Raw genomic sequence first — 113,440 nt, 5'->3', positions numbered from 1 at the left:
GATGCCGAGGTAGGTCTGCCCCTCGGCGTGGCTGAGCTCGTGCAGGTGCTGCTGCGCGGCGACCAGGTGGTCGGCCCAGCTGGTGGCGCCGGGGGCCGGCGGCAGCGGGCGCGGGGTGTTCTGGTCGACGGTGCGCGCCCAGTCGGCGGCGGGGAAGGGCCGCGTGGTGCGCCGCAGGTGCAGCCGGAACCCGGCCATGCCCGAGTACTGCTCGGCGATGGCGGAGATGAGCGATTCGCGCTCGGCGTCGGGCCGGAACGCCCACCGCACCTCCGGCAGGCGGTACCAGGCGGTGACCGCGACCGGGGTGAACGTGAGGTGCCCGGCGATCTCGGTGAGCGAGAGCTCCTGGGTGGCGCCGCGGTCCTTGAAGCGCGGCGGCTTGGGCTGCTTGTGCAGCTGGGCGCGCTTCTCGGCCTTGCGCTGCTCCTTGGGCGACAGCTCCTTGCCGGGCCGGGTGCGCGGCTCGGGCTGGCGGGTGCCGGGCGGCGAGGTCCGCAGGCGCGGGTCGTAGTCGACGGGCACCGGCAGCCGGTCGGCCACCGGGGGAGGCGGCGGCGTGGGCGCGGCCTGCGCGAAGGGATCGGTCAGCGGGCCGGGCGGCGGCGGGTTCAGCACCGGCGGGCGCGGCGGCGCCACCGGCGGCTGCTGCCGGACCGGGGGAGCGGCCGGACGCGCCGGCGGCGGCACGGGACGCACGGGGGCCTGCGCCTGCGTCTCCGGACGCGGCGGGGGCTGCGGGACCGTCCGCGCGGGCGGCGGGGGCGTCTGCGGCGGCGAGTACGGGGCCTCCGGCGCGATCGGCTCGCGCGGCCCGAAGACCGCGTCGGCGATGGCGGTGTCCAGCGGCGGCAGCGGCTCGGTGGGCCAGTCGGGACGGCGCTCGCGCGGCGGCGGGGGAGGCGTCACCGCGCCCGGCGGCGGAGGGGGCTGCTTGCGCGCGTTCCGGGCGCGGAAGACCGCGATCGGCTCCGCCTTCGGAGCTGGCGACTCGGACTTGTCTTCACTCACCGGACGACCTCACGGATGCGCACCGCGCGCGCCACCAGCCGGTGGTCGCGCTGTTCTTCATTCGGCTCCCGCGTCGAGCGCCAGTCGGTGACCACGGTGCGCAGGACGGCGCGCGCGGGCCGGTCGGGGTCGACGTTGCGGAAGATCAGCGAGGTGGTCACCATCGCCAGGGCGATCTCCCAGGCCGGAAACAGGTTCACGTCCTGGAAGAAGACCCAGTACAGGAACATGTAGAGGGCCAGGCAGGCGGCGAACACGCCGTACTGGGCGTACGGCAGGTGGATGGGCAGCGTGTACCCGGGCGGGCCCAGGTAGAGCAGCCGCGCACGATAGATGTCATCGTCGGTGCGTAGCCTCAAAGCCGTCTCCTGCCGTCGTCCTTCAAGACCCCGCGGCCCTTCCCTTGACCGCGAGTGTCCCCGCCGTGCTCGTCTCGCCCATCCGGGGCTACTCGGTGAAGAAGAGGTTCACCAGGCTGCCGCCGAAGAGGACCAGGGTGACCGCGCCCGCGATGAACGCCAGGCCGACGATCGCGATCGCCGACGAGGTCATCACGCGCGAGATCTCGCCCTTGTTGGCCCGGCCGATGAAGATCAGCCCGAGCACGGCCAGCAAGATCGGGGCGATCTTGCTGAGAAAGAAGTCGATGACCCCCTTGGTGTCGATCTCCGCGGCCGACCCCGCGAGCAGGGGGCCGATCTCGTGCAGCAGTTGCGTCCTCAGCATCGGTCCGCGCCTCCTTCTCGACTCGGGTTCTCCAACACGTGAACCTCACAATATGGTGGTCGAGCGTGACCTTGGGTTTCATTGCGCATGGCGAAACGCTCCACAATCACCGCTCTGTCGTATATCGGACTGTACGTGGCCCAGGTGTCGTGAGTGGAGCATCGGGGCCGCTCGGGAGTTTCGCAGCGGCGGGATCGCCGCCGATCGCATAGCCTCGGAAACCGAGGAGGTGCGCTGATGGCACGGACGGTGATCCTGGCCGGCACGCTGGTCGTGGTCGGCATCGTCCTGACGGGACTGTCGGCCGTCCAGCTCGGGGTCGCCCGGGCGGCGGCGAAGTGGCCCTCGGCGCGTGCGCCAAGGGTCGGACGGGGACCGGCGGTGGCGGGCATCGCGGTGGGGGCGGCCGCGCTCGGGGCGGCGGGCGGCCTGGCGGCCTCACTGTCCCCGGCGGACGGTTGGCTGTGGACGGCGGCGGTGGTAGCGGCGGGCGCGCTGGCGGCGGGGCTGTCGGTCGTCGTGGCGGCCCGGCTCGCCTCCCAGGTGGAGCTTAAAGCCCTCATCTCTACACCATCTCCCGCGTACGTGGCGATCGCACCTCGTGCCGAACCGGTGGGCCTTCCCGCGATCGCCGCGCGGAGTGACAGCGCGCCACTCTCCCAGCCTGCCACTGTTCCCGCCTCCCGCGCCAGTAGTGCGCCATTGATCGGCGACGGCGTCCACAATACGTCGCCGGACGGGTACGGAGCAGGGGACGAACCGGACCTCTCGGTGCCGGCCGACGCCGAGCCGGGCTGGGTCTACAAGGACGCCGACGGGGTGTTCCTGCTGGTCGTCGAGCTCGACGCGGGTCGCGGGCGGCGCCTGGTGCGGCTGGAGGACTTCACCCTGGCGGGGCTGGGGGAGGTACGACGCCCGCTGAGCCTGACCGGCTCGATCGAGATCCAGGTGTGGCCGCTGGACTGAGGTCCCACTGAACGGAGTGCTTAATGTAGAGGATTCCTCGGTGCCCACTGTGGACTGTTCAGCGCTTCTGGGGCATGCTGGAGTTCTCGCCATTAACGCACGTTCAGGCGGGACGCATCACGGGGGATCCGAGCGGCTCCGGCAGGCTACCCGGACGACCCCACGCGGTGGGGGGCCGCCACCACGGCTCATTCATCGCCAGGGCAGCGCAGCCCACGCCTCCCCTACCCCTTTTCCCCGAGGGAGGACGCGATGTCCGATCGGGACGCCTCGGACCGGGCCCACCAGGCCTGGTATCCGCAGTTCGCGCGCGTAGTCTGGCACGCCACCGCGCCGCTCAGGCACGCGCTGCATCGCACACAGGGCGCCGACTGGTGGTGCCCGACCAAAGCGGCGCCCTACTCGCCGGAGGACCCGGTGGGGGACCGCGCCGATCCGTCCTGCGACGACTGCGTCAGCGAGCACGGGGAGATCCTGTGCCTGACCTGCCGCCGCTACGCCGTCCGCAGTGCGCTGATCGCCGACCCCGACGGCTGGGCCTTCCGGGTCGCCGAGTGCCTGATGCGCGACCGGTTCCGCGCGATGCGTGTGGAGGCCGGGGCGCTGGCGCGGACCGACCCGCGCGGTGTCGTGGCGCGGATATACGGCGCGTGCGCCGACGAGTGGGAGCGCCGCCTGGCGCGGCTGATCCTGGACTACGTCGGCTACGCCGGTTCGCTCCCGCCCGACCTGTGGCCCTACGCCAAGTGGCTGGCGGAGAAGGCCCGCATCACCGGGGCCCCGCAGCTGGGCGCCGGGCGCCTGTCGGCCCTCCACGACGACATCGCCGTCGTCCTGGGCCACATGCGCCGCCACGGCGGCCAGGTGACCGTGCAGGGCGAGAAGATGCTCTGGTACGACGCCTACGTCGAGCGCCCGCTGGGACGCCGCCGCCGCATCGACACCCTGAGCCTGGACGAGGGCCCGTCGAAGTCGGACCGCCGCCCGCCCATCGACCCGCCCGACGCCGGGCTCGTCCTCGGCTACGCCGACCGGATGCTGGCCGAGACGCGGACGCGGGTGCGCCGGGGCGCGACGGTCACCGCCGCGCTGCGGGAGGTCCTGCCCTCGCTGCTGGGCGCCAAGGGCGCCGAAGTGGCCGCCGACCGGGCACTGATGGAGCGGCTGGCCCGATTCGTGCGCTCACATCTGGATTCGGCCTGAGCGAAGGTCGACGGGGCGTGTCCGAGGAGTCATACTGGTGTGACGCCGAGGTGGTCCACGGGGCCGAAGGAGAGTGACGTCGGCATGGAAGACAGCACCCGCGCCCTGCCACCTTCATCCACCGCCGCGGACGGGCTGTCGCCGGACCTGCTGGGCGAGGTGGCCGACCTGCTGCGCGACATCGCCTACGATCGCGTGCGCCCCGACATCCGCCCCTCCGGAACCGCGGTCGATCCGGGGTGGCTGCGCGCCGCCGTGGAAGAGCAGTACGGCCTGCTGGGCGCCGCGCTCAACGAGCGCATTGAGCCCAGGTAACAAGGGGGTAGCACTCGCGTAGCGATGCGCGCGGACGAGTGCCCTTGTCGCACGGCTTCGGTATGGTGGCCACTCGACCGACCGTACGGAAAGAGGACCCTTCCGCAATGACGTATCCACCGCAGCAGCCGTACGGCGGGCAGCCGAACCCGTACGGTCAGCAACCCGATCCCTACGGCCAGCAGCCCGTCACGGGTGTGCCTTACGGCCAGCCGAGCTCCGGTGCCCCCTACGGGCAGCCGCAGTCCCCGGCCCCCTACGGTCAGCCCGACCCGTACGGCCAGCAGCAGCCCGCCTACGGCCAGCCCGCCTACCAGCAGCCCGGCTACGCCGTCCCGCAGCAGGGCTACGGTCAGCCCCAGCCGCCCGGTGAGCGCCCCCAGTCGGTCACCACGGCCGCCATGCTCACCATGGGCAGCGTCGTGCTCGCCCTGATCGGCGGCATCATCGGCCTGGTCTACGCCCTGGGCGCCGAAGGACGCTGCGAGGACTACCTCGTCTCGCAGGGCCTCAGCGACACCTACGGCTCGTGCGCCACCATCAGCGCGGGCACCACGGTGGTCCCCAGCGCGATCTTCTACCTGATCATCACGCTGCTGTTCACCGCCATCGCCATCGGCCTGCTCCGCGGCATCAACGGCCTGCGGATCACCGCCTTCGTCGTCTACGGCCTCTACGCCGTCTGCGGCGTCTTCGGCATCATCGGCGCCCTGGGCGCGGCCGCCACCTACTCCGCGCTGGGCTCCGACGCCGCCGACTACCTCGTCCCCGGCTGGTACGTGCCGGTCTCGGTGATCTCCTCGCTGCTGAGCCTGGGCATCGCCATCACGGTCATCGTGATGCTGGCGGGCAACGCGTCCAAGTCCTGGTTCGCGGCCATGCGCACGGCCAAGCAGCACGGCCTGGCGTAACCGCGCCGGAACCCGTAACTTCACTAGGCGGCGCTTCCACTGCGAAGCGCCGCCTTTCGGTTCCACAGAGCAAGATCGACCCCGCCAAACACCTCCGCCCACGAAAGGTGTCCGCGTGTCCGCCCCGATGTACGCGCCCATGCCTCAGCCCCCCAAGCCCCCGCGCCCGGGCGTCGTCTCGGCCGCCGGTTTCCTCCAGTTCGGGGTCGCGGCCTTCGCCCTGGTCACCGCCGTGGCCACCTTCATCATCGGCAAGTCCATCACCGATGACCTCACCAGCGCCCTCATGGACGCCGGGGCGCCCAGCCAGAGCCAGGCGCAGGACTTCGCCACCGTCGTCGTGTTCACCATGGGCGCCGTCGGCTTCTGCGGCCTCATCTGGCCCGGCGTGGTGGCGCTGCTGGGCATCTGGACGATGAAGGGCGTCAACGGCGTCCGCATCACCGTGTGGGTGCTGGCCGGCATCGCCGTCCTGTGCGACGGCATCGCCGTGCTGGCCAGTGGCCTGACCACCTCGCAGTCGCTGAACCTGAACAACGGCACCGACGACTACAAGTGGGCGCAGAACGTCGACATCCAGAAGCTGATGCCCGAGTGGTACGACGCCTACGGCGCGGCCGTCAACGGGATCGCGCTGCTGATGTACGTCGGCATCATCGTGCTGCTGGCGCTGCCCAAGGCCAACGAGTACTTCCGGCCGGTGCCGAAGTTCCCGCAGCAGCCGGTCTACCTGCCCTACGACCCCGGCACGACCAAGTCGTGAGCGGTTTCGCCGTGCCGCGCGGCCGTGGTCCGGCGCCCCTGGTGGCGCGGATCGCGGCCGCTCTGCTGTTCGCCGCCGCCGCGCTGACCGCGGTGTGGACCGCGGTGTCCACCGCCGCCTTCGCCTCCTACCCCGATCGCATGGCCGGGGCGGAGGGCGGCGGGACGTTCATCGCCTGGGCGGCGCTGGCCGCGCTGGGCCTGGCGTGCCTGGCCGCCGCGGGCGGGTTCGTGCTGTGCGCGCTGGCCATGACCCGCGGCAACGCGGCGGGCTGGTACGGCGCGTTCGGGTTGGTCCTCGCGCTCGTCGTCGTGGTGGTGATCAACCGCGTCTCGGACGACGGCGGGCTGCCGGTGGCGCTGCTGTCGCTGGCCGCCGAGAACGCCGGGCACGACGGCGACTCCGCCTTCGTGCTGGCCTCGGCGCCCGGCTGGTTCGAGACGTACTGGCTGGTGCAGGACTGCGTGACCGGGCTGGTCGCCGTGGTCGCCGGGTTCCTGCTGATGCTGCCGCCGTCGGTGGACCACTTCACGAGGCGCCCGCCGGTCGCCGGTGGTTACGGCGTGCCCTGGGGCTGATGCGGGCACTCCGTACAGTTCCGGGAAATCCCCCGACCCGGGAGTGCCCATGACGTACCACCCGCCGCAGCAGCCGGGCGGTCAGCCGCCCTATCCGCCCTACCAGCAGTACCCGCCGGGCTACGCCGTCCCGCAGCCGCAGGCCGTCCCGGTGCCGCCGCGGCCACCGGCGGTCCTGACCGCCGCGGTCCTGATGTTCACCGCCGGGTTCGTGGGGCTGCTGATGCTGGGCGCCGACCTCTTCCGCCTGATCGGCGGCCATGGCTTCAACGGCGCCTCGTTCAGCGGGATCGTCGGGTGCCTCGGCCCGCTGAGCCAGCTCGCCCTGGGCGTCCTGGCCGTGTTCGTCGTCAAAGGCGACCACCGCGTCCGCGGCGCGGCCGTCGGGCTGGCCGGGACCGCCGGTGTGATCAACCTGCTGAACGCCGCGTTCGCCCTCTACATCGGCCTCGACTACGCCGACACCGTCCCCGTCGTCTACGGACTCCTGACCATGGTGCTGGCCGCGGCCTGCGCGACGGCCCTCATCCTGCTGGCGACCGGTGCGGGCGCGCGGTGGTTCGCCGCCCTCAGGGACGCGTCGCGCAACCGGTGGTATCCGGCCCGGTGACGACCGCGATCATCTAGTTTGGGGCGATGCAGACCGAAGTGTCCGTGTCGCTCGCCCCGCCCCGCACCGTGCGCGCGGCCGCGCTCATCCAGTACGCCACCCTGGCGCTGGCCGTGGTGGGCGCGGTCCTGAGCGTGCTGACCACGGTCGAGCTGCTCAAGGTGCTGCCCGGCCAGTACGAGGGCGAGCAGCGCGAGGCCGTCGTCGACGGGACCCGGGTGGCCGCCTACGGCCTGGTCGTGGTGTGGCTGGTGTTCTCGGGCGTGTTCGCGATGCTGGCGCGCTGGTACTCGCGGGGGCGCCGCTGGGCGCGCAACTGGACGTGGGGTGTGGCGGGCCTGCTGGCCCTGTGCGGCGCGTGCGGGCTGATGGGCTCGGGGCGGCCGCGCGGGTACGGGGACGACCCGCTGGCGCGCGACGACGTCCAGCGCGCCCTGGACGCGGCCACGCCCGGCTGGTGGTCGGGGGCGAACATGGTGGTCCAGGGGCTGGGGTTCGCCGCCTACGCGGCGATCATCGTGCTGCTGGCGCTACCGGCGTCCTCGGCGTTCTTCCAGCGCCCCGAGGGGGTTCGCCCGGCTTCGGGAGTGGCAGAGTGAAGGGCATGTACGCCAATCCACGCACCGCCCTCATCACCGGCGCGACCGCCGGGCTCGGCGCGGCCTTCGCCCGCCGGCTGGCCGCCGACGGATACGACCTGATCCTGGTGGCCCGCGACGCCGAGCGGCTGGCAGAGACCGCCGAGACCCTGCACGAGACCTACGGGGCCGAGGTGGAGGTCCTCCCGGCCGACCTGACCGACGCCGACGGCTGCGCCCGCGTCGAGGAACGCCTGCGCAAGGGCGTCGACTTCCTGGTCAACAACGCCGGGATGGGCCTGGCGCGCGGCTTCTTCGGCTCCGAGGTCGACGACGAGGAACGCCAGCTGCGCCTCAACGTCCGCTCCGTCCTGCGCCTGACCAGGGCCGCCGTGCCGTCCATGTTGGACAGAGGCTGGGGCGCGGTGGTGAACGTGTCCTCGGTGGCCGGGTTCGGGCCGATCGCGCCGGGCTCGACGTACAACGCGTCGAAGGCGTGGGTGACCAACTTCTCCGAGTCGATCGGGGTGGCGCTGAAGGGAACCGGCGTGCGCGTCATGGCCCTGTGCCCCGGCTTCGTCCGCACCGAGTTCCACCGCCGCGCCGGCATCGAGACCGGTGGCATCCCGGACGGCCTGTGGCTCGACGCCGACGCCGTCGTCGCCGCCTCCCTGGTCGACCTGCACCGCGCGAAGCTGGTGTCGGTCCCGAGCGCGAAGTACCGCGTGGTGTCCGAAGTGGTCAGACACCTGCCGAGGCCGGTGCTCTATCGTCTCGCCGCCAAGCTGCAGAAGCGGTCGGGGCGCGGCGGAATCGACTGACCACGCCACGTACCCTGACAGGCATGTCAGAGCGCGACCAGCTGCGCACCCTCATCTCAGACCTCGCCGTGGTGCGGGGTCGCGTGGTGCTGTCCAGTGGCCTTGAGGCCGATTACTACGTCGACCTCCGCCGGGTCACCCTGCACCACGCCGCCGCCCCGCTGGTCGGCGCGGTCATGAACGAGCTCACCGCCGACTGGGACCACGACGCCGTCGGCGGTCTCACCCTCGGCGCCGATCCCGTCGCGGCGGCGATGCTGCACCAGAGCAAGAAGGACCTGGACGCCTTCGTCGTCCGCAAGAGCGAGAAGGCCCACGGCCTCCAGCGCCGCGTCGAGGGCCCCGACGTGGCCGGACGCCGCGTCCTGGCCGTCGAGGACACCTCCACCACCGGCGGCAGCGTCCTCACCGCCGTCGAAGCACTCCGTGAGGCGGGTGCCGAGGTCGTCGGCGTCGCCGTCATCGTCGACCGCGGCGCGCGCGCCGCCGTCGAGGCCGCCGGACTCCCCTACCGCGCCGCCTACACCCTGGCCGACCTCGGCCTCTAGCACCACCTCCGCACCACCCCTCTGCGATCTACACCCAATCCCGAACACGTTCATATGGGCCCTTTGCCGTCAGTACTCCCCGGTCGACCTGCCGGGGAGGCCCTGACGCGATCACAGAGATGGTGAAAGGAACCACCCGTGCCACGCGCGATCGTCGATACTTCGTACTCCACATCGCCCCTCGACGGGGAACCGATGGAGCAGACCGAGGCGGAGAGGCTGGCCTCGGTGCTGAAAGCCCTCGCAGACGCCAACCGGCTGCGCCTGATAAGTCTCATCCAGTCGTCGCCGGCGGGTGAGGCGTGCGTCTGCGAGCTCACCGAGCCACTGGGCCTGTCCCAGCCGACGATCAGCCACCACCTGCGCATCCTCACCGACGCCGGGCTGCTGGAGCGCGACAAGCGCGGCGTGTGGGCCTACTTCCGGCTCGTCCCGGAGGCCCTCACCATCATCGCCGGTTCCATCACCCCGCCCAAGCAGCGCCACCGCCGCGCCGCCCCCGCACCCCGAAGCAGGTGAGGCCATGGCGATCCGCCACCGCCGGCCCCCGAGGCTGGGACGAAGCACCAGGCGCACCCTCATCGGGGTCGCGCTGCTGGCGCTGCTCGTCCCGTTAACGGTCGTCGCCCTGCGGATCGTCCTGCATCACGCCCGCGACTGCACCGGCGAGCTGACCCTGGAGATAGCCGCCGCCCCCGCCATCGTCCCCGCACTGCGCGACATCGCCGCCGAGCTGCCGCGCGGCGTCCTGCGCGTCCACTCCGACTGCGTCCGCGTCTCGATCACCGAGGCGCCGTCGGCCGCCGTGGCGCGCACGCTCGCCGCGTCCCGAGGCCGTGACCTCGACGTGGGCTCCGTCCCCGTCGGCATGGCGGCGATGCCGCACGTGTGGATACCCGAGTCCCGGGCCTGGACCCTGCGCGTGGAGGACGCCTCCGACGCCGCCGGGCCCATCCTCGCGCCCTACCAGCCGTCGGCGGCCTACGACCCCGTGGGCCTGTCGGTGGCCAATGCCGCCACGCCCATCGCCCTCGACGCCTGGAACCCCGCCGACCTCTCGGTGGGCGCGGTCGACCCCCGCGCCGACGCCGCGTCCCTGGCCGCCCTCGCCGCCTTCGGCAACGCCGGCGTCGACAAGGGCGTGGGGACCTTCGCCGCCCTCGACACCGCGCTGGCCTCGGCCGACGCCGTCCCCATGTCGGCCCTGGAACTGGCCGCCCACAACCGCGCGCACCCCGAACGCCCCCGCGTGCTGGTGGAGACCCGCCCGGCGATCACCGGCTTCGACTACCCGTACGCGATGCGCGCCGACCTCTCGGCGCGGCTGAGCCGCGCGGCGGAGAAGTTCCTGACCGCGCTCAGCGGGGCCGAAGGACTGGCGTGCCTGGCGGAGATGGGGCTCCAGCCGCCGGACGAGTACCGGCCGGTGCTGACCCGGGGAGCGGTGGTGGGAGTTCTGGGGGGTGCGTGATCCCCGGGGGTTTTCGGGGGCCGGGCGCGGTGGCTTGACCGGTTGAGTTCAGCGCACGGGGGAGTCGCGCCGGGAATGGCACGGTCTTCGGGGTGGCCGCTCGACCCCGGCCGGGGGCATCTTCGCGCGGCTCCCGTGCGTCGTGCTCATGCCGGGCCGTCACGTGGCGGGAGCACATCCGGGCACCCCGGCCGCACACGCCGACGCGGCCGACCTGGCCTGGGGCCGTGTCGGCGATCGGCCTTACATGCAGGCAGAGGGCCTGAAAGACATGCCCTTGGGCCGCCCGGTGGGTCGATGGGCATCGTCACCGGGTGCCGTGCGATCCCGGCACACCGGCGCGCCCCCCGGTCATGATCGAGTGGGTTCCCGACCGGGTGAGCTTCGGCCCACTCGGCGGCCCGGCCACCGGTGAGGTCGCGCCGCTGGAATCGAGCGGGTTCCCGCCCGCGCGGGCTTCAGCCCATGGCGGGCCCCCGCCATCACGCGGAGCCGGGACCTCCCGGCACGCCGCATCCGTGGCGAGTTCCCGTGAACTCGCCCGGGCCACGATCGCCCGACGGTCTTTGCCCGCGTGCGCGGGCCGGTTCAGAGCGGCACGTGCGTGTTCCCGCGAGTCGGCTCCGGCTCGATCGATGCCGCCTCGGGCGGCCGTCGTGCTCGCCGCGCCCGGTCCCGGCCCGGTGCGCCACGGTCGAGACCTCCGGGGCCGAGAGCCTTGTGGGTGTGGGTGTGGGTCGGGCCCGGGCGTGCCAGCCGGTCATCCGCGCGTGGGTCGCGCCGGGCCGACCCGGTGTCAGCCGCCACCCGCGTCCGGCCGCACGCCGTCGTAGTTCTCGTGCGTCCGCGTCCGCCTACGAAAAGGCCCCCGCCGGAGCGGGGGCCTCTCGTCAACTGCCTCGGTCACGGCGGCCGGCCGTACCTCGCGTCCGTCGATCTAGTCGAAGAGCTCGCGGAAGATGCTCTTGCGCTTGTACCCGTGGCCGTAGTGCCCGTGCTTGTAGTGGGCGTGGCCGTGCTTGTAGTGCGGCTGGCCGTGCCCGTAACCGCCGTAAGGAGCGGCGTGGGGCGGCGGCGGAGCCGGGGCGTACTGCGGCGGGTACGGCGCGGCGGGCGGCGGCGGGGGAGCCGGCGAAGCGGCGGGGCGGGGCGGCGGAGGCGCGTTCAGGCGGTTCTCCGCGTCGATGAGGTGTTCGAGCTCGCCACGGTCCAGGAAGATCCCACGGCACTCGGTGCATTGGTCGATGTGGACGCCACTGCGCTCAAACTGGCGCATCCGGCCGTGGCACTTGGGGCAGGTCATCTCCATCCCACGACGGTACCCGGTCCGCGCCGAGAATGGATCTCGCCGGGAGCGCCCACACCGCGAAAGCCGCCGGGTACAGCAGGTATCCGAAGCGGGTGGCGGGCATGAGGAGGATCGCGGCGAGCAGTCCGGTGGCGATGACGATCGCGGCCCGCGCCATGTCGCGCGGCGGTTTCCGCAGCACCCACACACCCAGCGCGAGGGCGCTCAGCACGAGCAGGACCAGCGCGATCGCCCGTCCGCCGGGCACGTTCTCGGCGATCAGGTGCCCCGGGAAGGGGCTGGCGGCGGGCGAGGCGACCAGTCCGTGACCGGTCGGGAACGCGATGAGGTTCTCCGCCATCGCCGACGGGTCCACCAGCAGCGCCGGGATCATGACCGCGACGGGGATCACTACCGCCACGGGGATGAACACCCGCCACTTGCGGTTCGTGATCGCCCAGACCGCCAGCACGACCAGCACCGGCCACGCGAACAGCTTCATGGCCGCCGCCGCGCCCACCGCGACCGCTCCCCACGTCCACCGCCCGGACGCGCACAGCGCCAGCGCGAGCAGGCTCAGCGCGAGGACCGGCAGGTCGTCGCCGCCCGTGGCCAGCGTCAGCGCGCACACCGGCAGCACGGTGACCGCCTGCGCGGCCCGGATCAGCGACGAGACCGACGCCCCGTCCCGCCGCAGCAGGCGCAGCGCCAGCAGCACCGCGCCGACGGTCACCACCGCGAACCAGACCCGCGCGTCGGTGAGCCACCCGCCGCCGAAGACCGCGCGCGGCAGCCCGAAAACGGACATGCCCGGCTGGTACGGGTTGTACCCGAGCAGCGGGTCGGGGAGCGCGGCGATCGCGTCCCGGTCCAGGTACGGCGTCCCGTGTTCGAGCAACCGGACGCCCGACTGCTCGACCACCGCGACTTCCTCCTGCGCCCGCCCGGCGGTGCCTCCCGCCCGTGCGATCGCCTCGGCGAGCAGCGGGAACACCGTGGTCGCGGTGAACGTGCCCACCAGGATCATGACGCGGCTGCTCAGCGCGATCACCGGCCGCGTGAGCAGCAGCGCGGTCACCAGCGCGGCCGGGAGATAACCGCCGACGGCGATGGATCCCCAGAGCCGGTGCGCGGGCAGCGTCGAGAAGACGGCGGTGTATCCGGCGAAAGCGGCCGAAACGCCGTAGAGGATCAGGTCGACGGTCAGTCCGCGCCGGGCTTCGAGTCTCCACACGCCCGCCAGTCTCCCAACCGGGGGCCAGTGCGCCGGAAGTGGGTGAGGGCGGGGTACCCGGGGGTGAGGTCCGGGCGGTCGCGGTGGAACTGGAGGGGGACGCGAGAGGTGTGACGGGTGGGACTTGTGGGGGACGCGGGACGCCGGGACGCGGCTCTCGGGCGGATGACAAAGCCCCCGCCGGGGCGGGGGCTCGTCCGTCATGCGCGCCCGGCGGCCGCCGGGCGTCGGGTGTGCCGGTCGGTCAGCTGGTGACGTCGGTGCACTTTCCGCTGATGGTGCCGACCTGGTCGGTGATCTTGCCGGGGAGCGCGGAGAGTTCGCTCATCTCCTGCGAGGTCAGCGACGTCGGGTTGTTGATGCTCTTGTCCTGGAGGGTCGCCAGGCGGTCCAGGGAGTCGGCGAGCGTGTTGACGGCCGATGCGAGGTCGGCGTCGCCGATGCCGTTGGCCTGTTCGCGGAGCTTGTCGCTCTGGGCCTTGACGCTGGAGGGGTCTCCGCCGATGGCTCCGGCGGCTCCTTCGACGACGGAGACGAGGTTGGCGCAGTCCATCGCCTGTTCCGCCGCGCCACAGGCGGTCAGCGCGGAGAGGGCGATGACCCCCGCCGCCGCGATCGTCATAGTCCGGCGCGTGAAGCGGTTCATGTTCTCCCATTCCCTGCGGTGAAACTCCAGACCGGGGCGGTCCGTCCACTGAAGGGTACTTAGGCCCGGCAAAGTAAGCGGCCCCGGCGCTGGCCGGGGCCTGTCGTCACTTCGTCTGCCAGGTCTGTTCAGGGCTTCGTTCCGCGGCATCGGCGGGCATGGCGAAGAAGGTCACCACTCCCGCCACCAGCAACGCCACCGCGGCGATGATCGCCCATACACGTCCGCTCCACATTCCGTCTCCCCTTCGGAAGTCCGGTACGTGCTGGTCCCCCCTAATGTATCGAAGGAACCCGATTTGTGTCGTCTTTCCGACGGAGTCGGAACAGCAAACAGAGTTGACGGAGTCAGAACGCCGAACCGGGCAGCCGGGGTCGGGACGGCGAACAGAGCTGACGGAGTCAGAGCAGTAAACAGAGTCGACGGAGTCAGAACGCCGAACTGGGCAGCCGGAGTCGGAGCGCCGAACCGGGTAGCCGGAGTCGGAACGCCGAACCGGTAGCCGGGGTCAGACCAGCCAACAGTGCCGCCGGGCTCACCCCTACCTCCCCACCAGCGCCTCCAGCACGTCGTCCAGCGTCACGATCCCCAGCGGCGCCCCCGCCTCGGCCACCAGGACGATGTGCACCGCCGCCCGCCGCATCTGCGGCAGCAGGTCCCCCAGCATCCGGTCGCGCGCCACCACCGGCAGGGGCCGGATGACGCCGTCGGCGATGCGGGCGTCGCGGTCGGCGCCGATGACGTCCTTGATGTGGACGAAGCCGCGCACGCGGCGTCCTTGCCGGGCGACGACGGGGAAGCGGGACATGTCGTTGCGGTAGGCGAGGGCCTCCAGGTCGCCGTTGGTGAGGTCGTCGGTGACGGTGACGACCGACGCCCAGGGCCGCATCGCCTCGCCGGCGGTGCTGCGCCCGAGGGCGAGGGCGCCGGAGAGGCGGGCGTGGTCGGCGTCCTCCAGGAGCCCTTCGGCCTGGGATTCGGAGATGAGCCCGGCGAACTCGTCGACGGTGTAGGTGCTCTTCACCGATTCGGTGGCCTCGATGCCGAAGCGGCGCAGGATCCACGCCGAGATCGCCTTCATCGCCACCAGCAGCGGTTTGGTGGCGGCGCAGAAGGCGAGCATGGGCGGTCCGAGCCAGACCACGGACTTCTCGGGCCCGGCGAGCGCGAGGTTCTTCGGCACCATCTCGCCGAACACGGTGTGCATGTAGGTGACGAAGGTGAGCGCGACGATCAGCGCGACGGGGTGGACCATGCGTTCGGGCAGGCCCGCCCATTCCGCGATGGGTTCGAGGAGGTGGGCGATGGCGGGTTCGGCGACCGCGCCGAGCCCGAGGGTGCAGATGGTGATGCCGAGCTGGACGCCGGCGATCATGGTGGGCAGTTGCCCCATCGCCGACAGGGCCCACCGGACGCGCCGGGAGGACTCCGCCTCGGGTTCCAGGGTGGTGGGCCGGGAGGCGATGAGCGCGAATTCGGCGCCCACGAAGAACGCGTTCCCGATGAGCAGGACGAGGGTGACGACTAGTCCCACGCGCCGTCCTCCTCGGCGGGCGGCGGGACGACGACGACCCGTTCGATGCGGTGGCGGTCGACTTCGACCACGTGGAACTCCCAGCCCTCGTAGTCGCAGACCTCGCCGGCGACTGGGATGTGCCCGAGCAGCGACATGATGAACCCGGCGAGGGTCTCGTAGGGGCCGTCGGGCATCTCGAAGCCGGTCTGCTCGGCGAGTTCGTCGGCGCGCAGGACGCCGTCCACCTCGAAGGGCTCGCTGGTGGCGGCGAGGTAGGCATCGGCGTCGATGACGTCGTGTTCGTCGAAGTCGTGCTCGTCGGAGATCTCTCCGACGAGTTCCTCGACGAGGTCCTCGATGGTGACCACGCCGTCGGTGCCGCCGTACTCGTCGACGACGACGGCGATGTCGTCGCCGGACTCGCGCAGCCGCGCGAGGAGGGAGTCGAGGTCGAGGTGCTCGGGCACGAACACGGGTTCGCGGGCCACGGAGCGGACCAGTGTGGACGCCCGCAGGTCCGGCGCGACGCCGAGGGCGTCGTTGACGCTGACGATGCCGACGACGGTGTCGATGTCGTCGGCGTAGACGGGGAAGCGGGAGTGCCCTGTCCCGGCGACGGCGGCGAACAGGTCGGCGACGGTGGCCTCCACGGGCAGCCCCTCGACGTCCACGCGGGGTGTCATGGCCTCGGCGGCGCGTTTCTCGTTGAAGCGGACGCTGCGGCGCAGCAGGCGCGCCATGTCCGGCGACAGGGTCCCGGCCTGCCCGGAGTTGACCGCGAGGAGCCCCAGTTCCTGGCGGCTGCGCGCGGTGGCCAGTTCTTCCTGCGGCTCGATGCCCATGCGCCGCACGAGCCAGTTGGCGCTCCCGTTGAGGATGGCGATGAGCCACCCGAAGATCGTGGAGAACACCCGCAGCGGACCGGCGGTGGCGCGCGCGAGGGGCATGGACCGGGCGAGCGCGGCGTTCTTGGGCACGAGCTCGCCGAAGACGGTGGACACGAGCATCGCGATGACGATCGCGCAGGCGGTGGCCACGCCGGGCGCGGCGGAGCCGAGGAAGCCCAGGGCGGGTTCGACGATGCGCGCGATGGCCGGCTGCGCGAGGTAGCCGGTGAGCAGGGCGGTGATGGTGATGCCGAGTTGCGCGCCGGACAGCTGGAAGGACAGGCGGCGCAGCGCGGCCGAGACGGACTTGGCGCGGCGGTCCCCGGCCTCGGCGGCGGCCTCCACGGTGGGCCGGTCGACGGTGACGAGGGCGTACTCGGCGGCCACGAAGAACGCGTTCCCCGCCGTGAGCAGCACGAAGACCAGCAGGGGAACGGCGGTTAGCCAGACGTCGTCTATTCAGACCACCTCACGGGCCGGAGTCTAACCGTCACTGTTGACGACGAGCTCGGCGACCTTCTTGGGCTCGGCGTCGGTCGTGTCCCACAGGCGGATCGTGTACTCGCCGAAGGGCAGTTCCATGGTGACCTGCTGCGGGCGCAGGCACCCGGTGATCGTCAGATTGTCGGCGAGGATGACGGCCTTGTCCTCGGCTTTGTCCTCGGCCTTGTCGATGACCATCGAGGACGGCGTGCCGCGCGTCAGCTCGTCGACGCCCAGGGTGACGGTGTACTTGCGGCCGTCGTCGGGGCCGAGGACGACGAAGAACAGGTCCTGCCCGATGCGCACGCGCGAGTCGGCGGCGACCAGGGAGACCTTGGAGCAGTCGGGCTTGGGCGGGAAGGGTTCCTCCTTCGCCTTGGCCACGATGACCGCGACGATGATCGCCCCGGCGATGAGCAGCATCCCTTTGCGGGTGCGCCAGAACGGTTTCTTAGCCGCGTCAGCCACAGAGCGGAAGGTTACTGACATCGGCGCGACTTCGGAAGGGCCGGGGAGGCATCCGTGGGTGTGCGGACGGCCCGCCCCCGGGTGCGGGGCGGGCCGTCCGGGTGGTTCTAGTCGGTGCCCCGCACGCTGCGCAGGAGCACCTGGGCGACGTCGACGACCTCGACGCGCTCGCCTTCGTTCTTGGCGTTGACGCCGTCGCCGAGCATGGTGGCGCAGAACGGGCACCCGACGGCGATCGTCCGCGCGCCGGTGTCGAGGGCCTCTTCGGTGCGGTTGATGTTGATGCGCGTGCCGATGGTCTCCTCCATCCACATGCGCGCGCCGCCGGCGCCGCAGCAGAAGGACCGCTCGGAGTTGCGCGGCATCTCGGTGAGGCCGCCTTCGGCGACCGCGCCGAGGACCTCGCGCGGCGGGGTGAAGACGCGGTTGTGGCGGCCGAGGTAGCAGGGGTCGTGGTAGGTGAGGCCGCCGTCGACCTTGGACACGGGGGTGAGCTGGCCGTCGGCGACGAGCTGGGCGAGGAGCTGGGTGTGGTGGACGACGGTGTAGTCGCCGCCCATCTGCGCGTACTCGTTGCCGAGGGAGTTGAGGCAGTGCGGGCACGTGGCCACGATCTTGGTCTTCTTCGACTCGTGCAGGCCGAGCTCGTTCAGGGTCTCCACGTTGGCCTCGGCGAGCATGGAGAACAGGAACTCGTTGCCCATGCGGCGGGCGGGGTCGCCGGTGCAGCCCTCGCCGTTGCCGAGGATGGCGAACTTGACGCCGGCCTCGTGGAGGAGCGTGGCCACCGCGCGGGTGGTCTTCTTGGCGCGGTCGTCGAAGGCGCCGGCGCAGCCGACCCAGAACAGGTAGTCCCACTCGTCGGAGGGGCCTTCGGCGCGGGGGACCTCGAAGTCCAGGCCCTTGGTCCAGTCCTCGCGGGTGCTGGGGTTGGCGCCCCAGGGGTTGCCCTTGGTCTCCAGGTTGCGCAGCATCGTCCCGGCCTCGGCGGGGAAGGCCGACTCGATCATGACCTGGTGGCGGCGCATGTCGATGATGTGGTCGACGTGCTCGATGTCGACCGGGCACTGCTCGACGCAGGCGCCGCAGGTGGTGCAGGACCACAGGACGTCGGGGTCGATGACGCCGCCGTCGGCCAGCGGCCCGACCAGCGGGCGGTTGGCCTCGGCCAGGGCGAGGACGTTGACGCCGGCGAGCTGGTCCTCGGTGGCGGTCTCCTCGCCCATGGCGTCCTTGCGGCCGCCGGCCAGCAGGTAGGGCGCCTTGGCGTAGGCGTGGTCGCGCAGGTTCATCATCAGCAGCTTCGGCGACAGCGGCTTGTCGGTGTTCCAGGCCGGGCACTGCGACTGGCAGCGGCCGCATTCGGTGCAGGTGCTGAAGTCGAGCAGGCCCTTCCAGGTGAACTGCTCGACCTGGCCGACGCCGAAGGGGTCCTTCTCGGGGTCGGCGGTCTCGAAGTCGAGCTTCTCGCCGTTGACCGTCATCGGTTTGAGCGCGCCCAGGGCGACGCCTTCGGGGTTGCGCTTGAAGTAGATGTTGAAGAAGGCGGTGAAGCGGTGCCAGGCGACGCCCATGGTGATGTTGCGGGCGATGACCATGAACCAGGCCATCGAGATGAGGATCTTGACGACGGCGGCGATCGTGATCGCGGTCAGCACGCCGTCCCCGGCGGTGAAGACCTTCGACAGGCCGTAGCCGATGGGGGAGGCCCAGGCGGGGATGTCGGCGCCTTCGGCGATGACCAGCGCGCGCAGCAGGAACTCGAAGACGCCGATGCACACGATGGTGATCTCGACGTAGTACGCCCGCCCCATGCGGGAGCCCTCGAAGCGCGACTTGGCGCGTCGGGACGGCAGGTTCAGCTGGCGGATCACGATGAGCGTCAGGATGCCCAGGAGCATCGTGATGGCGATGAGCTCCGAGCCGAGCGTCCACACCGGCCAGTGCGAGAACCAGGGGATGGACCACTCGGGGTCGATCGTCTGGAGGTAGGCCTCGACCAGGCTCGGCAGCAGCGCGCCGAAGGCGATGAACACGAACCAGTGGGCGGCGCCGACCACGCTCCACTGGAGCATCCGGGTGTGCCCGAGGGTCTCCTTGAGCAGCGTCTTGACGCGCTGCCCGGCGCGGTCGGTGCGCGTGGAGTCCGAGGCGCCCAGGCGGATCACGGTGATCATGCGCCGCGCGGTGCGGACCACCATCGCGACGGCCGCCGCGGTCACCACCGCCACGATCGCGAGCGCCACGACGTTCAGGGCGTCCATTCGGGTCCTCCTCGGTGAGGTTCAGGTCTCACACATGTTACTCATCGGTAGCCTCGGCGCGGCTACGCCAGCCGCACCTTATCCTCTCCCGCGCGCGGCGAATGGCAGGATTTCACCGTGGACACACGAGCCGAGGAACCGGACGGCCTGTTCGCCCTCCCGGAGGGCGCACGGGTGTCGCGACGCCGCCGCGCCGCGCCGCGCCGCTCCCAGCCGACCGACGTGTACGTCCCCCTGCCCGACCCGGTCCTGGAACCGCAGCGGGCGACCGCCGCGGCCGTCCCCGGACCGCCCCTGTCGGGCATGGAGGAGGTCGGCACGGGCCTGCTCGACCGGCTCGACATGATGCAGCGCGTGGCGGCCTCGGCCTCCCCGGGACCGCTGCTGATCAGCGCCGGGCCGGGCACGGGCAAGACGCACACGCTCGCCCACCGGCTCGCCTACCTGGTCGCCGACCTGGGCACGCCCGCACGCGAGTGCGTCGCCGTCACCCGGACCCCGCGCGCCGCCGCCGAGTTCCGCGGGCTGCTGGAGCGCCTGCTGGGCGAGCGCGCCGAAGGCGTCACCGTCGCCCCGCTGGCCGAGCTGGCCGGCGCCGAGCCGTGGCGGCACGTCTTCGCCGACGACCTGCACGACTACACGGCCGCCGAGTACGAGGTCCTGTGCGGGCTGGACGGCGAGTTCGTCTACGTCACCGGCGACGCCGACCAGGCCCTCGGCGAGGACGGTCCCGGGCTGCTGGAGCGCTTCACCGAGGGGCACGTGGACACCCGTGTGGTGCGCCTCACTCGCAATTACCGGAGCCTGGAGACGATCCTGGCGGCGGCCTCGCTCCTGGTGTCGCCGGTGGGGGTCGCGCGCTCGCGCCTGTTGCAGCCGTGCCGCCGGGCGACCACGGGGCAGCCCGCGGTCCAGCGGTACGCGGCGGCCGATCCGGCCGAGGAGCAGGGCGTGATGGAGGAGCTGATCGGGAAGCTGGGCCGCCTGGGCGTCCCGGCGGCCGCGATCGGCGTGCTGTGGCTGGACGCCGCCCGCCCGGTGGCGGGGGCGACCTCGCTGCCGCTGCGGGAGGCGGTGGGGCGCGAGTTCCGCGTCGTGGTGGTGCCGGGGGTGGACGCCTCGTCGGTCCCGATGACCACGGCCGGCCGGCGGCGGCTGTTCGTGGCGCTGTCGCGGGCGCGGGACCTGGCGTACCTGACGCACACCGGCCCGGTCTCGCCGTTGCTGGCCGAGATCGACACGGGACTGGTGCGGGTGTACGGGCACGTCCCCGGTGGTGAGCGGCAGATGCAGCAGCCGCGGCTGCTCTAGTCAGTGTCCTCTAAGGCTCTATCGCGTTTTTCGAATACGTCCCGATAGGGCTGTAGCCGTGTGCCGGATCAGGCTTCCATGCTGGGAACATGGACGGTCGTTAATGGCAAACTTGTCAGGGCGAGTTACCGTGTGCACAAGAGCATCCCCTCAAGAGGAGACGGCATGTCCAACTACGGACCGCCCCCGGGTGGTGGCTACGGCCAGGACCCGTACGGCCAGCAGCAGCCTTACGGTGGGACGGATCCGTACGGCCAGCCGCAGCAGCCCCAGCAGCCTCAGTACGGGCAGCCCCAGTACGGCCAGCAGCCCCCGGCCGACCCTTACGGCCAGCAGCCCCCGGCCGACCCTTACGGCCAGCAGCCGCCCGCCGATCCCTACGCCCAGCCGCCCGCGTACGGCCACACCGACCCGTACAACCCCACGTCGGCGCCGCCCTCCTACGGCCCGACCTCGGCGCCCCCTTACGGGCCCACGTCGGCTCCGCCGTACGGCCAGCCACAGTGGAACTCGCCCGTCCCGCCGCCCCCGCAGAAGAGCTCCAGCTCCGGCCCGCTGATCGCCGGCATCATCGTGCTCGTCGTGCTGGTCCTCGGCGGCGGCGCCATCTGGTACTTCGCGTCCCAGGGCGGCGACAACAAGAACGCCAACCCGGGCAACAACGTGGTCTCGCCGACGGTGTCGCCGACCCCGTCGAAGACCCCCACCGACGACCCGATCGACCTGACCGACCCGGTCAACGCGCAGGTCGGCGACTGCCTCCAGGCGACCAAGGTCTCGGAGAACAACTACACCGCCGAGCTGATGCCCTCCTGTAAGAAGGGCGACCTGGTCTACAAGGTCTTCGACCGCCTCGACGGCGTCTACGACGAGAAGAAGTGCGACCAGACCCGCACCGAGTTCTGGTACAAGGTCCAGAGCCCGATCAGCACGAGCCTGGACGTCACGCTCTGCACCGAGCTCTACCGCTGACCGGCTCCACCGGACCGGACTCGCACCGACTGAAGGGAAACGCCGTCGCGCTGGACGCGGCGGCGTTTCGCGTTGACGGGGGTGCGAGTGGGAGGGCGGCCCGGCTGCGGGTGGCTCGTCAACCCGCGTGAGCCGAATGCGCCGCGCGGTCACCGGTTCCAGTGGACCACCCGCCGGGCGGGGGTGGGCGAGGGCGTCCGTGGGTACGAGACGGCTTCTCGCGAGCCGGTCTGCCGGCCTCGTACCGGTGTCGCAGGTGGCCGGGAGAGCGGTGTGGCGAGGGGTATCGGGTTCGCCGAGACGCCGTCGGTACGCCGGTGCGCGAAGACCCGAGGCCGACGCGGCGACGTGCGCCGCCCGGGCGTTTCAGGCGTCCGCGGTCACGGCGAACGTCCCGCCGCGCGGCCCGCCCTCACCCCGCGCGCGCGGCCTCCGGGATCTTCGGCGCGGGGTTCTCCCGCTCCGGCCGCGCCCGCCGCAGCAGCCACAGGCACGTCCCGGTCGCGCCCGCGCCGAGCACGGTCATCGCGCCGAGCCACTTCCAGCCGCTGCCCGGGCGCAGCTCCTTCGGCACCATCGGGTCCATCAGCCACCAGCGGTCGGCGACGACCTCGACGCGGGCGCCGTAGGAGATCGCCGACTTCGCGGTGAGGTGACCGGGCAGGTCGCGGCCGTCGCCGTCGACCACGCGGTAGGTGTTCGGGCCCGCTCCGGCGTCGTCGGTGGTGCCCTCGAAGTCCAGGACGCGGGCGGTGATCTGCACCCCGGCCAGGTCGAGGACCACGACCGGCAGCTTCGCCACCGAGACCACCCCGAACATCCACAGCGCCATCAGCAGCACCGCCGCCGTGGGGACGCGGGAGACGGGCGCCGCGCGCATCGCGAAGGCGACCGGCATGAGGGGCGCCAGCGCGACGATGGCGATGGCGGCGGCGTTGGACGGGATGAGCGCGGTTCCCGCGAGGAGCGCGACCACGGCGCAGCCACCCAGAAGGACGAGGGCGCCCACCTTGATCTTCACGGGAACGGGGTTCACGATTCCGCAACCTACCGGCCCCGGGCCCGACATGGAACCGGGGGATGCGGGTTCAGGGCCTTAAGGCCCGATTTGGCCCACCCGGACGGCGGAGCCGCCCGCCCGGACGGCCCACGGCGACCAGGGTGGATGTCCGCTGAAGGTGAGACATCGCACCGCTACTGTCCGTTCGTCCGTTTCGCGCGTAGCCTCGAAGGTCACACGCGGGAGGCGGCCATGGGCAAGCGCTTCTACATCCAGGGCGTCGAGTTCGACCTCGACACGATCACCTACGCCCATTTCAGCCGCGGCCTGACCGGCGGCATCCTCGACGTGCTCACCAGCGACGGCGGCGACCACACCTTCCAGCTGTGGACGCGCGACGTCGCCGATGACTTCTACGCCTACGCGATCCTCAAGTACGAGTGCGAGCACTACACCGAGTCGTTCCCCAAGGGCTACGGCGGCTCATGAGGGGCGGATGAGGCAGAACTCGTTCCCCTCGGGATCGGCCAGCGTCGTGTGGCCCGCGTAGTCTTCCAGGACCCGCGCGCCCAGCCCGCCCAGCCGCGCGAGCTCGGCGTCGTGATCGGCCGAGCGCAGGTCGAGGTGGACGCGGTTCTTGGCCGCCTTGCCCTCCGGCACCAGCTGGATGATGACGCGCGGCTCCCCGCCGTCCTCGCGCACCAGCAGCACCGAGGGGTCGTCCTCGATGTCGAAGATCCCGTTGGCCGCCAGCCGGGCGATCTCGGCGTCGTCGTAGGGCGCGATCTCGTACCCGTCCAGCGCCGCGGCCCAGAACCGGGCCAGCGACGCGGGGTGAGCGGCGTCGATCACCAGATCGTGGAGTATGGACATATTCGGATCCTGCCGGACCGTCCAAGGGGGACGCCAGTGATTTCCACCCCGCACCTGCTCGCCTTCATCGGGATCATCGCCGTCGGCACCATCTCTCCCGGCCCGGACTTCGCCATGGTGGTCCGCCAGGCCGCGGTCTCCGGGCGCGTGGCGGGCTCGGCGACCAGCCTGGGCATCTCCGTGGGCATCTTCGGCTGGATGGTGGCCACCGCGACGGGCCTGGCGGCGCTGCTGGCCGCCTCGGCGATCGCCTACGCCGTGGTCAAGGGCGTCGGCGCCCTCTACCTGCTGTACCTGGGCGTCAAGGCGCTGCGGGAGGCCGCCCGCAGAGGCGAGAAGACCGTGGACGCCCCGGTGGCGGCCGCGCCCCGCCTGCCGGTGTGGCGGGCGTTCCGGCAGGGCCTGCTGTGCAACGTCCTCAACCCGAAGGCCGCCGCGATCTACCTGGCGCTGGTCCCGCAGTTCCTCGGCGACGACCCGGGCCCGGGCCTGGTGGTGCTGCTCGGCGCGATCGCCTCGGGGATCACCCTCGTCTGGTACGTCGGGGTGTCCAACCTGGTCGGCGCGTTCCGGACGTTCCTGCGCCGCCCGAAGGTGCGCCGGGTCATCGACGCCGTCACCGGCTCGGTGCTGGTCGCCCTCGGCATCCGCGTCGCCGCCACGGCCCGGAGCGTTTAGCCCGCGCCCAGCCGCAGCAGGACGAAGGCCAGCAGCCACCCCGTCGTGGTCAGCGCGCCCACCGCGAAGGCCGCCACGGCCAGCCCGTCGCTCGGCAGGTGCCCGCGCGTGGCCATGAGCGCCGCCACGATCGCGAACGCGCCCGCGCCGGGCACCAGGACGCCCAGGACGGCCAGGCCCAGCGCCCACGGCGCCATCGGCGAGCGCTTCTGGTTGGTGCCGACGGCGACCGGCAGGTCCAGGTGCTCCAGCCGGGAGCGCTGCGCCAGCAGGTCCACCACGCAGCGCTGGACGGCGACGCGGTGCAGCTGCTCGCGCCGCCGCGCCGGGGGCAGCTCGCGGCGGGCGGCCAGGCCGCCCAGGCGCGCGCGTTCGCTCTGGAGCCACTGGTGGGTGGGCGGGTTCTGGAGGGTCTCCAGGACCCACTTGGGCGACTCGGGGTAGCGCGAGGACAGCACCGACAGGCGCGTCTGGAGGTGCTGGAGCCGCCGGACGGCCTGCGCCGCGCGCGTCCCCTTGCGGCCCTTGAGGGACTGCGCGTGCCGCCGCGCGGCCTCGCGCTCGCGGTAGGACAGCAGGGCGGTGAGCTCGCCGGGGCGGACCAGGGGCGTGCCGTCGTACTGGGCGAGCTGCTCGCCGTAGTAGGCGGCCTCGGTGCGGTAGGCGCGCGAGAACAGGAACCAGACCAGCAGGAACACCGGCAGGCCCTTGATGAACAGGGCGCCGACGATGCCGATGCCGCCGAAGCCGAAGCCGTCGCGCAGCAGGGGTGAGTTCCACAGGGCGTGCGCGGCGATGGCGGCGCCCACGGCCCCGGCGGCCACGCCGAAGCGGCGGGCCATGGGCAGACGTGTGTTGACCACGGCGTAGGCGATGCCGCCTCCGGCGAGGGCGGTGAAGACGGTGTGGCTCCACAGGCCGGTGAGGAAGCCGCGGACGATGAACGTGGAGATGACCGGGGCGATGTCGTCGCCGCCGCGCGACCAGGCGGTGGCGCCCACGGCGTACACGAAGTCCTCCACGACCTGGAAGCCCAGGCCGACGAAGGCGCCGTAGACGAACCCGTCGACGGTGGAGTTGACGTGCGCGCGGGCCAGCAGCACCACCAGGACCACGCCGAGGGCCTTGAGGACCTCCTCGATGGCCGGTGGGCCGATGGCGGGCCCCCACGTGGCGGCGAAGGTCGGGGAGACGAGCTTGGCGAGCATCCCCTGCACGGCGTGGCCGCCGTCCACGGCCGCCATGGACGCCACCACGCCGCCCCAGCCGAAGGCCATCGCGGTCAGCACCGGGGGTTCGCGCTCCAGGTAGTCCAGGCGGCGCAGGACGATGATGAACGGCACGGTGTAAGCGGTGAACAGGACCGCGGCGGCGGTGGCGGCCGAGGGGTAGGCGGTGAAGGCGATGCGGACCGAGCCGCTCAGCAGCCACAGCCCGGGCAGGGCGAGGGCGATGAACACCCACAGCGCGGGGTTGCGCGGGTCGAACCACTGCGTGGAGTCCGGGGGAGTGGGCCGGACGTCGTAGGTCTCACCGGTCACGTCGCGTCCCCGTCCCGGCTCACGGTCGTGCCTCGTCGAAGGTGAGGGTGGCCAGCGCGTCGTCCAGGCGCGCGTAGGTGCCGTCCTCCGGGCCCCGCCGGCCGTTACCGGACACCGTCACGTCCACCGCGATTCCATTGTGGACCAGAATCAGGAGGTATCCCTCCTGGCTGGGCGAATGGAATTCCAGCCGGACGCCCGGGACGCCGGCGGCGGTGGCGAAGGAACGCTCCGAGCCGGTCAGCTGGAGGCCCGGGCGGCTCTTCAGCTCCTCGCGGACCGCCTCGGCGAAGTCCTGCGCCGAGCGCTGGTAGGCGCGCGTGGTGGCGGTGACCAGGGCGTCGTCGACGGTGAGCTGGACGGTGTTGGGGCGGTCGTGGCCGACGTCGCGGCTGGTGTTCTCGGGGGCGGTGAACCACACGCCGTGGCCGAGTTCGACGCGGGCGCCGCCGACGTCCTCGATGCCCGGGATCATCAGGTTCAGCGCGGGCAGCCCCAGGGCTATCGCCAGGACCACCCCGAGGACGGCCAGGGACCCGGTGAGCCGTCCGCCGAAGGTGTCGGTGAACGGGCGCGGACTCGCGCCGGAAGCGCCGTGCATGAACCGCTCCTTCCCCGTCGCACGCGTGCGGACGCCCCCTTGCGTCCGTGAACCGCCCTGGGAGGCTTCGCCCGATGCGTGCCCGGGTGCGTCCTCCTGAGGACATTCTGTCGTCTGGATCGACGGACCGGCGCGGTCACACGGCCGGATTCACGCCGAAGAAACCGGCCGGGCGAGAACGCGGCGGGCGGATCGGCGCCCGAATGGCGGCACGCCATTGTGACGGGCATTGGCGAATGCGCGCGTTCCCCACTACAACGACAGCGACCCACCCTTGCCGGGTGGGCCGCTGTCGTGAGGGGATGAAGCTGTTGGTGCTTTTCGAACTCAAGTTCTTTAAAGCTCGGTATTGCCGGGACGCGCGGGCTCGGGCTGCGCGCGTCGGATAGCCGGGTCTAGTCCACCGACTCCCGCTGCGACGGGATCTGGCCCTGGAGCAGCGCGCGCACTTCCGACTCGCGGTAGCGGCGGTGACCGCCGAGCGTGCGGATCGCGCTGAGCTTGCCCGCCTTGGCCCACCGCGTCACCGTCTTCGGGTCGACACGGAACATGGTGGCCACTTCGGCCGGGGTCAGCAGCGGCTCGGGCTCGTGAGTACGAGATGCCATTGTGTTACTCCTCCACAGGTCTGTCATCACACACAGTCGCCGCACTCGGCCGACCGGCGCAAGACCATCGTCCGGCCTGTCCCCGATGTCCGACATGGGCCGAACGGCCGAAACTGGTTGGGCCGAGGGGTCCGAAGAAACTCGGGAAATTTCCGGACCGCTGCCCGTACCGCCCGAATGTAACGGTTTGATATCGCTTGGTGCCGCGTCCACCATGCGGTCTACCAGGCATCCCATCCCAGCCGGAAGGAAGGTACAGGGTTAGCCTTTCCCCTGTCGGCTGCACCCCTGCCGGCCAGCACGCGAGGCGGTCCCACGAAGACCGTCGCGCCGGACATCCTTCTATGGGAGAAGTAATGGGCGTATTCACGGCGCCGGAGAACCTCAGCGGCCACGAACAGGTGGTCTTCTGCCAGGACAAGCACTCCGGGCTGCGCGCGATCATCGCCGTCTATTCGACGGCACTCGGCCCGGCCCTGGGCGGTACCCGTTTCTACCCTTACGCCACCGAAGAGGAGGCGCTCCACGACGCGCTCGACCTCTCTCGTGGCATGGCCTACAAGAACGCCGTGGCCGGACTCGACCTCGGCGGCGGCAAGGCGGTCATCTGGGGCGACCCGGGGACCGACAAGTCCGAGGAACTCCTGCGCGCCTACGGCCGCTTCGTCGAATCCCTCGGCGGCCGTTACATCACCGCCTGCGACGTCGGCACCTACGTCGAGGACATGGACGTGGTGGCCAAGGAGACGAACTTCGTCACCGGCCGCAGCGAGGACCACGGCGGCGCGGGCGACTCCTCCGTCCTGACCGCCTTCGGCGTCTACCAGGGCATGCGCGCCGCCGCCCAGCACAAGTGGGGCGACGCGAGCCTGGCCGGTCGCACCGTCGGCGTGGCGGGCATCGGCAAGGTCGGCAAGCACCTCATCGGGCACCTCCTCGAAGAGGGCGCCCGCGTGGTGGCCACCGACGTGTCCGAGCGGGCCCACGACTGGCTGAAGGCCAACCACGCCTCGGTCGACTTCCTGGACACCACCGAGGCGCTCATCACGTCCGACATCGACGTGTACGCCCCCTGCGCCCTCGGCGGCGCCCTGAACGACGAGACCGTTCCCGTGCTGAACGCCTCCATCGTCTGCGGCGCGGCCAACAACCAGCTGGCCCACCCGGGTGTGGAGAAGGACCTCGCCTCGCGCGGCATCCTCTACGCGCCCGACTACGTGGTCAACGCCGGCGGCGTCATCCAGGTCGCCGACGAGATCGACGGCTTCAGCTTCGACCGCGCCAAGCGCCGCGCCTCGAAGATCTTCGACGTCACCGGCGAGATCCTCCGCCTCGCCGACGCCGAAGGCGTCCCCCCGGCCGTCGCCGCCGACCGCCTCGCCGAGCGCCGCATGGCGAACGTCGGGCGCCTGCGGACGATCCTGCTGCCCTAGGGCCTGTTCTCGACAGGGTCGGGAGTTTCGTGGCGGCGGCCTTCGGGCCGCCGCTTTTGGTTTGGGGGCGGGGACTCGTTCGCCGGTGGGCGGGGCACCGGCGGCGTGAGACCCCGGACGGTGGGCGGGGCTTCGCCGGGCACGGTGACGGCGGCTCTGCCGGTGGTGTTGCTGGCGACTCTGTTGGTGGGGGCCCGAAGCCCGCCCCGCTGGGGCGAACGTAACCCCGCCCCACGCGTGGTCCACCAAACGGCCCATCGCGCGACCTGTGGATAACGTGCCCGATGTGGATAACTTCCAGGCGTGACGGCCTCCCGAAGCCGGGTGAGCGCGTCTCACCCGGCTCCGCGCGACGCGGCCCAGCCCACCCGACCCGGTCGGCCCGCCCCCAAGCCCCTACCTCCCCCGGAACCACTCCACCGTCGCTCCCACCCCCTCGACCACCCCGGTCACCCGCGCCGGCCCGAAGGCCGCGCGGTAGGCCGAGTCGTCCACGGTGAACGGCCGGTCGCGCTGGTACCAGGTCTCGCCCAGCTCCCGCACCACCGGATTGACCAGCCCCAGGACGCGCTGGAGGCCCCGGCCGAGCCCGGCCGACCTCGGGGTGCCGCCGGCGGCGTCCCAGACCGCGCGCAGGAACTCGCGGCCGGTCACCGGCGGGGCGGCCGGCAGGTGCCAGGCGCGGCCGTCGGCCTCGTCGCGTTCGCCGAGGGTCACCAGCCCGGCGGCGATGTCGGGCAGGTAGGACACCGTGTGCGGCTGGTCGAGGGGCCCGACCCAGCGGGCGGTCTTGCCCGCGATCGCCGCGGCGAAGACGTTGGGGCCGAGGATGGTGTTCAGGCCGCCGGGACCGTAGTAGTCCGAGGCGCGGCCGAGGGTCGCCCGGACCTCGCCGCCCAGGACCATGCGCGCGACCTCGGCGCGGACGCGGCCCTTGGGGCCGGTGGCGGCGTCGGGGAGGTCCTCGGTGAGCGGTGCGTCCACCGGGCCGTACATGTACAGGTTGTCGGCCATGACGAGCTTCGCGCCCGCCGCCGCGACCCCGGCCAGGACCGCGCGGGTGAAGGCGGGGAACTCCGCCGCCCACCGGGCGTACGGGGGCTGCGCGCACTGGTAGACCACGTCGGCGCCCGCGCAGGCCGCCGTGGCGCCCTCGACGGTGCCGACGTCGGCGCGGACGCCCGGTCCGCCGCGGCTCACCGCGCGGACGCGGTGCCCGCGCGCACCGAGTTCGGCGGCGACGGCGGAGCCGATCGCGCCGGTGGCGCCGAGGACGACGTGCAGCTGGGACATCGGGACTCTCCGGTGGGGTGTGACGCCTCCATCCGAGGCGCGCGGGCCGGGCGGCCCGTCCCACGATCGTTCCATCCGGGCGATATGGGTGTCAGTGACGGAGCTCGCCTAGGCGGCCGTCTCCTCGCCGCCCCAGCGCCGCTCCACGATCGCGTCCTTGTGCTCGTCCCCCCACAGCCCCAGCGGGACCAGCGCGGCGTTGAGGGACTCGCCCAGCGGCGTCAGCGAGTACTCCACGCGAGGGGGCACCTCGGCGTAGACCTCGCGGTGCACCAGGCCGTCGGTCTCCATGTCCCGCAGGTGCTGCGCCAGGACCTTCTCGCTGATGCCGGGCATCGCCCGCCGCAGCTCGGCGAAGCGCAGGGTCTCCACGTGCAGCGCCCACAGGATCAGCGGCTTCCACTTGCCGCCGATGACGTCGACGGCCACGTCCAGCCCGCACTCGTACTCGCGGCGGCTCACAGGAAGACCGCCATGAGCACGTCGTCGACGTACTCGCCGTCGACGAGCAGCTCGTCGCGCAGGACGGCCTCCACCCGGAAGCCGCAGCGCTCGTACAGGCGGCGGGCGCCGTCGTTGACGGAGAAGACGTGCAGCGCCAGCTTGTGCGCGCCCTTCTCCCGGGCGCGCTCGATGGTGCCGCGGACGAGGGCCTCGCCGACGCCCTTGCCGCGCGCGTCCGGATGCACGGCCAGCCCGAAGATCCCCAGGACGTGGGAGTTCTCCGGGATCGGCGTCTTGGGTACGAGGCGTGAGTAACCGGTCACAACCCCGTCGAGTTCGGCGACGACGATGGTCTCGGGAGTCGTACGCTCGTCGAAGAAGGTCTCCCGATGCTTCTCCCGGAACGACGGGAAGCCCGAGGAGGAGTCCCACGAGATCGTGTCGAGGGCGAGCAGCGCGTCATCGTCGCCCGCCACGGCGGGCCGGATGCGGATGTCGGTCATCCGTCCATGATCCCCGCGCGGCCGGGAACGTGAAAACGCCCGGGACGCGCGATCTTCACGCGGGGGCGAACCCGGCGAACCGCCGAGGGCGGGCGCTTTCGCCGCGGTATCGACCCCCGTCAAAGAGTGGTGCTTACCGCATCACGAGGTTGACGGCGCCCGTACTGCGGAACTATGCTGCATTATGTCGCATTTTTCGGCCCCCTAGTTGGGGTGGGTCGAGATGCCAAGTTCTGGTGCGGCGCTGTACCGTAGTGGCCACGACAGAAGATGACGTTCTCCGGGGTCGCCGTTGCGGCACCCCGTGACTGTGTGCGAGGGGGTCGAGCCATGGGGCGCGGCCGAGCTAAGGCCAAACAGACCAAGGTGGCCAGGCGGCTGAAGTACCACTCGCCGAACACCGACTTTTCTGCGCTCCAGCAGGAGCTCGGGACCGACGGTGCGGCGGACGACGAGTACGAGGAGACCGACGATGATGAGTTCGTCGAGGTCGACGCGTACGCGGACGTAGGCCAGGACACCGACGAGCGCGACCCGCGCGAGGAAGACTGGCTCCCGCGTAAGCGCTGACGTCCGGAGAAGAAGTCCACGGCGGCCGAGGACCGGCGCCCCCTCACCGGGGCGCCCGGGCACTCAGGCCGCCGACTTCCGTCCGTAGTCATCGGCGTATCCGTACACCTTCACGACATAGGCGTCGAGGTGGTTGTACGACAGCACCGCGTCGTACCAGCCCCTGCCCGTCGCCAGGTCGCGGCCGCCCGCGCACAGGTACAGGCCGGCGGCCAGCGCGACGTCGTCCAGATCCTGCGGATCGGCCTGCCCGTCGCCGTCGGCGTCCTGCTTCCAGGTGTTCCACGTGGTCGGGATGAACTGCATCGGGCCGACCGCGCGGTCCCATTTGGTGTCGCCGTCCAGCGCGCCCTTGTCGGTGTCCGGGATCGCCTTGTTCCCGGCGGTGCCGTCCAGGGGCGGGCCGATGATCGGCGTCTGCGTCTTGCCCGCCGGGGTCAGCGCGCGCCCGTGATTGGACTCGACCACGCCGATGCCGGCGAGGGTCGTCCAGGACAGGTGGCAGCCGGGCAGCTGCGCGCTCACGCGCACCTCGGCGTACCCGTAGGCCTGCACCGCCCGCGCCGGGATCCCGGTCTTGGTGCCCATCGTCTGCGCCCAGTTCGCCAGGCTCGCCGAGGCACCGGTGTCGGTGGTCGGCTGCTGCGAGCCGGGGAACGTACCGGGCTGCGAGGGCTTGACGCCCGGCGCGCCCGGGATCGCCTCGGCGCCCGGCGGCAGCGCGACCGGCGCCTGGCTGGACGCCGTCGAGGGCTCGCTGGTCGGCAGGGCCGTCCCGGCCTTCGGGACGACGTAGGCCGCCAGCAGCGTCAGCGCGCCCAGCAGCGCGACGGTGACCGCGACCTGCGTCGCGAACCTCGCCCCGGGGCGTTTCAAGTAGACGGACGTCGCTCGCGCCGCGCGGGTTGTCGCGCGCCAGACGGTCCTCCGCGCACGATCGAGCGCGCGCCAGATGGTCTTGAGAAGGTCGATCGGCTTGCCAGGCACGCCGGAAGTATGGCCGATGTCCGCCGCTCCCCGCCACCGTCGGCGTGTCCATTTCGTCCATCAAGCGGGACGAATACCCCGAAAATGGGCGGGTATATAAGTCAGGTCGCAACCGGAAGGCGGGTCTCCTCGTTTTGCGGGTTGTGCGCTCGGCCGCGCCGGGTCGGGCCGTGAGACGGGGGCCGACGCGGCGAAGGCACGGGCCGGGGGGATGCGTAATGTTCGGGCACCGGACATTGCGCCAGGGGCGGAGGAGTCCACTGTGGAGACACAGTTGCCGAGTGGGACGGTGACCTTCTTGTTCACCGACATCGAAGGCTCGACCCGGATGGCTCACTCTCTGGGCGATGAATATCGCACCGTGTTGCACGACCACAGACGGTTGCTCAGAGCCGTCCTGGGCCGCAGCGCCGGGGCTGAACTCCTGACCGAGGGCGACAGTTTTTTCGTCGCCTTCGCCGACGCCGCCACCGCGATCTCGGCCGCCGTGGAGACCCTGCGGGCCCTGGCGGCCCACCCGTGGCCGTTCCGCCCGGGCTGGCGCGAGCCGTGCATGCCGCGCCTGCGCATCGGCATGCACACCGGACCGGCGATACCCAGCGGCGGCGAGTACGCCACCCACGTCGTCCACCGCGCCGCGCGCGTCCGCGACGCCGCCCACGGCGGCCAGATCCTGTGCTCGCAGGCGACCTACGAGGCCGCCCGCCGCACCGGGCGGCTGCCCACCGACATCAAGACCGAGGACCTCGGCCTGCACCGGCTGCGCGGCTTCGACGACCCCGAGCGGCTGCTCCAGGTCACCGTCGCCGACCTCGAAGTCGACTTCCCGCCGCCGCGGACAGAGGACCGGCGCGGCCACAACCTGCCCGCCTACGCCGACTTCGTCGGCCGCGAGGCCGAGGTGCGGCACCTGCGCTGGCTCATCGGCCGCAACCGGCTCGTCCTGGCCACCGGGCCCTCCGGGGTCGGCAAGACCCGGGTGGCGGTAGAGATGGCCGAGCGCGCCTCGGGCGACTTCCACGGCGGCGTCTGGTACGCCGCCCTGGCCAGCGGCGACGAGGGCGCCTCCCTCTGCCGCGCGCTGGGGGTGCGTCCCGACCCGTTCCGGTCCTCCCTGGAGACCGCGCTGGACACCCTGCGCCACCGCCGCGCGCTGCTCGTCCTCGACGACGCCCGGCCCGAGCACGGCGAACTCGTCCGCCGCCTGCTCGCCGAATGCCGCGAGGTGCGGCTCCTGCTGGTGTCGCGCGCGCCGCTGGGACTGTCCGGCGAGGTGGTGTGGGCGGTGCCCGCGATGGCCGACGGGGACGCCGTGCGCCTGCTGGAACGCCGGGCCGCCCAAGCCCGCGGCGGCCACCCCGTCGAGGGCGTCGCGCCCGTCGCGCGCCGCCTGGGCGGGCTGCCGCTGGCGCTGGAACTGGCCGCCGCGCGCCTGCGGGTCGTCTCACCCTCGGCGCTCGCCGAGCGCCTCGACGCCGATCTCCTGGGTGTCCTGGACGGGCCCGAGCGGGTGTGGAGCCGCGCGCTCGACGCGTCCTACGAGGTCCTGCCCGGCGGCGCGGTGGAGCTGCTGCACGCCCTGGCGGCCAAACCCGACCCCGTCGACGTCGACGCCGTCGAGCGGCTGCTGGGCCGCCGCGACCCTTCGGTCCTGGACGCGCTCGCCGCGCTCGTGGACGCCTCGCTCGTCGACGTCCGCTACACCGGCACCACCGCGCTGTACCGGCTGTCGGACCCCGTGCGCGCCTACGCCTCGTCCCGGGGCGGCGACGAGCCACCGTGTACCGGCGGCCAGGCCCCGGCCACCGGGGCCGATCTGCCGCCTCCGCCGCACCTGGCCGCGCACGACTTCACGGTCCGCCCCGGCGGGCCGCAATTGTGCGCCATGAGCGGTTTAACCCCCGAGACCGATCCGGCGCCCTTATCGGCGTTCCGGGCCCGGTGGATGCGGCACTGCCACGCCCACCGGCCCCGGCTGTGGGCACGTGAGCGGCGCGGTCCCCAGGAGACCGCGCCGCTCACCCCCTCATGAAGGTCCCGCTAGTACTTCGTGCCCACGCTCACCCCCGAGCAGCCGCCGGTGCCGCCGACCAGGCTGATGTAGCGGTAGCCGCTCGCCGGGCTGGTGACCGTGATCTTCTCGGTGGTCCCCGCACCGGCCGACTTCTGCGTGTAGGACGAGGCGGTCGCCCACGAGTTCGCGTTGTAGTAGAGGTCGCACTCGCCGGTGCCGCCGGTCGAGGTGATCTCCAGCGAGCTCACGCCGGCCGGGAGGTAGATGTAGAAGTACTTCTGGTCCCCGGCGCCGACCGCGATGTTGCTGCGGGCGCACTCCTTGTCCAGGGCCCGGGTGTCGGAGCCGGTGCACTCGGGCAGCGTGGGCGTGGTGCCACCGCCGCCGCAGTTACCGGCGCCGCAGGCGCCCAGCCAGGTGGAGAACTCGGCGTTGTAGCGGGTCCCGACGGTGGAGGTCAGGTACGTGCGGGCGGTGCTCCACTGCCCGGCGCGGTAGTACCCGAGCACCTTGTCCATGTCGGCGCGGTGGCTCTGGAGCATGAACCGGACGGCCAGGTAGCCCCAGCGGTAGATCCGGGTCGAGTCGGAGTTGTCGTAGGTGGTGTCGAACAGCGTGGACAGCGTGTAGGTCTTCTTAGCCGCCTCGGTGATCGCCGCGTCATAGGTCATGTTGCGGTAGGAATAGGAGATGTACTCGGCGAAGCCCTCGACCCACCACACCGTCGGCGTGGTCATCCCGGCGCCGAAGTCGCCGAACATGTCGAAGCGGCCGTCGAGGTAGTGGGTGTACTCGTGGTTCAGGTTCCAGATGGCGAACTCCGGGCGCAGCCACTCCGCCTCGTAGGCGATGAAGCGCGGCTGGTTGCCCGCCACCGACGGGTCGCCCTCCAGGTACATGCCGCCGTTGTTGGTGTCGATCCCGAAGATCGCGCCGGCGTAGGTCTGGTAGTCGGCGCTGGAGTCGAAGACGTTCACCTCGATGGTGGTGTTGCGGTCGTTGGCCACCGGGCCGGCGTCGCGCACCACGGAGTGGAAGTAGGCGTCCTGCCCGGTGAGGCTGTTGCACGCCCAGGCCAGCTCGCCCGAGGTCATCTGCTGCGCCCGGATCTTGATGCTGGCGCTGCACGTGTAGGAGATGGGCAGCGCGGCGGCCGACAGCCGGTTGGCCAGGTCGCAGGTGCCGTAGTAGGAGCAGTTGCTCTTGTCGTAGGAGTCGGTCATCTCCGCGACGCCCACCCACAGCGGGGCGGTGGTGCCGGTGATGGAGCTGCGCCCGAGGAGGTCCTTCACCAGCGGCCGCGCCGTCGCCTGGAGGGCCGTGTGCTGAAGGAACCGGCCGAGCTCGCGTCCGGCGTTGGAGGTGAGGAACGCGTTGTCGCCGCCCAGGAGGGAGACGTGGTCGGCGGCGAACTGGCGCAGCGTCGACAGCAGGCTGGTGTCGCTCTGCACTGCGGTCACGAACGCGGGCACCTGATGTCCCCGGAACAGGACGGTGTACACGTTATTGACCGCGTTGACCATCCACCAGTACTGGTCATAGGACGCGTTGTAGGCGGTCAGCAGGCGCTTCACCACGTAGATGTAGCGCGCGTTCTCCTGCGCGGAATCGATGAGCGTCACCGTCTCGGAGAGGATCTCGCCGTTGGCGTCGGTCACCTTGGAGCTGTCGGCGTCGGCGAAGAAGCGGTCCAGCGCGGTCTGGATCGCCGACTTCAGGCTCGCGCCGTAGGTGCCGACATCGGACGGGTAGTACCACTGGACGTAGTAACCGGCGCGCAGGTACAGCACCAGCTGCTCGGTGGCGGTGGAGTTGTCGCCCGGGTAGGCCGAGGCGTTGCTCGCCAGCGCGTTGGCCACGGTGACCATCTGCGCCTCGCGGAACGCGCCGTTGGCGTTGGTCCCGGTCAGGTTGAACAACGTGTTGATGCACGACGTCGTGGACGCCTTGATGAACGTGACCAGCGCGCTGCCGCTGCGCCCGGCGAAGTCGCCGGGGGTGCAGGACGCGGCGGCCAGCGAGCGTCCCGTGGCCGCCGAGGGCCGCGCGGGTTCGGCCGCCGCGCTGTTCGGGTCGTCGTAGTCGCGGCGCAGTTCGGCGGTGGACGCCGGGAACGGCGCGCGCTCGCCGAGGTCCGTCCGTCCCTTCTGGACGTGGTCGGACTCACCGGCCGTAACCGGCGCGGCGGCCGGGGCGGGCTCAGCCGGATCGGCGTAGGCCGGGGCGGACAGCAGACCCGCCGACAGGGCGAGTACCGGTACCAGACCGCCTAAAAGGGACGATCGTTTGATCATGCTGCTTGCGAAGGACATGTGCGTGCTCCCAGGGGATGGTGCGATGAACCGGAAATGGCGGGGTGGCGACCGTCCTTTATGGCCGGTCGCACCGGTTGATAGCGTGTGACATTGCACCCCCGAGCCGGCTGCCGGGCCGGATCAAGGGGACTGGAGCGTATGCCGCGCGTCACCGTCCACTCAACGGGCCTTAACCCGCGGTTCAGCCGCCGGGCCGGGCACCTTGCCGGTTCCTTAAAACGGAGGGCGGGAGGCAACCCTCACGGCCTCCGGGAGTGCGCATCGAGGCCGTGCCGGTGTCCTTTGTGGAGGCTCGCGGTGTCACGTCCCCGCGTACGGGTGCACCTCCGGATGCGCCGCCCACCACGCCGCGAACACCGGGTTCCCCCGCGCGTGGATCGTGTACGCCTCGGCGATCGCTCGGTAGACCACGTCGGCCTCGTCCGGCGACAACCGGCCCGCCCGCCAGGCGAGGCTGATGCGCATCCCCATCGGATCGCCCTTGAGGCGCTTGACGATCAGCCCGCCCAGCCCGATCGAGGTCGGCTCGACCAGCTCCACCGCCTGCCCGCTCTCGATGAGCTGCCGTCCGCCGCCGCTGGGGACCTGGTAGCTCACGCGCGGCTCGAAACCCGCGCGGCGGCAGGCGTCCCGCAGCGAGGACAGCGATCCGTCGTCCGGCCCCGGCGGGCAGATCCAGTCCTCGCCGGCCAGCTCGGCCAGGTCGATCTCATCGCGCGCGGCCAGCCGGTGCCGTCCCGAAATGGCCAGCAGCACCGGAACCCGCGGCACCAGCACCCGCCGGATCACCCCCGGCGGCACCGGCGGCTCGTGATCGTCGACCGAGCCGATCACCGCCAGGTCCAGCCGGTCGTGCTCCAGCCCCTGCGTCAGCGTCAGCGCGGAGGGCTCGACCTGCAAACGGAAGTCCACATCGGACAGCGAACCGCGCACCAGCGCGATCATCGTGCCCACGCACTCCATGTGCGCCGAGCCCATCCGCAGCGACCGCGGCCCGGACCCCGCGTCCCGCCCCGCGCCGCCCAGGAAGGCGTCGAACTCGGCCAGCAGCGGCCGCACCCGCTCCAGCGTCCGCACGCCCAGCGTCGTCGGCCACGCGCCACCGCGTCCCCGGTCGAACAGCTCACCGCCGAGGACCCGCTCGACCCGCCGCAGCTGCGCCGACAGCGCCGGTTGCGACACGCCCAGCCGCGCCGCCGCCTTGGTGAGACTCCCGGCGTCGGCGATCGCGCACACCGCCCGCAGGTGCCGCAACTCCAGATCCATCAGCCCAGGTTATAGCCGGATCTATGACCCCCGCGCGTTCGTGCGTGCGAGGCTGCCCCCACCTCTCCAGAAGGGGACCGATCATGTGGAACCTGGTCATCCTCGACGACGACACCCGCGCCCGCCGCCGCCTGGCCGCCGCCCTCACCGGCCAGTACGGGCACCTCGTCCAGTCCCGCCCCGTGGCCGCCGCCGGTGGCGTCCTGGCCGACCTGGTCCGCCGCGCCAACCCCAAACCCGACGCCATCATCATCGACCCGGCATCCTCCGATGTGGACGCCCCCGCCCTCATCGCCATGCTCCGCCACGGATCCGGCCGCCCCGTCCTCGCCATCACCGCCGCCCCACCGTCCCCCGCCGTCGCCACGGCCGCCGACGCGCTGCTGCCGAAACCCTGCTCCCCGGCCGCCCTGCACGCCCTCCTGGGCGCCGTCCTCCGCCGAGCGCGACCGCGTCCCCTGATCGCCGGCCACCTCACCGCCGACCTCGCCACCCGCACGGCGACCTTGCACGGCAGGCCATTGCGGCTGACCCGGGCCGAGTTCGACCTGCTGGCACGGCTGCTGGCCCGCCCCGGCGCGATCGTGCCCCGCACCGCCCTGAGCGACGGCGGATCGGTCGACGTGATCCTGTCGCGCCTGAGAGCGAAGCTCGGGGAGACGGCGGGGAGGCCGCATTACCTGCACACGCACCGGGGGAGGGGGGTGGCGGTGAGGGTGCCGGGTTAGGCGGCGAGGGACGCGGCGGCGTCGCCGAGGACGGTGGCGGCCATGTCGGCGAGCTCCTGCTTGGGACGGTCGTCATCGGAAGGCACGCTGACAGTGACGGAGAGTGCGTACTCATCGGTCGCCACAGCGATGATCAAGTTGCGGCCGGCGATCTCCGTCAGGCAACCGCCCTTGTACGCGAAGCCGGGAGCGGTGACCTCGACCTCGGTCACCCGCCTTCCCCCGGGCGGCGCCGTGCAGCCGTTGACGCTGCTCATCGTCACGTCGAGGGAGTCGCGCCACGACCGGCCGCCGTCGCGACCGCCTTGAATGGCGAGATTGTCGTGGCTGATCCCGACCTTCACCTCTCGTCCGTCGGCGTCGTGGCCCTCCCAGACACACAGGAGCTGATCGGCTCGCTTGGCGTCGGGGAGGTACGCGGTCACCGTCGCCGCGGTCATCTCGTCGCATTGGAAGATCCGGCCCGACAGGCCGTCGCGGCCGGGCGGCGTGGGAATCGTGACGCTGGGAGCGGACTCAACGGTCCGGGTCTTGTAGAGGTAGATCGCGGTGGCGGCCACGGCCAGCGCGGCGGCGATGATGAGGACGCGTGCACGATTCATGAGACACCCGGGTCCGGGAATATGGTGGGGTGGTCGTCTTTAGGGGGCCACGCGCCGGGCGAGATCCAGGAGTCCGCGCCGACGATTTCGGGGTAGCGCAGAGCCTCGGTGAACCGGGACAGCTGGGCGGTGAACTCCGCTCCTCCCTCCTGAGGGGGCGACTCCGTCTCCACCCTCAGACTCCCCCTCTGCCAGTGGTCGCTCTGGCCGGGTGACTTGCGGCTGCGGCTGCGGCCAGGCACGGGGCTACCAGGCGTCCTCTGTATACGGAGCGGGTTCGCCCCGGGCGAGGGAGCGGGCGCGGGCTTCGCGCTCGCGCGTCAGCGCGGGGATCGCCAGGCCGTAGCACTCGTCCTTGGCCAGGCGGGTCTCGTGCGCGCGGCGGCGCAGGAAGTCCGCCGCCGCGCCGACGGTCTCGGTGGCGAACTCCGCCTCGTCGAGCCGTCGCAGCGTGCCGTCCTCGATGCGGCAGGTCCACTCGATCATTCCCGCGCTGCGGAACCGGACCCGCTCGCCCGGTCCCGTGCCGACCACGGGCATCGTGCGGATCAGGTCCAGGTAGCGGCGCTGCGCGGGATCGCGGGCGTCGGCCGGATCGGTCCGGCGGCGCAGGCCCGCGTCGGCGATGATCTGCGCGACGGCCCGTTCCCGGCCGGTGAACAGGAGCGTGGCGGTACGCGCCAACTGGTGCTCCAGCTCGCGCTCGCGGTAGCGGCGGTAGGAGCCGAGACGCAGCTCGACGGTCTCGAACCGGCGTCCGCGCACCCGGGCCCGTAGATTCCCGTCGGGCGAGGTGACCTGGACGGTGACACGCGCGAGACGATCGGCGAGCTCTCCCACGGCGGGCCTTTCAGTCGGGGATGATGGCGCAGCAGGTACTGCTGATCAGGATCTGGCTCTTGGCGCGGTCGGCTTCGGGTGGCCATCGGTCCTCGTCGAAATCACCCGCAATGGTGCGCGGGCCGGCGGGGACGGCGTTTCCACCGGCACTGACCCGGATGGCGCCGAGAAGTTTCCCTCGACTGTCGCGTAGGGCCACGAGAATGTCGACCGGTTGATCTTGGACGCCGACGCTACGAGATGTGTAGGTGGCATGGACATAGGTGCTGGTGGCGGAGTCGAATCCGCCCTCGGTCAGTTCCAGACCCGCGTCGAACCCGCGCAGGGCGAGTTCGCTCATCGGGTACCACTCGGTTTCGACGACGAAGGGGTTCAGCTTGACCGGAGGGTTCTTGCCACCCGTGAACCTTCCGGTGTACATCGTCTGGCCGGGAAGGATGGTGTGGAGCTTGACCCGCTCTCCGTGGTCTCGGCCGTCGGCGGCGGTGCCACCGCTGTCGAAGTCGACGGTCACCAAGAGGTCGGTCGCACTGGTGTTCTTGATCGCCACAGCCCACCAGTAGTCGGTGCCGTACTCCTGAGAGGAGGCGGGGCTCACCGTCAGGCCGGTGTCCACGATCTCGGCGCTGCCTCCGTCGGAGGCCACCGGGGTGGAGCGCACCTGGGGTAGCCGCTGCGAGTACGTGGGCTGCGGCGGGGTCGGGTCCGGCCCGGGAGGTCGAGAGCAGGCGGTCAGCACGAGGAGACACAGGACCCCCGCTGCGGCCCGGGCGTTTCGTAGACGCGTCATGAGAACTCTCCCGGTTCAGCGCTGAAATTGATCGCTCGGCGGCACCGCGCCGGTGGTCAGGTCCACGGTGCCCGGCTTGTAGACCTCTGTGGGCAGCAGGTTTCCGCCACCTCGACGCAGGTCACCGTCCACCTCCTCCTGGGTGCGGGCCAGGGCCTCGGCGATAGCCCGCTCCTGCGCCAGCATCTCGTTCTTGAGCGCGTCGAAGGCGGCTTTCACCGAGGCCATCACATCATCAGAGGTGTCCCCGCTGAGGTTGACGGCGTCGATGGCCGTGGTCGAGGCCGCCAGGCCTGCGCCGAGCAGCCCGAGGGTGATCCCGATCGAGGTGCCGCCGGTCTGGACCGCGGTGACCACGGCCACGGCCACCCCCGCGATGCCGAGCAGCACCTTCGCCTCGTCCGGATTGGACTCGGTGAGGCTGTCGAGCACCTTCACCGCCTCCACCGCGATCTCGCGGGCGTCGATCCGGGCTTGGCGGAGGATCGCGTCATAGGCCAGCATCGCGGCGTGGAGTTCCAGGAGAAGGCTCTGCTGCGCGCCGATCCCGCTGTACTCCAGCGGCCCGAGCCATGAATCGCGGAAGGCGTCCCGCGCGTCCCCGTGCCAATCGTCGACCGCGCTGCCGACCGAGAGCAAGGCCGCCATCCGCGACGACTTCAGCTCGTCCACCGCCGAGGTCAGCTGCTCCATCGCGGCCTCGGTCAGGGTGTAGTCGCGCTCGTAGAAGTACCGGAACGTCGACGGGATCCAGCTCCACCACTCCAGCACGAGGGACGTGAGGTCGCTGCCCGCGACACTCGCGAACGTCTCGGCGTCTTCGAGCTCGTAGTCCTCATCGAACATCTCGCTGAGACGTGCGGTACCGGCAGCGGCTATCAGACCGGCGAGCGCCGATTCCATCTCGCCGTCGGAGGGCGCGGCGATGGACAGCACCTTGTGCAGTCCGCTGCTCAGTGAGTACGCCGCTTCCCGGATGGGAGTGGGGGTCTCCGCTTCTTGCCGCATCCGGCTCACCTCCCCATCTCGGGATGCGGGTTCTCGCCGCCGTCCTCAGGGTGCGGATCGCCGCTGTGCGGCGGATCGGGTACGGCGGGCGGCTTGTACCCGGGATGCGCGCCGGTAAGGATGTCGGTCTTGTCCTGTGCGTACTTCCGCAGCTCGGCGGCATTGAGCTGGTCGGTGGCGGCGTACGCGTCCGCGATCGCCGCGATCGCTTCGCCGGCCTTGACGCAGCGTTCGGCGGTGATGTTCAAGACCCGGTCCTGAGCGGTGTCCCGGAGTAGGGTCCAGGCCGCCGCGAGTGGGCTGGGCCCCTCGGCGGTGGCGAACATGGTGTCGTATCGGCCGGTGCGGTGCAGCGCTACCGACGCGAGGGCGAACTGGGCTCCGGCGGATGGCAGTTGCACCACACCGGCTCGCCACAACTCCATGAGGTCGTCGACGGATACCTTTTCGGCCATTGGTTTCCCCCCATTTTGGCGTTGGCGAGACTATCCGCTCACCGCAAGGGTCGTCGAGCCCGAGGGAGAGACCGGCGTCTTCAGCCGACTCGCCCGCCGCCGTCCACGAGCCCCCGCAGGAACGCGTTCGTCTCCGGGTCCACCGCGTACAGGACCGTGCCGCGCATCGCCCGGGTGAGCAGGACCTTGTAAGTGTTCCGGATCAGCCGGTCGGCCACCAGGTCGCTCACGGCCTTCTTCCGGCCGACCTCGGGGTCGGCGTTCCGGGCGCGGACGGTGGTCAGCACACCGTCGCGCACGACGATGTCGGGGCCGAGGATCACGCCGTTCCAGTCGTACTCGAAGCCCTGGGCGGTGTAGACGCAGCCGACCTGGCCGAAGCCGCCCTCCTGGGTCGCCCACAGCGAACTCGGCGGAGCGTCGCCGACCGCGCGGTCGCTCTTGACGTTCCAGGGGCGCGCCCAGTCGCCGACGACGACATCGGGGACGAGGACGTTCCCCTCACGCGGATCGCTCCAGCGCCAGCAGTACCCGGCGGTCATGCGGGCGGTCTCGCCCTCGGCGAGCCGTGCGGCGAGGCGGGCCTCCAGCTCGGCGGGCGAGTCGGCGACCGACAGGTGGAAGCGCTCGTCCCCCGGCCAGGGCGCCGGGGCGTCACCGCGCAGCCCGAGGAGCGCCAGGACCCAGTCCTCGTAGACGCGGCTGCCGCCGTTGCGGAACTGGCCGTCGAGGTCGACCAGGTGCACCTTGTGGCCGCGTGCCTCCGCGTAGGCGGTGATTTCGGCGACCGAGCCCATCTCGCCGCTCTTGACGACCTGGTGCTCGTCGAGGAGGAACACCGGCACGCGCGCGGCGTCGATGAGCTCCTCCAGCTGTGTGCGTCCCGTGTCGCGGAGCGGGGTGGGCGTGTAGCGGTTGACCGAGGTCTCGCGCAGGCGGTGCGCCTCGTCGCAGATGAGGACCTCGAAGTCGTTCTTCTCGGCGGTCATGAACTGGTTGAAGTACTTGAAGAGGCTGCGGACGATGGGCGCGCCCTTCGCCGAGGCCCCGCGCAGCGTCAGCGTGAACGACTTCGAGCCGGTGGCGTGATAGGCGCTGATGTGGCGGCGGTACAGGTCGCCGAGCAGGGAGAGCGCGATGACGCTCTTGCCGCTGCCGGGACCGCCGGACACGATCACGATCTCCTTGGCGTCGGCGCGTTTGGCGCGCAGCACGGCGTCCTGGACGATGCGGTAGGCGATCTGCTGCTCGTCGAGCAGGACGAACTGCTCCTGCTCGCGGATCTCGCGGGCCGCGACCTCCATGAGGCGCTTGGAGGGCCGTACCGGTGAGGCGAGGAAGCGGTCACCGGCGCCGGTGGCGTTGTCGTCGGCGAGGCGCGAGCGCAGGAACGCGATGAACGCGTCCTTCTCGTCGCCGGTGAAGAGCCGCCCGTCCCGATCGGGATGCACCGAGCGGAGCCCCGCCACGTCGGATTCGGAGGCGTTGTGGAGGTAGGCGACGCCGGTGAGTTCGGGGCCGGGGCCGTCGAAGATGCCGAGATGGTGGCGCATGTACTCGCTGTACCCGCGCACCTGGAGGATCGGGTGGAGCTGCGTGGTGGCCATGCCGCCGACGCTCACCAGTCCCGCGTCACCGTCGGTGGGGACGGCCGTCGACCACTGCTTGAGCTCGACCACGACGAAGCTGTCGGCGCCGGTGACGGGGTGGCGCCCGGCGAGGACCACGTCGGCGCGCTTGCTGGTGTTGGGAAGCTGGTACTCGACCAGCATCTCGACCTTGCCGAGCCCGGCATCGGTCAGGTCCCGGGCGAGCGTGGGCAGGCTCGACCGCCAGGAGCGGATCTCGGCGGGCGAGGGCGCGGGTCCCTTGAGGAGACGCAGATGCCCGTCGAGCAGGGCCTCGATCAGGGCCTCCACGGGCGAGGAGAGCACGACGGCGGCGGACGAGCGGTGGGCACGCACGGAATTCCCCCAGGCAGCACGAGATAACTCGTGCGGCGGGGGCGTATCCGGTGGTGGAGAACCGCGGGAAGCCCGTCTGGCCGCATCAATCGGTCGGCATCGAGGCTAACCCATCGGGGACGGTCGGCGGTGCGCCGTCGCGACGCACCCGCCGCCGGGCGCGTCCCTTTCACTGAAGCGATTTTCAGTGGTACGGGCGTTCTGTGGAGATCACCGTGAACCGGATCCGGCCCGCGCGGCGTCTTGATGGGTGGTGAGCGCACCCGTGCTCATCACGCAGTTCAAAACAAACGAATCCGACACCGCCGGGGGCGGGCGGCGCGCTCACACCATGCCGCCCGCCCTTTAAAGCGGTTCGCCGCAAGGGAAGCCGGGATGCGGCCGTTCGTGAGGCGACCCGCCCCGGTTCGGCCGAAATCCCTTCACTTCCCGTCTTCTGGAGTTAGCATCCCCAAATGCTCAAACCCCTCCGTGAGCAGTCGATCTCCCCTGGGCACCTTCCGTCCGTTCTCCCGTCGCTGACCGGGATGCGCTGGTTCGCCGCGCTTCTCGTCTTCGGGCTGCACCTCAATGTCGTGGGCTACTTCGATCCCGATGGCGCGGGACGGGTCGTGCGCGCGATGTTCGGTGCCGGTGGGACCGGTGTCTCCTTCTTCTTCGTGCTCTCCGGGTTCGTGCTGGCCTGGTCGGCGCGGCCGGGTGATTCGGCCGTGCGGTTCTGGCGGCGCAGGTTCGCGCGGGTCTACCCGCTGCACCTGGTGACCGCCGGGCTGGCGCTGGTCCTGGCGCTGTTCCTGATCCCGGACATGATTCCGGCGCCGGACGTGGCGATCGCCAACCTCGGGCTGGTGCATTCCTGGCTCGGCGATCAGTACGACCAGAGCCTGAACCCGGTGAGCTGGTCACTGGCCTGCGAGGCGCTCTTCTACCTGGCGTTTCCGTTGCTGTACGCGGGGATCCGGCGGTTGCGGACGCCCGGGGTGTGGGCCGTGGCCGGACTGAGTGTCGCGCTGGTCGCGGTGACGCCGCTGGTCCTGGAAGCGCGGATGGTCTACTTCTTCGCCCCGGCACGGCTCGCGGAGTTCGTGCTCGGGATCGCCCTGGCCGTCCTGGTGCGCACGGGTGCGTGGCGCGGCCTCGGGTACCCGGTCGCGCTGGCGGCGCTGGCCGCCGGGTACGTCGGCGCGGCCTTCGAACCGGGCTCGTTCCGTTACGCCGCCTGCACTCTGCCCGGTTTCGCGCTGCTGATCGCGGCCGGAGCCGCATCCGATGTGGACGGACGCCGCTCGTGGATGGCGTCGCCGCTCATGGTGCGGCTGGGTGAGCTGTCCTTCGCGTTCTACATGGTCCACATCCTCGTGATGCGCACCGGCGAGTACCTCTGGCGCTCGCACCCGGAGTTGGGCGCGCTGCCCGCGATCGGGCTGACGCTGCTGTCCGGGACGATCGCGCTCGCCTGCTCGTGGGCGCTGCACACGTGCGTCGAGGTGCCGGGGCGGCGGCTTCTGCTGCCGCGTAAGGGAAGGCGGCCCCGGCCGCTGGCCGGGACCGCCTTCGAGGGGGCGAGAGGGGCTTAGCTCATCAGACCTTCTTGGGTCCGCTGATGGGGCCGGCCACGCCGTTGCGGTTGTAGGGCGTGATCGCGTAGGAGTAGTGCTTCTTCGGGTCCGCCGTGGTGTCCACAAAGGACCCGTCGGCGGCCTCGGCGTTGACGCGCGCGATCAGGTTGGTGGCGTCCTGGGTGCCCTCGGTCTCCCAGTGGCGCGGGAGGTCGCGGCCCTCGAAGCGCCACACGGCGTACCAGGCGGTGGTGTCGTCGTGGTGGTGGTGCGCTCCGGAGCGGAAGCACAGTTCGACCGAGCCGTCGCGGCGGCGGTCGGCGTCGATCAGCTTCGGCTTGCGGGGAGTAGCCTCCCGGCTGGCCGAGGGCGGAACCAGTGCGGGGCGCTGGTAGTAGGCGTCCTTGATGATGCCCATGGCATTGAGCTGGTTGGCGCGGACGTCCTTGGCCGAGAAGTAGATGTTCCCGGAGACGTTGGCCAGGTCCCGGCCCAGCTGGACGTGGCGGTCCAGCTCGTGCGGATCGGTGTTCCACTCCGGGCTCTGGGTCGAGGCGTTCACCTTGTAGGTGGCCTCACCGATGTAGAGGTCCACGTCGGTCCCGGCGCAGGTCTCGTTCCACCAGTTGACGATCACGTTGTAGCTGGCCACCGCCAGCGAGTTCGCCCAGTAGACCTGCGGGACGATGTAGTCGATCCAGTTCTCCTTCACCCACTTGCGGGTGTCGGCGTGCAGGGCGTCGTAGGTCGGCGCGCCCGCGCGGGTGTCGGAGCCCAGGACCGGGTCGTCGGCCTTGTTGCGCCACACGCCCGAGGGGCTGATGCCGAACTTCACGCCGGGGGCGTTGGCGCGCAGGCGATCCGAGATCGCCTTCACGAACGCATCCACATTGGACCGGCGCCAGGCGGCCTTGTTGGGGAAGCCCGCGCCGTACTTGGCGAAGGTCGCGTCGTCCTCGAACGGGATCGTGCCCGACGGGTACGGGTAGAAGTAGTCGTCGAAGTGCACGCCGTCGATGTCGTAGTTCTCGGCGGCGTGGCAGATCGCGTTGACGATGTGCTCGCGGGCCTCGGGGATGCCCGGGTCGTAGAAGAGCTGCCCGTTGGTCTTCGGGTACGGCAGCACCCACTCCGGGTGCGCCTTGGCGGGGTGCCCGTCGGCGAGCTTGGAGATGTCGGTGCCGACGTCCCCGGAGACGGTCTTCATGGAGATGCGGAACGGGTTGAACCAGGCGTGCAGCTCCAGGCCGCGCTTGTGGGCCTCCTCGACGGCGAAGCCGAGCGGGTCGTAGCCGGGGTCCTTGCCCTGCGTCCCGGTGATCCAGCGCGACCACGGCTCGTAGGGCGAGGGCCAGAAGGCGTCGGAGGTCGGGCGGACCTGGAACACCACGGTGTTGAATCCGGCGGCGACGGACTCGTCCAGCCAGCGCAGCAGTTCGGCCTTCTGCGTGGCCGCGTCCAGCCCCTGCTTGGAGGGCCAGTCGATGTTGACCACGGTGGAGACCCACGTGGAGCGCAGCTCGTGCTTGGGGAAGGCGGGGTTCGGGGCGACGGCGCTGGTGGCGTCCTCGGCGTGGGCCGCGGTGGCGGACCCGGCGACGGCCGCCGCGCTCAGGGCGGCTGCGCCGACGCCGGCGCCGGCGCGGAAGAGGGTGCGGCGGGAGGTGCCTTCGGTGGGCATGGGCCTTCAAGTCCTTTCCTCGGCTACCCGAACAGTAGAAAACCTTCACCTGCTGGTCAAGGATTCGAGCTTTTCTTCGGCATACTGGTGGCCCGACTTTCCCGGCATGGAGGTCCACAGTGAAACGACGCTCGCTCCTCAAGGGCGCCGCCATCGGCGCGCCCGCCGCCTTACTCCTCGGCACCGGCACCGCCCACGCCGCCGCCTTCTCCGTCGCGGCCACCGAGCAGGTCCAGAACAAGGTCCTCATGTGGGACAAGGACGCCGCCTTCACCGACGCCAACGTCCAGTGGTCCTGGACGCCCGGCGCCGGCGGCTGGTACAACCTCTCCGACATCCGCTTCCGCAACACCGCCGCCTTCGGCGAGGTCGCCCTCGTCGCGGCCTCCGGTGGCAACGTCGGCATCGTGGACAAGACCACCGAGCAGCACCAGGAACTCAACGACGTCCTGTGGACCGGCGCCCCCGGCGGCAACCCCCACGCCATCGAGCGCATCCCCGACATCGGCGCGATCGTGTCGGCGTCCTCCGAGGGCTTCCTCGCCGTCTACGGACCCACCGCCATCAGCGACCCCAGCACCCTCGCGCGCGTCCAGACCGTGACCCTCGCCGGCGCCCACGGCGTCCTCTGGGACCCGTCACTGCGCCACCTGTGGGCGGTGGGCGACAAGACCCTGCGCGCGTACAACGTCACCGGGACCTACCGCAACACAAGGCTGGTCTACGCGAACAAGTCGGTGGCGCTGCCCGGCCTCGGCCACGACCTCCAGCCCGACTACACCGACCCCGGCAAACTCCTCGTCACCGACACCTACGGCGTCTACCGCATCGACACCGCGACCCTCACCCGCACCACCGTGGTGACCGAGGGCTCGGTGAAGTCGTGGGTGCGCCACGCGTCCGGCGAGGACGTGTCGGTGAAAGCCGACGGCGTGGGGTCGCGGACGTGGGGATCGCCGACGGTGCGGCTGTCGGTGGCGGCGGACAAGACGCGCAGTGGGGCGGAGTTTTACAAGGCGCGGATCTATACGACGGCGTTCGAGTAGCCCTCGGTCAGGTGGGACGCGGGCCGTAGACCTCCTCGCCGAGGGTGCGGGACTTGGTGGTGTAGTCGGCGAGGAGGGACGCGAACGCCGCCTGTGCCTCGGCGGTGAAGCCGTCCTCGTCGAGCCGCCGGGTGACCCGCTTCGCGAGGCTCACCCGCCAGTCCCGCCAGCCCGTGGTCGTCACGGTGATGTGGCGCGAGCGGCCTTCGAGCGCGAGAGCGTCCCTTCGCGTCTCGAAGGCGCGCCTCTTGGGGAGCGTGGACTCGGTGGCGGTGACCTCGCGTCCCAGCGCCTTGGAGAGCGCGGCGAGAGAGGCACGGCGGCGGCCCGTCCACACGAGCTGGGCGAGGGCGGCGAGCTGGCGTTCGAGAGCGGGCTCGGACTCGGTGTAGAACTCGTAGGCGCCCGGGCGGAAGGCGAGCGCGAGACCGTCGCGGGTGAGGGTGGCGGTGATGGCGCCGTCGGGGGACTTGACGGTGAGGGTGAGGCGGGCGATGAGGGTGGCGTAGGTGGACATCAGGAGGCTCCGGGGGTGGGGACGGGGCCTTGCCCGGTGTGGTCGAGATGGATCTCGGTGGCGGTGTCGACGGCGGACTCCGGTCGAGCGCAGTCCGTCACCGCGATGCGCCCGTCATCGAGTCGGTCGGTGTTCTCGGAGCCGCCCGCGCAGCCGCCCACGATCTCGCCCGAGGAACCACGGAAGAGGACGAACGTATTGGTGTAGACGCTGCTGATCTCGCCGGAAACCCGAAACGCCACCGTGGCGCGCGGGGGGTCCAGATGGGTGACGGTGACGTCCGTGACCAGCAGTGTGGACAGCCTGGCGTCGGTGTCTCCGGTGTCGCGCCACCAGTCCGTGTGGCCGACCGTGGCCCGCAGGTCGCCGATCATGGCCACCGTCCACCGCTGCGTCAGGTCGATGAAGATGCCGCCCAAGACGGCCTTCCCGCCCGCGGGTACGCGGTGGGCGGTGAGCTCGGTGGTCGCACCGGGGATCGGCGTGCCGAACAGGTCGTAGGCGGTCAGCTGGACTCGGGCGTCGCTGGCAAGGAGGTCACTCGTGTTGGTCAGGACGAGGCCGTAGCTGATCAGACCGTAGTCGTCCGTCTCGATGGTCGTGCGGCCGAACTCCGTCACAGAGAGGGGCTGCCCCGCCGGTGGTGGGACCGGGCTGGCCGTCGCGGACGGGGTCGCTGCGGGTTTCTCGCCGGAATCGTCGTTCCAGCTGATGACGATGGGCACGATGGCCAGCAGTACCATCCCGGCCAGGGCCAGGCCGATCCAGCGCGAGCGAGGGGTTTCGGGCTTTTCGGGTGATTCCTCGATGTCGGTCATCAGGTCACTCCGTTTCCGAGGGCGGGACGAAGTCGTCCAGGTAGGACTTCGGCAGTGACCCCGAGCCGTCAGGTGCCCACTCGATCGGTGTCGTGCCACCGCCGACCGATGGGCCGATCAGCTGGCGGCCGATCTCGCCGCCGGGGTTCATCTGCTCGGTGAAGGCCTGAATCGACAAGCGAACCTTCTCTTCGGCGTCGAGGAGATCGGTCTCCATCGTGCCGATGACGTCGACGAGGCTGTCCCGAAGCGTCCACTTGTCGTGCGGGTCGAGAGCGACCTCCCGATTGTCGGCCGCGTGGCCGCTGATGAGCGCCGCGCCCGAGGACCCGGCCGCGGCTATCGCGGTGGCCCCGAGCGCCGCCACCGACAGTCCGGGCGCCAGGGCGGTCGCACCACCGGAGGCGATGGCCGCGACAACCGTCAGGAACACCGCGATCCCGGGTGAGCTGATGTCCTCCGAGGTGTCGATACCGGCGTCCAGGCCGGCCACGAGATCCCACAGGTCCCGCCGGGAGTTGATGTAGACCTGCTGGTGGGCCCCGGCGGCCAGATTCAGGTAGTCGAAGAGCAGCCGCTGGGACGCGATGGTGTTCCCGCCGGGCCTGAAGTGCTTGATGAACGCGTTGAAGGCGGTCGCCGCGGTACCGGTCCATGGTTCGACCTTCGCGGCGACGTCCTCCGCCGTGATGGTGACGACTCCCTTCGGGACGCCCGTGAAGCCGGGGTCGGAAGGCGCGATGGTGCTCTTCTCGGCCCCGGTCATGGCCGCGAGGGAGGCATAAGCCTGGAAGGCCTCCTCGAAGGCGTCCGGATCCGGTCCGGCCATGGCCATCAACCGGGGCTTGATCTCCGTCAGGACGCCCATTCCACGGGCGACCTTCATGCGTGCGAAGACGCGATCGATCTCCGCCGACAGCCGGCCGGGAAAGTCAGCTCCCATCACATCCACGTCGGTCACCGGTCGCTCTCCTCGCGCCGCTCGATGTGGGTGGGGATGCCGTCCTGCAGGGATGCGGCCTTGACCAGGTTGGCCGCGGCTTCCTTGTCGGTGGTGGCGTAGGCGTACGCGATCAGCCGGAGGACGTCTCCGGCGTCGGTGATGTTCTGTTTCGACGACCGCAGGACCAGGAGCAGGGCACCCATCGCGTCAGGCCAGGCGGTCGCGGTGCCCGCCCTGGTCAGACCGCCGTGCAGGCTCATGAGCCTGGCCGTGGTGTTCTCCATCGCCTGGTAGGCGTCGGCGATCTCGGGCAAGAGCACCGCCCCCGCCTCGTGTATCGCTTTCAAATCCGCGCTCAAGGTCATTTCGGGCACTACCTTTCACGTACGGGCACTTCCGGCACCCTAACAACCCTCGGCCACCCCTTCGCTACCCTCGCCGCATGCCGGATCTCGCCTCCCTCACCGCCGATCTCCGCGCCTTCGCCGCCGCTCGCGGCTGGCAGCGGTACCACCGCCCCAAGAACCTCGCGATGGCGCTCGCCGGCGAGGCCGGTGAGCTCGCCGCCGAGTTCCAGTGGCTCACCCCCGAGGAGGCCGAGGCGCTCACCCCCGAAAAGCGGGAGCTCGTCGCCGGGGAGATGGCCGATGTGCTGCACTACCTCGCGCGGCTGGCCGACGTGCTGGACATCGACCTCATCGACGCCGCTCGCAAGAAGATGGCCAGGAACGCCGAGCGGTTCCCGATTCGCGAGAGCGGGGTCACGTCCACGGACCCGGTCACCTGACGGGCACCTCTCAGGAACGCCTCACCGACCGGCTGTGATAATCCGGCCGTGGCCGACTCCAGTGGTGCTCCGAACTCCAGGACAGAGAACTCGCGCGAGCTCTTCGAGCGCGCCTCGCGCATCGTCCCCGGTGGCGTGAACTCGCCGGTCCGGGCGTTCCGCTCGGTCGGGGGGACGCCGCGCTTCATGGTCTCCGGTGCGGGCTGCCGGATGACCGACGCCGACGGCAACACGTACGTGGACCTGGTGTGCTCGTGGGGGCCGCTGATCGTGGGGCACGCGCATCCGCACGTCATCGACGCCGTGGGCAGGGCCGCGGCGAAGGGCACCTCTTTCGGGACGCCGACGCCGGGCGAGGTGGCGCTGGCCGAGGAGCTGACCGCGCGGACGGGCGTCGACAAGATCCGCCTGGTGAACTCCGGGACGGAGGCGACGATGAGCGCGCTGCGCCTGGCGCGCGCCGCCACCGGGCGGACGAAGATCGTCAAGTTCGCCGGGTGCTACCACGGGCACGTCGACCCGCTGCTGGCCAGCGCGGGATCGGGTGTGCTGACGCTGGCGCTGCCCGACTCGCCGGGTGTCGTCGGGACCGACGAGACGATCGTCCTTCCTTATAACGACGTGGACGCGGTGAAGCGGGCGTTCGCGGAGAACCCCGGGCAGATCGCGTGCGTCATCACCGAGGCCGCCGCGGGGAACATGGGCGTCGTCGCGCCCAGGGACGGCTTCAACCGCGAGCTCGCCGCGATCGCCCACGCCGACGGCGCGCTGGTGATCCTCGACGAGGTCATGACCGGCTTCCGGGTCTCGAAGAACGGCTGGTCGGGCTACTCCGGCGACACCGCCGACCTCTACACCTACGGCAAGGTCATGGGCGGGGGACTGCCCGCCGCCGCGTTCGGTGGACGCGATGAGCTCATGAGCCGGATGGCGCCCGAAGGACCCGTCTACCAGGCGGGGACGCTGTCCGGCAACCCGCTCGCCTGCGCGGCGGGCCTCGCCACGCTCGAACTGTGCACCGACGAGCTGTACGCGAAGCTCGACGCGACGTCCGTCACCCTCCAGGGGCTGGCCACCAAGGCGCTCGCCGAGGCGGGTGTGCCGCACCGGGTGTCGACGGCCGGGAACATGTTCAGCGTGTTCTTCACCGACGCCGACGTGCCCAACCTCGAAGCCGCGCAGACGCAGGACGCGGCGGCCTACCGGGCGTTCTTCCACGCGATGCTCGACCGGGGCGTGTACCTGCCGCCGAGCGCCTACGAGGCGTGGTTCGTCTCCGGCGCGCTCGACGACGACGCCCTGGGGCTCATCGCCGACGCCCTCCCGCACGCGGCACGTGCTGCGGCTAAGGTCGCAAAGTGAGAACCGACGGTACCGAGACCACCGTGGTGCACGTGCTGCGCCACGGGGAGGTGCACAACCCGGAGCGCATCCTCTACGGGCGCATCCCGGGCTACCGCCTCTCCACCCTCGGCGAGCAGATGGCCGAGGCCGCGTCCAAGGCCCTCGACGGTCATGACGTGACCTATGTCGTCGCCTCGCCGCTGGAGCGCGCGCAGCAGACCGCCGAGCCGTTCGCGCGGCGTTTCGGCGTGCAGACCGCCGCCGACGAGGACCTCATCGAATCGGAGAACTTCTTCGAGGGCAAGGTCGTCTCCGTCGGGGACGGCGCGCTGCGCGACCCGCGCAACTGGTGGCGGCTGCGCGACCCGTTCACCCCGTCCTGGGGCGAGCCGTACCGCGTCATCGCCAAGCGCATGTTCACCGCGCTGCACGCCGCGCGCGTCAAGGCGCAGGGACACGAGGCGGTCGCCGTCTCCCACCAGCTGCCGATCTGGACGCTGCGGCGCTTCGCCGAGGGCAAGAAGCTGTGGCACGACCCGCGGCGGCGGCAGTGCGCCCTCGCCAGCCTGACGTCCTTCCGCTTCGAGGGCTCCAAACTCGTCGGCATCGACTACTCCGAACCCGCCGCCGCGCTCATCGCCACCTCCAAGACCGCCGCCAAGGCCAAGGGCGCCTGATGCGGCGACGGGCACTCCTCTCGTCGGCCGCCCTCGGCGGCCTGGCGCTGGTCCTGACCGCGTGCGGCTCCGGTGGCGCGGCCGCCACCAACCAGCAGCGCTTCGTCTCCCAGGACGGGCAGACCACCCGCTACCCCAAGGGCGAGCGGCCGCAGGCGCCCGCCATGAAGGGCGAGGACGTCGCGGGCAGCCCGCTGGACGCCGCCTCGCACGCGGGCAAGGTCCTCGTCATCAACTTCTGGGCGTCCTGGTGCCCGCCCTGCCGGCTGGAGGGCCCCGAGCTGGTCACGGTCGCCGCGGCCGTCCCCGAGGCGCAGTTCCTGGGCATCAACATCCGCGACGAGCGGGACAAGGCGGAGGCCTTCGAGAAGGGCCTCGGCGTCACCTACCCCAGCTTCTGGGACCCCTCCGGGCGCATCGCGCTCGGCTTCGAGGACGTCCCGCCGACCACGATCCCCGCGACGATCATCATCGACCGCGAGGGCGGCGTGGCCGCCATCTTCCGCAAGGGCCTGATCGGCTCCGAGCTCCAGCCCGTCCTCGCCGAGATCGTGGCCGAGACCTGAAAGTCGATCACTCCCGCTCTGGTTCTACGATGTGTCGAACTTTCTTGCCGCCCAAAGGAGAGGAGGCCGCGCCGTGAACGGCTTCTCCGACGTCGCCTCGTCGGGTCCCCTCCTCCTCGCCATCGGCGTGGCCGCGCTGGCCGGGCTGGTCAGCTTCGCCTCGCCGTGCATCCTCCCGCTCGTGCCCGGTTACCTCTCCTACGTGACCGGCCTGGCGGGCAGCGACCTCGACTCCGGACGCCGCCGCGGCCGCATCCTGGCCGGCTGCGCGCTGTTCATCGCCGGGTTCACCGTCGTCTTCACGATCCTGAGCTTCGCCTTCGCCCAGATCGGCCGGACGCTCCTGGTCAACCAGGCCGTCGTCGAGCGCGTCATCGGCGTCGGGATCATCGTCCTCGGCGTGATCTTCCTCGGGATCATCCCGGGGACGCAGGGCATGTGGCGCTCGCAGCGCAAACTGCCCGACGCCGGGCTGATCGGCGCGCCCGTGCTGGGCGCGGTCTTCGCGCTGTCGTGGACGCCGTGCCTGTCGCCGACGCTGGGCGCGGTGCTGGGCATGTCGGCGGTCTCGGGACAGGCCGGGCGCGGTGTCGTCCTCGCCGTCGCCTACTGCCTCGGGCTGGGCCTGCCGTTCCTGGCCTTCGGCCTGGGCTTCCGCAAGCTCCTGGGCGTGTTCTCCTTCATCCGCCGCCACAGCCGCTGGGTGACCGCCGTCGGCGGTGTCCTGCTGATCCTGGTCGGCCTGGCCCTCGTCACCGGCGTGTGGGCCGACTTCAACAACTGGCTGCGCGCCGAGATCGGGCCCGGGGAGGTCGGGATATGACCGTGGATGCGCCCCCGCGTCCCGCGAAGGGCAAGAAGTCGCCGAGGGCGGTCTCGCTGGCCCGCAAGTGGTGGGGCCAGCTCACCTCGATGCGCACCGCGCTGATCCTGCTGTTCGCGCTGGCCGTGGCCGCCGTGCCCGGCTCGATCCTGCCGCAGCGCTCGGTGAACGTGGAGAACGTCGGCAAGTACTTCACCGACCACCCGCAGGCCGCGCCGATCATGGACCGGCTGTGGCTGTTCGACGTGTACTCCGCGCCCTGGTTCGCCGCGATCTACGGGCTGCTGTTCGTCTCCCTCGTCGGCTGCCTCATCCCGCGCCTGCGCGAGCACGTCGACGCCATCCGCCGCCGCCCGCCGGACGCCCCGGCGCGGCTGTCGCTGATGCCGCAGCACGACGAGTGGGAGTCCGGGGCCGGCGCGGCGAAACTGGCCGGGGTCCTCAAGGCGCGCCGCTTCCGGGTGGAGACCCGTGAGCACGCCGACGGCTCGGTCACCGTGTCCGGCGAGAAGGGCTACCTGCGCGAGACCGGGAACCTGATCTTCCACTTCGCCCTGCTCGGGCTGCTGGTGGGCGTGGCCGTCGGCGCCCTGTACGGCTGGCACGGCAACCGCATCCTGGGCGCCGGTGCCGACGCCGCCTTCTGCAACAACCTCCAGCAGTACGACGACTACGGGCTCGGCCCCAACATCTCGGCGGCGGACCTGCCGAAGTTCTGCGTCCAGCTCGACGGATTCAAGGCCGAGTACCTGGACAACGGGCAGCCGGTCACCTACGCCGCCGACGTGCTCTACGGCGAGGGCGGCGAGGCCCCCACGGAGAAGTTCCACCTGGAGGTGAACGAGCCGCTGCGGATGGGCGCGGCCAACCTCTACCTCCTCGGGCAGGGCTACACCCCCGTCCTCACCTACACCGACGCGCAGGGCAACACGCAGGTCTCGCGGACGCCGTTCCTGCCGATGAACGCCTCCATGCTCTCCGAGGGCGTGGCGACGTTCCCCGACGCCAACCTCTCGGCGACCGGGCAGCGCGACCGGACGCGGCAGATGGCCTTCGAGGGCATGTTCCTGCCCACCGCCCCCGAGCAGGCGCCCTACACGACCTCGCTGTTCCCCGACTCCCGCAACCCCGGCGTCATGCTCTTCCCCTACGTCGGCGACCTCGGCCTGGACAACGGCAAGCCCGGCTCGGTCTACGCCCTGGACCGGCGGCAGGTCGCCACCGGCCAGCTCAAGCCCATGCAGGTGGGCTTCTTCCTCAAGCAGGGCGAGTCGAAGACCCTGGAGGACGGCTCGACCGTCACCTTCACCGGGCTGGAGCGCTGGATCACCGTCCAGGCCCGCTCCGACCCGGGCGAGCCGGTGGTGCTGTGGTCGGCGATCGCCGTGCTGGCCGGGCTCCTGCCGTCGCTGACCGTCAAACGCCGCCGCGTGTGGTTCCGCGTCCGCGGCGACAACGTCACCGCGGGCGGTCTCGCCCGCACCGAGAATCCCGGCTTCGCCACCGAGTTCGGCGACATCGTCGCCAGCGCGAAGGAGACCTGATGGGCGACGTGAACGCGACCTACGCCTCACTGTCGGACAAGCTGTTCATCGCCACGATCGTGCTGTACGCCGTGGCGATGCTCGGCTACGCACTGGAGTACGCGTTCGGTCGCCGGGCGGTGAAGGCGGAGGCGAAGGTCCTGGCCGGCGCCGGTGGCCCCGACGTGACCGAGGAGGAGACCGCCGGCGGTCACGTCAACGAGCGCGCCGAGCGCCTCGGCATCACCATGAACCAGGCCAACCGGGCCGGGCAGGTCGCCCTCGTGCTGACCTGGATCGGCGCGGTCCTGCACGCCGCCTGCCTGGTGCTGCGCGCGGTCTCGGTGGGACGCGTGCCGTGGGGCAACATGTACGAGTTCATCATCGCGGTGGTGCTCGTCGGGGTGTGCACCTGGCTGTACGTGGTCACCGCCGGGCACGCCGCCCGCCGCATCGGGCTGTTCGTGACGCTGGTGGCGATCCTGCTGCTGGGCACCGCGACGCGGCTCTACACCGAGGCGCAGCCGCTGGTCCCGGCGCTCAACTCGTACTGGATCGCCATCCACGTGACGGCGGCCGTCATCGCCTCCGGCATCTTCATGGTCGGCTTCGTCCCGGCCGCCCTCCAGCTCATCCGCCGCCGCTACGACACGGTGACCGCGAAGGGCGGGCGGCTGCGCTTCCCGATCACCCTGGGCGCGCGCCTGCCCGAGGTGGCCAATCTGGAGCGGCTGGTCTTCAAGCTGCACGTCTTCGCGTTCCCGCTGTGGACCTTCGGCGTCATCGCGGGCGCGGTGTGGGCCGAGCGCGCCTGGGGCCGCTACTGGGGCTGGGACCCCAAGGAGGTCTGGTCCTTCATCGCGTGGGTGGTCTACGCGGGCTACCTGCACGCGCGCGCGACCGGCCCCGGCGGACGCCGGCTCGCCCCGTGGATCGTGATCCTGGGCTGGCTGACGATGATCGTCAACCTCTTCGGGATCAACCTGGTGGTCACCGGACTGCACTCCTACGCGGGCGTGTAGTTCCCTCCCGCGCACGAACGGCCCGCGCCTCAACAGGCGCGGGCCGTCGCGTTCTTCAGAACCCGGGCGCGTGGATCGCCTCGCCGCCGTTCTCGTGCGCGCCCAGCAGTAGTTCCAGGAGCTCGGCCGGGGTCGCCACCGGCCAGTCCGGGACGGGCGCGCCCGCCGCCCGCGCCTCCTCGATCGCGGTGTGCACCGCGCTCCCGGCGATCGCCGCGCCGACGTAGAGCGCCGAGACCCGCACGTCCCGCCCGGCCAGTTCGGCCCGCAGCGACTGGAGCCAGTTGCGCTGACCGGCCAGCAGCACCGCCGGGCCGCTCATGCCGGGCAGGCCGTTGAGGGCGCTGAAGCCCTGCGCGACCAGGATCTGCCGCAGGCCGGGCAGGAACTCCCCGACCAGCGCCACCGGCGTGTACAGCGTCAGCGGCGCCAGTTCCCGCAGCTTCTCCGCGGTCAGCTCGGCCGCGGCGACGAAGCCCGCGTCGGCCGAGGACGGGGCGTAGTACAGGACCTCCGGCTCGCCCACGGCCTCGCGGACGCGCGCGGCCAGCGCCGGGACGCCGTCGGTGTCGGCCAGGTCGGCGGTGACCACGGCGATCGTGGTGCCGTATCCGGCGAGTTCGGCGGCGAGGGCGTCGAGGGGCTCGCGGCGGCGGGCGACGAGGGCGACGTCGTGGCCCTCCTTCGCGTAGTGGTGTGCGACGGCCTGACCGAGGCCGGGACCGGCTCCGAAGACGGCGATTGCCTTGGACAAGGGATACTCCTTGTAGTTGACGCGACAGTCAACTTGACCCTAGGGTCAACTTAACTCACCTGTCAAGTTAGGAGGCGGAACGTGGAACAGCGAGCCCTGCGGGCCGACGCCGCCCGCAACGTCGAGCAGCTGCGCGCCGCCGCGATCGCCGCCTTCCGGGGACGCGGCCTGGACACCCCCCTCGACGAGGTCGCCAAGGCCGCCGGGGTCAGCAAGGCCACCATCTACAACCGCTTCGGCGGGCGGCAGGGCCTCATCGACGCCGTCATCGGCGAACTCGTCGCCGTCGAGATGACCGGCGCCATGGAGCGCGCCGCGAAGGTGGCCGACCCGTGGGAGCGCGTGGCCGCCTACGTGACCGACTGCCGCGACCTGCACTACCGCGAGCCGGTCGCCGGTGACGTGGTGATGATGCGCTTCCCGGACTCCCCGGAGCTGATGCGCCTGTGCGTGGCGGCCACCGACGCCGGTGAGGAGTTCATGCGCCAGGCGCACGCGGCGGGCGTGGTCCGCCCCGACTTCACCGTCGGCGACCTGTACCACGCGTTCATCGAGGGCTGCCTGGCGCTGCGGCACTGGCCGAAGCCCCCGCGCGAGGACTACGACCGGCGCACGCGCTTCCTGCTGGACGGGATGCGGGCGCGCTAGCCGGTCGCGAACAGCGCGAGCGCCAGGATCACGGCCGCGGCGAGCGTGCCGAGGTGCTCGGCGAGGGGCCGCCCGGCGCGTCCGATGCGGACGGACGGCACCAGCAGCGCGAGCCCGGCCAGGCCGCCGAGGGCGAGGACGGTCGGCCACGCCTCGTCCGGCGCGTTCATGGCCGCGCCCAGCAGCAGGAACAGCCCCATTCCGGCGACGAGGGCGCGCAGCAGCCACAGGGCCGGGCGCAGGGCGTAGAGGTAGTCGGTGCCGGTCCGGAAGCCCAGGACCGTCCCGATCCGCTCGTCGAGGCCGCGCGCCCGTCCGGGGCGGACGCCGGGTCGCGGCGGTCGCGGCGGGGCGGGCGGCTCGACGGTGAGGTCCTCGGCGAGGCGCGCGAGCAGGCGCTCGCGCGCGATCGGCGGCACGTCGCGCAGGGCGTCCTCGACGGCGGCCATGCGGTGGGCGATCAGGTCGTCACGGGTGGGCACGGGCGGGCTCCAGGGGTGATGCCGCTGGGCGGGGCTCACACTGAACCCCGCCCGTTCAGAACAGTATGAAGAGCACCGACGTCGGCCACAGGATCACCGCGATCAGCCCGACGATGGAGGCGGCCTGGTCCAGGCCCTCGCGGTCGCGGTCGCGGCCCAGCCGCACCGACAGCGGCAGCAGGCTCGTCCCGCCGATCACGGCCAGGAGCAGCAGGACGAAGCCGAGCTCGTAGAAGGCGTACTGTCCGGCCAGGGCCACCCACAGCACGCCGAGACCGGTCACGGCGTAGACGCGCAGGACCCACCACGCCGGGCGCAGCGCGAACAGGAAGTCGGTGACGCGGGCGTAGCCCAGGTACCGCCCGCCGCGCCGGTCGGCGTCCAGGGCCAGGTCGCGCCAGGTCCTGGGTGGCGGCGGGGGCGGGACGACCTGGCGGTAGGCGGGGTTGATGGTGGCGCGCAGCTCGGCGGCGTAGGCGCGCGGCGGGCCGAGGCGGACGGCGAGTGGCACGGCCGCGGTGATCTCCCCGGCGATCTCGGTGAGATGGCCGACGAGGTCGGCGAGCAGCTCCTCGCGCAGGTTCTCGGGCATGTCGGCGAGGGCGTCCTCGACGGCGGCGATGTAGTGGGCGACCTCGTCGTCCCGGGTGCCGATGGCGTGCACGGGCCTCTCCTAGTCGGCGAGCAGGCGGTCCATGGTGGCGGAGAAGTCCCGCCAGGTCTCGGCGGCGAGTTTGAGCTGCAGCCGCCCGGATTGGTTCAGCGAGTAGTACTTGCGGTGTGGGCCGGAGTCGCTGGCCACGACGTAGGTGACCAGGTGACCGGCCTGGAACAGGCGGCGCAGGGTGCCGTAGACCGATGCGTCGCCGACGTCGTCGAAGCCGGCGGCGCGCAGGCGGCGCAGGATGTCGTAGCCGTAGCCGTCCTCATCGCGGAGGGTGGCGAGTACGGCGATGTCGAGGACGCCTTTGAGCAGCTGGGTGCGGTCCACACCGTCACGCTACTCCGCAATGCGAAGTACTGTCAACGGCGGGGTAGCCGGGCGGGGACGCCTCTCGCCCCACCGGCTTCCGGGTGGTCACCCGTGACGAGCCGTCGCAAACTCGCTTGCGCCGGTCCCGGTATCGGCGTTGGATCGGATTGATCTTCCCCACCACCCCAGCACCACCACCCTGACGAGGGAGCCCCGGTGTCCGTATTGCTGCGCGACAAGCGCTTCGTGGCGTTCTGGCTGGGCCAGGCCACGGCCGTCACCGGTAACGGGCTGACCTTCGTCGCCCTGCCGGGTCTCCTGCTGAACCATCACGACGGGGTGTTCCTGGCCTACGTCATGGCCGCGCAGGCCGGCGCGGGCGCGTTCTTCACGCTGCTGGGCGGCGTGCTGTCCGACCGCTACTCGCGCAGCCTGGTCATGGTCGTGTCGGACCTGCTGGCCCTGGGCGGCCTGGCGGGTTACCTGGCGCTGGCCGAGGACGGTCCACTGTGGGCGCTGATCGGGGTGGCGGTGGTCGAGGGGATCGGCGTCGGCCTCTACCAGCCGGCGCACCGGGCCTCGATGCCGCAGATCGTGGACGAGTCGCTGCTGGAGCGCGCCAACGCGCTGGACGCGGCCACCAAGCGCGTGGGCCTCGCGGCGGGCGCGGCCCTGGGCGGGGTGTTCATCGCCTCGGTGAGCGCCGAGGCGGCCCTGTGGGTCAACGTCGGCACCTACGCGGTGAGCCTGGCGACCCTGCTGTTCCTGCGGCTCCCGGCCGTCGGCGGCGGCTCCGGCGCGGGCCTGTGGTCGATGTTCTCCGAGGCCGCCGACGGCTTCCGGATCGTGTGGCGCAACAAGTGGGCGACCGCGATCATGCTCCAGGGCACCGTCCAGGTGTTCTTCCTGTTCGCCCCCAACGCCGTGCTCAGCGCGATCGTGGCCAACGACCGCTACGCCAAGGGCGCCTACGGCTGGATCACCGCGGTCGGCTTCGCCGGTGCGCTGGTGGGCTCGCTGATCGCCGGGCGGGTCAAGCCGAAGCGGCCGGGCCTGTTCGCGATGAACGCCCTGGCGCCGTGTGCGCTGCTGCCGGTCTGCCTGGTGTGGGACGTGCCGCTGTGGCTGTGGTGCGCGATCTCGTTCGTGGTGTGGGTCGGCATCAGCCTGTTCTTCGTGCTGTGGCTGTCGGGTCTCAGCCGGGCGTTCCCGGCCGAGACCCACGGCCGCGTCTACGGCCTGGAGCACCTGCTGACCTTCTGCCTGGACCCGGTGGCCAAGGCCGTCGTCCCGGCCCTGGCCATCTCGCTGGGCATGGGGCTGTTCGGGATCGTGGCCGCGCTGGTGCTGCTGATCTCTACCTACGCGGTGCTGCTGATTCCGGGCGCGATGACACTGACGAACCCCGAGCCGTCAAGGCGTCCCGTAGCCGTCCACTGAGGATGATCCAGCCCGACAGCAGCGTCATCGGCACCAGCATCACCAGCATGACGGTGACGTTGTCCAGCCCCGCGGCGTCCTCCAGGACCGAGGCGGTCAGCCAGGACAGGATCATGTTGTTCCCGGCGTGGGCGAGGCTGGTCGGCCAGATCGAGCCCGAGCGCATCCGCAGCCAGGCGAGCATGACCTCCTGCGTCATCATCAGCGGCGTCCACACCGCCAGGCCGATCAGCCAGCTGTCGAAGACCATGTACCCGTTGAACGCCAGGGGCCAGTGCCACACCGCCCAGATCAGCCCGGTGCCCAATGTGGACAGCACCGGGCGGTCCGGGAACAGCCGCAGCCGCAGGTAGCTGGTCCAGCCGAACTCCTCGCCCCAGAACACCGGCATGAGGACCACGACCAGCAGGTGCAGCCCGGCGATCAGGGGCAGGCCGCCGTCCGGCACGAACTGTCCCGGATCCACCAGGCCGAAGGCCCAGGCCGTGCCGATCGTGGCGGCGGCTATCGCGGCCGGGACGAACCAGGCCAGCAGGTAGTAGGGCCAGGATGCCTTGAGGCGCAACCGGAGTCCGGCGTCGGCGAAGCCCTCGCGGGTGATGAAGGCCCGCACCAGCACCGCCGCGATCGCCGGCATGAACGCGAAGGGCAGCTGCGCCAGCGGGTTGACCATGTCGATGCCGTACAGGGGCGCGACACCGAAGTACACCCAGGTCGGGATGAACGACAGGCCCAGGAACCAGGCCAGTCCGCGACCGTTCTTCATCGGTCTCCTTCGAACGGGGGAATCTGTGGGCACAGCCTCTCCGCGCACGCCGTTTCGCACCTCCCGAGCGGGAGCGGTCCGGCGGCCGTACTTTCGGGGGAGACCGCCCCTCCCTCCCGGGAGGGAGGTCACCGCCGGTGCCATTGGGCAGACTCGTGCCATGCACAAGCTCGCCGCCACCGTCCTGCCCGGTCCGCGCGTCCTCAAGGGCTGGCTCTACGTCCTGTCGGGCGCGCTGCTCGCCCTGATCCCGATGATCCCGGCGGGCGTCTCCGCCGTCGCCTGGACGCCGCCCGCCGCCCGCCCGTGGACGCTCGCGCTGTTCACCGCCTTCTTCGCCACCCTGATGGCCTGGCCGCGCTTCATCCGCGACGCCCACGCGCACTTCGCGAGCGTCCTGCTGGGCGTACGCGTCCCGCAGCCCCGGACGCACACCTGGCCCGACCGGGTGCGCGCCTCGGTGTGGGTGGTCGCGCACTGCGCCGGTGGCGCGCTGCTGGCCGGGCTGACCTTCGCGGTGTGGCTGTCGGCGATCTCGCCGGTGCTGTTCTGGCTCGACGGCGGCAACAGCATCGACTACTACTTCTTCACCATGGAGGTCCCCGGCGACCGCTCCGGGCTGTGGACGCTGCCGCTGGCCTTCGCCGAGATCGCGCTGCTGGGCCTGTTCGCCGCCGCGCTGATCGCCGTCTACCGCCGCTTCGCGCCGCTGTTCCTGGCGCCCCGGGCCGCCGAGCGCGTCGCCGTCCTGGAGGAGCGCACCGCCGTGCTGACCCAGCGCGACCGGCTCGCCCAGGAGCTGCACGACTCCATCGGCCACACCCTCACCGCGTCCACCATCCAGGCGCAGGTCGCCGGGCAGCTCATGGACGACGACCCCGAGCTGGCGCGCAAGGCGCTGGCCAGCATCGAGGAGTCCTCCCGCACCGCCCTGGAGGACCTCGACCACGTCCTCGGCCTGCTGCGCGAAGGGAAAGCGCCGCGCGCTCCACATCGGACGCTGGCCGACCTGGACGCGCTGCTGGAACACGTCCGCCGCACCGGCACCGAGGTGACCTCCACAGTGGAGGGTGTACTGCCGAAGGTGCCCGCCACGGTCTCCCGCGAGGCCTACCGCATCATCCGCGAGGGCCTCACCAACGCCCTGCGGCACGCGCCCAAGGCGCCGGTGAAGCTGAAGGTGGACGCCGGGCCGCGCTGGCTGACCGTCGAGCTCACCAACCCCATGACCTCCGCCGGTTCCTCCCGCCACGGCGGCAGCGGCCTGGTCGGCATCGTCGACCGCGTCCGGCTCCTGCGCGGCGAGGTCGCCTTCGCGCCGGTGGTCACAGCCGAAGGGGAGCGCTGGCGGCTGTTCGCGCGGCTGCCGATACGGTCCGGAGCATGATGCGCGTCCTGATCGCCGACGACGAGGAGCTCACCCGCACCGGGCTGCACGCCCTGCTGTCCCGCGAACCCGACATCGACGTGGTCGGCGGGGCCGCCGATGGGGCCGAGGTCCTCGTCATGGCCGCCGAGCTGAAGCCCGACCTGGTGCTGATGGACGTGCGGATGCCCGAGGTCGACGGCATCGAGGCCACCCGCCGCCTGCGCGGCACGCCGGACGCGCCGAAGGTCGTGGTCATCACCACCTTCGAGAACGACGAGTACGTCTACGACGCGCTGCTGGCCGGGGCGTCGGGGTTCCTGCTCAAGCGATCCCGCTCCGCCGAGATCGCCCACGCCCTGCGGCTGGTGGCCAGCGGCGACACCCTCCTGTTCCCCGACGCGGTCCGCCGGCTGGCCGCCGCGCGTCCCGTCGCCGTCCGCGCCGACGGCCCGCCGCTGACCGCGCGCGAGACCGACGTCCTGCGGCTGATGGCCGCCGGACTGTCCAATGGGGACATCGCGGCCCGGCTGTACGTGACGGTGGAGACGGTCAAGACGCACGTGGGCAACGTGCTGATGAAGCTGGGCGCCGACAACCGCACGCAGGCGGTGGTCTTCGCCTATGAGAACGGCGTGGTGGTACCGGGCGAACGGTGAGTTCCCCCGGTGGACGGGCGGGATTAACATGGCGTTCGCCCTTGCCCATTGCCCATCCTCAACGGGGATTTCATGAACCGACGCTTTGGCGTGCGCTTCGCCGTCGCCGCTTTACTGTCCACCGTCGCCCTCGTGCTCGCCCCGGCCGCCGCGACGGCCGACCCGTCTGCCGCCGCCGAGGAACCGCCGCCCTACACCGAGGCGCCCTTCCCGACCGAAGTGCGCGACGCGGCCTACGACACCCTCCACCAGCGGATCTTCGTGGCCGCGCACGATGTGATCAGCGTCGTCAGGCTCGACGGGTCCGTACAGAGGACCGTCACCGCCTTCGACGACCCGCGGTCGCTGACCCTCAGCCCCGACGGGAAGACCCTCTACGTCCTGGAGCAGTACCGCGAACGCGTGGGAACCCTCGACACCACCACCTTCGCGGTGAAGTTCTTCCCCATCCCGAACGTGTGCCCCTATGAGGCGACGTTCACCGGCGGCAGGCTCTGGTTCGCCTTCATCCGCTGCTACGGCGAGGGCGTCGGACTCGGCTCCCTCGACCCCGCCACCGGGCAGTTCACCGACGGCCACGCGAAAGTCGGCCTGGCCCTGGACATCCGGGCTCTCCCGGAGAGCCCCGGCCGGCTCGTCTTCATCCGCGGCTACGCGCCGTACGGGCCGATGCTCTTCGACGTGACCTCCGGAACGCCGGTCGAACTCGACTCCATCCCCGACGTGAACTGCTGCGGCACGGCGATCCCGCTCCCGGCCACCGATGAGCTCGCCGTCGTCCTGTGGGACTCCTCGCCCCTGGCGATCTACCCGGCCGGTGACCTGTCGGCCGAGCCGGTCCGCGTCGCCGAGCACGCCGACCCCGTGACGGTCGAGATCAGCCCCGACCGCCGCTACCTGGCGGTGCTGGAGTGGCACGGCCGGTCGGCGACGGTCGCCGTCCGCGACCTGCTCGCCGGGACGCCCGGTGAGCTGCTGCGCGTGTACCAGCTGCCCGAGGACTTCTCCCCGAGCTACCGGCTGCTGTTCACCGGTGACGGCCGGATCGTGGTCAGCGGCTACAACTACGACACCTCCGACGCGTCGATGTTCGTGCTGAACAACGCGACCGTCTACGACACGCGCATCAAGGCCACCGTGCCCACCGTGGCGAAGCACGGCGCGTCCTTCGAGGTCACCGGCGGCCTCGACCGCGGCCCCGGCGCCGGAACGGTCCTGTCGGTCACCCGCACCGACCGCGCCGGAACCCACCTGAGCACCATCACCACCGCCGCCGACGGCACCTTCGCGTTCCCCTTCGACGGCACCGGGCTGGCCGGGCGAGTCACCTTCACGGTGTCCTACGCCGGGGACGCCGCCCATGAGCCCTCCACCTGGACCGGCTCGACGCAGCTGCGCACCCTGCCCTGGGACTTCAACGGCGACGGCTACACCGACGCGGTCGTGGGCACCCCCGGCGAGGACGACGGCGGCACCACCGACACCGGCCAGTTCCACGTCCTCTACGGCACCGCCACGGGCGTGACCGCGTCCGGATCCCGCGCCATGGACCAGAACACGCCCGGCGTCGACGGGGCCAACGAGCCCGGCGACATGCTCGGGCAGGCCACCGCCTCCGGCGACTTCAACGGCGACGGTTACGCCGACCTCGCCGTCGGCGCGCCCGGCGAGGACGACGGCGACTGGACCGACGCGGGCATGGTCGAGGTCCTCTACGGCTCCGCCGCCGGGCTCACCACGACCGCCTCGACGTCCCTGTGGCAGGAGTGGTACTTCCACGGCGCCTACGGCCGCGCCCTCGCCTCCGGCGACTTCAACGGCGACGGACTCGACGACCTCGCCGTCGGCGCGCCCCAGGCAGGCATCGGCGGCGCCGTCTTCGCCTACCTCTCCACGCCCACCGGCTTCCGCCTCGACCGCGTCATGTGGCAGGGCGGCCAGGGCTTCCCCACCACGACCGATGACGCCGGCGAACGCTTCGGCTGGTCCCTGGCCACCGGTGACATCGACGCCGACGGCTACGCCGACCTCGCCATCGGCATCCCCGGAGACAACGAGGACAAGGGCTGGTCCACCGGCGCCGTCGTCATCGTCCACGCCGACCAGTGGGGCCTGTGGACCGACCGCGTCAAGCGCGTCTCGAAGGACACCCCCGGCGTCCCCGGCGCCCCCGGCAAGTACGAGCCCCGCACCGGCGACGGCGCCGACGAGTTCGGGCTCAAGGTCGCGATGGGCGACTTCAACGGCGACGGCCTGGCCGACCTCGCCGCGTCCGCGCCCGGAACCCGCCTCGGCGACCAGGCCGACGCCGGCTCGGTGACCGTCTTGTACTCCAACGGCACCGAACTGAGCGCCGACGGCTCCATCCAGATCACCCAGGACACCGACGGCATCATCGGCCTGCCCTACGACAACGACTTCTTCGGCGACAACCTCGCCGCCGGTGACTCCAACGGCGACGGCGTGTCCGACCTGGCCATCTTCAGCTACGGCGACGAATACGTGACCGTGACCCCCGGCGCCCCCGGCGGCCTCGCACTGACCTCGACCACGGCCTGGACCCAGGACTCACCCGGCATCCCCGGCTCGCATGAGAGCGGCGACAAGTGGGGCGCGAGCATGCGCTTCCTCGGGGGTGCGAGGCCGGCGCTGCTGGTGGGCGCGCCGGGGGAGGACTCCCGGCAGGGTGCGTTCACCGTGGTGTGGGTCGGGCCGAACGGGTTGACCGGGGACGGCGCGCAGTACTTCGGTGAAGGGACGCCGGGCGTGCCGGGCGAGCCGGAGAACGGGGACCGGTTCGGGACGTTTTAGCAGGTGATGGACGAAGGCCGCCCGCTTCGGCGGGCGGCCTTCGCCGTGCCGGGCAAGATCGACCGGGGATAAGATCGGGCTCGCCCTTCTTGATGCCCACACCCCCGGAAGACACATGAACAGACGCACGCGCGTGCGCGCCCTCCTGGCGGCGCTCGCCGTTCTCGCCGGTGTGCTCATCGGCGCACCGCAGGCGGTGGCGGAGGTACCCGATGCCGGGATCACCTCCATCCCGTTCCCTCTCGGCTACGCCGACTTCGCCTATGACGCGGCACGGCAGCACATCCTCACCGCGGAGGCGGGCTGGGTGTTCATCCGCGATCTCGACGGTACGAAGGTCAAGGAGATCACCGGCGGCCTCGGGTTCCCGAGCAGCCTCAGTCTGAGCGCCGACGGGAACACCCTCTACACCCTCGATGAGGGCAAGCCCCGCCTCAACGTGATCGACACCGTCACCTACGCCAAGAGCAGCGTGGCTCTCGACCCCTCGATCTGCCCGAACCGGAGCGTGTTCACCGGTGGGCGCCTCTGGTTCGACTACCAGAAGTGCGGGCGGGCCGGGACGGGATTCGCGTCCTACGATCCCGCCACCGGTACGGTCACCGACGGCGGGCTCTCACTCGGGCTGGCCACCGAGCTGCGCGCGCTGCCCGACCGGCCGGACCGGCTGGTGTTCGTCCACGCCTCCCTGCCTTATGGCCAGGAGCTGATCGACGTCTCGGGAACGGCTCCCGTCGTGCTCGGCACCATCGCGGGCGGTTCCTGGCGCGGAACCTCGATCGCGCTGCCGAAGACCGACGAGGTGGCCGTGGTGCCCGGGGACGGAACGGCCCTCGCGCTGTACTCGGCGAACGACCTGACCGCCGCGCCGCGCCGGATGGCGGAGCACGACCGCGCGTTGGGCGTGGACGTCAGCCCGGACCACCGGTTCCTGGCGGTCCTGCGCACGGAGGGCATCTCCGCCGCCGTCGGCGTGCGCGACCTGACCTCCGGCACGCCCGGTGAGCTGCTGCGCGAATACGTCCTGCCCGGCCCGGTGATGGACGCGCGGCGGGTCATCGCCGGCGCCGACGGCACCGTCCTGGCCGCGGGCACCGAATGGAACACCCGGACCCCGACGATCTTCGTCATGCGCGACGCCACGAAGGCCGCCACGTCCATCACCGCCACCGCACCCGCCCGGGTCGGGCACCGGGAGAGCGTGACGCTGACCGGTGTGGTGAAGGGGATCGACGTGAGCGCGACCGTGACGGTCACCCGTGTCACCCGTGCCGGGACGCGGCAGAGCACGGTCACCACCGCGCCGGACGGTTCCTTCACCTTCGCCGAGAAGGCCGACGTGACCGGCTCGGCCGAGTACAGGATCACCTACGCGGGCGACGCCGAGCACGCGGCGGCCAGGTGGACCGGCAAGGTCACCGTCCGGCCCACCGCCTGGGACTTCAACGGCGACGGGTACACCGACGTCGTCGTGGGCACCCCCGGCGAAGACGACGGGCGCACCACCGACACCGGGCAGTTCCACGTCCTCTACGGCACCGCCTCGGGCGTCACCGCGTCCGGTTCTCGTGCGATGGACCAGAACACGCCCGGCGTGGACGGCACCAACGAGGCCGACGACCGGCTCGGGCAGGCCACCGCGTCCGGGGATTTCAATGACGATGGCTACGCCGACCTCGCCGTCGGCGCGCCGGGCGAAGACGACACCACCGCCGACTCCGGCATGGTGGAGATCTTGTACGGATCGGCCGCCGGGCTCACCACGAGCGGCTCCGGTTCCTTGTGGCCGGAAGGGAAGTACACCCACGACTGGCTGGGCTCGTCGCTGGCCGCCGGGGACTTCGACGGCGACGGCGTCTCCGACCTCGCCGTCGGCTTGCCGGGCGACTTCGGCGGACGCGTCCGCGTGTACCACGGCACCCCCACGGGCCTGGCCTGGCGCATGCAGCTGTCGGAGTACGACACCGGCGGAGAGCAGGCCCTCGGTGACAGATTCGGCTGGTCGCTGGCAACCGGAGACGTTGATCAGGATGGCCGCGACGACCTCGCGGTGGGCGTGCCCGGCGATGCACAGGACAAGGGCTGGTCGACGGGTGCGGTCTACTTGTTCCAAGGCGATGCTGGCGGGCTCGGCGACGACGTCCAGCGCATCACCAAGAACACCCCCGGCGTCCCCGGCTCACCTGGCAAGTACGAACCCCGCACCGGTGACGGCGCCGACGAGTTCGGCCTGAAGGTCGTCCTCGCCGACTTCAACGGTGACGGCAAGGCCGATCTCGCCGCGTCCGCCCCCGGCAGCGCGGTGAACGGTGTGACCGATGCCGGGACGGTGACCGTCCTGTACTCCGACGGCTCGCGCATCGGTACCGACTGGGCTTTCGAGATGAGCCAGGACACCCCCGGCATCGTCGGCCTTCCCGGCGAGAACGACTTCTTCGGCGACAACCTCGCCGCCGGTGACTCCAATGGCGACGGGATCGCCGATCTGGCGCTCTTCTCCTACGGCGACGACTACCTCTCCGTCATCCCGGGCTCGGTCGACGGCCTCGCCTTCGGCAAGAGCGTGTGGTGGAGCCAGGATTCGCCGGGCGTCCCGGGTTCGCAGGAGTCCGGGGACAAGTGGGGCGCGAGCCTGCGCTTCCTCGGTGGCGCCAAACCTGCTCTTCTGGTCGGCGCGCCGGGCGAGGACGACCGGCAGGGCGCGTTCACCGTCGTCTACATCGGACGGAACGGGCTCACCGGCGAGGGTGCGCAGTACTTCGGCGAGGGGACGCCGGGTGTTCCGGGCGAGCCGGAGAACGGTGACCGTTTCGGCACCTTCTGACCTCGAATACCGATAGTGAAAGGGCCGTCTCCTCAGGGGCGGCCCTTTTTCACGGCGTGGCGCACGTCCATTCACATGGGCGAGCTTCGCTGTGCCCGTAGTGCACCTACGGTCACCGGCAGGCCTGAGGGAGAAGCCATGTCACCGCGCACCCATGCCACAGTCTCCGCGCTGGCCTTGGCCACCGCTCTCTTGATCGCCCCGCCCGCCGCCGTGGCCGAGGATCCCGGCTACACGGCCGTGGCGCTGCCCGCCGACAGCTCGGACTTCGTGCTGGACGCCGCCCGGCAGCGGGTCTTCGTGGCGGCGGGGAACTCCGTCGCCGTCGTGGGCCTGGACGGCGTTGTGCAGCGCTCGTTCGCCGAGCTGGCCTGGCCGCGCTCGCTCGCCCTCGGCGGCGACGGGTCCACTGTGTACGTCATCGAGAGCGATCAGGCGCGGGTGCAGGTCATCGACGCCGCCTCCCTGGCGATCCGGCAGGTGGGGTTGCCGGAGTCGGTGTGCCCGGACGCGGGCGCGTTCAGCGGGGGCCGGTTCTGGTTCGGCTTCCACGACTGCCAGAGCTACGCGGGCGGGCTGGGCTCGCTGGATCCCGCCACCGGCGCGTTCGTCGACAGTGGACTCTCGCTGCCCACCGGCGTGAGCCTGTCCCCGGCGGGGCCGGGGCGGCTGCTCGTGCTCGCGCCCTACGAAAAGGTCGCGCTGTACGACGTGACCGGCGGAACGCCGGTGCAGAAGGGTGAGCTCACCGGTGAGGACTGCTGCGACGGCGCGGCCTACCTGCCGCTCACCGGCCAGGTCGCGGTCCGCTCGGGCGCGGCGGGTTCGCTGACGGTGTACCGCGCGCCGGGTTTGAGCGATCCCGCGCCGCTGTCCACTGTGGTCGAGCCGTGGGACGTGGCGGTGAGCCCGGACGGGCGGCACCTGGCGGTCTACGACGGGAGCGGTGAGCGGGCGGCGCTGTCGGTGGTCGACGTGTCCGGCGGGCTGCCGGGTGCCGAGAACCGGCGGTACGCGATGCCGGACGCGGTGGAGCCGGCCCGGATCGCCTTCACCGGCGACGGCCGGATCCTGGCGCTGGGCGGCGATCCGGCGACGGCCGAGGTGAAGCTGTTCGTGCTGGGCGACGCCGGGACGTACCTGCCGTCCATCGAGGTCACGGCACCGGCGGCGGTGGAGTACAAGAGCGCCTTCGACGTGAGCGGGACGCTGAAGCGCGGCCCGGGCGGGGCGGTCCCGCTGGCGCTGACCCGCGTCGACGGCTCGGGCACCTACCGGAGCACGGTGACCACCGCCGCCGACGGGACCTTCGCGTTCCGGCACGACCCGGGACGCCTGACCGGCCCGATCCGCTTCACCCTCGACTACGCCGGGGACGCCGGGCACCGCCCGGCGACGTGGACGGCGACGGTGACGGTGCGGCCGGTGCCGTGGGACTTCAATGCCGACGGCTACGCCGACGTGGCGGTGGGCACGCCGGATGAGGACACCGGGGACGCCACCGACACCGGCCAGTTCCACGTGTTCGCGGGGACGGCCTCGGGGGTGACCGTGACGGGTTCGCGGGCGCTGGACCAGAACACGCCGGGCCTCGACGGGTCCAATGAGGACGGTGACATGCTCGGGCGGGCGCTGGCCTCCGGCGACTTCAACGGCGACGGTTACGCCGACCTGGCGGTGGCCGCGCCCGGTGAGAGCGACGGCGCGGCGGAGTCGGGGATGGCCGAGATCCTCTACGGCTCGGCGAACGGACTGGCCACCATGGGCTCCACCTCGATCTGGTCGCGGGCCGCGGCCCGGCTGACGCTGGGCTGGTCCCTGGCGGCCGGTGACTTCGACGGCGACGGGCGCGACGACATCGCCCTGGGTGCGCCCGGCACGTCCGGCGGCGGGGTCGAGGTCTACTCGGGCACGCCGACTGGTCCGGTGTGGAAGACGTGGCTGCGGCCGGTGGGCGACCCGGTCGCCGGGGAGCGCTTCGGCTGGTCCCTGGCCACCGGTGACATCGACGGTGATCACTTCGACGACCTGGCGGTGGGCGCGCCCGGCGACACCGGCGACAAGGGCTGGTCGACCGGTGCGGTGCTGGTCTACAAGGGTGGCCGCAACGGGCTGCCGGTCGATCCCAGGCAGCGGATCTCCAAGGAGACACCGGGCGTCCCCGGTACGGCCGGGAAGTACGAGCCGTCCACAGGGGACGGTGCCGACGAGTTCGGCCTGGAAGTGGCGCTGGCCGACTTCAACGGCGATGGACGCGACGACCTGGCCGCCTCCGCGCCCGGCAGCCTGGTCAGTGGTGTCACCGACGCCGGGACGGTCACGATCCTCTACTCCGACGGGTCCAAGCTGGGCACCGCCGGGGCCGCCGAGATCTCCCAGGACACCCCCGGCATCGTCGGGCTGCCCGGCGACAACGACTTCTTCGGCGACAACCTCGCCGCCGGTGACTCCAATGGGGACGGTCGCGCCGACCTGGCGGTGTTCTCCTACGGCGACGAGTACCTCTCGGTGATCCCCGGTACCGCCACGGGCCTCAGTTCCGGCGCGAGCGTGTGGTGGAGCCAGGAGACGGCCGGGATCCCGGGCTCGCAGGAGGCCGGGGACAAGTGGGGCGCGAGCCTGCGCTTCCTGTCCGGCGCCAAGCCCGCCCTCCTGGTGGGCGCGCCGGGCGAGGACGACCGGCAGGGCGCGTTCACCGTCGTCTACATCGGATCCGGCGGGCTCACCGGCACCGGCGCGACCTACTTCGGCGAGGACTCCCCGGGCGTGCCCGGAGCCGCCGAGAACGGCGATCTCTTCGGCACGTTCTAAAGCGAAAGGGGCCGCTCCCACCGGGAGCGGCCCCTTTCGCCGGAGAGCTAGCGCAGGACCAGGTCCAGCAGCGCGAACAGGAACAGCGCGATGCCGACGAAGCCGTTCGAGGTGAAGAACGCCCGGTTCACCTTCGACAGGTCATCGGTCTTCACGATCGAGTGCTGGTAGACGAAGGACGCCGCCGTCAGCCCCAGCCCGATCCACCACGGCCACGAGAACTCCGCCTTCATCCCGAACCACACGAACAGCGCGAAGGTCACCACGTGGACGACGCTCGACGTCCACAGCGAGGCCTTGATGCCCCACTTCGCGGGGAAGGACTTCACGCCGTTGGTGCGGTCGGCGGCCACGTCCTGGCAGGCGTACATGAGGTCGAAGCCGCCGATCCACAGCCCGACCGCCGCGCCCAGGATGATCGCCGGGGACGCCCCGTCGAAGGTCCCGGTGACGGCCAGCCACGCGCCGACCGGCGCCACGGCCTGCGCGATCGCCAGGATCAGGTGCGGGTAGTTGGTGAACCGCTTCCCGTACGGGTACAGCACCATCGGGGCGATGGCCAGCGGCGACAGGTACAGGCACAGCGGGTTCAGCAGGGCCGCCGCCGCGAAGAACACCACCAGCGCCACCGCCGAGCCCGCGTAGGCGGTCTTCAGGCTCACCGCGCCCGTCACCAGCTCACGCTTGGCGGTGCGCGGGTTGCCCGCGTCGATGTGCCGGTCGATGATGCGGTTGGCGGCCATCGCGAAGGTCCGCCCCGCCACCATCGCCACGGTCACCAGCAGCAGGTCCACCCACCGCACCCACCCGCCGGAGGCCGGCGGGTTCAGGCGCATGGCGGTGAGCGCGCCGATGTAGGCGAAGGGCAGCGCGAACACCGAGTGCTCGATCACCACCAGGCGCGTGAACGCGCGGACGGGGTTGACGCGTGCGGCGGGCGCGGCGGCGTTCATCGACGGACCTCCGGTAGAGAAGCGGTCACAGCCCGAACTCCTTCCACCGGCGGTCGACCTGGGCGACCATGTCCGGCGACATCACCGTCAGGTCCGGCCAGCCGCGCGTGTAGCCCTCGGTCGGGAGCTTCGCGGTGGCGTCCACCCCGGCCTTGCCGCCCCAGAACTGCTGGTAGGACGCGTGGTCGAGGTGATCGACCGGGCCCTCGGTGAGCAGGAGGTCGTGCTTGTAGTCGACGTTCCCGAACGCGCGGAAGGCGACCTCGCGCAGGTCCTGGACGTCGCAGTCCTCGTCCACCACCACGATCAGCTTGGTCAGCGACAGCAGGTGCAGACCCCACACCGCGTTCATGACCTTCTGCGCGTGCTTGGGGTAGCGCTTGCGGATCGACACCACCAGCGCGTTGTGGAAGACGCCCGGCTCGGGCATGTTCATGTCCACGATGTCGGGGATCATCAGCTTGATCAGCGGCAGGAAGATCCGCTCGGTGGCCTTGCCCAGCCCGAGGTCCTCCTGCGGCGGGCGCGAGGTCACGATCGAGTGGTAGACCGGGTTCTTCTGCGTCGTCATCGCCTCGACGTGGAACACCGGGAACGGCTCGACCGGCGTGTAATAGCCGGTGTGGTCCCCGAAGGGGCCCTCCGGCAGGCGCTCGCCCGGCTCGACGTAGCCCTCCAGCACGACCTGCGCGTTGGCCGGGACCTGGAGCGGGACGGTCAGGCAGTCCACCATCTCCACGCGCGCGCCCCGCAGGAAGCCCGCGAAGAGGTACTCGTCGATGTCCCCGGGCAGCGGCGCCGAGGCCGAGTAGGACACCACCGGATCGCAGCCGAAGGCGATGGCCACCGGCAGCCGCTCACCGCGCCGCTCGGCGACGGCGTGGTGGGCGGTGGAGTCCTTGTGGATCTGCCAGTGCATCCCGAGGGTCTTGTGGTCGTGCTGCTGGAGCCGGTAGAGGCCCAGGTTGCGCTTGCCGGTCTCGGGGTGCTTGGTGTGGGTGAGGCCGTAGTTGTGGAAGATCCCGCCGTCCCCGGGCCAGGTCATCAGCCCCGGCAGCCGGTTCAGGTCGACCTTGTCGCCCTTGTACACGATCTCCTGGCAGGGCGCCGACTTGAGCTTCTTCGGCGGCAGCGACTTCAGCTGCATGACCTTGCCCAGGCCCTCGCGGATGCCCGACCAGCCCACCGGCAGCTCCGGCTTGATCAGGTCGCCGATGCGCGCGCCGATCTCGTCCAGGTTCGCCACGCCGAGGGCCTTGGCGGTGCGCTCGATGGTCCCGAACAGGTTCATCGCCACGGGCATCGCGCCCCGGGTGGGGTTCTCGAACAGCAGGGCGGGTCCACCGGCGCGGACGACGCGCTGGGTGATCTCGCTGATCTCCAGGGTCGGGTCTACGGACGCGGTGACCCTGCGCAGGTCCCCGTCGCGTTCGAGCGCGGCGAGGAACTCGGGCAGGTCTGCGTACGGGAAGCCTTTGGCCATGGGGTCATTGAACCCGATCCCCGGCGGGGTCGATCACGCGCGGGCGCGGAGGGTGACGCCGGGCCCTACCGGTGGCCGGACCGTCGCCCGTCGACGTTGGCCGTCATCGTCCGCAGCAGCTCCGGCAGGCCCGCCACGGTCTCCTCGGAGAGCCCGGCCACGGTCTCCTCGGCCAGCGCGCACCACAGCTCCTTGACCCGCCCGACCAGCGCCTTCCCGTCCTCGGTGAGCTCGACGACGCTCGCCCGCCGGTCGGCCGCGGACGGCGCGCGGCGGACGAGTCCGGCGCCCTCCAGCTTGCGGACCATGAGCGTCACGCTCGGCGGCTCGCTGCCCAGGGCCTCGCTCAGCTGCGCCTGGATGGAGGGGCCGCTGCGGTCGAGTTCGAGCAGCAGCGCCTCCTGCCCGGTGTGCAGCCCGAGCGGGGTGAGCAAGGTCGCCGCGCGGGCGCGGTGACGCAGGCTGAGCAGGCGGATCGCCTGGTTGACGGCGTCGGCGCGGTCGAAGTCCACGGGGTCCTCCTTGACAGGATGGTTATGCGCATAACTATTATGCGGATAACTAAATCCTAGCCGAGGAGTACCGCCATGACCGTCAAGGTCGCCGTCATCTACTACAGCGCCACCGGCGCCGTCCACGCCCTCGCCGAGGCCCTCGCCGCCGGGGCCATCGAGGAAGGGGCCGAGGTCCGCCTGCGCAGGGCCGCCGAACTGGCCACCGACGCCGAGATCGACGCCACCCCGGGCTGGCGCGAGCACCTCGCGTCCACCGCCGCCGTCCCCGAGGCCGCGCTCGACGACCTCGCCTGGGCCGACGCCTACGCCTTCGGCACCCCCACCCGCTTCGGGACGCCCGCCGCGCAGCTCAAGCGCTTCATCGACCGGGCCGCCGGGCTGTGGAGCGACCGGGTCATGGTCGACAAGCCCGTCACCGCCTTCACCTCGGCCTACAACCGGCACGGCGGCGCCGAGGCGACCCTGCTGTCGCTGAGCAACGTCTTCTACCACTGGGGCGCGCTCATCGTCCCGCCCGGCTACACCGACGCCTCCGTCTACGCCGCCGGCGGCAACCCCTACGGCACCTCCCACGTCGGCTCCGCCAGCCCCGAGGGCCCCGCCGCCGCGACCCTCGAAGCCGCCGCCCACCAGGGCCGCCGCCTCACCCGCGTCGCCCTGCGCCTGCGCGAAGGAGTCCTCGCGTGACCGCCGTCCTGCCCCGGACCCGCTCCACCGGGCCCGTCCTCGCGCTCGTCTGCGCCGCCCAGTTCATGGTCATCCTCGACGCGTCCATCGTGAACGTCGCCCTGCCCGCCGTCGACCACGAACTCGGCTTCGGCACCGGCCTGGCCTGGGTGGTCAACGGCTACCTGCTCACCTTCGCCGGGTTCATGCTCCTGGGCGGACGCGCCGCCGACGTCTTCGGGCACCGCCGGATGCTCACCGGCGGGCTCCTGCTCTTCTCCGCCGCCAGCCTGGTCGCCGGGCTCGCGCAGACACCCGGCGTCCTCGTCGGCGCCCGCGTCGCCCAGGGCGTCGGCGCGGCCCTGCTCGCCCCCGCGACCCTCGCGGTCATCAACACGACCTTCACCGAGCCGGGCGCGCGGGCCCGGGCCTTCGGGGCGTGGTCGGCGTCCGGCGGCGTCGGCGGCATGGCCGGGGCCATCGCGGGCGGCGCCCTCACCAGCGGCCTGTCGTGGCGGTGGGTGTTCCTGATCAACGTGCCCATCGGGGCCGCGCTCATCGCCCTCGCGCTGGCCTCGCTGACCGCCGCCACCCGCCGCCGCGAGTCCCTCGACGTGACCGGCGCGGTCACCGGCACCGCGGGCCTGGCCGCGCTGATCTACGGCGTCATGGGCGGCGGCGAGCACGGCTGGACCTCGCCGTGGGTCCTCGCGCCCATCGCCGGCGGCGTGGTCCTGCTGGTGGTGTTCGTGGCGGTCCAGGCCCGGGTGGCGCGGCCGATGATGCCGCTGCGGCTGTTCGCCACCCGCGGCATCGCCGTCGGGACCCTGATGCTGCTGCTGTTCGGGGGCGTCACGATCGCGATGTGGTACTTCTCCTCGATGCTCCTGCAGAACGCGCTCGGCTACACCGCGCTGCAAGCGGGACTCGGGCAGACGCCCGCCGCGGTGATGTTCGTGCTGGTCGCGCGCGTGGCCGCCGGTCTGCTGCCGCGCCTGGGCGTCCGGCCGCTCATCCTGGCCGGGGCGGCGGCCTTCGTCATCGGCTTCGTGTGGCTCTCCCGCGCCGACGGCGGCAGCGCCTACCTCACCGCCGTCCTCGGCCCGACGCTCATCATCGCCGTCGGCATCGGCCTGACGTTCCCCACGCTCATGGCCGCCGCCACCGCCGAGGCCCCCGACGGCGACGCGGGCACCGTCGGCGGCCTCGCCAACACCGCCGGGCAGGTCGGCAGCTCGCTCGGGCTGGCCGCGCTGACCGCCGCCGGGCACGAGTTCCTCATCGCCGCCGGACTCGCCGTGGCCATCGCCATCGTCGGTCTCCTGCTGCGGCCGAGTAGGGTGTGAACTGCGGAAACGGTGACGCCGAGGAGGCGACGATGGACTTCACCAGGGCCGACGCGCTCAACACCGCCATCCGCACCATCGCCGTCCGGCACAAGGCCATCGCCACCGCCCTCCTCGCCGAACTCGGCCTCCACCCCGGCCACGAGACCCTCCTGCTCGCCCTCCAGGAACACGGCCCGCTCGCCCTGAAGCAGCTCGCCGACAAGACCGGCTGCGAACCCCCGAACGTCACCGTCATGGTCCGCAAACTCCAGACCGGCGGCCTCATCACCCGCGCCCCCGGCGCCGAGGACGCCGTCACCCTCACCGAGAAGGGCCGCGACCTGATGGGGCCGCTGCGGCGGACCTGGGTCCGGCTCGCCGAGGAGACCGTCGGCGACCTCGACGCCGACGCGGTGGCGGAGGTGCTGGGCGGGCTGGAGCTGCTGGCGGGCGAGTTGCGCTCGCGGGGACAGGTCACGCCCCGGCCACAACCCCCCACCCAAACCGGCCGCTAACCGGACGAACCACCTCCGGACACTTGCCGCGGCGGTGATCACCGGCTTAAATGGCCGCTACCTGGACCGGCCCTCACGGGCCGTCTCCCTTTACTCGGATCGTCCGGCACGTTCCTGCCGGTGAATGGAGCCACCATGGCCACGGTGACCTACAAGGCCGCCTCGCGCATCTACCCGGGCAGCGACAAGCCCGCGGTGAACAAGCTCGACCTGGAGATCGCCGACGGCGAGTTCCTCGTCCTCGTCGGGCCCTCCGGTTGCGGCAAGTCGACCTCCCTGCGCATGCTCGCCGGGCTGGAGGACGTCGACGAGGGCGCGATCCTCATCGACGACCGCGACGTGTCGAACCTGCCGCCCAAGGCGCGCGACATCGCGATGGTCTTCCAGAACTACGCGCTGTACCCGCACATGACGGTGTACGAGAACATGGCCTTCGCGCTGAAGCTGCGCAAGACCCCCAAGGCCGAGATCGACGCCCGCGTCAAGGAGGCCGCCGAGCTGCTGCAGCTGGAGGACTACCTCAAGCGCAAGCCGAAGGCGCTCTCCGGCGGTCAGCGTCAGCGCGTCGCGATGGGCCGCGCGATCGTCCGCCAGCCGCAGGTCTTCCTCATGGACGAGCCGCTGTCGAACCTGGACGCCAAGCTGCGCGTCCAGACGCGTTCGCAGATCGCCTCGCTCCAGAAGCGCCTGGGCGTCACCACCGTCTACGTGACCCACGACCAGGTCGAGGCCATGACGATGGGCCACCGCGTCGCGGTCATGCTGGACGGCCTCCTCCAGCAGGTCGACACCCCGCGCGCCCTGTACGAGACCCCCAAGAACGTCTTCGTGGCCGGCTTCATGGGCTCGCCCGCGATGAACATCAAGACCGTCCCGCTCACCGACACCGGCGCCAAGTTCGGTGACACGCTGATCCCGCTGACCCGCGAGCAGGTCGCCGCGGCCGGCGAGGGCGGCCAGAAGAGCGTGACCGTCGGCGTCCGCCCCGAGCACTGCACCATCGCCGACACCGGCATCGCCGTCGAGGTGGAGCTGGTCGAGGAGCTGGGCTCGGACGCGTACGTGTACGGCTTCGCCGAGCTGGGCAACGGGAACGGCGCCGAGCGCTTCGTGGTCCGCGCCCAGGGCGGCGAGATCCCGCGCCTCGGCGAGATCGTGCACATCAAGCCGCAGGTCGGCAAGGAGCACATCTTCCACGCGGAGAGCGGCGAGCGCATCGCCGTCTGATCTGGTGTGTGGACGGCCCGGGGCGTGGGCTCCGGGCCGTTTTTTCGTGCCCGCCCGAGATCCCCATCACGCTGATCCGCCCCTTTCGGCCCGCGCATCCCCCATTCCTCCACTCACTTCGCCCCATTCCGCCAGCCCGCTTTCTTGACACGACCCGCTACCTTGAATTCAAGACCCACGTGAGGAGCGGATCGGCTGTATGAGGCGCAGCAATGCGAGCGTGTGAGTGAGCACCCTCATCAAGGCCAGTCTCGCTTTCCCGGCCGTCCCGTTCACCGTGCTGCTTCTGGTGGTCATCGGTTTCTGGCTGTTCACCCTGATCGGGCTGGCCGACTCCGAGGTGCTGGACGGCGCCGGCGCGGCGGACACCGGTGGCGCCCTCGCGGGGCTTGGGCTGGGACATGTGCCCGTCACCATCGTCATCAGCTTCATGACCCTGTTCTCCTGGACGGTCAGTCTCATCGGGACCGCATTGCTGCTGGATTCGCCTCTCGCCGTGCGCATCGGCCTCGGCGTCGTCGTGCTGCTCATCGCCCTGGTCGTGGCGTGGGCGCTCACGCGGGCGTTCATCGCCCCGTTGCGCCGGGTTTTCGCGCCCGAACCCAACATTTCCCGCGCCGATCTGGTCGGCCGTCCTTGTCTCATCAAAACGGGACGGGTGACCGGCGATTTCGGTCAGGCGGAGGTTTCCTCGCCCGGTGGCGGGACCTCGATCGTGCAGGTCCGCGTCCACGGGGACGCCGTGCTCAAGATCGGTGACACCGCGCTGATCTTCGACTACGACGAAATCCGCGAGGTGTTCTTCGTGACGCCGGTCGGCGCCGACGGACTGCCCACGACTTCTCTGTAAGACATTGCCCAATTGCCCTTCACACCGAGGTCGAACACATGACTGAGTTCTTCTCGTCGACGGCGGTAGTCGTCGCCGCCGTGCTCCTGGTGATCCTGCTGGTGATCCTGTTCGCCGTCTCGCGGTTGTTCCGCAAGGTCGAGCAGGGCAAGGCCCTCATCATCTCCAAACTGCGCAAAGTGGACGTCACGTTCACCGGCGCCGTGGTGCTCCCGGTGCTGCACAAGGCCGAGCTGATGGACATCTCGGTGAAGACCATCGAGATCAAGCGGACCGGCACCGAGGGCCTGATCTGCCAGGACAACATCCGCGCCGACATCCGCATCTCGTTCTTCGTGCGGGTCAACAAGACCGTCGAGGACGTCGTCAAGGTCGCGCAGGCGATCGGCACCGCCCGCGCCTCCGATGAGCACACGCTCCAGGAGCTGTTCAACGCGAAGTTCTCCGAGGCCCTCAAGACCGTCGGCAAGCAGCTCGACTTCGTCGACCTGTACACCAAGCGCGACGAGTTCCGCGACCAGATCATCCGCGTCATCGGCACCGATCTGAACGGGTACAGCCTCGAAGACGCCGCGATCGACTACCTGGAGCAGACCCCGATGGGGCAGCTCGACCCGCAGAACATCCTGGACGCGCAGGGCATCCGCAAGATCACCGAGCTGACCGCGATCGAGTCGGTCCGCACCAACGACTACCGCCGCAACCAGGAGAAGGAGCTCAAGCGCCAGGACGTGGACGCCAAGGAGGCGATCCTGGAGCTGGAGCGGCGCCAGTCGGAGGCCGAGATCAAGCAGCGGCGCGAGATCGAGACGATGCGGGCCCGCGAGGAGGCCGAGATCGAGAAGGTCCGCGCCGAGGAGCGGCTGAAGTCGTCCACCGCCGACATCCGCACCGAGGAGCAGCTGGGCATCCAGAAGGAGAACCAGGCCCGCGAGATCGCGGTGGCCGAGAAGAACCGCGAGCGCGTCATCGCCATCGAGACCGAGCGCATCGAGAAGGACCGGCTGCTTGAGGTCGTCGCGCGTGAGCGCGAGGTCCAGCTGTCCACGATCTCCAAGGACAAGGAGGTCGAGGGCGAGAAGCGCTCGATCGCCGAGGTCATCCGCGAACGCATCGCGGTGGAGAAGACGGTGGCCGAGCAGGAGGAGAACATCAAGCGCCTGCGCACCGTCGAGGAGGCCGAGCGCACCCGCCAGGCCATCATCATCCAGGCCGAGGCCGAGGCGCAGGAGGGCCTGGTCAAGGACATCAAGGCCGCCGAGGCCGCCGAGGCCGCGGCCAAGCACAAGGCGCGCGAGAACCTGATCCTGGCCGAGGCGCGCCAGCAGGCCGCCGAGCTGGACGCGCGGGCCAAGATCCGCCTGGCCGAGGGCGTCCAGGCCGAGATGGCCGCGACCGGTCTCGCCGAGGTCCAGGTCCGCGAGCAGGAGGCCGACGTCATCGAGAAGTCGGGTCTGGCCGAGGCGGCCGCGGAGGCCGCGAAGGGCAAGGCGCGCGCCGAGGTGCTGCGCGAGACCGGCGCGTCCGAGGCCGCCGCGCTGGAGGCGAAGGGCCGCGCCGAGGCGCAGGCCCTGAAGGACCGGCTGCTCGGCGAGGCCGAGGGGCTCACGCAGAAGGCGGCCGCGATGGCGGCGCTGGACGAGGCGTCCCGCGAGCACGAGGAGTTCCGGCTGCGCCTGGAGGCGGAGAAGGACGTGCGCCTGGCCGGCATCAACGTGCACCGCGAGGTCGCCGAGGCGCAGGCCCGGGTCCTGGCCACCGGCCTGGAGAAGGCCGACATCAGCATCGTCGGCGGCGACGGGGCGTTCTTCGACCGCGTCACCGGCGCGATCGGCATGGGCAAGGCCGTGGACGGCTTCGTCCAGCAGTCCGATGTGGTCTCCACGCTCGGCGCGAGCTGGCTGAACGGGTCCAGCGACTTCACGCAGGACATCACCCGCCTGCTGTCGTCGGTGTCCACCGAGGACGTCAAGAACCTCACCATCTCGGCGCTGCTGGTCAAGCTCATCGGCAACGGCGGCCCGCACGCCGACAAGCTCACCGAGCTGCTGGGCGTGGCCCGCAGCCTGGGGCTGGCCGACGCGCCGGTGGCGGCGCTGACCGCGGCCGCCAAGTAGGTCCACTGGGGACGGACGCCGGGAGGCGTCCGTCCCACTCCTTTGTGCCCGCCCGCCTATTCGTCATTGCCCTGGCGAGGAGCCGACATGAGCCAGCCCACCGAGACCATCACCCCCGCCCCCGCGGCCGAGCTCGACGCCGGGACCTACGAGGTCCTGCGCGCGCGGCTGGCCGAACAGTCGCAGAAGCTGGCGCGGCGGGCCGAGGACCTGAACGCGCGCCGCCTGGAGGTCTTCGGCGGCACCGAGCTGTCCCTGCTGGGCACCGAACGCGTCCGCACCGCCAACAACTGCGTCCCCCGCGACATCGTCGAGGTCGGCGGGCTGATGCTGTTCGGGTACAACGTGTTCATCGGGCTGCGCCCGGAGACCACCGTCTCCGACGTGTTCTCCCTGCACCGCTTCGAGCGCGACGGCGACTCCTTCACCTTCACCCCCGCCGAACCCGGCGACCTGCCGGGGCTGCTGGACGACGCCCAGTTCCAGCGCGACTTCGCCGAGCTGTACCGCTACTACCGGCAGGCGCACCTGCTCCAGCTGCGCCGGGTCGAGGGCCGGCTGCTCGCGGTGTTCCAGATCGGCGAGAAGATCGACGACATCCGCGTCCTGCGCTGGAACGTCACCGCCGCCGGTGATGTGTCCTACATGGACGCCCGTGGCGACCGCGACCACGTCTTCCCGCCCTCGCACGACTTCGAGTGGACGCCCACCACCCGCGACGACCACGTCCTGGGCCGCCACCCGCACGTCTCCATCGGCGGCGAGGTCTTCGTGGAGACCGTCGGCGGCGACCTGACCATCAAGATCGAGAACAACACCGAGACCGGCGAGGGCGTCTACCGCGAGGCCGTCGACGAGAAGCTGCAGAGCCTCGCCGACGCCGACATCTCCTACGCCCGCGTCGGTGCGCTGATCCTGCTGCGGATCCGCCCGTACAACGAGACCGTCGTGCGGCACCTGGTCTTCAATACCCGCACCAAGACCGTCGACCGGCTCGACGGCATCGGCCAGGCCTGCCGGGTCCTGCCCGAGGACCAGGGCCTCATCTTCCCCGGCGGCTACTACCTCGCCACCGGCGTGGCCAAGACCTTCGACACCGACCCCGCCGAGCTGGAGTTCGAGCGCGTCGTGCGCTCACCCAACGGCGAGGACGTGCTGTTCGTCTTCTACCAGCGCGCCGAGGGCCGCACGCTCCTGCTGCCCTACAACCTGATCCGCAAGGAAGTCAGCACACCCCTGAGCTGCCACGGGTACTCGCTGTTCGAGGACGGCACCATGGTGGCGTTCCGGGCCAACGGCGAAGAACCCTCCCGGGTCCACCCGATGCAGGTGTGGCAGACCGCCTTCGTGTCCGACACCTTCGCCGCCGAGCGGCCCGTCGGCACCGGCCCGCTGGAGCGGATCGGCAACGCCGAGCTGGTCCGCGGGGTGTCCGACTGCCTGTCGATCGCCCGCATGGTCGCCGAGATGGCGCCCTCCATCGAGGTCTACGAGGCGCTGATCGCCGCCTGCGTCCGCGCCGCCGACGCCTACTACTGGCTCGGGGACGACGAACTGGGCGGCCTGGACGAGCCGCTCGGCGGCGTCCGCGCCACCGCCGAGCAGGTCCTCGACGAGTACGAGACCGTCCGCGAGCTCACCGACCAGGCCGCCGCCGACCTCGACCGGGCCGAGAGCGACACGCGCTCGATGATCCGCCGCTCCAGCGGCGAGGCGCCCAAGACCGCCGACGCCTGGGTCGCCCAGCTCGCCGAACTCCGCGGCGCGCAGGGGCACCTGGTGACCCTGCGGGACCGCCGCTACCTCGACCTGGCCCGCCTGTCCACACTGGACGACGCGGTGGCCGCCGAGCTCGCCTCGGCCGCCGGGCGCGCGGTGGACTTCCTGCGGGCCGCCGACGCCTTCGCCGGCTACCACGAGTCCATCGCCCGCCTCACCGCCGAGGCCGAGGCCATCGGCTCGGTCGCGCAGGCCAAACCGCTGACCGAGCGGCTGGCCGAGCAGAGCGCCGGGCTGGAGGTCCTCACCGAGGTGGTGTCCACACTCGACATCGCCGACGCCACCGTGCGCACCGGGATCCTGGAGCGCATCGGCGAGGTGCTGGCCGGGGTCAACCGGGCCCGCGCCACCCTCGACGCCCGCCGCCGCGAGCTGCTGTCCTCGGAGGGACGCGCGGAGTTCGCCGCCGAGTTCGCGCTGCTGGGCCAGGCCGTCACCGGCGCGCTGGCCGCGGCGTCCACGCCCGAGTCCTGCGACGAGCAGCTCGGCCGCCTGATGCTCCAGCTGGAGAACCTGGAGTCGCGCTTCGGCGAGTTCGACGACTTCCTCGGCGAGCTGGCCGCCAAGCGCACCGACGTCTACGAGGCCTTCTCCTCCCGCAAGCAGAACCTGCTCGACGAGCGCGCCCGCCGCGCCGAGCGGCTGGCCGACTCCGCCGAGCGCATCCTGGACTCCGTCAACCGCCGGGTGTCCACTCTGGACTCGCTGGACGCGGTCAACACCTACTTCGCCACCGACCCGATGGTGGCCAAGCTCCGCTCGGTCGCCGATGAGCTGCGCGCGCTGGGCGACGGCGTCCGCGCCGAGGAACTGGCCGGGCGCATCAAGGCCGCCCGCCAGGAGGCCGGGCGCTCCCTGCGCGACCGGCAGGACCTCTACGACGGCGACACCATCAAGCTGGGCCGCCACCGCCTCCCGGTCAACACCCAGCCCCTCGACCTGACGCTGGTGCCCTCCGACGGCGAGCTGGCCTTCTCCCTCACCGGCACCGACTACCGGCGCGTGGTCGGCGATCCCGCCTTCGCCGCCACCCGCGACTACTGGGGCCAGGTGCTGGTCTCGGAGACCGCCGATGTCTACCGCGCCGAGTACCTGGCGGCGTCCATTCTGGACGCCGAGCGCGCCGCCGGGCGCCTGCTCCAGCTGCACGAGGCCGCCGTCGGCGACGGCCTGCCGGACCTGGTCCGCGCCACCGCCGAGTCCCGCTACGACGAGGGCTACGAGCGCGGCGTCCACGACCACGACGCCACCGAGATCCTGCGCGTGGTCCTGCGCCTCTACGAGAGCGCCGGGCTGCTGCGCTACCCGCCCGCCGCCCGCGCCGCCGCCCAGTTCTACTGGGCCCACGGGCCCGCCGAGGACGAGCGCGCCGCCCTGGTCACCCGCATCGGCTCGCTGTCGCGCGTCCGGGAGCTCTTCGGCGAGCCCGGCGCCATCGCCGACCTGCGCGCCGAACTGGCCGCCGCGATCGCCGCCTTCACCGAGTCGCGCGGCCTGCCCACTGTGGACGACGCCCCGCTGGCCGCCGAGTACCTCTTCGAGGAACTCGCCGGCTCCCGCAACGGCTTCGTCACCTCCGCCGCGGCCAAGCAGCTGACGCAGCGCTTCCGGACCGCCCTGGGCGCCCGCCTGGCCGCCTACGAGGACGACCTGCGCTCCCTCGGGGACGACCTGGCCGCCCGCCACCAGCTCACCTCGGCGTGGCTGGGCGCGTTCCTGGCGTCCGGCGCCGAAGGGGACGCGGCCGACCTGCCCGAGGCGGTGGCGATCGAGGCGCTCGGCAAGGACGTCGCCCGCCGCGACTCCTCGGCCACCCTCACCGCCACCGTGGACGGTCTACTGGGGACGCACGCCCGCGTCGAGGGCCGCCGCCTGTCCTTCCGGCTGGACGAGGTCCTGGCCCGCACCGCCCGCTTCCGCCGCGAGCGCGTGCCCGGCTTCCGCGACTACCAGCGCGCCCGCAACGTCCTGCTGGGCGCCGAACGCGATCGCCTGCGGCTGGAGGAGTACAAGCCGAAGGTGCTCACCTCCTTCGTCCGCAACCGCCTCCTGGACGAGGTGTACCTGCCGCTGATCGGCGCCAACCTCGCCAAGCAGATCGGCGCGGCCGGCGACGACAAGCGCACCGACCAGTCCGGGATGCTGCTGCTGATCTCCCCGCCCGGCTACGGCAAGACGACCCTCATGGAGTACGTCGCCTCCCGCCTCGGTCTGGTGTTCGTGAAGGTGAACGGGCCCTCCCTCGGCCATCACGTCACCTCCCTCGACCCCGCCGAGGCGCCCGACGCGACGTCCCGCCAGGAGGTGGAGAAGATCAACTTCGCGCTGGAGGCGGGCAGTAACGTCCTGCTGTACCTGGACGACATCCAGCACACCTCGCCGGAACTGCTGCAGAAGTTCATCTCCCTCTGCGACGGCCAGCGCCGCATGGAGGGCGTCTGGGAGGGCCGCACCCGCACCTACGACCTGCGCGGCAAGCGGTTCGCGGTGTGCATGGCCGGCAACCCCTACACCGAGAGCGGCCAGCGCTTCCGCATCCCCGACATGCTCGCCAACCGCGCCGACGTGTGGAACCTGGGCGACGTGCTGTCCGGCCGCGAGGAGCTGTTCGCACTGTCCTATGTGGAGAACTCGCTCACCTCGAACCCCGTGCTGGCGCCACTGTCCACTCGCGAGCGCGGCGACGTGGAACTTCTGGTACGCCTTGCCGACGGCGACTCCACCGCCTCACCCGACGCCCTGTCCCACCCCTACACCGCCACCGAGCTGGAGCGGATCCTGTCCGTCCTGCGTAAGCTCCGCCGCGTCCAGCGCGTCGTCCTGGCCAACAACCAGGCCTACATCGCCTCCGCGGCCCAGTCCGACGACACCCGCGTGGAACCCCCGTTCCAGCTCCAGGGCAGCTACCGCAACATGAACAAGCTCGCCGAGCGGATCGTGCCCGCCATGAACGACGAGGAGCTGGAAGCCGTCATCGACGACCACTACGCCGGTGAGGCCCAGACCCTCACCAGCGGCGCCGAGTCGAACCTGCTGAAGCTGGCCGCCCTGCGCGGGCGCCTCTCCGAGGAGCAGTCCCGCCGCTGGGACGAGGTCCGCCAGGGCTACCTGCGCGCCCGCGCCCTCGGCGGCAGCGGTGACGACCCGCTCGCCCGCGCCGTGGGCGCGGTCGGGCTGCTCGCCGACCAGGTCAGCGCGGTGGAGCGGGCGATCCGGGAGCGGTGAGAGGCGGTGTCACCGGCGGCCGTTGGTCCGCCGGTCGATCGCCTCGACCCACGCCACCGCCACCGCCGCGACCTGGATGAGTTCCGCGCGCAGCTTCACCGGGTCGTGCTCGGCGAGCGCCTCGGCGACCTCCTCGCTCAGGATCTCCGCCCACGTCAGCGTCCCCACCTCCGCCGAGCGGTCGGTGATGTCCCGGGTGGCCTCCAGGGCCTCCTGGTGCCGCTTCATCCCCGTCCCGTCCACGTGGTTCTGCTCGCCCCACAGCTCGTCCTGCCGGGCACGCTCGGCACGGACGTCGGCGAGCGCGGCGGTACGGGGCGCGGAATCGGTCACGGGTGACTCCTCCAATTGAACGACGCGTCGGGTGGAACGCGGACGGTGGGCGATCTGGAGAGTACGCGAAACGGCCGCGACCACAAGCGTGGTCGCGGCCGTTTCGGCGTGACGTTCAGAACGTCCCGAACCCATCGCCCTTCTCGGCGGTGCCCGGAACCCCCGGCGAGTCCTCGCCGACGAACACCGCGCCCGTGCCCGAAAGGCCCCGGATGACGGTGAACGCGCCCTGCCGGTCGTCCTCGCCGGGTGCGCCGACCAGCAGAAGGGGCGTGTCCCCGGAGAGGAAACGCAGGCTGGATCCCCACTTATCGCCGGATTCCGCCGAACCCGGGACGCCCGGTGTGTCCTGGCTCCACATGGCCGTCGCGCCGATGTCGAGGCCCTTGGGTGAGCCCGGGGCGATCCAGAGGCGGTCGTCGCCGTAGGAGAACATCGCCAGTTCGTCGGTGCCGTCGCCGTTGGCGTCTCCGGCGGCGAGGGTGTCGCCGAAGAAGTCGTTGTCGGCGGGGGCGCCGAAGACCGGCCCGGACAGCTGGGTGATCTCGGTGGCTCCGGTGGTGCCGAGCTTGGCGCCGTCCGAGTAGAGGACGGTCACGGTTCCAGCGTCCGGCTGGTCTTTCCCGGCCGCGTTCTTCACATGTGCGCCGGGCGCGGCGACGGCCAGGTCGTCCTTACCGTCACCGTTGAAGTCGCCCATCGCGACCTTGAGCCCGAACTCGTCGGAACCGTCGCCCGTCTTCGGATTCGCCGGTCCGGCGGCACCCGGGACCCCGGCCGTCTCCTTCGAGATCCACTGTGCGCCGTCGGAGGTGAGGAACGCCGTTTCGGCGCGTCCGTAGAGCACGGTCACCGATCCGGTGGGGGCATCGGTGTCATCGCGATCGTGCGGTGTACCCACGACGAGATCGGATCGTCCGTCCCCGTTGATGTCGCCGGTGGCGAGGGACCAGCCGAAGTGATCGCCGGTGTAGCTCGCCCCTGGAACGGGCCGTTGACCGAGGCCCTGGCCCAGGGCCACGCGTGCCGTCGTGTCCATCCCGCCGCCACGGCTTCCGGCGTACACGAAGGTTCGTCCGGAGCCTTCTCCCGGTGCGCCGACGGCGAGATCGGCCGCCCCATCACCATCGAAGTCGCCCGCGGCGAGAGAACGCCCGAACTCCGCCCCGGCGACATCCCGGGCGAGCATCCGGGAACGCGAGGTCAGCCCGTACACGGAGCCGTAGAGGAGGATTACGGCACCGCCGTCGCGATAGGCGTCATTGTCCTCACCGGGCACACCGACGGCGAGGTCGGCGAAGCCATCGGCGTCGAAGTCTCCCGAAGCGAAGGACGAGCCGAAGCGGTCGCCGGTCTCGTTGCTCCCGGAGACATCCGGGGTGTCCTGATCGAAGATCCTGCCCGCGCCGAGATCCAGGCCCTTGGCACCGGCGGGGAAGACGTGCAGTTGTCCGGTGTCCGTGGACCGGCCGGTGTCCTCCCAGGGCGCGCCGCTCACCCCGTCGGCGCGGCCGTCACCGTCGAAGTCGAAGGGGACCGGGCGGACGATCACGGACTGGCTCCCGCTGGACCTGAGGTGGCGTTCATCGCCGTCGAAGGAGAAGGTGTAGACGATCTGCCCGGTCACCGCCCCGGCCGGATCGTCGAAGGCGAAGGTGCCGTCCGGGCCCACGGAGGCCGTTCCCACGGCACGGGCGCCGGTGCGGTCGGAGCGCCATACGCGGATCGTGCCCGCGGCCAGCGGGCTGCTGCGCCAGTTCCCGTCCCAGGACATCAGAGTCCCCGACAGCCTCGCGGTGCCGTGGTAGTCGATGGGCGCGATGGCGGATCTGGCGTCGATGAAGGTCACCCGGTGATACGGGGCCTTATGGATGCGCAGGAGCGGGTGATTGGTGGCCGAAGCGTCGACGATGAGGAGCATCGAGCCGTCGGTGAGGACGACGCTCTCCGGCGCCAGGTCGCGAGCCGTGTAGCTCCGGACGGATTCGCCGGGAAGCCCGTTTCCGATCGAGCGAATACGGATCGTCTGGCTCGCGGCGTTCCAGGTCCTCGAAGCGACCGCGATGTTCTTCCCGTCGGGGCTGGCCGACACCGCCGCCGAAGTCGCGGTGTCGTCGGAGATGGACTGGTCGGTCGTAAGGTCGGCCGTGAGGTACACCGGATGCGCGTTGGAGCCGGCGCAGGTCGCGATGACCGCGTCGCCACCGTTGATGAAGGTGGCGGCGAAGCAGCCGCCCCGGTCCGTGCGAGCCACCTCAATCGGCGTGTCCCGCGTGGCGTCATAAACCCGCATGCCACCATCGGCCGCCGCGCTCAGGACCAGCAACCGTTCCGGACGCTGCGGCAGCGCGCGCACGTCGCCTGCAGCAACGTTCACACCGCTTTCGGTGATCGCGCCGGAAGCCGGGTCGTAGGAGGCCAGCGATCGTGTCTCGGCGCCGCATACACGGTAGGAGTACCAGAGTCGCCCGCCCGTGAACGTCGCCGATTCAGGGCAGTGGGTTTCCGGAAGGAGCACCCGGTCGACGGCGTTCGTCGCGGTGTCCACCCGCGCGAAGGAGGACGAGCCGCTCTCGATGGCGTAGACGGTCGCGCCGTCCGGGGCCACGACGAGTTCGGACGGCCGCGTCACGCCGGTGATGGTCGTGGCCAGCGTGCCATCGGTCCGGGCCACCGCCACCGCGTCCGGATTGTTCAGGGCGATATAGATCCGTCCGTGTGCGGTGTCATCGCCGAGCGCGGTGAACGTGCCGCCCGGCAGACGGACCGCTCTATCGGCCGGTACCGCGTTCGCGGGTTCCGCGGCCTCGGCGCTCGCCGGGACGATGGTGATGAGACCCGCCGCCACCACGGTCAGGGCGGCGAGGATCGCGGGCACGCGTTTGCGCATGGGTGTTCCAGGGGTGAAGTGGGGCAGGGCACGGAGTGGATCATCAAAATAGCAGGTCATCGATACAACGAACCGGCCGCGATCACTCTGGGTGATCGCGGCCGGTTGGGTGTAATGGGCCTAGAAGGTCCCGAATCTGTCGCCGTTCTCGGCGGTGCCCGGGACGCCGGGGGTGTCCTCGCCGACGTAGATCGCCCCCGTCCCGGTCAGTCCCGAAGGACCGCCGAACACGACGGTGAAGGCGCCCTGCTGGGCGTCCTCACCCGGCGCGCCCACGAGCAGGGCGGGCTTGGTGCCGGCGAGGAACCGCAGGCTTGAGCCCCACTTGTCGCCGGACTCCGCCGAGCCGGGGATGCCCGGCGTGTCCTGGTTCCACGCGGTGGTCGTGGCGAGCAGGAGCCCGGCGGTGGAGCCCGGCGTGACCCACAGGCGGTCGTCGCCGTAGGAGAACATCGCCAGTTCGTCGGTGCCGTCGCCGTTGGCGTCTCCGGCGGCGAGGGTGTCGCCGAAGAAGTCGTTGTCGGCGGGGGCGCCGAAGACCGGCCCGGACAGCTGGGTGATCTCGGTGGCTCCGGTGGTGCCGAGCTTGGCGCCGTCCGAGTAGAGGACGGTGACCGACCCGGCGTCGGGCTGGTCGGTCCCGGCGGCGTTCTTCACGTGCGTGCCGGGCGCGGCGGCGGCGAGGTCGTCTCTGCCGTCACCGTTGAAGTCGCCCATGGCGAGCTTGAGCCCGAACTCGTCGGCGCCGTCGCCGGTGGCGGCGTTGCGGGGACCGGCGGAGCCGGGGACACCGGGGGTCTCCTTGGTGATCCGCTGCGCCCCGAGTGAGTTGACGCCGGACCTTGAGCCGTACAGAACGCTCACCGAGCCGGTCGACCAGCCCTTGTCATCGGTGTCCTGAGGGGCGCCGATGGCCAGGTCGGCGAGACCGTCGCCGTCGATGTCGCCGGTGGCCAGCGACCAGCCGAAGCCCTCGCCGGTGTGGTTGACACCCGTCATGTACTCCTGGTCGAGGAAGGCCCAGGTGTCGAGTAGCCGGGACGCGTGGCGTCGCTCATAGACGAGGACGGCGCCGGAGTCCCACCCGGGCGCGCCCGCGGCCAGCTCGTCCATGCCGTCGCCGTCCAGGTCGAGTGCGACCAGCGACTGCCCGAGGTGGTAGCCGGTGCGGGCGCCGGAGGCGAACATGTTCGACTCGGTGCTCAGGCCGCTGGACGATCCGTAGAGGACGATGATCGCGCCGCTGTCGGTGAAGGAGTCGTTGTCCTCCGTGGGCGAGCCGACGGCGAGGTCGGCGTAGCCGTCACCGTTGAAGTCGCCGGAGGCGAGGGCGGTACCGAAGCGGTCGCCGGTCTCGTTGCTGCCGGACACGCCGGGGGTGTCCTGGTCGAAGATCTTCCCGGCGGTCAGGTCGGGGCCGTTGGCGCCGCCGGGAAAGACGGTGATCTGCCCGGTGTCCTTGCTGGATCCGGTGTCCTCGCCGGGAGCGCCGGTGACGGTCTCGGGGAAGCCGTCGGCGTTGAAGTCGAAGGCACGCACCTGGGCGACCACGGGCACCGACCGCTTGACCTCGCCGAAACCGTCGGCGTTGTACGCGGTGACCTCGTAGAGGAGACGCCCGGTGAACCCCTGCGGGTCGTCGGTGAACGAGTAGTTTCCGTCGGCATCGGTGGACACGCCGGGCAGGAACTCGGTGAGGTCATTGCGGGTCCGGGACAGCGACAGCAGGGCCGGGCGTCCGGGTGCCGGGGTGACCTTTCCCGTGATGGTGATCGGCGTGCCGGGAAGGACCCTGCGGGGGCCGGTGGCGGTGAGGCCCGCGTCCGGAGTGAAGGGATCGGCGTAGACGCGCAGGGAACGCGTCCCGTCCGATGCCGTCGGGACGATGATGAGCCGGCCGTCGCCGGTGAACGCGAGGGATCCGGGCGTCACGGCCGCGTCGGTGGGAAGTTCGAAGCGGCGGACGTACGCGCCCGACAGGTCGGCGCCCAGGTCGCGCACGTGGACGGCGAACTCGCCCGGGTAGCGGGCGAAGCCGAAGGCCGCGAACCGGCCGTCGGCGGAGGCCGCGACGGCGGTCTCCTCGCCGAGGTAGGTCGAGCCGCGCGACAGCAGGTCGGATGTGGCCCAGACCTGGAAGCGACTGGTGTCCCCACCGCAGGCGGTGAGCACGAGATCCCCTCGCCTGAGCAGGGTCGCGTCACCGCAGCCCGGCTCGGCGTTGCTCACCTTCTTCTGCGCAGCGGCGCCGGAGACGTCGAAGACGTCGGCGCCGGCCTCGTCCAAGCGCACCAGCCGGTCCGGGCGGTCGGCTCGCGCGAGCAGGCGGCCGGGGCGAGTCGTGAGGCCGCTCTCGGTGACCTTCCCGGTGCCGGGCTCGAACGAGGCGATCGAGCCTTCGCCCGGCGCGTCGCACTGATGGTAGGAGTACCAGACCTTGCCGCCGGTCACGGCCAGCGAATCGGCGCAGTGTGAGGCCGGAAGTGTCACGTGGTCGACGGCGAACGACGTGGTGTCGATCCGGGCGAGGGTTCCGCCGTCCAGTGCGTAGACGGCCGTCCCGCCCGGCGCGAGTTCCAGGTCCACCGGCGACGTCAGCCCGGTGACGGTCGTGATGATCCCGCCGTCGAACCCGGCAATGACCACGGCCGCCGGATCAGCCGAGGCCAGGAAGATCCGCTCGCGGGCGTCGTCCACGACGATGTCGCGATGGTCGCCCGCAGGCAGCGGGGTCACGGTGTCCGACCGGTCGGCGGCCGAGGCCGCAGCCGGGACCGTGAGGCTCGCCGCGATGACGGCGAGGACGGTCAAGGGCACGTGCTTTCTCATGGGCGTTCCACAGGGGTGAAGAGGGCACGGGGCACTGCGGTGGACGAATCTAGCAGGGACGGCGGACATGAAAGCGGCCGTGATCATCTCGGATGATCACGGCCGCCGAGGCTCGTCCTAGAAGGTCCCGAACCCGTCGCCGTTCTCCGGCTCGCCCGGTACGCCCGGTGTGCCCTCCCCGAAGTACCGCGCGCCGTCCCCCGTCAGTCCCTTCGGCCCGATGTAGACGACGGTGAACGCGCCCTGCCGGTCGTCCTCGCCCGGCGCGCCCACCAGGAGCGCGGGCTTGGCGCCGGTGAGGAACCGCAGGCTCGCGCCCCACTTGTCGCCGGATTCGTGCGAGCCGGGGATGCCGGGTGAGTCCTGAGTCCAGGCGGTCGTCGAGGTGAAGGCCAGGCCACTGGTGGCGCCCGGGGTGATCGTCACGTACTCGTCGCCGTAGGAGAAGATCGCCAGTTCGTCGGCGCCGTCGCCGTTGGTGTCCCCGGTGGCGAGGTTGTCGCCGAAGAAGTCGTTGTCGTAGGGGAGACCGACGATGCCGTCGGTGTCCTGGGTGACCTCCTTGGCGCCGGTGGTGCCGATCTCGTACCCGTCGGAGTAGAGGACCGTCACCGATCCGGCGTCGGCCCGCTTCTTGCCGCCGCTGGTCACGTTGGTGCCGGGGGCGGAGACGGCGAGGTCGTCATCGCCGTCGCCGTTGAAGTCGCCGATGGCGACCTTGAGCCCGAATTCGTCGGCGCCGTCCCCGGTCTTCGGATCGTGCGGACCTGCGGTACCCGGCACGCCGGGCGTCTCCTTCGTGAAGCGCTGCGCCTTCGACACCGTCTGACCGGGCAGGAAGGGAAGGCCGTAGAGGACGGTCACCGAGCCGGTGGACCGTTCGGCGTCCTCCCTGTCCTGTGGCGCGCCGATCGCCAGAGCCGGGTTGACGTGCGGACCCTGCACTCGCCCGGCGGCCAGGGACCAGCCGAAGGCGTTGCCGCCCCCGCCGCGTCCGGGGATCTCGTCGCTGCTCTGGTACAGCGCATGCGGGTTCGAGAGACCGGAGGGATTCCCGGTGTACAGGTACACGGTGCCCGATCCCGTTCCGGGCGCGCCGACCGCGAGTTCGTCGATCCCGTCGGTGTTGAAGTCGGCGGCCGCCAAGGCGTGCCCGGTGAGCGCTCCGGGCGCGTTGTCGGGTGTCAGCATCACCGAACCGGCCGAGGTCAGGCCGGACGCCGAACCGTACGCGACGATCACGGCGCCGGAGTCGGCCGCGCCGAACGCGTCCTTGCCGGGCGCACCGATGGCGAGGTCGGCGAAACCGTCGCCGTTGAAGTCACCGGACGCGGTGGCCGCGCCCAGCCGGTCCCCAGGGGCGTTGTCGCCGACGAGACCGGCCCAGCTCTGGTCGAACGCGAGGCTGCCACCCGCGGTCACTCCGGCCGTCGTCGTTGGGAACACGTGCACCTGGCCGGTGTCGGTAATGGATCCGTCATCCTCACCGGGCGTGCCGACGACGGCCTCGGCGATGCCGTCGCCGTTGAAGTCGAAGGGAACCGCCTGAGTCGCGACGGTCACGGACACGCTCGCGACGGTCCCGTAGGCGTCCCCGGCGAAGTCGAAGGTGTAAGTGGCCTTGCCGGACACCGGCGCTCCCGCGTCGGTGAACTCGAATCCGCCCTGGAGGCCGGTGGCCAGTCGCCCGAGTGGGTGCCGCCCGAGCCGGTCTTCACGCGTGACGGTGAGTTCACGGACCCGGTCCGGGCCGCCGCGCACGTAGCCCCTCAGGACCGCGGCCTCGCCGTAGGGGACGGCCTTCCACAGCGCCGCCGCGTAGGTGTCGGTGATGTACTTGGCCGGTTCCAGATGCAGGCGAAGACGGCTGCCGTGGAAGGTCATCAGCCGCCCGTCGCCGAGCCAGGCCATCGGGTGCTCGTAGAAGCCGGCGGCCCCGGGGTAGTCGTAGATCCGCACCGTCGACATGTCGGCGGCCTTCACGATCTCGACGTGCGTGCCCGGCCCGTTCAGCGGGCCTCCCACGGCGAAGTACGCGCCGTCGGGGGACACCGCGAGTGTCCCCCCGTGGTTCTCCGTGAGCTTCGTGGCGGTCGACGTCAGGGTCGCCGTATCGAAGATCTCCAGGTCGTAGGCGCGATTGCAGGACAGCGCCAGCCGTTCGCCGCCGTCGATGAGCGCCACGTCCCCGCAGTGCGAGGTGAGGAACGAGCTGACGGCCACCTCGCGGGGAGCGCCGGAGACGTCGAAGATCCGGAGTCGCTGCTTCTCGCCGTTCCAGTCTCGCTGCACCAGGCGGTCCGGACGGCCGGGAAGCGCCGTGAGGTTGCCCGCCGGTGCGCTCAGGCCCGATTCGGTGACCGTCCCGGTCGCGGGATCGTAGGACGCCAGCGAGCCGATCTTGCCGTTCCCGCAGGTGAAGTACGAGTACCAGAGCAGGCCGCCGGTGAACTCGGCCGAGATCAGGCAGTGGGTGGCCGGGAGCCGGACGGTGCTCAGCTCCCAGGTCGCGGTGTCGATCACGTCGATCGCGTTCTTCCAGCGTGCCGTCGCGTAGAGCCGCGAACCGTCGGCGCTCATGGTCAGCGTCCGCCACGGCAGGCTCCCGGCGATGGTGCGCTGGACGGTGCCGTCGAAGTCGAGGACGGTCAGGCCGGTCGGCGAGGCGTGGTAGACGAGCCCGCGGGCGTCGTCCACGACGAGATCCACGGGAGGGCCGGCGGGGAAGGCCATCTCCACGTCCGTCGCCGGAACCGGCTCGGCCAGGGCGGACCCCGGCACCACGACGAGGGACACGGCGGCCAGCGCGAGCGCCGAAACGCACGCGCGCAGCGTTGATCTCATATTCGGTTCCCGGGGGTGGGCGGGCACAAAAGGGCACTGCTCAAAAGGCACTCGGGCACGAGTGAACCTGGAGCTGGTGGCGGGACTCGAACCCGCAACCTACCGCTTACAAGGCGGTTGCGCTGCCAATTGCGCCACACCAGCGAATCTCCCCGATCCTACCCGGCGCTCTCGGTGGGCAGGGGCGGAGCCCGCGCGGAGGGTCGCGTGGCAAGCGCTCTCGGCGCTGGCGGGGGCTCGGGATACTCGCTGCTCCCCCAGGAAAGGAGAACCATGAACCGGCGCAGCATTCTCCGCGGTCTGGCTCTGGGAGCCGTGGCCGTTCCGGCGGCGGTCCTGCTCGAAGGGACGGCGCAGGCGGCGCAGTACAGCGTCGCGGCCACCGAGCAGGTCGCGAACAAGGTTTACGTGTGGCCGAAGGGCAAGGCGCTCACGGTCGCCAACCGGCAGTGGAGCTTCAGTCCGGGCGGTGGTGCCTGGGCGAACCTGTCGGACGTGCGGTTGCGCAATACCGCTGCTCACGGGTACGTCGTGCTGGTCGCGGCCTCGGGTGGGCGGGTCGGGATCGTCGATCACACCAGCGAGACCGACGCGGAGGGCAATGACCTGCTGTGGAGCGCGGCTCCGGGCGGGAATCCGCACGCCGTCGAGCGGATCGAGGGCAACGGGTCGATCGTGGCGGCGAGTTCCGGCGGGTTCCTGTCGCTGTACTCGCCGACGGCGGTCTCGAAGCCGTCGACGCTCGCCCTGGTGAAGACCTACAGCCTGCCGGGCGCGCACGGGGTGCTGTGGGACCCGAGCATGAAGGTGCTGTGGGCGATCGGGGACGGGACGATCCGGTGGTACAAGGTCACGGGGTCGTACCGGTCGACGCGCTTGTCGCAGGCGGGGAGCAAGAGCTTCTCGGGGCTCGGGCACGACCTGCAGCCCGACTACCAGAACAAGGGCAAACTGCTGTTCACCGCGTCCCACGGGACCTACCAGTTCGACACCGCGAGCAAGGCCATCACGCGGCTGAGCACCGAGACGAGGGTGAAGGCGCTCGTACGGCACTCCTCGGGTGAGGTGCTGTCGGTGCGCGCCGACGACACCGGGGCGCGCACGTGGGGCAGCCCGACGCTGCGGTTCTCCGATTCGGCCGACCGGACGCGAAGTGGCGCCGAGTTCTACAAGGCGCGCATCTGGACGCCCGCTTACGAGTAAAACGATCAGGCGCGGGCCGGTTCGGCGCCGGTAGGTTCCCGCGTATGGAGAAACTGGCCCGACGCCTGGGCGTGCGCGACGCCGTCGTCATCGGACTCTCGGCGATGCTCGGCGCGGGCGTGTTCGCCGCGTTCGCCCCCGCCGCGTCACTCGCGGGCGGGGGCGTCGCGCTGCTGGCCGCGCTCGCCGTGGCGGGTGTGGTCGCGTGGTGCAACGCGTCCAGTTCGGCCGTCCTCGCCGCGAGGTACCCGGAGTCGGGCGGCACCTATGTGTACGGACGCGAGAGGCTCGGCCCGTTCTGGGGTTTCCTCGCCGGGTGGGGTTTCGTGATCGGCAAGACCGCCAGTTGCGCGGCGATGGGCCTCACCATCGGCGCCTACCTGTGGCCGGAGCGGGCCCGCTGGGTGGCGCTGGCGGCGGTGATCGCGCTGACCGCGGTCAACCTGCGCGGGGTCGCCAAGACCGCGCTGGCCGCGCGGGTGTTCCTCGCGGTGACGCTGCTGGTCCTGGCGGGCGTGCTCGCCGGGGGAGTGCGCGCGGTGGCGTTGGACCCGGTGCCGCTCACCGGTGGTGGCAGCGCGCTGGGTGTGCTGGGCGCGGCGGGGCTGCTGTTCTTCGCGTTCGCCGGTTACGCGCGGATCGCCACGCTCGGCGAGGAGGTGCGCGATCCGGCGCGGACGATCCCGCGCGCGGTGGCGATCGCGCTGACGGTCGTCCTGGCCCTGTACGCGGCCCTGGCGACGTTGGCGCTGCTGACGCTGGGCGCCGGGCGGCTGGCGGCCTCGAAGGCGCCGCTGGTGGACGTCGTCACCGCCGCCGGGTGGCCGTGGCTGGCGCCGGTGGTGCGCATCGGCGCGGGCGTGGCCGTGGTGGGCGTGCTGCTGTCGCTGCTGGCGGGGGTGGGCCGGACGGCGCTGGCGATGGCGCGGCGCGGCGACCTGCCGCGTCCGCTGGCCGCCGTCCACCCCGTCCACCGGGTCCCGCACGTGGCCGAACTGGTGGTCGGGGCGGTCGTGGCGGCGCTGGTGATGGCCGCCGACCTGCGCGGCGTCATCGGCTTCTCCAGCTTCGCGGTGCTCGTCTATTACGCGGTGGCCAACGCCTCGGCGTGGACGCTCGGCGGCGCCCGGACGCGCGTCGTCGCCGCCGTCGGCCTCACCGGCTGCCTCGCGGTCGCGGCGAGCCTGCCGTGGCGCAGCGCCGCGGCGGGGCTGGCGCTGTTCGCGCTCGGCGCGGCCGTCTACGCGGGCAGGGCCCTGATCAGGCGGTCGAGGTCCTCTTCGTCGTTGTAGTAGTGCGCCGAGGCCCGCACGACCGCTTCCAGCCCCCGCGAGGGCAGGTCGTAGCGGGACGAGGGCGCGCGCGAGACGGAGACGTTGACCCCGGCGGCGCTCAGGTGCCCCTTGACCTCGTCCGGCGTGTACCCCGGGAGCGTGAAGGTGACGATCCCGCCCTTGTGGACGCCCAGGTCGTGCACCACCGCGCCGCGCTCGGTCAGCAGCTCCCGCAGCCGCGCGCCGAGGGCGACCACCCGCTCCTCGATGGCCTTCATGCCCCACGACAACGCGTAATCGGCGGCCACGCCCAGGCCGATCTTGGTGGCGATGTTGCATTCCCAGTTCTCGAAGCGCCGCGCGTCCTCGCGGACGGTGTAGGCGTCGGGCGCGGTCCAGGTCGCCGCGTACAGGTCCAGCATCGGCGGCCGCAGCTCCAGGTCCCGCCGGACGTACAGGAACCCCGTCCCGCGCGGCCCGCGCATGAACTTGCGCCCGGTGGCCGACAGGATGTCGCAGCCGATGGCGCGCACGTCCAGGTCGACCTGCCCCGCCGACTGGCAGGCGTCCAGCAGGTACGGCACCCCCGCCTCCCGCGCGACCACCCCGACCTCGGCGACCGGGTTGATCAGCCCACCCTGCGTCCCGATGTGCGTGATGGAGATCAGCTTGACCCGCTCGTCGATGCGCCGCCGCAGGTCGGCGACGTCCAGCTGCCCGTGCTCATCATCGTCGACGACCTCGATGACCGCCCCCGTCCGCTCGGCCACCTGCAAGTGCGCGATCGCGTTCGAGGCGTACTCCGAGCGGCCGGTGAGTATCTTGTCGCCGGGTTCGAAGGCGAAGCCGTAAAAGGCCATGTCCCAGGCCCGCGTGGCGTTCTCGATGACGGCGATCTCATCGGCGTCGGCACCCACCAGCCGCGCGAGCGCGTCGTACGTGTGCTGGACCTGGTCCCGCCGCGCATCGGCCAGCTCGTACCCGCCGGCCAGGGCCTCCTCGCGGAGATAGTCGACGACGGCGTCGACGACGACCGCGGGCGGCAACGCCGCACCCGCGTTGTTCAGATGAGCGGAGCGCGCGGCCCCGGGCGTCTCGGCACGTGCACGAGCGAAGTCGAGGGTCATGCGAGGCAGTGTATTGAGAACCCGGCCCCAACGGCCGCCCCATTGAGGACCGAACATGTCCTCAAGGCCGCGTAACCTTTGATCTGTAAGCAAGAGCGCCATCCAGTACGTGAGAACCGAAGAACCGCCGCCCAACCCGTGAAGAATTTGGAGTCCCCGTCATGACCTCCACCTGGCCCATCATCGACCGCGCCCACGCCTCCCTGGCCGCCGCCACCGCCGGCCTGACGGAGGAGCAGAAGGCCCTGCCGACCCCCTGCGCCGCATGGTCCGTCCAGCACGTCATCGAACACGCCGCCGGCGACCAGATCGGCCTCGCCGGAGCAGCCGGCAGCGGAGAGAAGCCCGCCTACGACCCCTTCAACCCGCCCGGCGACCAGACCGACCTGGAGAACCTCGTCGCCGACGGCAACGCCACAGCGGCAGCCGCCTACGCCACCGTCGCCCACGACGCCGAAGAAGTCGGCATCCCCATGCCCCCCTTCAAAGCCCCCGCCCGCCTTGCCGCCGCCCTCACGGCACTCGACGCGGCCATCCACGCCTGGGACATCCAAGTCGCCACCGGACGCCCCGTCACCCTGACCGAAGAAGACGCCGCCGAACTGCTGGACCAGGTGAAGGACGTCGTTGACGGCGTCAGGCCCTGGGGCGCGTACGCACAGGCGGGCGACCCGGTGGAGGGAGACAGCGCGGTGACCGCACTGCTGCGATTCCTGGGCCGCGACCCGGAGTGGAAGCCGTAGAGGGAAGAGCGGGAGAAGAGCGGAAGCACGGAAGGGCCGACCCGAGAAGGCAGAAGGCGGGTCGGCCCGGAGAAGGGCGGGACGAAGGCAAGCCGGGGCGGGCTGGGCTGGGACGGGCCGGGACAAGCGCGAGACGAAGGCAAGAGCCGGGCCACCCACGCGGCGATGGGTGAAGCCCGCCCGAGGTGAGGGTGGCAGACGTAAGACCGGCCGGGTGTGATGCGAAGCCTGGTGCAGTGAGGGTGGGACGAAGTCCTGGCCGGGTGGGGACGCCAGCGGTGGGTGAAGCTCGCCCGAGGCGAGGTCCGGGGACGATGTGTCGAGCCGGGTGCGATGCGTAGCAGGGTAGGGCTCTTGACCGAAGCCGCCGCCGATAACTAGAGCTGGCCCGAAGACGAGGCCCTGCACAACCTTTCCCGAAGAGAGCTGGATCTTTTGGCGTGCGGCCTGACGGGTGTTTGGAACGAGGGTTCTGGGGGTGTCAAGACATGTTCTTCCGTCTTGACACCCCCGGGTTCCTCGTTCACCGTCTGCGAGGCCGAACGACGGGAGATCCGCGGCCGGTAACCCGAACGACCAGGGTGGGGATGGAAGGGCGGGCCAAGCGGGAGAGGCACGACGAGGCGGGTGCGGGCCGGGGTGGTGCAGGCGCGGGCGGCGACCGGGGTGAGGCCGCGAGGGTGGGGACAGGCGGAGGGAACTCCGGGAGGCGGGGTGGCGTGGCTCCGGTGGCCGGGCGTGGCCGGGGTGAGATGCGTGGCCCGCAAGCCGAGAGATGCGGCCGAGGGCCAACGGGGGCTGCGGGGACAGGTCAGGGGGATGCGTGACGGGGGTGGTGCGGGCCGGGGTGAGGCCGAGAGGCGGGGAAGGCCCGGGGGGACCCGGGAGGCGGGCTGGTGTGCCCCGGCGGCCCGGGCCGTGGGCTGGCGGTGAGGGAGACGGCCCGCAAGCCGAAAGACGGCGGAGGGTGACGGCGGGGGCTGACGGCGGGGGCTGACGGCGACGGTCGACGAAAGCCCCCCTCCCCCTACCCCCTCAAATCAGTAATATCCGCGAACTCCGGATGCTTCCCCACCCAAGCCACCACAAACGAACACAGCGCCAAAACCCGAACCCCCTCAGCCCGAGCCGCCTCCATGGCCCCCCGAGCCAGCGCCGACCCCACCCCGCGCCCCCCAAACTGCGGAAACGCCTCCGTATGCACCAGCATCAAATGCGAAGCAGACCGCGCGTAATCCAAAAACCCCGCGAGCTCTCCATCCAAATAAGCCTCGAACCGCTTCTCTGATGGCGCGTCCCGCACCGTGATCTCCGACATGCTCGCCTCCCAAAAAAGTTACTGCCAGTACATCCGCCGCGCCCGCATCCGCTGCAACCGCCGCACCACCCTGGGCTCCGCCGCCATCGCCTCCGGCCGCTCCACCAGCGCGTTCAGCCGCTGGTAGTACTGCGTGAGGGTCCACCCGAAGACCTCCCGGATCTTCTGCTCCTTGACCCCCGGCCGCTTCCACCAGGCCTTCTCGAAGCGCAGGACGGACAACTCCAAAGGGGAGAGGCTCACACCACGTCCACCAGATCCGCCACCGAGTTCACCACCCGGTTCGGCTGGAACGGGAACCGGTCGATCTGCTCCTTCGACGTGATCCCCGTGAGCACCAGGATCGTCTCCAGCCCGGCCTCCATGCCCGACACGATGTCGGTGTCCATCCGGTCGCCGATCATCGCCGTCGACTCCGAGTGCCCTTGGACCTTGTTCAGCGCGCTGCGCATCATCAGCGGGTTGGGCTTGCCCACGAAGTACGGCTCTACCCCGGTCGCCTTGGTGATGAGCGCGGCCACCGCGCCGCACGCGGGCTGGATGCCCTCGGGGGACGGGCCGGTGGCGTCGGGGTTGGTGGCGATGAAGCGGGCCCCGGCGTCCACGAGGCGGATGGCGCGGGTGATGGCCCCCAGCGAGTAGGAGCGGGTCTCGCCGAGGATCACGTAGTCGGGGTTGATGTCGGTGAGCACGTAGCCGATCTCGTGCAGGGCGGTGGTGAGTCCCGCCTCGCCGATGACGTAGGCGGAGCCGCCGGGCCGCTGGGTGTTCAGGAAGTCGGCGGTGGCCAGGGCGGAGGTGTAGATCGACTGCTCGGGGATGTCCAGGCCGGTGTTGCGGAGCCGGACGTGCAGGTCGCGCGGGGTGTAGATGGAGTTGTTCGTGAGGACGAGGAACCGGCGTCCCGTCTCCTTCAGGCGGTCGATGAACTCCTTGGCCCCGGGCACCGGCACGCCCTCGTGGACGAGGACGCCGTCCATGTCCGACAGCCAGCATTCGATCGGCTTGCGCTCGCTCATGTGGTGATCGTTCCAGGTTCGTGTGACGGGTATGGGTCGTGTCGGTCAAACACGGACGACGGTCACTCCGGCGGCCTCGAACTCGTCGATGACCTCGCGGGCCACGGACATGTCGGTGACCAGGGTGTGGACCTTCTCGATCGGGCAGATGCGCGCGAAGGCGTGCCCGCCGATCTTGGAGCCGTCGGCGATGATGACTATGCGCCGGGCGCGCGCGGCCATCAGGGCGTTGATGGCGGCCTCGCCCTCGTGGTGGGCGGCGGCGCCCATCTTGACGTCGATGGCGTCCACGCCCAGGAAGACCATGTCGAGGGTGATCTCGCGCAGGATCGGCGAGGCCAGCGGCCCGATGAGCTCGTAGGACTGCGGGCGCACGACGCCGCCGACGACGACGACCTTGACGTGCGGGCGCACGATCATCTCGTTGGCGATGTTGAGGGCGTTGGTGACGATGGTCAGCGGCGTCGTCCCGGACTGGGTGACCAGTTCCGGGCGTGTCGCCAGGGAGCGCGCGACTTCGGTGGTGGTCGTGCCCCCGTTGAGGCCGACGACCATGCCGGGCCCGACGAGGGCCGCGGCGGCTTCGCCGATGCGGTGCTTCTCGTCGATGCGCTTGGCGGACTTGTACCGCAGCGGCAGGTCGTAGGACACGCCGTTGGCCACCGCGCCTCCGCGCGTGCGGGTGATCATCTGCTGCTGGGTCAGCTGGTCGAAGTCGCGGCGGATGGTGGCCTGCGACACGTGCATGCGGGCGGCGGCCTCTTCGACGGTGATCCTGCCGTCCGAGGCCAGGATCTCCAGCAGAGTGTTCCATCGGGCGTAGCGGTCCACGGCATCCCTTCTTCCCCCCGGTCTCGACTATGAGCGGGTTGGTGTGCACAATAATGCGCGAAAGCGGGCCGCAGCGTCGAACCCGTTGCGCGTTTTTTATCAGGAGCGCTCAAACGCCCCACAGGAGGATGTATGACGTACGTCGAAGCGGAGATCGCCAGCCAGCCGAAGACGTGGCGTCGCGCCGTGGAGCTGGCCGCCGAGCGCGCCGCCGCGCTGCCCCGCCCGGGCGAGCGCGTCGCCGTCATCGGCTGCGGCACCTCCTGGTTCATGGGACAGTCCTACGCCGCGCTGCGCGAGGCCGCCGGGCAGGGTGAGACCGACGCGTTCGCCGCCTCGGAGTTCCCCTACGGCCGCACGTACGACCGGGTCCTGTCGATCTGCCGCTCGGGCACCACGACCGAGGTGATCGACGTGTTCAAGCGCCTGCCCGGGGACGTCCCGACGGCCGCGCTGATCGGTGACCCGGACACGCCCCTGCCGAGCCTGGTGGGCGACGCGGTCATCCTGGACTTCGCCGATGAGAAGTCGGTCGTGCAGACCCGCTTCGCGACCACGGCCCTCACTCTGCTGCGCGCCAGCCTCGGCGAGGACCTCACCCAGGCCATCGCCGACGCCGAGACGGCCGTCACCGCGCCCCTGCCGGTGGACGTGGCGAGCCTGGAGCAGGTCACCTACCTGGGCCGCGGCTGGACGAACGGCCTGGCCAACGAGGCCGGGCTGAAGATGCGCGAGGCCGCGACCTTCTGGACGGAGTCCTACCCGGCCATGGAGTACCGCCACGGCCCGATCTCCATCACCGGCCCCAACCGCGCGGCGTGGATGTTCGGTGAGGCCCCCGAGGGCCTGGCCGAGCAGGTCGCCGAGACCGGTGGCGCGTTCATCACCTCCGGGCTGGACCCGGTCGCCGACCTGATCCGCGCGCAGCGCGTCGCAGTCGCCGCCGCGCAGGCCCGGGGCGCCGACCCCGACAACCCGCGGAACCTGACCCGCTCGGTCGTCCTGTCGTGAGCGAGGCGAACCGGGAGGGCCGGGCATGAGCGCGCCGGAGCCCAAGGCCGCGATGGGCGATGTCGTCATCGCCGTCGATGTCGGCGGGACGCTCATGAAGTGCGCCCTGGTCTCCACCGACGGCCGGGTCCTGCACTCCGTGCGCCGCCCCACCGACCGCGAGCGCGGCCCGGAGGCGGTCGTGGACGCCGTCCTGGGCACCGTCGCCGACCTGGTCGCCCAGGCGCGCGGCTTCGGCGGGAACCCGCTCGCGGTGGGCCTGACCGTCCCGGGCGTGGTCGACTCCACCAAGGGCGTGGCGGTGTTCGCCTCGAACCTGGGCTGGCGGGACGTCCCGTTCCGCGCGCTCGTCGAGGAGCGCGTGGGCCTGCCCGCCGCGCTCGGGCACGACGTGCGCACCGGCGCGCTGGCCGAGGCGCGGCTGGGCGCCGGGCGCGGCAGCGAGTACATGCTGTTCGTGGCGATCGGCACCGGCATCGCCGCCGGGTACTTCCCCGGCGGGAAGGGCCTGGACGGCGCGCACGGCTCGGCCTGCGAGATCGGGCACATCTCGGTGCGTCCCGACGGCCCGCAGTGCGGCTGCGGGCAGCGTGGCTGCGTGGAGGTCATCGCCTCCGCGGCGTCCCTGGCCCGCCGCTACCAGGAGGCCACCGGGGAGAACCTGGGCGCCGCCGAGGTCGCGCACAAGGTCGCCGAGGGCGACGCGGTGGCCGGTGAGCTGTGGGCGGAGACCGTCGAGGTCCTCGCCGACGGCCTGCTCATCGGCATGGCCCTCTACGACCCGGACACCATCGTGCTCGGCGGCGGGCTCGCCGAGGCCGGGCCGCTGCTGCTGGAGCCCCTAGAGGCGCGGCTGCGCGCGAAGGCGACCTTCCACACCGTCCCGCGACTGGTGCACGCCGAACTCGGCGACGAGGCAGGCTGTATCGGTGCGTCCTTGATCGGCCTGGACAGAATGCGAGAGACCGCGCCATGAACCTGACCGGCAACATCGTCACCCCCGGCGGCATCTTCCGGGGCGTCCTGCGCACCGAGGGCGAGCGCATCGCCGCCATCGAACCCGACGACTCCGTCACCGGCGACGCGTTGCTGATCCCGGGCTTCATCGACGTCCACTGCCACGGCGGGGACGGCGCGACCTACACCACCGGGGACGCCGCGCAGGCCCGCAAGGCCGCCGCGTTCCACCTGCGGCACGGCACCACCACGACCCTGGCGTCGCTGGTCAGCTCGCCACGCGAGGTCATGGTGCGCGCGGTGGAGGCCTTCCGGCCGCTGGTCGACGAGGGCGTCCTGCACGGCATCCACTTCGAGGGCCCGTACCTGTCGGGCGCGCGCTGCGGCGCGCAGAACCCCGCCGCGCTGCGCGATCCCGACCTGGGTGAGCTCGCCGAGCTGGTGGACGCCGGCGCGGGCGCGGTCAAGATGATGACGATCGCCCCCGAGCGCGAGGGCGCGATGGAGGCCATCTCCTACCTCGCCTCGCGCGGTGTGATCGCCTCCATCGGGCACACCGACGCCTCTTACGAGGTCACCCAGGACGGTGTGGGCGCGGGCGCGCGGGCCGCGACGCACACGTTCAACGGGATGCGGCCCATCGGGCACCGCGACCCGGGCCCGATCCCGGCGCTGTTCAACGCGCCCGGGGTGATCTGCGAGTTCATCGTCGACCCGGTGCACCTGCACATGGGCACCGTCGCCTTCGCGGTCAACGCCATCGGCGCCGGGCGCATCGTCGCCGTCACCGACGCCATGTCGGCCACCGGCATGGCCGACGGCGAGTACGACCTGGGCGGCCTGCGGGTCCGCGTCGCCGAGGGCGCGGCGCGCCTGGTCGAGGGCGGCTCGATCGCCGGGTCCACGATCACCATGATCGACGCGTTCCGCAACGCGGTCCTGGGCGCCGGGCTGACCGTCCCGGAGGCCGTGCAGATCACCGCCACCACGCCCGCGCGGCTGCTCGGGCTCGACGACCGGGGCGTCCTGGCGGTCGGCATGCGCGCCGACGTCCTGGAACTGGACACCGGCATGAACCTGCGCGGCGTCGTCCGTGGCGGGAGCAAGGTTTGATACTCACCGTCACCCTCAACACCGCGCTCGACCTGACGTACACGGTCGACGCCCTGGTGCGGCACGAGTCGCACCGGGTGTCGACGGTGACCGAACGCGCCGGGGGCAAGGGCCTGAACGTGGCCCGCGTCCTGGCCGCCGTCGGCGCGCCCGTGCTGGCCACCGGCCTGCTCGGCGGGCGCACCGGCGAGCGCGTGGCCGAGCTCCTCGACGTCCCGCACGACTTCGCGCCCATCGCCGGGGAGACCCGCCGGACCGTCGTGGTCGCCGACGGCGACGCCACCGGCTTCTGGGAGCCCGGACCCGAGGTCACCCCCGGGGAGTGGGAGCTGTTCGTCGAGCACTACCACTCGCTGCTGCCCGGCAAGACCGCCGTCGCGCTGTCCGGCAGCGTCCCGCGCGGCCTGCCCGCCGACGCCTACGCCGTCCTGGTCACCGCCGCCCGCGAGGCCGGGGTACCGGTCGTCCTGGACGCCTCCGGCCCGGCCTTCGCCGCCGCCCTGGCCGCCGGGCCCGACGTGGTCAAACCCAACCGGGACGAGCTCGCCGAGTACGCCCCCGACCTGTACCTGTCCGTCGACGCCGGCGTGCGCATGGCCGCCGACCGGCTGCGGAAGGCGGGCGCGGGTTCGGTCGTGGCGTCCCTGGGCTCGCGCGGGCTGATCGTCGTCGACGGGGACGGCGCGCACAAGGCCGTCCCGCCGGTCATCTCCGGCAACCCCACCGGGGCCGGGGACGCCTGCGTGGCCGCGCTCGTCCGGGCCCTGCACGAGGGCGCCCCCGACGGCGCCGAGGTCGCCCGGGACGCCGCCGCCCTGTCGGCCGCGGCCGTGCTGCGGCCCGAGGCCGGGGACGTCGACCCCGCCGACTTCGCGCGGCTGCGCGCCGACGTGACCGTCACCGCGATCTAAGGAGACACCATGCCCCTCGTCCACACCGCCGCCCTGGTGACCGAGGCGCGCCGCGAGGGCTTCGGCCTGGGCGCGTTCAACGTGATCACGCTGGAGCACGCCGAGGCGATCGTGGCCGGGGCGGAGGCCGCCGGGCGGCCGGTGATCCTGCAGATCAGCGAGAACGCGGTGAAGTTCCACCACGGGCGCCTCGACGTGATCGCGCGCGCCTCCCAGGCCGTGGCCGCCGGTGCCTCGGTGCCCGTCGCGCTGCACCTGGACCACGTGGAGTCCGAGGCGCTGTGGCGGCAGGCGGCCGGGCTGGGCTTCGGCTCGGTGATGGTGGACTACTCCAAGCTGCCCTATGACGAGAACCTGCGGCTGACCACCGGCGCGGTGGAGGACCTGCAGGCCGAGGGGCTGTACGTGGAGAGCGAGCTGGGCAAGGTCGGCGGCAAGGAGGGCGAGGCGCCGCTGTCGGCGCACGCGCCCGGCGCCCGCACCGACCCGGGCGAGGCCGCGGCCTACGTGGCGGCGACCGGGGTGGACGCGCTGGCCGTCGCGGTCGGCTCCTCGCACGCGATGACCTCGCGCGACGCCGCCCTCGACCACGAGCTGATCGCCCGGATCGCCGCGGCGGTGCCGGTCCCGCTGGTGCTGCACGGCTCCTCCGGCGTCCCCGACGAGGAGCTGGCCCGGGCGGTGAAGGGCGGCATGGTGAAGATCAACATCGGCACCGCGCTGAACATCGCCTTCACCGGGGCCGTCCGCGCGCACCTTGAGGCCGACCCGAAGGTCGTGGACCCCCGCAAGTACATCAAGGACGCCCGCGCCGCCATGGCCGCCACGGTCGAGCACTTCCTGGGCGTCCTGGGCTGAGCGGCGGCGGAACCCGCGCGGCGGGCTCCGCCACCCTCACGTCAGCACGAACAGGGGCTGCACGCACCGGTGCGGATGTTGCAGCAGGCGTGGCAGTCGTGCGTGGGCGTCGAGCCGCAGATCTCCAAGCGGCAGGCCCAGGCGGTCTGTTTGGGCACCAGGCGGTTGAGTAAGCGGTCGGCGAGATTCCTCATGAGCTTCTCCATTCGTTGCCGGATGGGAAACATCGTCTCGCCGGGTGGCTTCGCGCGCCGCCCCGCCGCCTCAGCGAACCGGCGAAACCCGCCCAAGTCCACTGTGGATGGTCATTCACCGAATGCCCGCCCGGGTCCGCTCGACGTCAGCCCCGGCGTACATATCAAGTATGTACGTTCCGGCGGCAACCGAACCGGGCCGCCCGGCGTCTTTCAGGCGTGAGTTCCCTTCCAGCTTCGCGGCGCGCTCGCCGCATGACCGGTGCGGCGGTGCTGCTCGCGGCCCTCGCGCTATTCGGCGTTCTGGTCTACCTGTGCGGATCCGAGGACGGCGTGGCCAAGCCGGATCCGATGAAAGTCGTGGAAGACGGCCTGCATCTGCGGGATCTGCTACCGGGCGGTAACCCGGCGGGGTTGCACGACGACCTCCCGTGATGCCGGGTATTCGTCCGATCGGCGCATTAATCGGGCCTGAACGGACGCAACCTTTACCCGCCCCTGGCGCGTATTCAGGGCATGGATTCGCCGACCGCCACCGCCGAGAGCGACTGGCTTCGCCTCACCCTGCCCGACTGGGGGCTGCTCCGGTGGTCGGCCGTGGCCACCGTGGCCGCCATCGCGGTGACGGCCGGGCTCCTGGCCAGCGGCGGGAGGCTCGGCGAGGCCGAGCAGCCGATGGCGGTGGTCCAGTCCGCCTTCCTGCTGGAGGACAAGGTCATCAGCGTCGCGGTCGCGATGGAGCACAAGTGCATGGAGCAGCGCGGCTTCGACGTGCACCCCGACAATTCCGGCGGCTCCGACTACATCCTCGTCCCGGCCGTGGACGAGGCCAACCGCACCGGCTTCGGCGCCGGTGAGCGCTCCGGGAACGGCGTGGCCTTCGAGGCGCGCCCGGAGGCCTACCAGCGCTCCTACAAGAAGGCGCTGGCCGGATACGAGGACTGGGACTACGGTTCCGACCAGCCGCTGACCGACGACAGCTGCCTGGGGCGGACCAACGTCGCGGTGTGGGGCACCAAGGAGGGCGTCTCGCGGCCGCTGGCCTTCGACCCCGACCTCCAGCAGACCATCTACGGCGAGGACCCCGCGCTGGTCGCGGCCTACGCCGCCTGGCGCGTCTGCATGAAGTCCAAAGGGGACTACCCCGACTTCAAGACCATGGACGACGTCGAGCGCTACGCCGCCGAGCTGTACCTCGACGAGGACGCCGAGTACGACGAGGCGTCCGCGCGCGAGATCCGGGTCGCCGTCGACGCGTCCACCTGCGCCAGCGGCGCCGGTCTGCGCGACGCCTACACCGCCGCGCGCGACAAGGTCCGCCGCGAGCTCTACCACGAGTTCCTGCCCGACATCCTCGCGTGGCGCGCGCAGCTCGCCGCCGCGCTGCGACGCACCGGAGTGAGCCTTGCGACCGACTAGGGCGGCGCGGACCACCCTCATCGCCCTCCTGCTCGGCGCGCTGCTGGCCTCGGCCGCGTGCGGCAAGAAGGCGCAGCAGTCCGCCGACGCCGGGGGCGGCGCGGGCGCGGAGCAGAGTTCGGCCGCCGACGGCGTCTGGCGCGTGCTGGCCGACGGCGCCCGCGTCTACGACCGGCTCGGTGAGATCCGCTTCGAGCTGGAGCACCGCTGCATGGACGAGAGCGGATACCCCGTCCACCCGACCGTGGCCGCCGGTCCCTCGGGCTGGACGCCGGTCTCGCGCGACGCGCCCAGGCTCGCGCCGACCGTCGCCGAGGCCGAGCAGGACGGCTTCGGGCCCGAGGAGGCCTACTCCCCGGTCGCCGAGGCGGAGAATCCACTGTGGAAGGACCAGGCGTCCAGCTACGTGCGGGCCTACAAGCGCGCCTACGAGGGCGATGACGGCTGCCGCGCCACGGTCCGGGCGGCGATGTTCGGCAACGACGCCCCGGAGGGGGACGAGCCGATCCCGCTGCCGGACTCGTTCTCGATGCGGGCCCGCTGGGAGCTCTACTACGCGATGCCCCAGGTGGTCACCGCCCTGACCACGTGGCGGGCGTGCATGAAGGAATCGGTCAAGGACATCGGCTACGGCACCGTCCAGGACGTGCGCGCCGCCGCCGAGAAGGTCTCCGCCGCCGACGCGAAACTGCTGGCGAAGGCCACCGCCCGATGCGTGGACGGGGCCGGCTGGCGCGACATCCACGCCGCGGCCTGGTCGGAGGCGATGGACCGGCTGGTGCGCGAGGAGGAGCCGGCGATCCGCGGCTGGCGCGAGCGGCTCAACCGCGTCCTCGACGACGCCGAGGGGCTGCTGCGCTAACCGGCGGTCGCGGTCACCGGCGTGCGGTCCTTGCCCAGCAGGCCCGCCGCGAGGCGCTTGTCGAGACCCGGCAGGCGCATCGCCTTGAGCGCCCACCGGCGCATGAGCAGCCGCAGCGGTGACGAGGGCAGGATCCATTCGGCTCCCCGCCGCCCGATCCGGGCGCGCTCGGTGGCCACCGGGTGCCAGCGCGCCTGGTAGGCGGCCAGGGCGGCGTCCACGCTCGGCTCCTCTTCGAGCCGCCGGGCCAGCACGTAGGCGCCCGCGATGCCCAGTGACGCCCCCTGTCCGGCCACAAGGGACACCGCGTGCGCGGCGTCGCCGATCAGCACCACCCGCCCGGTGAACCAGCGCGGCAGCAGGATCTGCGCGACCTGGTCGTAGTAGAGCGCGCCCGGTTCTTGCGGCAGGTGCCGCAGCGCCGTCGGCGCGAGCCAGCCGAGACCGGCGTAGGTCTCCCGGACCGTGGCGCGCGGATCCACCGGCAGCGGCGGATCGGAGCGGTGGACGGCGAAGGCCGCCACCATCCCCTCGCGCAGCGCGTAGAAGCCCATGTGCGCGCCGATCGTGTCGGTGAGGTAAAAGCCGTCGCGGACCCGCTCGTGCGCACCGGCGTCGGCGAAGACCCAGGCCGCGGTGTGCATCCCGAGATGGCGGACGAACGACTCCTCCGGGCCCAGCACCGCCGCGCGCGTGGCCGAGCGGATCCCGTCGGCGCCCACGAGGAGATCCGCCTCGATCGAGTCACCGTCCGAAAGGGACACCGTGACCCCGTCGGCCCGGTTGTCGAAACCCGCCACCGTGGTGGCGTACCGCAGATCCACCCGCCCGGCGGCGTACTCGCGCAGCCCGCGCTCCAGATCCGGGCGCATGATGCTGAACAGGCGGCCCTCGGCGACCCGCTGGAAACGCCGGTAGTCCAGGCTCGCGCGCGTCCGGCCCCGCTCGTCGACATAGCCGAAACGCTCGATCCGGTAGCCCAGCTCGCGCAACCGCGGCAGGACCCCGATCGCCTCGGCCGCCTCGAAACCCGGGCCGAAGAAATCGATCATGTACCCCTGCTCGCGCGGACCCGGCGCGCGCTCCACGACCGTCACCTCACCACCCCGGTCGGCCAGCCGGCCCGCCAGGGTCAGGCCCGCGATGCCCGCGCCCACGATGACCGTCCTCATGAGACACCGCCCGGCAGTATCCGGCGCAGCACCGGGACGAGCGAGGCCGCGCGCAGCGACGGGTCCATCGTCCGTTGCAGCACGAAACCGTCCAGGACCGCCATGACGACCGTCGCGGTCGCCTCGTCACCGAAGCAGCCGGTGAGCGCGGCCTTGAAGCGGTGCATGACCCCGGCCATGCGCTCGCGCAGCTCGGGATCGCGGGCGGCGGCCAGGTACATCTCGGTGAAGACCAGGGACGCGGGATCGGTGCCGCGGTAGGCGTCCAGGCCCTGGACCAGGGCGTCCAGTGCTTCGGTGGGGGTGGCGTCGGTGAGCGCGGGGAGGGCGGCGGCCACGATCGGCTCGATCGTGGCCAGCGCGGCCTCGGCGAGCAGGGCCTTGATCGAGGGGAAGTGGTAGTGGACGATGCCCGGCCGGACACCGGCGCGCTCGGCGATCTGGCGGGTGCTGACCGCGGTCCAGCCGAGCTCGCCGATGAGGGCGGCGGCGGCGGAGGTGAGCTTGCGGCGGGCGGCGAGGCCTTTTTCGGCGGAGGGGGAGAGGGGGGTGGGAGGCATGGGGTGTCCTGGGTTGGGTGGGTGTCCAGGGCGGACGCCTTGGGCGATTGACCAAATCGTAGCGCGGGTGGGAGGGGTGAGGGTGCGTGGGGCTTGCGGTCGTGGCTGGCTGCGGCTTCGCTTGGTGCCCAAGGGGCTTTGCCCCTTGGATCCCCACCAGGGAACTCCGTCCCCTGGACCCCGGGAGCTCACAACATTTCTCCCGAGCCGGAGGTGGGCTCTGTTTTTTGGCACACGGTGCTTCGTGGCCGACCGGGTTGGTTGCGCCGCTGCACGCGCGCGTAGGGCTTCACCATGCGATCGAGACACTTTTCGTCGGCCGCGAGCCGCGAGCCGCCAGCCGTGAGTCGCGAGCCGCTAGGGGCTTGCCGGTGGTGGTGGCCATCGGTCG

The 113,440-nt window shown here is 71.4% G+C and carries 107 protein-coding genes and 1 tRNA gene (1 of these 108 only partly in view); 54 read left to right on the top strand and 54 right to left on the bottom strand.

The genetic code is table 11. From position 1 onward, the window contains the following. From QSK10_RS09795 to QSK10_RS09785, 3 genes are all read right to left on the bottom strand, one after another. Positions 1-966, bottom strand: partial view of an ATP-binding protein gene (locus tag QSK10_RS09795; protein ID WP_432705321.1) — the start only. 2,241 nt of this gene lie to the left of the window's left edge; 966 of the gene's 3,207 nt are visible here — the first part of the coding sequence; the start codon lies at positions 964-966; its stop codon lies off the left edge, out of view. A 41-nt stretch (positions 967-1,007) separates the two neighbouring features. Continuing rightward, positions 1,008-1,370 (bottom strand): hypothetical protein, encoded by a 363-nt coding sequence (locus QSK10_RS09790; RefSeq protein WP_285662309.1) that lies wholly within the window; start codon positions 1,368-1,370, stop codon positions 1,008-1,010. 88 nt (positions 1,371-1,458) lie between these two features. Further along, positions 1,459-1,737, bottom strand: a complete 279-nt coding sequence (locus QSK10_RS09785) for a hypothetical protein (RefSeq protein ID WP_285662308.1) — start codon at positions 1,735-1,737, stop codon at positions 1,459-1,461. Between the two features lie 237 nt (positions 1,738-1,974). On the opposite strand from QSK10_RS09785, the gene QSK10_RS09780 reads away from it, so the two are divergent. The 12 genes from QSK10_RS09780 (at position 1,975) to QSK10_RS09725 (ending at position 10,501) form a co-directional block, all read left to right on the top strand. Then, positions 1,975-2,703, top strand: a complete 729-nt coding sequence (locus QSK10_RS09780) for a hypothetical protein (protein ID WP_285662307.1) — start codon at positions 1,975-1,977, stop codon at positions 2,701-2,703. A 252-nt stretch (positions 2,704-2,955) separates the two neighbouring features. After that, positions 2,956-3,906, top strand: coding sequence for a hypothetical protein (locus QSK10_RS09775; RefSeq protein ID WP_285662306.1), 951 nt, complete (start codon positions 2,956-2,958; stop codon positions 3,904-3,906). Positions 3,907-3,990: 84 nt separating this feature from the next. Further along, on the top strand, positions 3,991-4,221 hold the full coding sequence (locus tag QSK10_RS09770) for a hypothetical protein (RefSeq protein ID WP_285662305.1): 231 nt from the start codon (positions 3,991-3,993) through the stop codon (positions 4,219-4,221). 107 nt (positions 4,222-4,328) lie between these two features. Next, a complete protein-coding gene (locus QSK10_RS09765) occupies positions 4,329-5,132 on the top strand; it encodes an ABC transporter permease family protein (RefSeq protein ID WP_285662304.1) in 804 nt (267 codons plus the stop codon). A gap of 115 nt (positions 5,133-5,247) precedes the next feature. Further along, a complete protein-coding gene (locus QSK10_RS09760; protein WP_285662303.1) occupies positions 5,248-5,895 on the top strand; it encodes a hypothetical protein in 648 nt (215 codons plus the stop codon). Then, on the top strand, positions 5,892-6,473 hold the full coding sequence (locus tag QSK10_RS09755; protein ID WP_285662302.1) for a hypothetical protein: 582 nt from the start codon (positions 5,892-5,894) through the stop codon (positions 6,471-6,473). The genes QSK10_RS09760 and QSK10_RS09755 overlap by 4 nt, the downstream gene beginning before the upstream one ends. A gap of 49 nt (positions 6,474-6,522) precedes the next feature. Beyond that, positions 6,523-7,083: a hypothetical protein gene (locus tag QSK10_RS09750; RefSeq protein WP_285662301.1), complete on the top strand. Its 561-nt coding sequence runs from the start codon at positions 6,523-6,525 to the stop codon at positions 7,081-7,083. A gap of 26 nt (positions 7,084-7,109) precedes the next feature. Next, the gene (locus QSK10_RS09745) at positions 7,110-7,682 is read left to right on the top strand and encodes a hypothetical protein (protein WP_285662300.1); all 573 of its coding nucleotides are present in this window, start codon (positions 7,110-7,112) and stop codon (positions 7,680-7,682) included. 5 nt (positions 7,683-7,687) lie between these two features. Next, positions 7,688-8,482: an SDR family NAD(P)-dependent oxidoreductase gene (locus QSK10_RS09740; RefSeq protein ID WP_285662299.1), complete on the top strand. Its 795-nt coding sequence runs from the start codon at positions 7,688-7,690 to the stop codon at positions 8,480-8,482. Positions 8,483-8,505: 23 nt separating this feature from the next. Then, complete coding sequence (pyrE, locus tag QSK10_RS09735; RefSeq protein ID WP_285662298.1) at positions 8,506-9,030, top strand: orotate phosphoribosyltransferase; 525 nt, start codon at positions 8,506-8,508, stop codon at positions 9,028-9,030. Positions 9,031-9,225: 195 nt separating this feature from the next. Further along, on the top strand, positions 9,226-9,549 hold the full coding sequence (locus tag QSK10_RS09730) for an ArsR/SmtB family transcription factor (protein WP_285662297.1): 324 nt from the start codon (positions 9,226-9,228) through the stop codon (positions 9,547-9,549). 4 nt (positions 9,550-9,553) lie between these two features. Then, positions 9,554-10,501: a substrate-binding domain-containing protein gene (locus tag QSK10_RS09725; RefSeq protein WP_285662296.1), complete on the top strand. Its 948-nt coding sequence runs from the start codon at positions 9,554-9,556 to the stop codon at positions 10,499-10,501. A gap of 937 nt (positions 10,502-11,438) precedes the next feature. On the opposite strand, the gene QSK10_RS09720 is transcribed toward QSK10_RS09725, so the two are convergent. From QSK10_RS09720 to QSK10_RS09685, 8 genes are all read right to left on the bottom strand, one after another. Beyond that, positions 11,439-11,810: a TFIIB-type zinc ribbon-containing protein gene (locus tag QSK10_RS09720; protein ID WP_285662295.1), complete on the bottom strand. Its 372-nt coding sequence runs from the start codon at positions 11,808-11,810 to the stop codon at positions 11,439-11,441. Then, positions 11,764-13,023 carry a glycosyltransferase 87 family protein gene (locus QSK10_RS09715; protein WP_285662294.1) on the bottom strand — a complete coding sequence of 420 codons (1,260 nt, stop codon included), beginning with the start codon at positions 13,021-13,023 and terminating at the stop codon, positions 11,764-11,766. The genes QSK10_RS09720 and QSK10_RS09715 overlap by 47 nt, the downstream gene beginning before the upstream one ends. A 244-nt stretch (positions 13,024-13,267) precedes the next feature. Next, a complete protein-coding gene (locus QSK10_RS09710) occupies positions 13,268-13,669 on the bottom strand; it encodes a hypothetical protein (RefSeq protein WP_285662293.1) in 402 nt (133 codons plus the stop codon). Between the two features lie 106 nt (positions 13,670-13,775). After that, complete coding sequence (locus QSK10_RS09705; protein WP_285662292.1) at positions 13,776-13,904, bottom strand: hypothetical protein; 129 nt, start codon at positions 13,902-13,904, stop codon at positions 13,776-13,778. A 306-nt stretch (positions 13,905-14,210) separates the two neighbouring features. Further along, complete coding sequence (locus QSK10_RS09700) at positions 14,211-15,203, bottom strand: hemolysin family protein (RefSeq protein ID WP_285662291.1); 993 nt, start codon at positions 15,201-15,203, stop codon at positions 14,211-14,213. Continuing rightward, entirely contained in the window at positions 15,194-16,489 is a 1,296-nt protein-coding gene (locus tag QSK10_RS09695) for a hemolysin family protein (RefSeq protein WP_285662290.1), read from the bottom strand. Before QSK10_RS09695 ends, QSK10_RS09700 begins: the two co-directional genes overlap by 10 nt. 66 nt (positions 16,490-16,555) lie before the next feature. Beyond that, positions 16,556-17,023, bottom strand: a complete 468-nt coding sequence (locus QSK10_RS09690) for a hypothetical protein (RefSeq protein ID WP_285662289.1) — start codon at positions 17,021-17,023, stop codon at positions 16,556-16,558. A gap of 107 nt (positions 17,024-17,130) precedes the next feature. Further along, complete coding sequence (locus QSK10_RS09685; protein WP_285662288.1) at positions 17,131-19,287, bottom strand: (Fe-S)-binding protein; 2,157 nt, start codon at positions 19,285-19,287, stop codon at positions 17,131-17,133. Positions 19,288-19,404: 117 nt separating this feature from the next. Here QSK10_RS09685 and QSK10_RS09680 point away from each other — a divergent pair, with 117 nt between their 5' ends. Both QSK10_RS09680 and QSK10_RS09675 read left to right on the top strand, forming a co-directional pair. Beyond that, complete coding sequence (locus QSK10_RS09680) at positions 19,405-20,598, top strand: UvrD-helicase domain-containing protein (RefSeq protein WP_285662287.1); 1,194 nt, start codon at positions 19,405-19,407, stop codon at positions 20,596-20,598. 165 nt (positions 20,599-20,763) lie between these two features. Beyond that, positions 20,764-21,570: an LppU/SCO3897 family protein gene (locus tag QSK10_RS09675; protein WP_285662286.1), complete on the top strand. Its 807-nt coding sequence runs from the start codon at positions 20,764-20,766 to the stop codon at positions 21,568-21,570. A gap of 412 nt (positions 21,571-21,982) precedes the next feature. On the opposite strand, the gene QSK10_RS09670 is transcribed toward QSK10_RS09675, so the two are convergent. Then, positions 21,983-22,606, bottom strand: a complete 624-nt coding sequence (locus tag QSK10_RS09670; protein ID WP_285662285.1) for a hypothetical protein — start codon at positions 22,604-22,606, stop codon at positions 21,983-21,985. A 216-nt stretch (positions 22,607-22,822) separates the two neighbouring features. On the opposite strand from QSK10_RS09670, the gene QSK10_RS09665 reads away from it, so the two are divergent. Beyond that, entirely contained in the window at positions 22,823-23,059 is a 237-nt protein-coding gene (locus QSK10_RS09665) for a hypothetical protein (protein ID WP_285662284.1), read from the top strand. Here the strand turns inward: QSK10_RS09665 and QSK10_RS09660 are convergent. After that, positions 23,054-23,443 carry a VOC family protein gene (locus tag QSK10_RS09660; RefSeq protein ID WP_285662283.1) on the bottom strand — a complete coding sequence of 130 codons (390 nt, stop codon included), beginning with the start codon at positions 23,441-23,443 and terminating at the stop codon, positions 23,054-23,056. The genes QSK10_RS09665 and QSK10_RS09660 overlap by 6 nt on opposite strands. Positions 23,444-23,479: 36 nt before the next feature. Between QSK10_RS09660 and QSK10_RS09655 the strand changes: the two genes are divergently transcribed. After that, positions 23,480-24,121, top strand: coding sequence for a LysE family translocator (locus tag QSK10_RS09655; RefSeq protein ID WP_285662282.1), 642 nt, complete (start codon positions 23,480-23,482; stop codon positions 24,119-24,121). Here the strand turns inward: QSK10_RS09655 and QSK10_RS09650 are convergent. The 3 genes from QSK10_RS09650 to QSK10_RS09640 all read right to left on the bottom strand — a co-directional run bounded on the left by QSK10_RS09650 (position 24,118) and on the right by QSK10_RS09640 (position 26,871). Next, entirely contained in the window at positions 24,118-25,662 is a 1,545-nt protein-coding gene (locus QSK10_RS09650) for a PrsW family intramembrane metalloprotease (RefSeq protein ID WP_285662281.1), read from the bottom strand. The two genes, QSK10_RS09655 and QSK10_RS09650, sit on opposite strands and share 4 nt — an antisense overlap. 19 nt (positions 25,663-25,681) lie before the next feature. Beyond that, on the bottom strand, positions 25,682-26,263 hold the full coding sequence (locus QSK10_RS09645; protein WP_285662280.1) for a hypothetical protein: 582 nt from the start codon (positions 26,261-26,263) through the stop codon (positions 25,682-25,684). Between the two features lie 395 nt (positions 26,264-26,658). Next, positions 26,659-26,871, bottom strand: coding sequence for a BldC family transcriptional regulator (locus QSK10_RS09640; RefSeq protein WP_285662279.1), 213 nt, complete (start codon positions 26,869-26,871; stop codon positions 26,659-26,661). A 356-nt stretch (positions 26,872-27,227) separates the two neighbouring features. Here QSK10_RS09640 and QSK10_RS09635 point away from each other — a divergent pair, with 356 nt between their 5' ends. Continuing rightward, positions 27,228-28,304: a Glu/Leu/Phe/Val family dehydrogenase gene (locus QSK10_RS09635; RefSeq protein WP_285662278.1), complete on the top strand. Its 1,077-nt coding sequence runs from the start codon at positions 27,228-27,230 to the stop codon at positions 28,302-28,304. Between the two features lie 396 nt (positions 28,305-28,700). Here the strand turns inward: QSK10_RS09635 and QSK10_RS09630 are convergent, their stop codons facing one another. The 3 genes from QSK10_RS09630 to QSK10_RS09620 all read right to left on the bottom strand — a co-directional run bounded on the left by QSK10_RS09630 (position 28,701) and on the right by QSK10_RS09620 (position 30,544). Next, positions 28,701-29,597 (bottom strand): NAD-dependent epimerase/dehydratase family protein, encoded by an 897-nt coding sequence (locus QSK10_RS09630; protein WP_285662277.1) that lies wholly within the window; start codon positions 29,595-29,597, stop codon positions 28,701-28,703. A 108-nt stretch (positions 29,598-29,705) separates the two neighbouring features. Beyond that, on the bottom strand, positions 29,706-30,059 hold the full coding sequence (locus tag QSK10_RS09625; RefSeq protein WP_285662276.1) for a winged helix-turn-helix transcriptional regulator: 354 nt from the start codon (positions 30,057-30,059) through the stop codon (positions 29,706-29,708). Further along, positions 30,056-30,544: a GNAT family N-acetyltransferase gene (locus QSK10_RS09620; RefSeq protein WP_285662275.1), complete on the bottom strand. Its 489-nt coding sequence runs from the start codon at positions 30,542-30,544 to the stop codon at positions 30,056-30,058. The genes QSK10_RS09625 and QSK10_RS09620 overlap by 4 nt, the downstream gene beginning before the upstream one ends. Before the next feature lie 330 nt (positions 30,545-30,874). Between QSK10_RS09620 and QSK10_RS09615 the strand changes: the two genes are divergently transcribed. Beyond that, positions 30,875-31,114 (top strand): DUF3073 domain-containing protein, encoded by a 240-nt coding sequence (locus QSK10_RS09615; protein ID WP_285662274.1) that lies wholly within the window; start codon positions 30,875-30,877, stop codon positions 31,112-31,114. A gap of 63 nt (positions 31,115-31,177) precedes the next feature. Here QSK10_RS09615 and QSK10_RS09610 read toward each other — a convergent pair whose 3' ends face one another. Next, the gene (locus QSK10_RS09610) at positions 31,178-32,101 is read right to left on the bottom strand and encodes a lytic transglycosylase domain-containing protein (protein ID WP_285662273.1); all 924 of its coding nucleotides are present in this window, start codon (positions 32,099-32,101) and stop codon (positions 31,178-31,180) included. Between the two features lie 211 nt (positions 32,102-32,312). Here QSK10_RS09610 and QSK10_RS09605 point away from each other — a divergent pair, with 211 nt between their 5' ends. Then, a complete protein-coding gene (locus QSK10_RS09605) occupies positions 32,313-34,133 on the top strand; it encodes an ATP-binding protein (RefSeq protein WP_285662272.1) in 1,821 nt (606 codons plus the stop codon). A gap of 8 nt (positions 34,134-34,141) precedes the next feature. On the opposite strand, the gene QSK10_RS09600 is transcribed toward QSK10_RS09605, so the two are convergent. Both QSK10_RS09600 and QSK10_RS09595 read right to left on the bottom strand, forming a co-directional pair. Then, positions 34,142-36,427, bottom strand: coding sequence for a M9 family metallopeptidase (locus QSK10_RS09600; RefSeq protein WP_285662271.1), 2,286 nt, complete (start codon positions 36,425-36,427; stop codon positions 34,142-34,144). A gap of 303 nt (positions 36,428-36,730) precedes the next feature. After that, on the bottom strand, positions 36,731-37,696 hold the full coding sequence (locus QSK10_RS09595) for a LysR family transcriptional regulator (RefSeq protein WP_285662270.1): 966 nt from the start codon (positions 37,694-37,696) through the stop codon (positions 36,731-36,733). 83 nt (positions 37,697-37,779) lie between these two features. Here QSK10_RS09595 and QSK10_RS09590 point away from each other — a divergent pair, with 83 nt between their 5' ends. Further along, positions 37,780-38,424 carry a response regulator transcription factor gene (locus QSK10_RS09590; RefSeq protein WP_285662269.1) on the top strand — a complete coding sequence of 215 codons (645 nt, stop codon included), beginning with the start codon at positions 37,780-37,782 and terminating at the stop codon, positions 38,422-38,424. Here the strand turns inward: QSK10_RS09590 and QSK10_RS09585 are convergent. From QSK10_RS09585 to QSK10_RS09560, 6 genes are all read right to left on the bottom strand, one after another. Then, positions 38,421-39,026, bottom strand: a complete 606-nt coding sequence (locus tag QSK10_RS09585; protein ID WP_285662268.1) for a hypothetical protein — start codon at positions 39,024-39,026, stop codon at positions 38,421-38,423. The two genes, QSK10_RS09590 and QSK10_RS09585, sit on opposite strands and share 4 nt — an antisense overlap. Before the next feature lie 246 nt (positions 39,027-39,272). Continuing rightward, positions 39,273-39,866, bottom strand: coding sequence for a hypothetical protein (locus tag QSK10_RS09580; protein WP_285662267.1), 594 nt, complete (start codon positions 39,864-39,866; stop codon positions 39,273-39,275). A gap of 10 nt (positions 39,867-39,876) precedes the next feature. After that, positions 39,877-40,482: a hypothetical protein gene (locus tag QSK10_RS09575; protein ID WP_285662266.1), complete on the bottom strand. Its 606-nt coding sequence runs from the start codon at positions 40,480-40,482 to the stop codon at positions 39,877-39,879. A gap of 189 nt (positions 40,483-40,671) precedes the next feature. Next, positions 40,672-41,664: a hypothetical protein gene (locus QSK10_RS09570; protein WP_285662265.1), complete on the bottom strand. Its 993-nt coding sequence runs from the start codon at positions 41,662-41,664 to the stop codon at positions 40,672-40,674. A gap of 5 nt (positions 41,665-41,669) precedes the next feature. Continuing rightward, positions 41,670-42,119, bottom strand: a complete 450-nt coding sequence (locus QSK10_RS09565; RefSeq protein WP_285662264.1) for a hypothetical protein — start codon at positions 42,117-42,119, stop codon at positions 41,670-41,672. Positions 42,120-42,199: 80 nt separating this feature from the next. After that, entirely contained in the window at positions 42,200-44,083 is a 1,884-nt protein-coding gene (locus tag QSK10_RS09560) for a DUF2075 domain-containing protein (RefSeq protein WP_285662263.1), read from the bottom strand. 455 nt (positions 44,084-44,538) lie between these two features. Between QSK10_RS09560 and QSK10_RS09555 the strand changes: the two genes are divergently transcribed. After that, a complete protein-coding gene (locus QSK10_RS09555) occupies positions 44,539-45,660 on the top strand; it encodes an acyltransferase family protein (RefSeq protein WP_285662262.1) in 1,122 nt (373 codons plus the stop codon). A 4-nt stretch (positions 45,661-45,664) separates the two neighbouring features. Here QSK10_RS09555 and QSK10_RS09550 read toward each other — a convergent pair whose 3' ends face one another. Beyond that, on the bottom strand, positions 45,665-47,323 hold the full coding sequence (locus QSK10_RS09550; protein WP_285662261.1) for a glycoside hydrolase family 10-like protein: 1,659 nt from the start codon (positions 47,321-47,323) through the stop codon (positions 45,665-45,667). Positions 47,324-47,442: 119 nt separating this feature from the next. Between QSK10_RS09550 and QSK10_RS09545 the strand changes: the two genes are divergently transcribed. Then, complete coding sequence (locus QSK10_RS09545; protein ID WP_285662260.1) at positions 47,443-48,369, top strand: DUF6528 family protein; 927 nt, start codon at positions 47,443-47,445, stop codon at positions 48,367-48,369. A gap of 7 nt (positions 48,370-48,376) precedes the next feature. On the opposite strand, the gene QSK10_RS09540 is transcribed toward QSK10_RS09545, so the two are convergent. Genes QSK10_RS09540 through QSK10_RS09525 form a run of 4 tightly spaced genes read right to left on the bottom strand, consistent with a single transcriptional unit; the run spans position 48,377 to position 50,967 of the window. Continuing rightward, positions 48,377-48,886, bottom strand: coding sequence for a hypothetical protein (locus QSK10_RS09540; RefSeq protein ID WP_285662259.1), 510 nt, complete (start codon positions 48,884-48,886; stop codon positions 48,377-48,379). Beyond that, a complete protein-coding gene (locus QSK10_RS09535) occupies positions 48,886-49,704 on the bottom strand; it encodes a hypothetical protein (RefSeq protein ID WP_285662258.1) in 819 nt (272 codons plus the stop codon). Before QSK10_RS09535 ends, QSK10_RS09540 begins: the two co-directional genes overlap by 1 nt. A gap of 4 nt (positions 49,705-49,708) precedes the next feature. After that, positions 49,709-50,665, bottom strand: coding sequence for a hypothetical protein (locus QSK10_RS09530; protein WP_285662257.1), 957 nt, complete (start codon positions 50,663-50,665; stop codon positions 49,709-49,711). Further along, complete coding sequence (locus QSK10_RS09525) at positions 50,662-50,967, bottom strand: hypothetical protein (protein WP_285662256.1); 306 nt, start codon at positions 50,965-50,967, stop codon at positions 50,662-50,664. The genes QSK10_RS09530 and QSK10_RS09525 overlap by 4 nt, the downstream gene beginning before the upstream one ends. A 122-nt stretch (positions 50,968-51,089) precedes the next feature. On the opposite strand from QSK10_RS09525, the gene QSK10_RS09520 reads away from it, so the two are divergent. From QSK10_RS09520 to ccsB, 7 genes are all read left to right on the top strand, one after another. Next, positions 51,090-51,434, top strand: coding sequence for a nucleotide pyrophosphohydrolase (locus QSK10_RS09520; protein WP_285662255.1), 345 nt, complete (start codon positions 51,090-51,092; stop codon positions 51,432-51,434). A gap of 48 nt (positions 51,435-51,482) precedes the next feature. Beyond that, a complete protein-coding gene (hemL, locus tag QSK10_RS09515; RefSeq protein WP_285662254.1) occupies positions 51,483-52,796 on the top strand; it encodes a glutamate-1-semialdehyde 2,1-aminomutase in 1,314 nt (437 codons plus the stop codon). 23 nt (positions 52,797-52,819) lie between these two features. Next, positions 52,820-53,455, top strand: coding sequence for a histidine phosphatase family protein (locus QSK10_RS09510; protein ID WP_285662952.1), 636 nt, complete (start codon positions 52,820-52,822; stop codon positions 53,453-53,455). After that, positions 53,455-54,021 (top strand): TlpA family protein disulfide reductase, encoded by a 567-nt coding sequence (locus QSK10_RS09505; protein ID WP_285662253.1) that lies wholly within the window; start codon positions 53,455-53,457, stop codon positions 54,019-54,021. The genes QSK10_RS09510 and QSK10_RS09505 overlap by 1 nt, the downstream gene beginning before the upstream one ends. A gap of 73 nt (positions 54,022-54,094) precedes the next feature. Further along, the gene (locus QSK10_RS09500; RefSeq protein ID WP_432705304.1) at positions 54,095-54,844 is read left to right on the top strand and encodes a cytochrome c biogenesis CcdA family protein; all 750 of its coding nucleotides are present in this window, start codon (positions 54,095-54,097) and stop codon (positions 54,842-54,844) included. Continuing rightward, positions 54,841-56,388, top strand: a complete 1,548-nt coding sequence (resB, locus tag QSK10_RS09495) for a cytochrome c biogenesis protein ResB (RefSeq protein ID WP_285662252.1) — start codon at positions 54,841-54,843, stop codon at positions 56,386-56,388. Before QSK10_RS09500 ends, resB begins: the two co-directional genes overlap by 4 nt. Continuing rightward, a complete protein-coding gene (gene ccsB / locus QSK10_RS09490) occupies positions 56,388-57,389 on the top strand; it encodes a c-type cytochrome biogenesis protein CcsB (protein WP_285662251.1) in 1,002 nt (333 codons plus the stop codon). The genes resB and ccsB overlap by 1 nt, the downstream gene beginning before the upstream one ends. Positions 57,390-57,444: 55 nt before the next feature. On the opposite strand, the gene QSK10_RS09485 is transcribed toward ccsB, so the two are convergent. After that, positions 57,445-58,143 (bottom strand): SDR family NAD(P)-dependent oxidoreductase, encoded by a 699-nt coding sequence (locus tag QSK10_RS09485; RefSeq protein WP_285662250.1) that lies wholly within the window; start codon positions 58,141-58,143, stop codon positions 57,445-57,447. Positions 58,144-58,224: 81 nt separating this feature from the next. Here QSK10_RS09485 and QSK10_RS09480 point away from each other — a divergent pair, with 81 nt between their 5' ends. Then, positions 58,225-58,791 (top strand): TetR/AcrR family transcriptional regulator, encoded by a 567-nt coding sequence (locus QSK10_RS09480; protein WP_285662249.1) that lies wholly within the window; start codon positions 58,225-58,227, stop codon positions 58,789-58,791. Here QSK10_RS09480 and QSK10_RS09475 read toward each other — a convergent pair. From QSK10_RS09475 to QSK10_RS09465, 3 genes are read right to left on the bottom strand one after another with little or no spacing between them, the layout of a single operon-like run. Continuing rightward, entirely contained in the window at positions 58,788-59,273 is a 486-nt protein-coding gene (locus QSK10_RS09475) for a hypothetical protein (protein WP_285662248.1), read from the bottom strand. The genes QSK10_RS09480 and QSK10_RS09475 overlap by 4 nt on opposite strands. 55 nt (positions 59,274-59,328) lie before the next feature. Next, positions 59,329-59,937, bottom strand: a complete 609-nt coding sequence (locus QSK10_RS09470) for an HAAS signaling domain-containing protein (protein ID WP_285662247.1) — start codon at positions 59,935-59,937, stop codon at positions 59,329-59,331. Between the two features lie 9 nt (positions 59,938-59,946). Beyond that, positions 59,947-60,264 (bottom strand): PadR family transcriptional regulator, encoded by a 318-nt coding sequence (locus QSK10_RS09465; protein ID WP_285662246.1) that lies wholly within the window; start codon positions 60,262-60,264, stop codon positions 59,947-59,949. 198 nt (positions 60,265-60,462) lie between these two features. On the opposite strand from QSK10_RS09465, the gene QSK10_RS09460 reads away from it, so the two are divergent. Further along, positions 60,463-61,686 carry an MFS transporter gene (locus tag QSK10_RS09460; protein WP_285662245.1) on the top strand — a complete coding sequence of 408 codons (1,224 nt, stop codon included), beginning with the start codon at positions 60,463-60,465 and terminating at the stop codon, positions 61,684-61,686. Here QSK10_RS09460 and QSK10_RS09455 read toward each other — a convergent pair. Next, positions 61,604-62,452 (bottom strand): CPBP family intramembrane glutamic endopeptidase, encoded by an 849-nt coding sequence (locus QSK10_RS09455; RefSeq protein WP_285662244.1) that lies wholly within the window; start codon positions 62,450-62,452, stop codon positions 61,604-61,606. The two genes, QSK10_RS09460 and QSK10_RS09455, sit on opposite strands and share 83 nt — an antisense overlap. A gap of 160 nt (positions 62,453-62,612) precedes the next feature. Between QSK10_RS09455 and QSK10_RS09450 the strand changes: the two genes are divergently transcribed. From QSK10_RS09450 to QSK10_RS09430, 5 genes are all read left to right on the top strand, one after another. After that, entirely contained in the window at positions 62,613-63,839 is a 1,227-nt protein-coding gene (locus tag QSK10_RS09450) for a sensor histidine kinase (protein WP_285662243.1), read from the top strand. Then, positions 63,836-64,477 (top strand): response regulator transcription factor, encoded by a 642-nt coding sequence (locus tag QSK10_RS09445; protein ID WP_285662242.1) that lies wholly within the window; start codon positions 63,836-63,838, stop codon positions 64,475-64,477. Before QSK10_RS09450 ends, QSK10_RS09445 begins: the two co-directional genes overlap by 4 nt. Before the next feature lie 72 nt (positions 64,478-64,549). Beyond that, complete coding sequence (locus tag QSK10_RS09440; RefSeq protein ID WP_285662241.1) at positions 64,550-67,288, top strand: FG-GAP-like repeat-containing protein; 2,739 nt, start codon at positions 64,550-64,552, stop codon at positions 67,286-67,288. A gap of 115 nt (positions 67,289-67,403) precedes the next feature. Further along, positions 67,404-70,112, top strand: a complete 2,709-nt coding sequence (locus tag QSK10_RS09435; protein ID WP_285662240.1) for an FG-GAP-like repeat-containing protein — start codon at positions 67,404-67,406, stop codon at positions 70,110-70,112. 138 nt (positions 70,113-70,250) lie between these two features. Beyond that, positions 70,251-72,923, top strand: a complete 2,673-nt coding sequence (locus tag QSK10_RS09430; RefSeq protein ID WP_285662239.1) for an FG-GAP-like repeat-containing protein — start codon at positions 70,251-70,253, stop codon at positions 72,921-72,923. Positions 72,924-72,970: 47 nt separating this feature from the next. Here QSK10_RS09430 and mqnP read toward each other — a convergent pair whose 3' ends face one another. From mqnP to QSK10_RS09415, 3 genes are all read right to left on the bottom strand, one after another. Continuing rightward, positions 72,971-73,876, bottom strand: a complete 906-nt coding sequence (mqnP, locus tag QSK10_RS09425) for a menaquinone biosynthesis prenyltransferase MqnP (RefSeq protein WP_285662238.1) — start codon at positions 73,874-73,876, stop codon at positions 72,971-72,973. Between the two features lie 25 nt (positions 73,877-73,901). After that, positions 73,902-75,359, bottom strand: a complete 1,458-nt coding sequence (locus QSK10_RS09420) for a menaquinone biosynthesis decarboxylase (RefSeq protein WP_285662237.1) — start codon at positions 75,357-75,359, stop codon at positions 73,902-73,904. A 65-nt stretch (positions 75,360-75,424) separates the two neighbouring features. Further along, complete coding sequence (locus QSK10_RS09415) at positions 75,425-75,871, bottom strand: MarR family winged helix-turn-helix transcriptional regulator (RefSeq protein ID WP_285662236.1); 447 nt, start codon at positions 75,869-75,871, stop codon at positions 75,425-75,427. Positions 75,872-75,946: 75 nt separating this feature from the next. On the opposite strand from QSK10_RS09415, the gene wrbA reads away from it, so the two are divergent. The 7 genes from wrbA (at position 75,947) to QSK10_RS09380 (ending at position 87,581) form a co-directional block, all read left to right on the top strand. Then, entirely contained in the window at positions 75,947-76,561 is a 615-nt protein-coding gene (wrbA, locus tag QSK10_RS09410; protein WP_285662235.1) for an NAD(P)H:quinone oxidoreductase, read from the top strand. After that, positions 76,558-77,886 (top strand): MFS transporter, encoded by a 1,329-nt coding sequence (locus tag QSK10_RS09405; RefSeq protein WP_285662234.1) that lies wholly within the window; start codon positions 76,558-76,560, stop codon positions 77,884-77,886. The genes wrbA and QSK10_RS09405 overlap by 4 nt, the downstream gene beginning before the upstream one ends. A gap of 32 nt (positions 77,887-77,918) precedes the next feature. After that, the gene (locus QSK10_RS09400; protein ID WP_285662233.1) at positions 77,919-78,383 is read left to right on the top strand and encodes a MarR family winged helix-turn-helix transcriptional regulator; all 465 of its coding nucleotides are present in this window, start codon (positions 77,919-77,921) and stop codon (positions 78,381-78,383) included. A gap of 135 nt (positions 78,384-78,518) precedes the next feature. Further along, complete coding sequence (locus QSK10_RS09395) at positions 78,519-79,610, top strand: ABC transporter ATP-binding protein (RefSeq protein WP_285662232.1); 1,092 nt, start codon at positions 78,519-78,521, stop codon at positions 79,608-79,610. Positions 79,611-79,836: 226 nt separating this feature from the next. Then, positions 79,837-80,460 carry a hypothetical protein gene (locus tag QSK10_RS09390; protein WP_285662231.1) on the top strand — a complete coding sequence of 208 codons (624 nt, stop codon included), beginning with the start codon at positions 79,837-79,839 and terminating at the stop codon, positions 80,458-80,460. A gap of 38 nt (positions 80,461-80,498) precedes the next feature. After that, positions 80,499-82,577, top strand: coding sequence for a flotillin family protein (locus QSK10_RS09385; RefSeq protein WP_285662230.1), 2,079 nt, complete (start codon positions 80,499-80,501; stop codon positions 82,575-82,577). An 87-nt stretch (positions 82,578-82,664) separates the two neighbouring features. After that, complete coding sequence (locus QSK10_RS09380; protein ID WP_285662229.1) at positions 82,665-87,581, top strand: DNA repair ATPase; 4,917 nt, start codon at positions 82,665-82,667, stop codon at positions 87,579-87,581. 9 nt (positions 87,582-87,590) lie between these two features. On the opposite strand, the gene QSK10_RS09375 is transcribed toward QSK10_RS09380, so the two are convergent. From QSK10_RS09375 to QSK10_RS09355, 5 genes are all read right to left on the bottom strand, one after another. After that, positions 87,591-87,914 carry a hypothetical protein gene (locus QSK10_RS09375; protein WP_285662228.1) on the bottom strand — a complete coding sequence of 108 codons (324 nt, stop codon included), beginning with the start codon at positions 87,912-87,914 and terminating at the stop codon, positions 87,591-87,593. 115 nt (positions 87,915-88,029) lie between these two features. Further along, positions 88,030-90,804 carry an FG-GAP repeat protein gene (locus QSK10_RS09370; protein ID WP_285662227.1) on the bottom strand — a complete coding sequence of 925 codons (2,775 nt, stop codon included), beginning with the start codon at positions 90,802-90,804 and terminating at the stop codon, positions 88,030-88,032. A gap of 120 nt (positions 90,805-90,924) precedes the next feature. Continuing rightward, positions 90,925-93,633 carry an FG-GAP-like repeat-containing protein gene (locus QSK10_RS09365; protein ID WP_285662226.1) on the bottom strand — a complete coding sequence of 903 codons (2,709 nt, stop codon included), beginning with the start codon at positions 93,631-93,633 and terminating at the stop codon, positions 90,925-90,927. Positions 93,634-93,750: 117 nt separating this feature from the next. Continuing rightward, positions 93,751-96,477, bottom strand: a complete 2,727-nt coding sequence (locus tag QSK10_RS09360; protein ID WP_285662225.1) for an integrin alpha — start codon at positions 96,475-96,477, stop codon at positions 93,751-93,753. Positions 96,478-96,545: 68 nt separating this feature from the next. Beyond that, positions 96,546-96,621 (bottom strand) — tRNA-Thr (locus tag QSK10_RS09355). A 129-nt stretch (positions 96,622-96,750) separates the two neighbouring features. Here QSK10_RS09355 and QSK10_RS09350 point away from each other — a divergent pair. Further along, positions 96,751-97,680 carry a DUF6528 family protein gene (locus QSK10_RS09350; protein ID WP_285662224.1) on the top strand — a complete coding sequence of 310 codons (930 nt, stop codon included), beginning with the start codon at positions 96,751-96,753 and terminating at the stop codon, positions 97,678-97,680. A gap of 44 nt (positions 97,681-97,724) precedes the next feature. Beyond that, positions 97,725-98,972 carry an APC family permease gene (locus tag QSK10_RS09345; protein WP_285662223.1) on the top strand — a complete coding sequence of 416 codons (1,248 nt, stop codon included), beginning with the start codon at positions 97,725-97,727 and terminating at the stop codon, positions 98,970-98,972. Here QSK10_RS09345 and QSK10_RS09340 read toward each other — a convergent pair. Next, positions 98,921-100,081 carry an aminotransferase class V-fold PLP-dependent enzyme gene (locus QSK10_RS09340; protein ID WP_285662222.1) on the bottom strand — a complete coding sequence of 387 codons (1,161 nt, stop codon included), beginning with the start codon at positions 100,079-100,081 and terminating at the stop codon, positions 98,921-98,923. The genes QSK10_RS09345 and QSK10_RS09340 overlap by 52 nt on opposite strands. 161 nt (positions 100,082-100,242) lie before the next feature. On the opposite strand from QSK10_RS09340, the gene QSK10_RS09335 reads away from it, so the two are divergent. After that, entirely contained in the window at positions 100,243-100,824 is a 582-nt protein-coding gene (locus QSK10_RS09335) for a TIGR03086 family metal-binding protein (RefSeq protein ID WP_285662221.1), read from the top strand. A 1,027-nt stretch (positions 100,825-101,851) separates the two neighbouring features. Here QSK10_RS09335 and QSK10_RS09330 read toward each other — a convergent pair. Genes QSK10_RS09330 through QSK10_RS09315 form a run of 4 tightly spaced genes read right to left on the bottom strand, consistent with a single transcriptional unit; the run spans position 101,852 to position 103,992 of the window. Further along, a complete protein-coding gene (locus QSK10_RS09330; RefSeq protein WP_285662220.1) occupies positions 101,852-102,142 on the bottom strand; it encodes a GNAT family N-acetyltransferase in 291 nt (96 codons plus the stop codon). Positions 102,143-102,160: 18 nt separating this feature from the next. Beyond that, positions 102,161-102,370: a DUF3263 domain-containing protein gene (locus QSK10_RS09325; RefSeq protein ID WP_285662219.1), complete on the bottom strand. Its 210-nt coding sequence runs from the start codon at positions 102,368-102,370 to the stop codon at positions 102,161-102,163. 11 nt (positions 102,371-102,381) lie between these two features. Next, positions 102,382-103,161, bottom strand: a complete 780-nt coding sequence (locus tag QSK10_RS09320) for an HAD-IIA family hydrolase (RefSeq protein ID WP_285662218.1) — start codon at positions 103,159-103,161, stop codon at positions 102,382-102,384. 45 nt (positions 103,162-103,206) lie between these two features. Further along, positions 103,207-103,992 (bottom strand): DeoR/GlpR family DNA-binding transcription regulator, encoded by a 786-nt coding sequence (locus tag QSK10_RS09315; protein ID WP_285662217.1) that lies wholly within the window; start codon positions 103,990-103,992, stop codon positions 103,207-103,209. A 132-nt stretch (positions 103,993-104,124) separates the two neighbouring features. On the opposite strand from QSK10_RS09315, the gene QSK10_RS09310 reads away from it, so the two are divergent. From QSK10_RS09310 to QSK10_RS09290, 5 genes are read left to right on the top strand one after another with little or no spacing between them, the layout of a single operon-like run. Beyond that, entirely contained in the window at positions 104,125-105,003 is an 879-nt protein-coding gene (locus QSK10_RS09310; RefSeq protein WP_285662216.1) for an SIS domain-containing protein, read from the top strand. Positions 105,004-105,028: 25 nt separating this feature from the next. Further along, positions 105,029-105,979 (top strand): ROK family protein, encoded by a 951-nt coding sequence (locus QSK10_RS09305; protein ID WP_285662215.1) that lies wholly within the window; start codon positions 105,029-105,031, stop codon positions 105,977-105,979. Next, positions 105,976-107,073 (top strand): N-acetylglucosamine-6-phosphate deacetylase, encoded by a 1,098-nt coding sequence (gene nagA, locus QSK10_RS09300; protein WP_285662214.1) that lies wholly within the window; start codon positions 105,976-105,978, stop codon positions 107,071-107,073. Before QSK10_RS09305 ends, nagA begins: the two co-directional genes overlap by 4 nt. After that, on the top strand, positions 107,070-107,984 hold the full coding sequence (locus QSK10_RS09295) for a 1-phosphofructokinase family hexose kinase (protein WP_285662213.1): 915 nt from the start codon (positions 107,070-107,072) through the stop codon (positions 107,982-107,984). The genes nagA and QSK10_RS09295 overlap by 4 nt, the downstream gene beginning before the upstream one ends. Before the next feature lie 9 nt (positions 107,985-107,993). After that, a complete protein-coding gene (locus QSK10_RS09290) occupies positions 107,994-108,842 on the top strand; it encodes a class II fructose-bisphosphate aldolase (RefSeq protein ID WP_285662212.1) in 849 nt (282 codons plus the stop codon). Between the two features lie 41 nt (positions 108,843-108,883). On the opposite strand, the gene QSK10_RS09285 is transcribed toward QSK10_RS09290, so the two are convergent. Continuing rightward, a complete protein-coding gene (locus QSK10_RS09285; protein ID WP_285662211.1) occupies positions 108,884-109,036 on the bottom strand; it encodes a hypothetical protein in 153 nt (50 codons plus the stop codon). Positions 109,037-109,291: 255 nt separating this feature from the next. Between QSK10_RS09285 and QSK10_RS09280 the strand changes: the two genes are divergently transcribed. The 3 genes from QSK10_RS09280 (at position 109,292) to QSK10_RS09270 (ending at position 111,317) form a co-directional block, all read left to right on the top strand. Next, positions 109,292-109,471, top strand: a complete 180-nt coding sequence (locus tag QSK10_RS09280; RefSeq protein WP_285662210.1) for a hypothetical protein — start codon at positions 109,292-109,294, stop codon at positions 109,469-109,471. A gap of 81 nt (positions 109,472-109,552) precedes the next feature. Next, positions 109,553-110,455 (top strand): hypothetical protein, encoded by a 903-nt coding sequence (locus QSK10_RS09275; RefSeq protein WP_285662209.1) that lies wholly within the window; start codon positions 109,553-109,555, stop codon positions 110,453-110,455. Next, complete coding sequence (locus tag QSK10_RS09270; RefSeq protein WP_285662208.1) at positions 110,442-111,317, top strand: hypothetical protein; 876 nt, start codon at positions 110,442-110,444, stop codon at positions 111,315-111,317. The genes QSK10_RS09275 and QSK10_RS09270 overlap by 14 nt, the downstream gene beginning before the upstream one ends. On the opposite strand, the gene QSK10_RS09265 is transcribed toward QSK10_RS09270, so the two are convergent. Together QSK10_RS09265 and QSK10_RS09260 are read right to left on the bottom strand one after the other, a co-directional pair. Continuing rightward, the gene (locus QSK10_RS09265; RefSeq protein ID WP_285662207.1) at positions 111,314-112,489 is read right to left on the bottom strand and encodes an FAD-dependent monooxygenase; all 1,176 of its coding nucleotides are present in this window, start codon (positions 112,487-112,489) and stop codon (positions 111,314-111,316) included. The two genes, QSK10_RS09270 and QSK10_RS09265, sit on opposite strands and share 4 nt — an antisense overlap. Beyond that, positions 112,486-113,049, bottom strand: coding sequence for a TetR/AcrR family transcriptional regulator (locus QSK10_RS09260; protein WP_285662206.1), 564 nt, complete (start codon positions 113,047-113,049; stop codon positions 112,486-112,488). Before QSK10_RS09260 ends, QSK10_RS09265 begins: the two co-directional genes overlap by 4 nt. Positions 113,050-113,440 lie beyond the last annotated feature (391 nt).

The sequence above is a fragment of the Actinorhabdospora filicis genome, from assembly GCF_030269765.1.
In the GTDB taxonomy this organism is placed as follows: domain Bacteria; phylum Actinomycetota; class Actinomycetes; order Mycobacteriales; family Micromonosporaceae; genus Actinorhabdospora; species Actinorhabdospora filicis.
This window is presented reverse-complemented; position numbering and strand designations above follow the sequence as displayed.

Coding starts and splice junctions, on each gene's coding strand:
- QSK10_RS09785 (WP_285662308.1), bottom strand. CDS start 1,737: ATGCTGAGGACGCAACTGCTGCACGAGATCGGCCCCCTGCTCGCGGGG.
- QSK10_RS09780 (WP_285662307.1), top strand. CDS start 1,975: ATGGCACGGACGGTGATCCTGGCCGGCACGCTGGTCGTGGTCGGCATC.
- QSK10_RS09775 (WP_285662306.1), top strand. CDS start 2,956: ATGTCCGATCGGGACGCCTCGGACCGGGCCCACCAGGCCTGGTATCCG.
- QSK10_RS09770 (WP_285662305.1), top strand. CDS start 3,991: ATGGAAGACAGCACCCGCGCCCTGCCACCTTCATCCACCGCCGCGGAC.
- QSK10_RS09765 (WP_285662304.1), top strand. CDS start 4,329: ATGACGTATCCACCGCAGCAGCCGTACGGCGGGCAGCCGAACCCGTAC.
- QSK10_RS09750 (WP_285662301.1), top strand. CDS start 6,523: ATGACGTACCACCCGCCGCAGCAGCCGGGCGGTCAGCCGCCCTATCCG.
- QSK10_RS09745 (WP_285662300.1), top strand. CDS start 7,110: ATGCAGACCGAAGTGTCCGTGTCGCTCGCCCCGCCCCGCACCGTGCGC.
- QSK10_RS09740 (WP_285662299.1), top strand. CDS start 7,688: ATGTACGCCAATCCACGCACCGCCCTCATCACCGGCGCGACCGCCGGG.
- pyrE (WP_285662298.1), top strand. CDS start 8,506: ATGTCAGAGCGCGACCAGCTGCGCACCCTCATCTCAGACCTCGCCGTG.
- QSK10_RS09730 (WP_285662297.1), top strand. CDS start 9,226: ATGGAGCAGACCGAGGCGGAGAGGCTGGCCTCGGTGCTGAAAGCCCTC.
- QSK10_RS09725 (WP_285662296.1), top strand. CDS start 9,554: ATGGCGATCCGCCACCGCCGGCCCCCGAGGCTGGGACGAAGCACCAGG.
- QSK10_RS09720 (WP_285662295.1), bottom strand. CDS start 11,810: ATGGAGATGACCTGCCCCAAGTGCCACGGCCGGATGCGCCAGTTTGAG.
- QSK10_RS09710 (WP_285662293.1), bottom strand. CDS start 13,669: ATGAACCGCTTCACGCGCCGGACTATGACGATCGCGGCGGCGGGGGTC.
- QSK10_RS09705 (WP_285662292.1), bottom strand. CDS start 13,904: ATGTGGAGCGGACGTGTATGGGCGATCATCGCCGCGGTGGCGTTGCTG.
- QSK10_RS09685 (WP_285662288.1), bottom strand. CDS start 19,287: ATGGACGCCCTGAACGTCGTGGCGCTCGCGATCGTGGCGGTGGTGACC.
- QSK10_RS09675 (WP_285662286.1), top strand. CDS start 20,764: ATGTCCAACTACGGACCGCCCCCGGGTGGTGGCTACGGCCAGGACCCG.
- QSK10_RS09665 (WP_285662284.1), top strand. CDS start 22,823: ATGGGCAAGCGCTTCTACATCCAGGGCGTCGAGTTCGACCTCGACACG.
- QSK10_RS09660 (WP_285662283.1), bottom strand. CDS start 23,443: ATGTCCATACTCCACGATCTGGTGATCGACGCCGCTCACCCCGCGTCG.
- QSK10_RS09645 (WP_285662280.1), bottom strand. CDS start 26,263: ATGCACGGCGCTTCCGGCGCGAGTCCGCGCCCGTTCACCGACACCTTC.
- QSK10_RS09640 (WP_285662279.1), bottom strand. CDS start 26,871: ATGGCATCTCGTACTCACGAGCCCGAGCCGCTGCTGACCCCGGCCGAA.
- QSK10_RS09635 (WP_285662278.1), top strand. CDS start 27,228: ATGGGCGTATTCACGGCGCCGGAGAACCTCAGCGGCCACGAACAGGTG.
- QSK10_RS09630 (WP_285662277.1), bottom strand. CDS start 29,597: ATGTCCCAGCTGCACGTCGTCCTCGGCGCCACCGGCGCGATCGGCTCC.
- QSK10_RS09620 (WP_285662275.1), bottom strand. CDS start 30,544: ATGACCGACATCCGCATCCGGCCCGCCGTGGCGGGCGACGATGACGCG.
- QSK10_RS09615 (WP_285662274.1), top strand. CDS start 30,875: ATGGGGCGCGGCCGAGCTAAGGCCAAACAGACCAAGGTGGCCAGGCGG.
- QSK10_RS09605 (WP_285662272.1), top strand. CDS start 32,313: ATGCGTAATGTTCGGGCACCGGACATTGCGCCAGGGGCGGAGGAGTCC.
- QSK10_RS09600 (WP_285662271.1), bottom strand. CDS start 36,427: ATGTCCTTCGCAAGCAGCATGATCAAACGATCGTCCCTTTTAGGCGGT.
- QSK10_RS09595 (WP_285662270.1), bottom strand. CDS start 37,696: ATGGATCTGGAGTTGCGGCACCTGCGGGCGGTGTGCGCGATCGCCGAC.
- QSK10_RS09590 (WP_285662269.1), top strand. CDS start 37,780: ATGTGGAACCTGGTCATCCTCGACGACGACACCCGCGCCCGCCGCCGC.
- QSK10_RS09585 (WP_285662268.1), bottom strand. CDS start 39,026: ATGAATCGTGCACGCGTCCTCATCATCGCCGCCGCGCTGGCCGTGGCC.
- QSK10_RS09570 (WP_285662265.1), bottom strand. CDS start 41,664: ATGCGGCAAGAAGCGGAGACCCCCACTCCCATCCGGGAAGCGGCGTAC.
- QSK10_RS09565 (WP_285662264.1), bottom strand. CDS start 42,119: ATGGCCGAAAAGGTATCCGTCGACGACCTCATGGAGTTGTGGCGAGCC.
- QSK10_RS09555 (WP_285662262.1), top strand. CDS start 44,539: ATGCTCAAACCCCTCCGTGAGCAGTCGATCTCCCCTGGGCACCTTCCG.
- QSK10_RS09550 (WP_285662261.1), bottom strand. CDS start 47,323: ATGCCCACCGAAGGCACCTCCCGCCGCACCCTCTTCCGCGCCGGCGCC.
- QSK10_RS09540 (WP_285662259.1), bottom strand. CDS start 48,886: ATGTCCACCTACGCCACCCTCATCGCCCGCCTCACCCTCACCGTCAAG.
- QSK10_RS09535 (WP_285662258.1), bottom strand. CDS start 49,704: ATGACCGACATCGAGGAATCACCCGAAAAGCCCGAAACCCCTCGCTCG.
- QSK10_RS09520 (WP_285662255.1), top strand. CDS start 51,090: ATGCCGGATCTCGCCTCCCTCACCGCCGATCTCCGCGCCTTCGCCGCC.
- QSK10_RS09505 (WP_285662253.1), top strand. CDS start 53,455: ATGCGGCGACGGGCACTCCTCTCGTCGGCCGCCCTCGGCGGCCTGGCG.
- resB (WP_285662252.1), top strand. CDS start 54,841: ATGACCGTGGATGCGCCCCCGCGTCCCGCGAAGGGCAAGAAGTCGCCG.
- ccsB (WP_285662251.1), top strand. CDS start 56,388: ATGGGCGACGTGAACGCGACCTACGCCTCACTGTCGGACAAGCTGTTC.
- QSK10_RS09455 (WP_285662244.1), bottom strand. CDS start 62,452: ATGAAGAACGGTCGCGGACTGGCCTGGTTCCTGGGCCTGTCGTTCATC.
- QSK10_RS09450 (WP_285662243.1), top strand. CDS start 62,613: ATGCACAAGCTCGCCGCCACCGTCCTGCCCGGTCCGCGCGTCCTCAAG.
- QSK10_RS09445 (WP_285662242.1), top strand. CDS start 63,836: ATGATGCGCGTCCTGATCGCCGACGACGAGGAGCTCACCCGCACCGGG.
- QSK10_RS09440 (WP_285662241.1), top strand. CDS start 64,550: ATGAACCGACGCTTTGGCGTGCGCTTCGCCGTCGCCGCTTTACTGTCC.
- QSK10_RS09435 (WP_285662240.1), top strand. CDS start 67,404: ATGAACAGACGCACGCGCGTGCGCGCCCTCCTGGCGGCGCTCGCCGTT.
- QSK10_RS09430 (WP_285662239.1), top strand. CDS start 70,251: ATGTCACCGCGCACCCATGCCACAGTCTCCGCGCTGGCCTTGGCCACC.
- mqnP (WP_285662238.1), bottom strand. CDS start 73,876: ATGAACGCCGCCGCGCCCGCCGCACGCGTCAACCCCGTCCGCGCGTTC.
- QSK10_RS09420 (WP_285662237.1), bottom strand. CDS start 75,359: ATGGCCAAAGGCTTCCCGTACGCAGACCTGCCCGAGTTCCTCGCCGCG.
- wrbA (WP_285662235.1), top strand. CDS start 75,947: ATGACCGTCAAGGTCGCCGTCATCTACTACAGCGCCACCGGCGCCGTC.
- QSK10_RS09400 (WP_285662233.1), top strand. CDS start 77,919: ATGGACTTCACCAGGGCCGACGCGCTCAACACCGCCATCCGCACCATC.
- QSK10_RS09395 (WP_285662232.1), top strand. CDS start 78,519: ATGGCCACGGTGACCTACAAGGCCGCCTCGCGCATCTACCCGGGCAGC.
- QSK10_RS09385 (WP_285662230.1), top strand. CDS start 80,499: ATGACTGAGTTCTTCTCGTCGACGGCGGTAGTCGTCGCCGCCGTGCTC.
- QSK10_RS09380 (WP_285662229.1), top strand. CDS start 82,665: ATGAGCCAGCCCACCGAGACCATCACCCCCGCCCCCGCGGCCGAGCTC.
- QSK10_RS09370 (WP_285662227.1), bottom strand. CDS start 90,804: ATGCGCAAACGCGTGCCCGCGATCCTCGCCGCCCTGACCGTGGTGGCG.
- QSK10_RS09365 (WP_285662226.1), bottom strand. CDS start 93,633: ATGAGAAAGCACGTGCCCTTGACCGTCCTCGCCGTCATCGCGGCGAGC.
- QSK10_RS09360 (WP_285662225.1), bottom strand. CDS start 96,477: ATGAGATCAACGCTGCGCGCGTGCGTTTCGGCGCTCGCGCTGGCCGCC.
- QSK10_RS09350 (WP_285662224.1), top strand. CDS start 96,751: ATGAACCGGCGCAGCATTCTCCGCGGTCTGGCTCTGGGAGCCGTGGCC.
- QSK10_RS09345 (WP_285662223.1), top strand. CDS start 97,725: ATGGAGAAACTGGCCCGACGCCTGGGCGTGCGCGACGCCGTCGTCATC.
- QSK10_RS09340 (WP_285662222.1), bottom strand. CDS start 100,081: ATGACCCTCGACTTCGCTCGTGCACGTGCCGAGACGCCCGGGGCCGCG.
- QSK10_RS09335 (WP_285662221.1), top strand. CDS start 100,243: ATGACCTCCACCTGGCCCATCATCGACCGCGCCCACGCCTCCCTGGCC.
- QSK10_RS09330 (WP_285662220.1), bottom strand. CDS start 102,142: ATGTCGGAGATCACGGTGCGGGACGCGCCATCAGAGAAGCGGTTCGAG.
- QSK10_RS09320 (WP_285662218.1), bottom strand. CDS start 103,161: ATGAGCGAGCGCAAGCCGATCGAATGCTGGCTGTCGGACATGGACGGC.
- QSK10_RS09310 (WP_285662216.1), top strand. CDS start 104,125: ATGACGTACGTCGAAGCGGAGATCGCCAGCCAGCCGAAGACGTGGCGT.
- QSK10_RS09305 (WP_285662215.1), top strand. CDS start 105,029: ATGAGCGCGCCGGAGCCCAAGGCCGCGATGGGCGATGTCGTCATCGCC.
- nagA (WP_285662214.1), top strand. CDS start 105,976: ATGAACCTGACCGGCAACATCGTCACCCCCGGCGGCATCTTCCGGGGC.
- QSK10_RS09290 (WP_285662212.1), top strand. CDS start 107,994: ATGCCCCTCGTCCACACCGCCGCCCTGGTGACCGAGGCGCGCCGCGAG.
- QSK10_RS09285 (WP_285662211.1), bottom strand. CDS start 109,036: ATGAGGAATCTCGCCGACCGCTTACTCAACCGCCTGGTGCCCAAACAG.
- QSK10_RS09280 (WP_285662210.1), top strand. CDS start 109,292: ATGACCGGTGCGGCGGTGCTGCTCGCGGCCCTCGCGCTATTCGGCGTT.
- QSK10_RS09275 (WP_285662209.1), top strand. CDS start 109,553: ATGGATTCGCCGACCGCCACCGCCGAGAGCGACTGGCTTCGCCTCACC.
- QSK10_RS09265 (WP_285662207.1), bottom strand. CDS start 112,489: ATGAGGACGGTCATCGTGGGCGCGGGCATCGCGGGCCTGACCCTGGCG.
- QSK10_RS09260 (WP_285662206.1), bottom strand. CDS start 113,049: ATGCCTCCCACCCCCCTCTCCCCCTCCGCCGAAAAAGGCCTCGCCGCC.